This window comes from Flagellimonas taeanensis (assembly GCF_003584105.1).
In the GTDB taxonomy this organism is placed as follows: Bacteria; Bacteroidota; Bacteroidia; order Flavobacteriales; family Flavobacteriaceae; genus Flagellimonas; species Flagellimonas taeanensis.
The window spans coordinates 115,343-230,685 of sequence record NZ_QXFO01000024.1 but is presented as its reverse complement, the minus strand read 5'-3'; the positions used below and the strand labels follow the sequence as shown (position 1 = coordinate 230,685).

Here is a 115,343-nt window from a genome sequence, read left to right as displayed (position 1 = left end):
AATCTGGTCATGTGGAGCTTGGACAGGGGGTATGGCGGGCTGGAAAATCTATCCCTTATCCCTGGCAATGTGGGGACTGCACCCATACAGAACATTGGCGCTTATGGTGTGGAACTGAAAGACATCTTTGTAAGCTGCACCGCAATGGATGTGGAAACCGGTGAATTGGTCGCTTTCGATAAGGAAAATTGTGAATTTGGGTACAGGGATTCCATTTTTAAGAACGGGGCCAAGAACAAATACATTATCACCTCCGTAAACCTCAGATTGACCAAAAAAGACCACGTGCTGCACACAGGTTATGGCGCCATTGAGGAAGAGCTCAAGAACAATGGCATCGTGTACCCCACTATCAGGGACATTTCCAATGCAGTGATAGCCATTCGACAAAGCAAATTGCCCGACCCCAAGGAACTGGGCAACAGCGGTAGTTTTTTCAAAAACCCCGTGATCTCGAAAAAAAAGTTCGACAAGTTCATCAAGTCACATCCCAAAGCCCCTTTTTATGAACTGGATGATGATCAGTACAAAATACCGGCAGGATGGCTCATAGAGCAGAGCGGGTTCAAGGGAAAGCGTTTCGGGGATGCCGGGGTGCATGAAAAACAGGCCCTTGTGTTGGTGAATTATGGAAACGCCACCGGGAAAGAAATCCTGCAACTGGCCGAGAACATACAAAAGGAAGTACAGAAAAACTTTGGGATAAACATCCATCCCGAAGTGAACATCATAAAATAACCCCCGCATTGAAACCAATAACGGGGGTTATACCAAACCAAACTAACCAAAATTGTATATATCGTATAGGGTTTTTACCCCTTTTTCTTGCTCAATCCAACGCTAACAAGTAATGCTTTTTCTACCTTAGCGTTGTAGTATGTACGATATAAATCCTATTTTAGATTTTTTGTCCCAAAAAAAATACCCAAAGCATCGTAAATGAGCACATTGATTGAGAAACACATTGTTTCACTACTGGCAGAAAAGGATGATAGGGCCATTGCCCTACTGTATGAAAACTATGGGGATACGCTTTATGGGGTGGCCCACAAAGTGGTCAAGGACGATGATCTTGCCCAAGATGTGCTCCAAGAAAGTTTCATCAAAATCTGGAAAAAAGCCGACTCTTACGATGCCTCAAAAGCCAAGCTGTTCACTTGGTTGTTCCGCATTACCAGGAACACGGCCATCGACAAACTGCGAAGTGTGAACAATAAAGCGAGCAAGGAAGTCCAAATCGACGTTTCAGACGTATATAATCTTGGAGTGAGTGGCATTAGCCCCGAGCATCTGGACATCCAAGAAAACTTGGATAAGATAGAACCCAAGTACAGAATAGTTTTGGAAGCCCTATTTTTTGAGGGAATGACGCAACAAGAGGCAAGTGAGGAACTGGATATCCCCTTGGGCACCATCAAATCCAGACTGAAAATCGGACTTAGGGAACTTGGAAAGATCTACGGCACAACAATGGCCTTGCTCATCGTTTTAAATCTATTGTCATGAAAGAAAAAGTTAAAATATTTCTAGAATCCGACTCACTGGAAAAATACCTATTGGGACACACTTCAAAAGAAGAATCCCAACAAGTGGAAAGGTACATCGCCATGTATCCCGAAGTGAGGGAAACCTATGATGAGCTCCAGAAAAATCTGGAAACCTTTGCAAAAATGTATGCAAGGAAAACCCCTGAGGGCCTTAAGGAAATCATCTTGAGCAGTGCCCGTAAGGAAAGAATGGTCAGCAGAAGCTTCTTCAGGTATGCCATTGCCGCCAGCGTGGCAATAATGGTCTTTGCGGGAGCATCCCTGTTCTTCTGGAACCAGAACAAAAACCTTCAAGAGGAAAATGCCCTGGTCACCAACAAGATCAAATACTTGGAGGACGACATGAAGAACCAACTGGAAGACATGAGAAACCAGTTTATCGTCCTCAACAACCCCGATACCAAGAAATATCAGGTCAATGGTAAAAAAGAGGGCAAGGAACTCAAGGCCATCGCCTATATCAACCCGGTAAAGAAACTTTCTTACATCAATGTGAGCAATGTTCCCCAGCTACCTGAGAACAAATGCTTCCAGATGTGGGCCGAGGTGAACGGGGAACTGGTGAACTTGGGGGTGATCAAGCAGTTCAATGAAAAGGACAAGCTCCTTGCACTTCCTTATGCCGACAAGGCCATAGGCTATATCACCATTGAGCCAGAAGGCGGGAACACTTCGCCCACCGTGGAGAACATCGTTGCCAACATCACATATTGATAGCCCAAAGCAACCCTTTTATTCAGGTATTTTGTACCTTTGCATAAAAGTTGGATTATGAAGTTAGCACTATTGACCATTGGTCTGCTGGCACTTGCATTCGCTGGGATAGCCATCAAGATTTGGGGCAAAAAAGACGGGAAGTTCGCAGGCACCTGTGCCAGCGAAAGCCCTTTTCTCAATAAAGAAGGTGAGGCTTGTGGATTTTGCGGGAAAATGCCCGACGAACAGGAATGTAAAAGAGACTCAGTACCCGGATTGCAATAATCCCATCAATATAATATTCTAGGCAAAGCCATATTTTTGGAAAAAACCGACGATTCCATCAAAAACATTATAAAGAAGGCAAAGGAAGGAAACCAAATTGCCTTCAGCACACTCTTGGATACGTTTTGGAACGATGTGTACGGTTTTCAATTGCTCCGCACCAAAAATGAGAACGATGCGGAGGACATCACCATTCGCACTTTTTCCCGCGCATTCGACAAAATAGACACCTACGATGATGCCTACGAATTCAAGACTTGGCTCATCGCCATCTCCAAAAACCTGCATGTGGACCTCATCCGGAAGCGGAAAAGAAGCCTTTTGGACGAAATGGAATCCCAAGGGGATGCCGTAAAAAAAGTTCTTGACGAAACCCCCACGGTGGAGGACCGCTTGATCACGGAACAGAACCTTGCCGATTTGCTGTTGGACATCAAAAAATTGAAGCCCCACTACCAAGAGGTCATCAACCTTCGCTATTTCAACGAATTGAGCTATGCCGCCATTGCCAAGGAACTCAACGAACCGGTAAACAATGTCAAGGTAAAATTGCTCCGCGCCAAAAAACTCCTGGCCGAGATCATCAAAAAAAAGTGAGCCGTTCCAACGACTCCATTTTCCTTCCCAGTTTCGTATCTTTGTAAATCAAATTTCTTTGTATGAGCACAAGTGTTGCGGAAAACGTACAGCCTCCCAAAGGAAAGCCCAAATGGCTCAGGGTAAAGCTTCCCACGGGAAAAAAATATACCCAGCTCAGGGGGCTTGTGGACAAGTACGACCTCCACACCATATGCACCTCCGGGAGTTGCCCCAATATGGGCGAATGCTGGGGAGAGGGCACGGCCACCTTTATGATTTTGGGCAACATCTGTACCCGCTCCTGTGGATTTTGCGGGGTGAAGACGGGAAGACCGGAAAGCGTGGACTGGGCAGAACCCGAAAAAGTGGCGCGGTCCATCAAGATCATGAACATCAAACATGCCGTGCTTACCTCTGTGGACAGGGACGACCTAAAAGATATGGGATCCATCATCTGGGCAGAGACCGTAAAAGCGGTACGAAGGATGAACCCGGAAACCACTTTGGAAACATTGATTCCTGATTTTCAGGGAATTGAATCCCACTTGGACCGAATACTCGAAGTGGCTCCAGAGGTCATTTCGCACAACATGGAAACTGTGAAGCGACTCACCCGTGAAGTACGTATACAGGCTAAATATGAAAGAAGCCTCGAGGTATTGAACTACCTGAAAAAGAACGGGGCCAATCGCACCAAATCGGGTATTATGCTGGGCTTGGGGGAAGAGGAACATGAAGTGATCACCACCATGGAAGACCTCAGAAGAGCGGATGTGGACGTGGTCACCATTGGCCAATATTTGCAGCCCTCCAAAAAACACCTGCCCGTAAAACAGTTCATCCTGCCCGAGCAGTTTAAAAAATATGAGGAAATTGGACTGGAAATGGGCTTCAGACATGTGGAGAGCGGGGCTTTGGTCCGCTCATCCTACAAAGCGCACAAGCACATTCACTAGTCCTTAACCTTCCCCTATCCCATCATGAAAATCATCAGAATAGGTATTAACGGCTTTGGACGTATCGGCAGGACCCTTTTCAGGCTCCTCGAAAAACACCCGAACATTCAGGTGGTGGCCATCAACGACCTTGCCGATGCCAAAACCTTGGCCCATTTGCTGAAATACGACAGCATACATGGCACCTTCGATGCGGATATCCGTTCAGAGGGCAACTCCATCATCGCAAATGGCCGACAGGTACAGGTATTGAACCAAAACCACCCCAAAGAAATAGACTGGAAGAGCCTTGAAGTGGACCTCGTTGTGGAAGCGACCGGAAAATTCAAGAAAAGGGAGCAATTACAGCATCACTTGACCAATGGGGCCAAAAAAGTGATCCTTTCCGTACCCCCAGAAGACGACTCCATCAAAATGGTAGTGTTAGGAGTGAATGAATCACACATAGAGGCAGAAGACCACATCATCTCCAATGCCTCCTGTACTACCAACAATGCCGCCCCCATGATCAAGGTCATCAACGAACTATGTGGGATAGAACAGGCCTATATCACCACGATACATTCCTTTACCTCGGACCAAAACCTCCACGATGCCCCGCACCGGGACCTCAGAAGGGCCAGGGCAGCATCGCAATCCATCATCCCTACGACCACCGGAGCAGCAAAGGCACTGACGGGTATTTTCCCCGAACTGTCCAATGTCATCGGTGGATGCGGCATAAGAATACCCGTTCCCAATGGTTCACTTACCGATATCACCTTTAATGTGAAAAGGGAAACATCCATTGCCGAAATAAATGCTACCTTTAAGGACTATGCCGAAAATGAGTTAAAAAACATACTGCATTACACCGAAGACCCCATTGTTTCCATCGACATAAACAATAGTTATCATTCTTGTACGTTTGATTCATTGATGACCTCCGTGATAGGCAAAATGGTAAAGATTATCGGATGGTATGACAATGAAACTGGATATTGCTCCAGAATTATCGATTTAATAGCTTTGCTTATAAAGAAAGACTACGTTTGACCTCAGGTTTGCAACACAAATGGATGGGCGTAAAAACGCTTCTTATATTGTGCATTATGATATGCACGCAAGCATCTTTTGGTCAAAACGATACCAGCTCCACCAGTAAGATACAGTCCATTTTCGATAAGTTCATGGACTATAGGCACCAGAACAAAGTGGACAAGGCACTGGAAACCCTTGACGAGGCCGCCAATATTGCGGAAAGCAATGAAGATGCCAAATTACTGCTCGACATTTACCACCAATATTCACGCTTGTTCCTCGAAGAAGGTGATAGGGAAACCGCCCTTTTTTATTGGGACCGGGCCAATATCCTCCTCCGGGACATTTCCTATTCCTACGGGCAGGCCTTCCACCTCTATTTGGAAGCTGCACTACGTTTTGATGAAGGGAACAATTTCCAGTCCCTGAAATTGCTTGAAGAATCCAGAAAGCTCAGTAACAACAGGAACCTTGGCAACAACATACTTCTTTTGGAGGCGTACATCTACACCAACATCACCAACTATGAGAACGCCATCAAAAACCTGAACGCATTGATCGTCAACTCAGACGATAAGGAACGGGCCTACCTCGCCACCAAGGCCAATCTCCAATTGGCCAACATCAGTATCATCCTCAACGATCTGGACGAAGGCATTATCCACTCGAAGGCCACCTTGGAACTGGCCGAGAAACACGGGTTTTCCAAGGAAGTAAAAAACGCCTATGAGCAATTGTCCATCATCTATGAAAAAACAGGGCGCTACGATGAATCCCTGTTCTACAACAAGAAACTGGAACGCATAAAGGACTCCATTTTCAACATAGAAAAAGCCAAACTGGATATTGCCACCGCCGACAAGATCCGTTTTGAACACCAAATGATCGAACTGAACAAGCTACAGGCCAAAAATGAGGAACTGAGCGAATCCAAGAACCGTTCGGAAATCACCGCTATTTTGACATCGGCGTTTTTGACCATTATCTCCCTATTGGCCGTGTCCCTTTTCAGGAACAACCAGATCAAATTGAAGACGAACGATCTTCTGTACACCAAAAACAAAGAACTGGAGTTGGCCAGGGACGCCGCAGTTTCCGCCATGGAGGCCAAAACCAATTTCTTGTCCACCGTGACCCATGAACTCCGAACGCCACTCTATGCCGTGACCGGACTCACCCACCTGCTTTTGGAAGAAAACCCTTCGGAGCACCAAAAAGAACATTTGAAGTCGTTGAAATTCTCTGGGGAATACCTATTGAACTTCATCAATGACATCCTGCAGATCAACAAAATCGATGCCGACAAGTTGGAGCCTCTGAGCATAGAATTCAAATTGAACAAAGTGCTCACGGATGTTGTGGACTCACTCCAACAGAATGCCAACGAGAAAAAGACCAAGTTGATCCTGGATTATGACCCCAACATACCGACACAGCTTCTTGGAGACCCCATAAAACTTTCCCAGATATTCATGAACTTGGTGGGCAATGCCCTAAAATTTACCAAAAATGGCAAGGTAGAGGTCATCGCCAAACTGCTCAGAAAGGAAGAGGACCAAGTGAAACTGTATTTTGAGGTGAGGGACAACGGTATCGGGATTTCCGATGAACAGCAACAGCACATTTTTGACAGCTTTGAACAGGGATCCATCCAGATCAACCGCGAGTATGGGGGCACTGGTCTCGGCCTCACCATCGTTAAAAGTCTTTTGGGTCTATTTGGCAGTACCATCCATCTGGAAAGTGAACTGGGACATGGTAGCTCCTTCTTCTTTGAAATGGACCTAAAATGTGACAGCAAGGCCTTGGACGAACTGGCCTTTGAACTGAATCCGGAAGAATTTGATTTCAGCGGGCTACATGTTTTGGTTGTTGAGGACAACAAGATCAACCAGGTCATCACCAAAAAAATGCTCAACAAAAAAGAGATCAGCTGCGATATCGCCAACAATGGGAACGAGGCCATCGATTTGGCCAAGACCAACACCTACGATGCCATTTTGATGGACATCCACATGCCCGGCATAAGTGGTGAGGAAGCCACGCGTCAGATCAGAAAATTCAACCAGGACATCCCCATCATAGCCCTGACCGCCATTTCTTTGGATGACAGCTTGGAGAGTTTCTATCAAGCAGGCTGCAACGATGTGGTGACCAAACCTTTCAAGCCAGAGGTCTTCTACCAGAAAATCGGTGAGAACATCTTCAAGAGCAAAATGCAAGGGTCCATCCGCTCTATCTAAACCACATTTTTGACCATCTTTTCCAGTATGGCCCTATCCTTGGCATCAAAACTGTGGGCAATCTGCACATAAAAGAGATTTTTCAATCTACCTTCGAGCCTCACAAAATCTTTCTCCGTGGTCAATACCACTTCATGGTCTTTGAACTGTTGGATTTCTTTATCCGTGAAATGATGATGGTCCCCATACTCAAAATGTTCGAACTGGATTCCCATAGAGTTCAAATGCGTCACCAAAGGTTGTGGGGATGCTATTCCAGTGACCAAGGCGACCTGTTTCCCCTTCAGTTCCAACAATTCCATCCTTTGTTGCCCCCCATCGGTCACCTCGTTGTGGTATTCCAAAGTGGCAAAAAGCACTTTCTGATTGGCATTGGCCCTCAACCTCTTTGCAATTTGCTCCCGTTCGGCACTGGATAGACTGGCCGGACATTTGGTCACAATGATCACATCTGCCCTCTGGGCCTCTTTTTTGGCATCCCTCAAATTTCCTGTGGGCAAATACCAATCATCCACAAAGAGCGCACTGTGCATGGTAAGAAGGATGGAAAACGCAGGTTTCACCCGCCTGTGTTGAAAAGCATCGTCCAAGATGATCACTTCGGGTCTTACGTACTCTTCCAGTTGGGCTATGCCGTTTCGCCTGTCCGCATCCACAGCAACGGCCACTTCCGGAAACTTCTTTTTTAATTGATAGGGTTCATCCCCAAGGTCCAAAACCCCTGTGTGTGGTGTGGCCAATAAAAATCCTTCGGACTTTCTTTTGTATCCCCTGCTCAACACGGCCACCCTTTGGCCCTGTAGCATACGGATCAGATATTCCGTCATCGGGGTCTTGCCCGTGCCCCCAACACTCAGGTTGCCTACACAAATAGTGGGCGTTCCATAGGAAATGGAAGTAAATACCCCTACATCGTAGAGTGCATTTCTTAGGTGGACCACCAAGGCATAGATCAGGGAAAACGGGAATGCTATTTTACGGAGCAATTGCTGCATTGAACGAAAATATAATATTTTATCTTTAGGCGATTAAGAATTTTAAAATGACCGTACAGGACATCACAAAAATACTGGAAGAGCTCGCTCCCTTGGCACATGCCGAGGATTTTGACAACGTGGGACTATTGGTGGGAAACCCGAACATGCCCGTGAAGGGCGTGTTGGTGACGCTGGATACCCTTGAAAATGTAGTGGACGAAGCCATCGAGAAGCAATACAACATGATCGTGAGCTTCCACCCCATCATCTTCAGTGGCCTCAAAAAACTTACCGGGAGTACCTATGTGGAACGAGTGGTGATGAAGGCCGTTACCCACAACATCGCCATCTACAGCATGCACACTGCCCTGGACAATAGCATTATGGGGGTCAATGCGAAAATCTGCGAGGTTTTGGACATCAAACATCCTAAGATCCTCATTCCTAGAAAAGGTGCCATAAAAAAACTGACCACCTATGCCCCTTTGAAAGATGCCGAAAAGGTGAAAGATGCGCTTTTTGCCGTTGGGGCAGGTGAAATCGGCAAATACAGTAACTGCAGCTATAGTCTCGAGGGCACCGGGAGCTTCAAAGCGGGCAGCAATGCCAATCCTGCTGTGGGAAAAATTGGGGAGGTACATTTTGAAAAGGAAACGCAGATCAATGTGATCTATACTTTTGAAAAGGAAAAGAAAATATTGGAGGCCCTTTTTGAGGCCCATCCTTATGAAGAAGTGGCCCATGAAGTGGTCACCTTGGAAAACACCAACCAAGACATGGGCATGGGCATGGTAGGCACTTTGGAACATGAGATGAACGAAAGGGATTTTTTACTATTGGTCAAAGAGCGGATGGGGGCTTCTGTGGTGAGGCACACCCGGCTGTTGGGCAAAAAGGTCAGGAAAGTGGCCGTTCTGGGGGGCAGTGGTGCCTTTGCCATAGCTGCGGCAAAGCGTGCCGGGGCCGATGTTTTCATTACGGCCGACATTAAATACCACCAGTTTTTTGAAGCCGAGGACCAAATCGTCATCGCCGATATTGGGCACTTTGAAACTGAGCAGTTTACAAAAGATTTATTGGTTGATCATCTTACAAAAAAAATTCCTAATTTTGCAGTCGCTTTATCAGAGAGTATTACGAATCCCATCAAGTATCTATAAATTATATGGCGAACAAGAAAGAAAGCACCGTGGAGGAAAAATTGAGAGCTCTGTACGATTTGCAGCTTATCGATTCCAGGGTTGATGAAATACGCAACATAAGGGGCGAACTGCCTTTGGAAGTACAGGATTTGGAGGATGAGGTCCATGGCCTTAGGACTAGGTTGGACAAGTTGAAGACCGATCTTGAGACCATCAATTTTGAGATCACTGCCAAGAAAAACCTTATCGATGAGTCCAAAACACTTATCAAAAAATACAACGAGCAGCAAAAGAACGTCAGGAACAGCCGTGAGTTCAATTCGTTGACCAAGGAAGTGGAGTTCCAAGAACTGGAGATCCAACTGGCCGAAAAGAACATCAAGGAGTTCAAGGCGCAGATTGAGCAGAAAAAAGAGGTGATTGCCCAAACCAAGGACAAACTGACCGAGCGTGAGGGACACCTAAAGCATAAAAAAGGGGAATTGGACGCTATTTTGGCCGAAACCGAAAAAGAGGAAAAAGCCCTTTTGAAAAAATCAGAGGAATACGAGGACAAGATCGAGGACAGATTGGTACAAGCCTATAAAAGGATACGCCACAATGTGAAAAACGGTCTTGCTGTAGTTGCTGTGGAGCGTGGAGCCTCAGGAGGTTCTTTCTTCACCATCCCCCCACAAGTACAGGTAGAGATCGCTTCCCGCAAGAAGATCATCACCGATGAGCACAGTGGTAGGATTTTGGTCGACCCGCTTTTGGCCGAGGAAGAACAGGAAAAAATGCAAGAACTTTTCGCTAAGTTTTAATTGCATTCCACCAGATAAAAAAAAGCCACCCTTTGGGTGGCTTTTTTGTTGGTTTCTGTTTTGCTTTATTCCTCCCCCAGCAGTTCCAATATCTTGTCCTCCACTTCCTGGGAGTCCCATTTTTCTTCGATAAGGGACATTCCCATCACCTCCTTCATGATCTTTTCCTGCTGGTCCCCAATGGCCAATGCCTCCGCATAAGGTCTTTCGGAAAAAGTGACCCTACTATAGACCGGCACCCACTTCTCGGGATGTTTTGCCGCAAAATGCTTCTCTATCTTTTTTTGCAATAGAAATTTGGGGTCGGCCGTTTTACTGCTCATTTCCACAAAATTTCTGTAACTCAGCTCCGCAATCGCATCTGCATTGGGCTTGCGCTCTTTTTGATAGGTTGAAAAAATGGTATCCCAATCGTCCCCGTGGGATTCCATCAACTTATCGAGCCTATAAATGTCCTCAAAGCCAGCGTTCATGCCCTGTCCGTAAAAGGGTACAATCGCATGCGCGGAATCCCCGACCAGGGCCACTTTGTTCCAATAGGTCCACGGATAGCACTTCATGGTGACCATGGCACTTGTAGGGTTGTTGAAGAAATCCTTGGTCAGGTTCTCGATATCTTTTTGCACATTGGGGAAATATTCCTTGAAAAATACGCGGGCATCGTCTTCCGTTGCAATGCTCTCGAAAGACACTTTCCCTTCAAAAGGTAAAAAGAGGGTACAGGTGAAGCTGCCATCCACATTGGGCATGGCGATGAGCATAAACTGGCCTCTTGGCCATATGTGGAAGGAGTTTTTGTCCAATTTGTGGGTGCCGTCCTCATTGGCTGGAATGGTCAGTTCCTTATAGCCCACATCAATAAAATCTTGGGAATAATCGAACCTGCTCTGGCGCTGCATCTTATGCCTGACCCTTGAAAAGGCGCCATCGCATCCAAACACGAGGTCATACTGATATTCCTTCCATTCCCCTTTTTCGGATTCGCCCGTATATAGTCGTGCCGTGGGAAGGTCAATGTCCCATACTTTTTCATTGAAGCGGAACTCGGTACCTTCCTCTTCCGCCAAATCGATCATGCGCTTGTTCAGGATCCCTCGGGAAATGGACCAAATGGCCTCCCCTTCCTTACCATATTTCTGAAAATACACCGGCTTGTCGTTCACGTGCATGGCACGCTTGTCCAAAGGAATCGCTATTTCCTTGATTTTTGCCTCAAGACCTACTTGTTCCAAGGAGCGCCATCCCCTATTGCTCATGGCCAGGTTGATGGATCGACCCGAAAATTTGATGGTCCTGATATCGGGTCTCCTGTCAAAAACCGTGACGGAGTGTCCTTTTTTTCGAAGATAAATTGCCAAGAGCGAGCCCACCAATCCGGAACCGATGATGGCGATATTTTTGGGAGTCTGTGCCATAAATGCCCAACTGGGCCAATTCTAGTTAAGCTTCAAAAATACGGATTTTTCATTTGCGTTCCCTGCAACTTATGGCTTTATACAATTCTTGTCCAAGCCTATGAAAGGTTGATGGAATCCACCACGGCCATGTTTAAGAATTTTTAACATTCCTTGGAAATCCCTTTGCTCGGAGACCACCGTATATATAACAAATATCCCGCTTCGGCGTCCATATATATGAAAAAAGTCCTTCTCAAAAATTTGCGAAGGACTTTTTCCCTTTTAGTATTTATGGATTCTATTTCAAAATCTGATCCACAATGCCGTACTCAACAGATTCTTCGGCGCCCAGCCAGTAATCACGGTCAAAATCTTTCATGACCTTTTCAAACGACTGCCCACAGTTATCCGCCAAGATCCGGGCTCCCAGTTCCTTGGTCTTGATAATTTCCTTGGCCTGTATCTCGATGTTAGAGGCCTGTCCCCTTGCACCGCCACTGGGTTGGTGGATCATCACACGTGCGTGGGGCTGGATAAACCTTCTCCCCTTTTCGCCCACGGACAAAAGAATGGACCCCATGGAGGCAGCGAGTCCGCTACAAACGGTGGAAACCGGGCTTTTGATCTGCTTGATGGTGTCATAAATGGCAAAGCCCGAGGTCACATAACCTCCTGGGCTGTTGATGATCAATTGGATCTCCTTATGGTTTTGAAGATCCAAATAGAGCAAACGGTCTATGACGTGCTTGGCAGAATCATCATCCACTTGGCCCCATAAAAATATCTTGCGCTCATCGAGCAACTTCTCTTGGATCAATTCTTGAACCTTTCCTTTTTTTGAACTCATTTTTTAATTGTTGTGAACCTCAAAAATAATCAAATTCCAAGGAAATCTCGCCACAGGTTTGCCACAATGGTCGGTTTAGGAGCGTATCTCCACTTTTTGGGACACCACATCCTTTATCGGGATGACGAATTTACCCCTTTCTGTGACCAAAGTGAGGCTATTGTTGTCTATGGATTCTATGGTGCCCTCATCATCCCCGATCACAATGATGTCCCCTACCGCATAGGTTTTTCGGGTATAGAAAGACCTCAGGATATCCGCAATGATCTCCCTGGAACCAAGACCGACCCCCAGCGCAAAGGCCAAAAGGAAGGACCCCATGATCATGGTAATATTATTGGTGATGATGGTGGTGTCCACCCCCGCTTGGTTGAGTGCGGTGACGGACATAAAGATGACAATGACGTAGAACAATAGGTTGCTCACCAAGTGACTGCCTCCGAACTCCAGGGAATCGAACAGCCGCTTTACGGTATTCTTGACAAAGTTCCCAATGTAGAACCCGATCATGAGCAAGGCAAGTGCACTGAAGAAACGGGGCAGGTAATGCAACAGGTTACCAATCTCGACCGATATGATATGCCAATTGAGGATATCTGCGACCACGATCAAAAACACCAAGATCAAGAGCCATTTGACAAAGCCGAGGACAATCTTGGCCACATCGATCTTAAAATCACCTTTGCTTGTGAGCCCCATACCATTTATCCTATCATTAAGAAGGTTCACCTTGGCCAGTCTCAAGATCCTTCCCAACAGGAACAGGACTATTTTAATGACCAGCCATCCCAGTAGCATGATTACAATGGCCCCAATGATCTTGGGAAAAACCAATGCTATTTCCTTGCCCATGGCCGATAAGGAATCAAACGTAATGTTCGTCCAATTGTTGATTGTTTCCATAGTTGTTGTTTGTTTATATAGTGTTGTTGTTAGGTTCTCAGTTCTCTCCCAGTGTTCTAAAAAGTTTTCGCAAGGCACTTCCCAAATTGATGGAAAACAAAGAGGCCATGTCCATGATCAGCTTTGCGGCCGCTATGTCGTTCATTACCTTCTTTTTCATACCGGGTGGGGCCTCCCTTAGCGAGGCCTCCAACTCTTTGAACGGGTTTTTGTGTTGCTTTGCCATCTATTCCTGGGTATTGTAGATTTCCAATAATCTTTCCTTAGCTCTCTTCAACCGCATTTTCACGGCGCTCTCCCCTATATCCATCAACTCCACCATATCCTTTATGCTGGCACCGTCCTGATATTTCAAGAGCAATATGGACTTATCCTCGGCAGTGATCAACTCCAGGGCTTTTTTGAGTCTGTCCGCCTTCATTTCATATAAGCTTTCATCGGGAACATCTTCCGTAAGCTTATATTCCGTTTCTTCAACCTGTACGGATAGATCACGCATTTTCCGCTGCTTGTTCCGGTTGACATAGTTGACGCAAAAGTTATAGGTAAAAGAATAGAGCCATGTGGAAAACTTGGATTTTCCCTTGAACGTCCTCAGTTTAATGAAAAGTTGTAGAAAAACATCCTGGGTCAAATCCTCGGCTTCATCATCGGATTTTGCAAATCCATAGCATTTGTTGTACACCATCTTGGCATAACGATCGTACAACTTCTCGAACAATAAGGGATCATTGCTCGCAACAATCTGTTCCACTAATTCCTCATCCGACAGATGGGCATAAAGATCTTCTGCTTCCAAAAACGTTTTGTCGGGGTTACTTATGACGATTAGAAACAGTTTTTTAAAAAAAGTCACTCCGGGGTCGATTTAATTTGTGCCATCCTTCAAAAAGGGGCGCAAAAATAGGGGAATTTCAGGTATATTTGGTTAAAAACCAGATATGAAGACTGTTTACCTCGTTGGAATGTGCTCCCTGATCCTTTTGATAGGCTGCAAAACCGAAACCAAAAAAACGGAAGAGACTGTGGAACCTGAAAAAACCGTCCCCGAACTGGTGGCGGATGCGCATGGTTTCCAAAACTGGAAATCGGTGAAGGAGATCACCTTTACCTTCAATGTGGACAGGGATTCCATGCACTTTGAGCGCAGTTGGGCCTGGAGACCCAAACTGAACGAAGTGACCGCCATTTCCGGGCCGGACACCTTGGTCTACAATAAGGGGAGCATGGATTCCATTGCCTATAAGACCAATAGTGGGTTCATCAACGACCGGTACTGGCTTTTGGCCCCCTTCAACCTGATGTGGGATGCCAAAAACTATACTTATGAGCACACTCCCGAGGCCACTGCGCCCATAAGCGGGGAGCAGATGCAAAAACTGACCATTGTGTACAAGAACGAGGGCGGCTATACCCCGGGCGATGCCTATGACCTTTATTTTAAGGACGATCATATCATCCGGGAATGGGCGTATAGAAAATCCAACCAAGAGGAGCCCAATCTGGTCTCCACGTGGGAAGATTACGTGACTATTGAAGGACTGGAGCTGGCACAGCAGCACAACCGCCCCGAAGGTGGCACGAAATTGTACTTTTCCGGACTATCGGTCAGTATGGAATAGGCGTTTTGTTTTTGGGCCAACAGCGTCCAAACTATTTTTTAAGTTCCCCAAAAAACATAACGGATGACCCAATACATCCATATAAACAAGTTGTGCGTCGTACTGACTCAACCAGATGAAAATTGAATTTGACTACATATTAAAAGAAAACGGTTGGGCAATTGGAATGCTTAAATCAAGAGATTTTTCGACTGAATTTAATGCCTCATATCTTCACGATACTTTGAATTCGATAATCAATGCAATAATCGGACTTTTGACCGACCGAAAAAGGGTCGCGATTCCCTTCTATGACGAACCTGGAGAACACCAATTAGTGATTGAAAAAATTGATTCCAACAAAGTTTCGATTGAATTAAAATGGTATGAGGATTACGCAACTGAATATGTGATTGATACGGATAAATATGTATCACTGTTTAAAGGTGAAACAACTTTAAAAGGTTTCTTCTCTAACGCATTTGATTCAATAAAAAGAATATTAGACGAAAACGGAATTGAAGGATATAAAGAAAAGTGGAGGCACGAATTCCCAATTTCTGACTATAAAAAACTGACTGAATTAAAAACTACTGCCAATAATGGCTATTCGTAATTGCCTGTACGCAAGGATTGAAATCCAATTAATTGAGTAAAACAACAACTCTAAAAGATATCCGATGAAAAAAATAATTTTCTTTCTGTTTATTTCCGTATCCGTATTCTCCCAAAATTCAGCATATCAAGTCCACTCCTATCTGACAGAGGGCACAAAAGCGCCGAACACCCATTACATAGGGGAAGCTTGGTTGAATGCCATTATTCACGATGACAGCGAATTGGGCTATAACATCACAAAAGCAACCTTTAAGGCCAACTCCACTTTGGACTGGCACAAACATAGTTCTGCCCAGGTATTGATCATTGTAGAGGGAAATGCTTATTATCAGGAGAAGGGAAATGAGCCTGTAATCCTGAAAAAAGGGGATGTGATCAAATGTGGAAAAGATATCGAACACTGGCATTCCTCCACCAAATTTAGTGATGTAACGTATTTGGCTTTATATAGCGGAGAACAACCCACCACGTGGACTGAGGTTGTGACGCAAGAATACTATGACGGGGTGGCCGAAAAACTAAAAAATGATTGAACTTCAACAAAGTTCAACGGCAAGTCCTTTGAATTAAAATACTGGCGAACAATCACGGCTACAATTCATTGTAACCGTATTTCCCTTCAAAAATCCTGCAATGAACTATCTTTGATATCAAGCGGACACTATTCATTCTTCCAAATAGGTTCGAAAGAACTCAACACAAAGAATTTAACCACAACAAAAAGCGTAAAATCCGCACAAAAAAATGAGAAGATTTGGAATTTTAGCACCCCTTGTTATTGCTGTGATGGTATCGAGTTGTAATTCCGATAAGGCCAATACAAAAACCGAGGTCCAGGAACCAAAGGAGTTGGCCTCCGACACCCTTACCAAACATTTGAAGTCCTTTGACCCCAATCTGCCCACCATTGGCCTATTGATGTACAATGGAGTGCTCCAAAGCGAAGTAGTGGCCACATCCGATGTATTTGCCAAACCTATGGAGGATGGAACCCAAATCTTCAATGTCGTCACCATTGCCGAGACCAAAAACCCCATCACCACTGAAGAAGGGCTGAGACTTGTCCCTGATTATACATTTGAGAACGCCCCAAAACTGAAAGTACTGTTCGTGCCCAGTGCCTATGACATGTATGCCCAGGTCCACAACGATAAGATCGTAAATTTCATCAGTAAAAAGAACAAAGAAACCGAATATATGGTCAGCAATTGTGCCGGGGCACAGCTCATAGGGGCATCTGGGATTGCAGACGGGCATAAGATCGTTACCTGGATCGGTGGTGGTGAGCAGCTCCAAAAAGACTACCCCAACCTGAAAGTCGAGGATGACAGCTTGGTCACTTATGTGAAGGATGGCAAATTTCTGTCCTCCAACGGCAATTTGGCCAGCTACATATCCGCATTGGAACTCCTCGAAATCATGACGAGCCCAGAACACCGAAAGTTTGTGGAGAGCTACCTTTATCTTGACCGACTTCAAAATTGGGGCAAACCAGCGCCGTGAACATTGGCCAAGAAAACGAAACCATGACCAAAAAGCACCTCTCAAAAAAATAATTGAAAAAAAATGTCCACTTTGATCCATCCCGATTGTCATTGAAATATAAGACGAAGATTCATTAACCCTAAAAATCCAAAACAATGAAAGAGTTCATTCTTATTTTCAGGCACGAAAATGCAAACGGCAAGGTTTCCCCAGAGCAAATGCAGCAATGGATGAAGCAACAAATGGAATGGGTGGACAGCATTGCCGCCCAAAACAAATTTATTGGCGGTACTGGACTGCTCTTTGATGATGCCAAAGTGGTAGACCACAACAAGATGGTCACCAATGGCCCGTTCGGGGACATCAAGGAAACCCTGGGCGGATACATTACCGTTAGAGCGGAATCGGCGGACGAAGCTGCGGAGTTTGCGAAAGGAGCACCCGTTTTGCAAGGCGAGGGCAACACTGTGGAGGTACGGCAGATCATATCACATTAAAATGTAAAGCAAAGCCCCATAAATGGGGTTTTTTTATGGGCAAAACTGATATCATACCAAACCTGTTCAGGTCGGAATACGGGAAGATCGTGACCGTACTTTCCCGCTATTTTGGTATTGAACATATCGAAATTGCCGAAGACCTCACCAGCGAAACCTTTTTGATGGCCGTCGAAACCTGGCCCTACAAAGGCATTCCCGAAAATCCCACAGCTTGGCTATACACCGTGGCAAAGAACAAGGCCAAAAACCACCTCAACAGGAACAAGACATTCCGGGACAAAATCTTGAACGAGCTGAAAACAGGTGAAAAACCATGGGATAGATTGGAAATAGACCTATCCCACAAAAGCATCACCGACAGCCAATTGCAAATGCTCTTCACTATCTGTCACCCTTCCATTTCCCAAAAATCCCAGATCAGTTTGGCGTTGAGGGTATTGTGCGGGTTTGGGATTGACGAAATCGCCGATGCCTTTTTGACCACCAAAGAAACCATTACCAAACGACTGCAACGGGCAAAGGAAAAATTGCGTTTGGAGAACATCCGGATGGCCCTCCCGGATGATGGTCAACTACAAATGAGATTGGACACCGTTCTGCGGGCCATGTACCTGCTGTTCAGTGAAGGCTATTATTCCGAGAGCAACAATTCCCTGATACGAAAGGAACTGTGTCTGGAAGCCATGAATTTGGTGTACCTCCTACTTCAAAATGACCTTACGAACAACCATTCGAGCAATTCACTGATGTCCCTGATGTGTTTTCACGCCTCCCGATTGGACGCAAGACTATCGGAAAAGGGAGAAATCATTTTGTATCAGGACCAAGATGCGAGTCTTTGGGACAAAACGCTCATTGAAAAAGGGTTTCACTACCTACAGCAGGCCTCCAAATGGGAAGTGGTCTCCAAATATTACCTTGAGGCAAGCATAGCTTACTGGCATACCGTCAAACAAGACCACAAGGAAAAATGGGAGAGCATCTTAAAACTGTATGACCAACTCCTTACGATAGATACTACACCCGTTGGGGCCATGAACAGACTGATGGCACTGGCAAAAGTGAAAGGAAATGAACAGGCCCTGAAAGAAGCCGAGAAATTGAATTTGGAGGACAATCACTTTTTTTACGTACTTGTGAGTGAACTACATAGAGAGACGGATAGGGAAAAAGCACTATCTGCATTGAACAAGGCGTTGGAGCTTTGCAAGACCGAACCGGAGAAAATATTGATCAAGAGCAAAATCCAAAAGATGTAGGCGACACAGAAAAAGCCGAACACATAACTCCACTTCAAGAGGACCAGCCATGGAACAACGACTAAAAGCACTAAAAACAATCCACATCGGACAAATATTGGGAATAGCATTGGCTTACTTTTTTCTGGGAGACCTTGGATCCAGGGATTTTTTAAAAATACCCGAAACCGATGCCACCACCTTCCTTTATGTATTGATCCCCATGGCCGCCATTTTTGTGGGACAGCTCATGTATAGGCAACAATTGCAAAAGGTGGATACCAAGTTGCCCTTGGAAGAAAAATTGGCAACCTACCAAACCGCACTCATTATTCGATGGGCACTGATAGAAGGGGCCGCATTTTTGATTCTTTTTCTGAAACCAGAGCTTGTGGCACTAGGCCTCTTGCTCATCCTTTACCTGATTTTACTTAGACCTTCCGAAGATGGCATGAAAAGGGACTTTCAAGCGTTTGGCAAATAAAGACTGAAAAAACACTAACTTGAAGATGGTTATGTGTGACCATTCATCCAATCAAAAAACAGCTCCCAAATGAAATACGGCTTACTCTTTATGCTGGCCTGCGTATGGGTTTCCTGCAACTCCCCTAAAACAAAAGCCGAAACTGCTGAAATGGAAACCAAGGCCGATCAGGAGGATGGCCTTCAGATTGGAGATTATGTCGTTGAGACCTTCCAAGATTCCAAGGACAACCTCTGGTTGGGCAGGGATGACTATGGGGCGAGCAAATTTGATGGAACTATTTTTGCCCACTTCACCATCAATGAGGGTCTGAATTCCAACAACGTCCAATCCATTGTTGAAGACAAAGAAGGAATTATTTGGATTGGAACAAGAGTGGCCGAAAAGGACAACACAGATGTCAACAAACGGTTGGGAAAAGGCGGATTGAACAAATATGATGGTGAAAAGTTCATCCATTTTCCCGAAATTGAAGGACTGAACAACAGTGATGTCTTTACCCTGTACAAGGACAACGCTGACCAAATATGGATCAGCACAACGAGCAATGGGGTCTATGCATTTGAAAACAATAAATTTGTGCACTACGATGTTCCCAAATCGACCATGAGCTTTTTGAAGGACAAGGCCGAGAACCTATGTCTGGGCTGTGCAGGAGGGCTATACCGAATCCATCCAAACGGCGAACTAGGGAACATTCGGACAAACGGACCTTGGAAGTAAAAAACGGAATGAACAACGAACATACCGCAATTCGAACCACCTATTTCAGCATCATTGGAAATACCAGTTTGGCATTGATCAAAGGGCTGGCCGGATTCTTTGGAAATTCCTATGCGCTGATCGCAGATGCCATCGAGTCCACAACGGACATCTTCTCTTCCCTCCTTGTGCTGTTCGGACTCAAATATGCCAAACGGCCAGCGGACGAAAACCACCCCTACGGACATGGAAAAATAGAACCCCTGATCACCTTCTTGGTGGTTGCCTTTCTTGTCACCTCGGCGACGGTGATAGCCTACGAGAGCATCCAAAACATCCGGACCCCCCACAAAATCCCTAAACCTTGGACATTGCTCGTACTTGGCGGCATCATTCTGTGGAAGGAAATCTCATTCCGGATCGTCATAAAGAAGAGCAAGGAAACCAACAGTTCCTCCCTAAAGGCGGATGCCTGGCACCACCGAAGTGACGCCATAACCTCGGTAATGGCCTTTATCGGGATTTCGATTGCACTCCTGTTTGGCAAGGGGTATGAAACGGCAGACGACTGGGCGGCCCTTTTGGCGTCAGCCTTTATTCTCTACAACAGCTATCTGATTTTTAGACCTGCCCTAGGGGAAATCATGGACGAGCACCTATATGATGATCTTTTGGAAGAGATCAGGGAAGAATCCATCAAGGTCAAAGGTGTTGTCGGGACGGAAAAATGTTTTATCCGAAAAGCCGGAATGAAATACCATGTGGACCTGCATGCCATTGTGGATGCAGAGATTTCTGTAAAGGAAGGTCACTACATTGCCCATCAGCTCAAAGACCATTTGAGAAAAGAAATCCCCAATTTGGGACATGTTTTGATCCATATTGAACCGGACACCTGTACGGTAGAGGCCCCATCAGCCGATGGCAAAAATTAATTTAGCTTGCTACATATTTATGCCAATCATTTTCGCTTCTTACCGAGAAAAAAGGTGATTCCCATAACCAATAGGGCCATACACAACAACAGCATAAAACTATACTTCAACGAAGCACTTTCTGCAATGAACCCGAGAATGACAGGCCCCAACAAAAAACCAATATAACCCGACCCTGCAATAAAGGCAACTCCTTGGGAAGAGTCCACTCCCTTTACATTACCGCCTATTCGGAACAATTCGGGGACAATGACCGAAAATCCAAGGCCATTGAAAGCAAACCCAATAATGGACAATGTGGTGTGCTGCGTCAGTACCAACAAATAGCCCAAAGCGGCTATAAAGGCACCTAGCCCCACAATTTTTATGGGTCCAATTTTAGAACTGATCCCATCCCCAAGAAATCGGCCCAAGGTCATGGTTGTGGAAAATGCCAAGAATCCCATGCCAATCAGCATCTCGGGGGCCATGGTCATTTCTTTAAGGTAAAGCCCGCTCCAGTCAATAATGGCACCTTCGCTCCCAAAAGAAACAAAACCTATGATCCCCAACAGCAGCAAAGGCTTGAAAAGTTTAAGACTAAACGGTTCTTTCTCCACGGGAGCTGCAACGATGTGGATGTAATGTTTTCTAAAATAGAGGTTGAGGATAAACACCAGCACCACCGTAATGCCCATGTGCAGCACAGGGCTCCCAATAACAGGAATCAGAAAACTGCCCAATCCCACCAAAATACCACCCAGACTGAAAAAGCCGTGGGCCGCCGACATGAAATTTTGCTTGTCCTCTTTTTCGATCTCCGTGACCAAGGTGTTTATCGCAATATCAATAAAACCATTGCCCGCCCCAAATAGGTACAGTGCCGCCATCAACAAGTAATAATTGGGGGCCATGAGCGGCAACATGGCCGTAGCGGTAACCCCTACAACACCGATCCAAGAAGCCCTGCCCACACCAATTCGGTTGATGAGCTTGGATGCCATTGGAATAATGGTAAACACGCCAAGGGACAGACAAAACAAAGCAATTCCCAAGTCCGCTTTATCTATGCCCAACTTCTCTTTTACGGTGGGGATGTATATGGCCCAGGTACCAAACCAGATATTGATGCTGGTAAAAACCCATGCTGCTCCAAAATACCTTGGATTGGACAGAATCAATTTTAGGGACTTCATAAAGATAATCGGTTGGTTGGGTTCATATAAAGAGTGGTCAATGCTTATTTGTTCAGTATGCCTTGTTTCAAAATCTGCCCAAAACGGTACATATCTTCATAGGAGCAATAGAAGGGAGCCGGGGCCAAGCGTATCACATTGGGTTCCCGCCAATCGGTGATCACCCCCTGCTTCATCAAGTAATCAAACAAGGCCCTGCCCTCACCATGCAGAAACACGGAAAGTTGACAGCCCCTTTCTGCTGGGGTGATGATCTCAAAAGTGCTGTCCACCTGCTTGTCTATCTCATGGAGAATAAATTCCAGATAGGCCACGATGATTCGTTGTTTTTCGATCAAGGCATCCATCCCCACCTCATCGAACAGTTCCAAAGAGGCCAAATAGGGGGCCAATGACAGTATGGGCGGATTGCTCAACTGCCAAGCATCGGCAGAAGCAATGGGGTCGAACTCAGGCTTCATCAAAAAGCGGGTCTCCTTTTTGTTTCCCCACCATCCCTCAAAACGAGGGATATCTTCCTTGTCCAAATGTCGTTCATGGACAAAAATACCCGAGGCATTCCCAGGACCGCTGTTCATATATTTGTAGCTGCACCAAGCGGCAAAGTCCGCGCCCCAATCGTGCAACTGTAGCTTCACATTACCTACAGCATGTGCCAAATCCCAGCCCACAAAGGCTCCAGCGGCCTTTCCCGCTGCGGTGATGGCCTGCATGTCCAGCACTTGCCCGTTGTAGTAATTCACCCCACCCATCAGTACCAAAGCGAGTTCATCACCCACCTCATTGATCTTTGCAACGATGTCCTCCGTTCGCCAAGCATGTTCCCCATCCCTTTTCTTCACCTCAATGATGGCTTCCTTGGGGTCCCATCCATGGAAACGGGCCTGGCTTTGCAACATGTACTGGTCCGACGGAAAGGCCTTCTCCTCACAGATGATCTTGAACCGTTTTGCGGTCGGCCTATAGAAGGAAGCCATCAAAAGGTGCAGGTTCACGGTAAGCGTATTCATCACTGAAACCTCCTTGGGCCGTGCACCTACCACTTTTGCCAATCCTTTCGCCAATCGTTCATGATAGTCCCACCAAGGTTTTTCGGCATAAAAATGACCTTCCACCGCCAGTTCCCTCCAATCTTTCATCACCTCATCCACATACGCTTGGGTGCGCTTGGGCTGTAAACCGAGGGAATTTCCGGTGAAATAGATGACATCCCTGCCATTTACCTGCGGAAAGTGGAACCCTTGTCTGTATTTGGAAAGCTGGTCCGCTGCATCAAGTTGCTGTGCGAATTCCAGCGTATTTTGGAATGTCATGTGTTTTTGCTTTGCTTCAAAAATACGATTTGTGGGATTAAATCTGGCTTGGGAAGTCACTCCAACCGCATTTCGATGATATGTTTTTTAAATCCTACTTTTTCATAGGCCTTGATGGCAGGAAGATTATCGCTATAAACGGTCAACCGTATTTCCTTGAACCCTTTTTGGACCGACCACTGCTTCAATTCATCCACAATTTTCGCATTGATGCCCAACCCTCGGTATTCTGGGTCGGTGTACATGAACCCCAAATAGGCATACCAATCGTGGTCCAGATAGTGCCTCGCCTTCTTTGGGATGGCATAGCCGGACGCCACAAGCTTTCCATCAGCTTCGGCCACGACCACATGGGCTTCGGTATCCTGTACCATCTGGGCCAGGTCATAATAGCTTACGTGGCCTTCCTTGATGGTGACATCGAATGGGCGTTCCGCCCTAATGATCTCTTGTTCAAATTGCAGCAGTGTGGGCAGATCTTCCAAGGTGCCCCTCCTTATATGTATCGTTTTTGACATCATCTTCCAAATTCGTGAATCCATGTCGAATGTACTTCTTTTCCCTATTTTTGCGAAAACTTGACCATGCATTTCCTCTCCCCTTTGTTGGAAAGTTATATTGCCGACCATTCGGAACCGGAACCCGAACTGTTGCGGGAACTGACCCGCGAAACCCACCTCAAAGTAGTACAGCCCCGAATGATCACAGGGCATTTTCAGGGAAGGGTACTCAGTATGCTGTCCAAGATCATCGCCCCAAAATATATTTTGGAAATCGGGACCTACACGGGATATTCGGCGCTCTGCTTGGCCGAAGGATTGGAAAAAGGGGGGCAATTGCACACCATTGAGGTGAACGAAGAGCTACGACTGATCCAGCGGAAGTATTTTGACAGGAGCGGGTATGGTCCACAAATCATCCAACATACGGGCGATGCACTGAACTTGGTACCACAACTGGAACAGACTTTTGACTTGGTCTTTATTGATGCACAAAAGGTAAACTATGATGCCTATTTTGAGGCCGTGATCCAAAAAACAAGACCGGGCAGTGTCATTCTCTCCGACAATGTGCTATGGTCTGGCAAGGTGGTGGAACCCATTGAAAAATCCGACAAGGCCACTGCGGCCCTTCTGGCCTATAACCAAAAGCTCAAGGATGACCCGAGGGTAGAAACGGTATTATTGCCCATCAGGGATGGACTGACGCTGAGTAGGGTGTTATAAAGCGTTTGTATAGCGCATGGAACAGCCAACCGGACAGTAGGCCCACCACCGTTCCTACAATGATATCAATGGGAAAGTGGACACCGACGTAAATGCGGCTCATGGTAAAAAGAATGGGCCAAATGAAGAAAAGGAGGGCCCACTTCAGCTTTGCCCGCAAAAAAAGGTACATCAACATGGCAATGGAAAAGGAACTGGAGGCGTGCCCCGAGAAAAAGCTATAGTCTGTCGGGGTCTTCAATATCCGGATCAGGGTGTTGATCTCCTCCGTGTTATTAGGCCGTAACCGTGCCACTGAAATTTTGGTGAAATGGGTAATGGCAGTGACAAAAATTACCAATCCCAATACCGTCAAGAATTTATAAAGGGCATCCTTTTTGGGAAATTTCATATAGAGTAACACCAAAAAAAGAACGAAAAGGGGTGTCCATGTGGCAATATGGGTCACCGTGGACCAAAAAGCATCATATTTTTCAATGCCCAAACTGTTGAGATAGACAAAAGTATCCCGATCCCATTGGAGCAATTTTTCAAGCATGGATTATTTGGAGCTTCTTTTGATGGAGCCGGTCACTTCGTCCACATTCTTTTTCACCTCGTTCAGCTCATTGCGGATATCCTTGGTGAAATCGGTATCGATGCCCTGTTTTTCGGCACTTTTCTGAATCTCACGTTTGATATCGTCCGTGGCATCCCGCAACTGGCGCATTCCCTTGCCAAGTCCCTTGGCTATACTTGGAATTTTGTCGGCACCAAAGACCATCACCACTATGAATAGGATGAAAAATATCTCCGCACCGCTTATGAATAGAAAATACATACAACAAATATAATGAGAACTTGGTAGGAAAATAAAAAAAGCCCCGTGAAATCACGGGGCCCTAAATAGTTAAATTTTCGCTATTTTTCTCCTTTAATACTCTCCTTGAACTTATCAAAGTCTGACTTCTCGTCTTTCTTGGGCCAGGAGTTGTTGGTGGTATCGATATCGGCGGTTTCCAGTTTGGGGTCCACCACGATGCCCACCAATTCTTTCTGTGAAGCAACGACCCTTTTGACTTCGGCGTCGTTCTTTCTCCAGATTTCTGGAGGATAGGTCACATTTTCCTTGCTGCCATCGGCATAGGTATATTCCACGATCAATGGCATGGGAACACCTCCCGGCTTGTCAAAAGTGATCTCATAGAAATATTTGGGTTCCTTCACTTGAGACCTTTCGGCCTCGGTCATGTTGTCCATCATAAACTCCTTCAAGTTCTGTGAAGTCTCTGTTGGGGATTTTCCCTTCAGCTCAGGCATATAGTCCTCGCTATCCTCTTCTGCCAAGTACACCAATGGGGGAAGGTCGGCCTCGGTAAGATTCCTATCGGCCATATATTTCTCCATTTCTTTGGTAGGTTTGTTGGTCACATAGTATTTTTTGACCCCTTTGACCCCTATGTCCACATAATCAGTGGTGTAGAACCAAGCTCTCCAGAACCAATCCAAGTCCACTGCGGATGCGTCTTCCATGGTACGGAAGAAATCCTCAGGAGTGGGGTGCTTGAACATCCAACGTTGTGCGTAAGTCTTGAAGGCATGATCGAACAATTCCTTGCCCATTACCGTTTCCCTCAAGATGTTCAGTGCAGTAGCTGGTTTGGCATAAGCATTGGGTCCCAATTGGTACACGTTCTCGGGGTTGGACATGATGGGGGAGATAAAGTTTTGGTCACCACTCATGTAGGGCACAATGGCAGCTGGTTCACCCCTTTGGGATGGATATTTTCCGTTCGGGGCAATGATGTCCGGGTAGGTTTTTCCAAAATCCTGCTCTGCCAAGTACTGCATGAAGGTATCAAGACCCTCATCCATCCATCCCCACTGACGCTCGTCGGAGTTGACGATCATAGGGAAGAAGTTGTGTCCCACTTCGTGGATAATCACACTGATCATACCGTATTTCACCCTATCGGAATAGGTACCGTCCTCATTGGGGCGTCCATAGTTCCAGCAGATCATGGGGTATTCCATCCCTTGGTTCTTGGCATGTACGGAAATTGCCTTGTGGTAAGGGTAGTCAAACGTATGTTTTGAATAGGTCTGCAGGGTCTGAACCACGGCCTTGGTGGACATGTCTTCCCACAATGGGTTTCCTTCCTTGGGGTACATGGAAACGGCCATAACGTCCTTTCCGCCTATTTTGACGGCCTGCATGTCCCAAATGAACTTGCGCGAAGAGGCAAAGGCATAGTCCCTGACATTGGTCGCCTTGAACTTCCATGTTTTTTTATCCGTGGAAAAACCTTTTTCCGCAGCTTCCACTTCTTCTTGGGTCACAATGATCACCGGTTTGTCATACGACTTGGTGGCTTCCTTGTAACGTTTCATCATTTCTTTGGAGAACACATCCTCCCTGTTCTGCAATACCCCGGTGCCATCCAAAATATGGTCAGCAGGCACGGTGATGCTCACATCGTAGTTTCCAAAAGGCAGGGCAAACTCGCCACTTCCCCAAAACTGATGGTTTTGCCATCCTTCCACATCGCTATAGACTGCCATCCTAGGGAAGAACTGTGCGATCACATAAGCACGATTACCGTCCTTGGGGAAGTACTCATATCCAGAACGGGCCCTGTTTACGGTGTGATCGGGAATATTGTACCACCACTTGATGGAAAAGGAAATCTTCTCCCCGCTTTTAAGGGCTTGGGGAATGTTTACCCGCATCATGGTCTGGTTGATGGTGTAGGACAATGGCTTACCACTGGCATCCTTCACCCACTCGATGTTGAACCCTCCATCGAAAGGCTCACTGATATAGGTTTCGGTAAAATTGCCCGCAGTGTAGGCAATGTTCACACCATTACCGTCCCTCAATGGGGATTTGGAGTCTTTGGCACGTACGTTTTGATCCAACTGTACCCAAAGGAACTCCAGGTTGTCCGGTGAATTGTTGTGATAGGTGATGGTCTCCTCACCATAGAGTTTGGCATTTTTGTCGTCCAGTTCCACGTTCATGACATAATCTGCCTGTTGCTGGTAGTAGTCTGGTCCCGGAGCGCCCGAAGCCGAGCGATAGGTGTTGGGAGTGGAGAACTCCTCGTACAATTGTTTGAACCTACTTTGGTTGTAGTGTCCTGGCTCCCGTTCTTTTTTTGCCTCTCCTTCCTGCGCCATGGCCATGGCACCAAAAAGAAAGAGCAGGGATGCTACGTAATGTTTGATTCTGTTCATTTTCAATTTGATTTTATGAGGGTGAAAAATAACGCATTTTAACCAATTGTTAACAAAGCGTTATAAGTTTAACATTCCTTTATTATTGCTCTTCATCAGCACGAAACTCTTTTTGTTCCCCTTCCATTTCACATGGACCACGTTCTTCTGTTCGTCAAACAGGTCGGTGAGCACTTCGTTCTCCACAGTCATGGTCGTGATAGAGGATAGCTTTACTTTCGGAATTTCCAGATAGCAAATGACCACATCGTTATCGTACCGCTTTCCCAAGAAGTTGTATTGGGCCGCTTCCCCGTTGAATAGGACCAGAAATTTGGCCCGTAGGTACTTTTCAATGTATTCATCGGCCACCTTGGCCTCGTCCGGGGTGGCCAACTTGGCCTTGATGCCATAGCGTTCGGCCAAAAGGGCATCCAAGTCGTCTATAAAAATACGGGAAGTGATCTGAAACGCATCCTCCTCCTCGGCATAGACCATGTTGGTGACGCTCACATAGAATTTATGTGCGGTGGTGAAGGACAAAAAAAGGGCCATTGCCAAAGGCGAGACCAATACTTTTGCAATTTTCCGCTTCATCATGGTATATCTGACGTTATTATTAGGGCAATGTTACAGTTTTATAGGGTTATCTGCAATTTGTTTGCCAAAACAACTTTTTCAAGACATAAGAAACCAGACCAAGTACTATATGTCAGCTTATTACTTTGTTACTGAGTTATTGGTTATTGTGCTTGGTATTGGATGCTCGAGGTCAGTTCTTGGCTCTTGCTTCCTTTGTTTTTCGTCCATTTTCTCTGTTCTAGAACTTGGACTTGAATTTTTCGCCCCTTCGACTACGCTCAGGGTGACAGCTATGGTTGGCAATTCGACATCAGATATCCGACTTCTGACTCCCGGCTTCCAACACCACAAAACTTCAGTCCAAATTGTTGTTCTTACGGTAAGCACGGCTCTTCTCCACCATGAAGTCCCAAATTTTCAACTTGTCGTGGGTATCGACTGTTTGCTGGAACGTCTCGTCCACCTCACAGAAATACATAAAGTCGTCCAATTTTTCCATAGGAATCTTCAAGGTCATCACAAACAGGGAATCCACATAAAAATCCTGTACGCGTTGGGTCCTAGCGTAGGTATTGTCCACTTTCACCCGGTTCTTCAACATTTTGGTACGTCCGCTGATGGCATTGATGATGGGATTGAGCGACATTCCACCCCCTGCTCCGCCAACACCGCCGCCTGCCGTCATGGTCATGGACGATGCTTCCCGAAGCAACCGTTCACTTTGGGTCAGGGGCTTTACGTTTGCATTGGGCAGACCCAGGGCCGATGCACTCACATCCTTTTCCAAGGTCAGTTTGTCCAAGTCTTGGCTCAAGTCCCCCGAAAGGTTATAGGGTCGTACCACCACTTCTTTCAGCTCGTTGACGAACTCTTCCATGGGCACTTCCACAAAACTGGTTTTGTACAGCACTTCGGTCACGGGTACTATTTTTCTCTGGTAATGGACCGCTGAGAAGACCAACGTGTCGCCCAATTGCACATTGATGGTAAAGTTGCCATCCATGTCGGTGATCACCGCCTGCTCCAAGCTGATGTTCTGGACCACCACCCCTACCACATCCTTATCGGCACTGGTGACCCTTCCCCTCAATGCTTTCACAGGCCCATCCTGGGCGGTGGCAAAAAAGCCCACGAAGCACAGCAAAGGAAGAAAAAAATGCTTCATTCCTCATTCAAGGTTTCCAAATACTCCTTGCTCTGTGTGACCAGAAAATCAATCAGTTGGAACTCGTTATCCTTTCTGAGAAGGGTCTGGGAGGGTATCTTATCATCACAATAGAGCAAAAAGGCATCTATCTTGTCCTGCGGAAGTTTCAGGTCCACCACAAAAAACTCATCGTCATACACATGCCTGAGCACCTCGCTCACTTTTAGTGGCTCCCTTTCCTGACCATCCACTTCGCGGGATTTGAAAAGGGCCTTGAAGATGTTTACAAAATTGAGGCCGTTCTGCATGCCCCGAACGGTTTGCGATTCCGCGACGTTCACCACCTCGGTGCCCCTGTCTATTTCGTAGTCGAACTGCTTAAAATCCTCGTTCTTTACCCGAAGAAAGCCCTCTTGGTTCTCGGGGGTCACGATCACTTCGTCCAGTTCGGTCACCTTTTCGGTCACCTCCACCACCAATCGGTTGTTCTGTAAGATCTCCGGGGTGATCTTCACCACCATCAATTGGTAGTTCACCGCCGTGAACACCACTTGATCGTCCACTTTCACCGCAATAGTGAACTCCCCATCATCGTTGGTGATGGTGGCCTCGCCCGAGGTAGAGTTGATCACGTTCTCATTGGGCACATTGGTGTTTCGGTACAGTACCTTTCCACGGAGCAATTGGCGATCGTCCTGTGCCAGCGATGTAGCAGAGAACAGAAAGGAGAACACGACCAAAAGAATATTTTTCATTGTTTGTATTTTAGATTGATGCCCTTTTGGGGCCTAAACCGAGGCTTGTCATCAAAGATACGGCAAAATCAGCCGTCCAAAAGTGGCCCGACCACCCCTAAAATGACAATTGTGCCGACAGCTCTTTGCCATAACACCTCAAGCACAAGTTAAAGAAAACCCTTGAAGCCCATATAAAAAAATGTAGGGGTTCTAAACTTTTGTTAATTATACGTCCAGTGGGCAGGCAGTAGATTGCAGTAGGCGGTACGCAGCTTAGCAGTCTTGGCTATGGTTTCTTGGTTTCAAGTGTAAGGCTTGGAGTTTGCTGTCTCTTGTTTCATGTTTCTCATCCCTTGTCTCTCGTCTTTTGCCCCACCCACAACCCGCAACCCGAACTCCGTTCACCCCTGAACTTCGCATTTGGACGGGAAATGGTCAAAAAATAATGATATAAGATTAGTTTTGTGGATTACGTTAGCGAATCCTCAAATACTAACACTGTGAAAACGTACATTAGCTACTTGGTCATTGCCCTACTGATGACCCATACTCTGACCGCACAGGTCAAGATTGGCGACAATCCACAAAACCTCAACAATTCCTCTGTACTGGAATTGGAAAGTACCTCGCGTGTGCTCGTCATCACGCGGGTAAATGACCTCCAAATGAATGCCATTTCCCCCTTGCGCGGTGCGTTGGTCTATAATACCGACCACGACTGCCTACACTACTATACGGGAACGGAGTGGGTCAACATTTGTGAGGAACTGGACAATTCCTTTACGGTGAGCACCCGGGCGGACCATATGCGGCCGATCAACCCCAATGCATTGGACAATACCGTGGTGATCACGGAAACGCCCAACCCGGACGGCAGTATCAACTATAATTTTGAGGTGGGCATCATCAACGGGGCCAATATTGCCCCTTCGGCAGTGAACGGGGACAAAATCCAAAACGGTTCCGTGGGCAGCCAAGATTTGGCCCCTCGATCCGTAGGACTCTCCCATTTGCAAGATGGAGGTGCCAATGGCGACCTTTTCCAATGGAATGGCAGCGCATGGACCCTGATCAACGAAGCGGATATCAGCATCACCGAATCTCAGGATCTCGCCGACGTCATTGCTGTAGACCCCAGTGCAGGAAACCAGCAAATTAAAGATTTGCAAAACCCAACCGCAGCACAAGATGCCGCAACGAAGGCCTATGTGGACACCGAGATAACCAACAATGCCGCCAATGGGTCGGAGACCATCCTCAACAATGGAACCGACATCAATATCACCGGAAACGGAACCGCCGCCACTCCATATGTCATCAACAGTACATTTACCGAGGCACAGAACCTTGCCGATGTGATAGCCATTGACCCAAGTGCGGGCAACAGTGCCATCACCGATGTCCTGGACCCGACCGACCCTCAGGATGCCGCAACGAAGGCCTATGTGGACACCGAGATAACCAACAATGCCGCCAATGGGTCGGAGACCATCCTCAACAATGGAACCGACATCAATATCACCGGAAACGGAACCGCCGCCACTCCATATGTCATCAACAGTACATTTACCGAGGCACAGAACCTTGCCGATGTGATAGCCATTGACCCAAGTGCGGGCAACAGTGCCATCACCGATGTCCTGGACCCGACCGACCCTCAGGATGCCGCAACGAAGGCCTATGTGGATGGTATAACTGTCACCGAAGGTGAAGGAATCACAGTAACCCCCTCCGGCCAAGAATTTAATGTGACGGTTACCAATCCTGTTATTGCTATGGGAAAAATCATATCAGGAGCTCTTGGAACAAATTTTGGAATTAACAATTTTGCTAATAACACAGGTGGTTCTTATGAAATTATTTTAAGCACAACACCGTCAGATTTTATAGTGCAATTAACTACTTCTAGTAATCTTGGAGCAAGATCAATTCAAGTAACTAATCAAACTGCAAACTCATTTGAGGTACAAATTTATGAAGGCACCTCTCTTTCAGACTCTGATTGGCATTTCACTGTAATAGCATTTTAATCTTGAAACCCCTCCACCTCATAGCATTCCTATTGTTCGCCCATTTTGCAGTGGCGCAAAGCGCCCTGCACCATGCCGGCAACATGCGGGTACATTTTGGCGGTTCCAACAGTGGCCTGGGCCTGCACACCAACTTTACCAACAATGCCCCCTTTGAGCAGAACGAAGGCTTGGTGGGCTTCTATGGCAACAGTTCCATTCAGGTAAGGGGCAACACCATCCCCACGTTCAGGGATGTGGAGTTTATGGCCACTAGCGAAATCTTTTTGCATATTCCCGTACAGGTGCAAAACAATGCCAACTTTATTGAGGGCAACGTGAACACCCCTACCGATGATCAGACGGTCTACCTCAACTTTATGGAGCATGGTTTTTCCGCCAGCGAGAACGACGACTCCAAGGTCACCGGCTTTGCCGCCGTGAACAACCGCGACTTTTTTCGGTTTCCCGTTGGGGATCATCACCAACTCCGGACCTTGACGATGGAATCGGAGGGCAGTACGCCCCTGGCCGTATGTGCCTATTTTTTCGAGGACCCTTCCACACCCCTGTCCGTTCCGGGCGCTTTTGATGTGGAGGAAAAGGTAAGGGACATCGGCACCGTCACCAATCGGGAATTTTGGATCTTTCAGAGCGATGTACCCGCTAAAGCGACCATCAGCTGGAACACCCGAAGTGCTTTGGGCCTGATTCCCAATGCTACTTTGGAGGCGATAATCGTGGTGGGCTGGAGCAAGTCTTCCAACCAATGGGTCATCATCGGTAATTCCGCCATCAGCGGTGATGTGACCGAGGGTTTTGTGACCTCGGAAACCTTTGTGCCCAGTGATTATGCGGCCATTACCTTTGGCACCATTCCTTTGCCCACGGACACTTTTGCGGTGAACAACCCTACCTTGGGCAACTATTTCCTCAGTCCCAACGGCGATGGCGTGAACGATTTTCTGGTCATTGACAATATGGACGAGTCGCCCAACAACAGCCTGCGTATCTTTAACCGATTGGGCCAAAAGGTTTTTGAAAAAATCAACTACACCAACGAGTTCAGAGGTGATTCCAACACCGGGAGCTTCGTCATGAGCCAGGACGTTGGCCTTCCCGAAGGAATCTATTATTACCTGGTCACCCTGGACGACCTCAACCTGCAATACACCGGCTTCCTCTTCCTGGATCGCTGATTTCCAAAGAACCCATTCCACAGCTAGGGCAATCTATTATGGGTTGTGGTTGGAATTTGTCAGTTCGAGTGATTTTTGATGGTTGAGCGAAGTCGAAACCAATGAAAAATTGTATCGAGAACCACAACTTCAAGCCGAATATCCCGTCCTATATATGGATAAATTTTGATCTCTTTTTGGCTCCATTGACAGATTATTGCGATTTTTACGTTGTTTGATGGGAGGAGGTTCTATGGTCCATGAACAACGGCCACACTGAGCTGGCACCCTGAGCGTAGTCGAAGTAAGTCGAAGGAGTAGAAAACCCAAGTCCAACTTCAGGTTCAAGAAATGAGAAAACAGAACCACGAAAAATGACGAAAGACAAAAGAAACAAGAGTAGAGAACTGATCTCATGCATCCAGCACAACAAACATTGACCCAATAGCTAAATAACCGAACAACGGCATAACGTATCTACGATGAAAAGAAGGACTTTTTTAAAAACCACCTCCGTATCGGGCCTGGCCTGTGCCCTGCCCCCATTTTTTCCTTTTCCGACCAATGACGAATACACCACCGAAGAGCTCATGGGAAAGGCCAAGGTGGAACTTTTCGGAGAAGGCATCAACCTGAGGAAAGCGGCACACGATTCCTTTTTGGAGATGAAAAAGGCCGCCTATTCAGCCGGGTTCGACATCAAGATCGTTTCCAGTTTCAGGGATTTTTACCGACAGGAGGGCATTTGGGAGCGTAAATACCTTAGCTATACCGAGGACGAGCGACTGTCCCCCCTAAAGGCCATCGACAAGATCATTGAATATTCCACCATCCCCGGCACCAGCAGACATCACTGGGGTACCGACATCGACATCATAGATGGTTATCCCAAAGCATCGGGAGATGTGCTGGTCCCCAGAAAATTTGAAAACGGGGGACCTTACGAGGGGCTAAAGCTATGGTTGGACGAGAACTCGGAAAAGTTCGGGTTTTATCTGGTCTATACCAATGACCCCAGACGAAGGGGCTTCAAATATGAGCCTTGGCACTATAGCTATGCGCCCATTTCCATTCCCATGCTCACCGCATACCGCAGGTTGAATGTTATGAAACTGTTGCTCCAGGAAGAGTTTCTGGGCATTGAGCACTTCACGGCCGGGTTTGTACGGACCTATGTCCAAGACCATATTTTGGACATCAACCCAAAACTTTTGTAGCCATTGCGCATTTTGATTAAAATTTGTCAGTTCGAGTGATTTTTGATGGTTGAGTGAAGTCGAAACCAATGAAAATCGTATCGAGAACTAGAATTTCAAGCCAAAGAATCTTCAAAATGCACTGCACATTTTTATAGCCCTTTTTTCGTATCTTCAACTACCGCTAAACACGAACACCATGAGAAGAGGGAGTTGGAGGATCCGAATCTTGGTTGGCCTTGCCATTGTGGCCTTTGCCTTTATCCGTCGCTGTAGCAACCAAGAAGAAAACCCCTATACCGGGAGGGTCCAGAACATTGACATGACCACGGAACAGGAAATTGCCATTGGGCTGCAGAGCGCACCCGAAATGGCGCAACAGCACGGAGGGCTATATCCCGATGAGCGTTTGCAGAACCTCGTGGACAAGGTGGGCAACCGGCTTGTCCAGAACAGCATTGCCAAGGAGACTCCATATAGATATGATTTCCATTTGCTGGCAGACGACCGCACCATTAATGCCTTTGCCCTTCCGGGCGGGCAAATTTTCATCACTTATGCCCTGTTCTCCCAACTCAACGAGGCCCAATTGGCCGGCGTACTGGGGCACGAGATAGGTCATGTGATCGGCAGGCACTCTGCGGAACGTATTGCCGAGAGCGGATTTTGGCAGACATTGGCCACTGGCGCATCCGTGGGTGGCGATATGGGAAGTGTGGTGAGTGGTATTGGACAGAACACCTTGTTGAAAAATGGGCGTGGCGACGAACTGGAGAGCGATGACCTTGGCGTGCTGTTCATGATTGAATCTGGATATGACCCCCATGAAATGATCCAGGTGATGGAAATTTTAAAATCGGCAGCAGGGCCCAATCGGGTCCCCGAGTTTCAGAGCACCCACCCCGACCCGGAAAATAGAATCGAAAAGATCAAGGAAGCCATAGCCAAATATTCAGGTCGATAGAATCGACACGTTCATCGAGAAAAGGACACAAGTCATTAGATTTCACTATCTTTGAGGTAACCCCAAATCCTACAACATGCATTTGCTTACCCATTTGTGCTATCTAAACGAGAGAACACATTATGGGAACACTATTACACTTTAAGCACCTCTATTTTGAGGCATTTGACGATTGTAAACCAAGCTTTGTGGTACTTTTTTTGAAAGGGTACTCCATCTTTTGTGCGGTTATGCTGTTCATGGCGGTATATGCATTTTTGTACAGGGCTTTTACAGGCTTTGAATTCTGAGCCAAAACATACTCTTTTGCAAGAACACTAAACTAGGTAAAATGAGGCAAAAAAAGGCCCATCCTTAAGGATGGGCCTTTTTGTTTGGACGAATAAACTCTTTTTTCTTTTACATAGCGGTTTCCAAAAGAGCCAGTACATCAGTGGCATTGGACAACTCGGCATGTTTCTTTACCGAATAGCCCTTGTCACAGCGCTGTTTTAGGTTGGCTCCATTGTCAATGAGCACCTGCAGTACCTCTGCCTTGTTGTACCGTGCTGCATAATGCACAGGGGCCATGCCCAAGGATTTTTGGTTCACATCCTCTCCAAGTTCAATAAGTTTTTTCACGGTCTCAACGTCGCCCTGCATCACAGCCTTGCAAAAGCTGCTGAGTTCTGGAACTGTTGTGGTAAGGTTCGGATTTTCATTGGAAGGAAGTTCGTTGGCGGAAACGCCGGTCACTGCTAGCATGCACAATGCAGCTACTGCAAAAATTGCTTTTTTCATGATGATTGTTTTTTGATTAATGAATTATAACTTCTGTAAAAATAGACTCCCCTAGAAGCAAGATGTTACACGATTAACACTTAAATAACTAAATTTTAACAACCTTTCAATTTTAACATAAAATAATTAACAATTTCGCAATCAGAAAATTAGGGAAACCCTAGGGCATCCAAGCAGATCATTTTATTTTTGTGGATTGTCCTGATTTTATCAGAAACAAAACTTTCGTCAACCTGAACTTGTTTCAGGTTCTCATTGAATTACTGATTTTCTATGCTATGGGATTCCGAAATAAATTCGGAATGACACGTAAAAGAGATCATTACTTATAACGGATATTCAATATTTTTGAAAACATAATTTCCATCACATGAACAAGAAGGTCATTTTAATGATATTGGACGGTTGGGGGAAATCCCCAGACCCCAAAGTTTCCGCCATAGCACAGGCAAACACCCCATTTGTGGACTCACTCTATACCCAATACCCCAATGCGGACCTGCTCACCGATGGTATGAACGTTGGTCTGCCCGAAGGACAAATGGGCAATAGCGAAGTGGGACATATGAACTTGGGCGCAGGCAGGATCGTGTACCAAGACCTGGCCAAGATCAACAAGGCCGTGAAGGAGGATACCCTGAAAAACGAAAAAGTGATCCAGGAGGCCTTTGCTTTTGCCAAAGGCAACAACAAAGCGGTACATTTTCTTGGCCTGGTGAGCGATGGAGGCGTACACAGCCACATAGACCACCTAAAAGCACTGATCAAGGCCGCCGATGAAAGCGGTGTCAAGAATGCATTCGTTCATGCCTTCACCGATGGCAGGGACGTTGACCCCAAAAGCGGGAAAGGTTTTTTGGTCGATCTGGTCAACTTCTGTTCAGATAAAAGCACCAAACTAGCAACGGTCATCGGAAGGTACTACGCCATGGACCGGGACAAACGATGGGAACGGGTAAAACTGGCCTATGATGTAGTGGTGAACGCCGAAGGAGAAAAGATACAGGACATCGGCAAGGCCATGCAGGAAAGTTATGACGAAGGGGTCACCGACGAGTTCATCAAACCCTTGGTGCTAACAGATGCCAATGCAGAGCCTTTGGCCAAAGTCCAACCAGGGGACGTAATCATCTTCTTCAACTTCAGGACCGACCGTGGCAGGGAGCTTACCCAGGCATTGAGCCAACAGGATTTCCATGAGCAGAACATGCACAAAATGGACCTGTATTATGTCACCATGACCAACTATGACGAATCCTTCAAAGGGGTCAAAGTCATCTATGACAAGGACAACATCAAGGAAACCTTGGGAGAAGTACTCTCCAAAAATGGAAAAAAACAGATCCGGATTGCGGAAACGGAGAAATACCCACACGTGACCTTTTTCTTCAACGGCGGACGCGAGGAACCCTTTAAAGGGGAACAACGCATCCTCTGTCCATCACCAAAGGTGGCCACCTACGACCTCCAACCGGAAATGAGTGCCTACGAGATACGCGATGCCATCATCCCTGAACTCCAAAAAGGTGAGGTGGACTTTGTCTGCCTTAATTTTGCCAACCCCGACATGGTGGGCCACACCGGAGTCATGTCAGCGGCCATCAAGGCCTGTGAAACGGTAGATGAATGTGCCAAGGATGTCATTACCGCAGGATTGGAAAATGGATATACCTCCATTGTCATTGCCGATCATGGCAACTGTGACACCATGGTGAATCCGGATGGCAGCCCCAACACGGCCCACACCACCAACCCGGTACCTTTGATCTTGGTGGACAAGGAACTGAAGCAGATAAAAAGTGGTGTTCTAGGGGACATTGCCCCGACCATCCTAAAACTGATGGGAGTGGCACAGCCTGAAGCGATGACACAAAAACCACTCGTTTAGACAAAGATGGGCAAATTCCATAGAATCAATTTATCTTTGCAGCTATGATTCAAGTCAAGACAGCAGAGCAAATCGAATTGATGCGTGAAAGTGCCTTAGTGGTCTCCAGGACCTTGGGCATGTTGGCCAAGGAAATCAAACCGGGGGCCAATCCCTTGCATCTGGATAAAATGGCCGAAGAATTCATCAGGGAACAAGGGGCAGTTCCTGGATTTTTGGGCATGTACGATTTTCCCAATACCCTGAACTGGAGCCCCAATGCCCAAGTGGTACACGGCATTCCAAACAATGACCCCTTGAAGGAAGGCGATATTGTATCCGTGGATTGCGGTGCACTCAAAAATGGTTATTACGGGGACCATGCCTACACTTTTGAGGTGGGCGAAGTGGCCGAGGAGACCAGAAAGCTACTGCGGGTGACCAAGGAGTCTCTATATATCGGTATTCGGGAATTCAAGGAAGGGAACCGAGTGGGCGATGTGGGCTACGCCATCCAAAAGTACTGTGAGGACCATGGCTATGGTGTGGTACGCGAACTGGTGGGCCACGGCTTGGGAAGAGAACTCCATGAAGATCCCCAAATGCCCAACTATGGAAAAAGGGGGCGTGGGAAAAAATTCGTCAATGGTACGGTGGTCGCCATAGAACCCATGATCAACATGGGAACAAGGCGCATCAAACAGCTGAAGGACGGATGGACCATTCTCACCGCGGACGGCAAGCCCAGTGCACACTTTGAACACGATGTGGCTTTGGTCGACGGAAAACCGGAACTACTTTCCACCTATCAATACATCTATGATGCCCTGGGCATCACCAGTGATGAAGAGGATGAATTCCGGAGCAAAAAATTGGTACTTTAGTGTAAAGAATTGACACTAATTTCACCAATTACTCCAATAAATGTCCCAAATCATTTATAAACACGAGTCCTACTTTGTCATTGGTCTATGTATGAATGTCCATAATGAACTTGGCAAGGGATTCAGTGAAGCTGTTTATGGCGATGCTCTTGAAATTGAGCTCAAGTCCAACGGAGTCCCTTTTCAAAGAGAGGTCAAATTCAATATTGAGTATAAGGGCAAAACACTGAAGCATCAATATTATGCCGATTTTATAGTGGATGACAAAATTATTCTGGAATTAAAGGCCATAGAAAAAATATCCAGTGGCCATATCAAGCAAACCATGAATTACTTGGCTGCATCCCAAATGAAGCTGGGCTTGATTGTGAATTTTGGCGAGGATCAACTTACGTATAAGAGAGTTTTACTTTAAGTCATTCGTGTAAATTTGTGTAATTCGTGTCAAAAATTTTTAAATACCTTCTCAATCTTATTCCAAGACCCCTTCTAATTAGATTGAGTTATTGGGTACGCCCCTTGATCGCTCTTTCCCTAAAGGGAAAAAACTTTACCGACCCCATTGATGGCAGAACTTTCAGGAGCTTCCTTCCTTACGGCTATGAAAATCCGCGGGAAAATGTACTCTCTCCTTCCACGCTCTCCTTGGAAAGGCACCGCCTGCTTTGGCTTTATCTCAAAAACGAAACGGATTTCTTCACCAAAACGCACCAAGTTTTGCACTTTGCCCCTGAACAGGCCTTTTACAAAAGGTTCAGAAGGCTGAAAAACATCGAATATACCACGACCGACCTCAATTCGCCTTTGGCGGATGTGAAAGCGGACATCTGCAACCTGCCCTTTGCCGACCATAGTTTTGATGTGATCCTTTGTAACCATGTATTGGAGCATATCCCCAACGATACCAAAGCGATGCAGGAACTCTTTCGGGTGATGAAACCGGGAGGGTGGGGCATTTTCCAGATTCCGCAGGACCTAAAACGGGAAAGGACCTTTGAGGACGACACCATCACCGATAAAAAGGAGCGGGCCAAAATCTTTGGACAATACGACCATGTGCGTATTTACGGAAGGGACTATTTTGACAAACTCCGCAGCGTGGGATTCACAGTCGAGGAAGTGGATTACACTTCCGTTCTTCCAAAGGAAGCCGTGGAACGGTACCGATTGGCCAAAGGGGAGATCATTCCTTTGGTGCGGAAATGATCATTGTGCAACCAACGTTTTGAACCCGGGAGTCATATATTCGTTGGTATTTCCCTCTTCATCCAAATAAATGATGTAAGCTTCCAATTCTCCGTGGTCCCCAAGAATCTTTTGGGACTCTTCCAAATCCATGGCCATAAAGGTCGTGGCAAAGGCATCGGCCAACGCACAGGTGTTCGCAACGACGCTGGTAGCCAATACATTGGAACTTTTGGTGTATCCCGTTTTGGGGTTGATGGTGTGCACATATTTCTTTCCCGTTTCAGGGTCCACCCTGAATTTTCGGTAGTTGCCCGAAGAGGCCATGGCCCTATCCTTAAGGGAAACTATCTGCTTGAGTTGGCGGCCCTCCTCGACTTGCGGGTCGTCTATGCCCACGGTCCATTGTTTTTCAGAAACCAGGTTGGTTCCTTTTGCCAGTACTTCTCCCCCCACTTCCACCAGATAGTTCTTTATGCCCTTGGCATCCAACATGGCCCCCAATCGGTCTATGGCATAGCCTTTGGCCACGGCATTAAAGTCAAAACGGATGGCAGGATGTGCCTTAAATATGGTATTGTCCTTATTGATGGCCACTTTGTCCCATCCCACATAAGCCAAGAGGCTATCTACCCGCAGGCTGTCCAGTTCTAGCTGTTCTCCGGGACCAAACCCCCACGCATTGGCCAAAACGCCCACAGTGGGGTCAAAATAGCCGTTTGAGGCCTTGTGTACCTTGTTCGAAATCTCAAAAACTTCCCTGAACATTTCATCCACAACAATGGTGGAGTCTCCTGCATTGATCTTGGAGATGTCCGATGTGGGAATGTAGGTGGACATAGATTGGTTCACCACTTGGAAAACAGAATCGATCTCTTGTTGGTAGTCCAATTCACTATCTGAAATATAAATGATGGAATACGTAGTGCCCAGTGCATTGCCCCAATTTTGGTTTTTGGTCCATTGCCCTTTCGTGCAGCATAAAAACAATAGGGACACCCCTAAAATGAATGTCTTTTTCATGGTCTATATCTCAATCAATCCTTGGTAGTCCACAATATACTCTTCATCCAGATACAACGGTAGCCCCCTGTCCTCAGCATTGGAAAGTCCTACCCCGGCATAAAAGGTCTTTGCTTCGAATTTCAGGGCATGGTCCTTCACGATCTGCATCAATTCAGCATCATATTCCCTTGGGTCCAGCGGAAACTCCACATTGCGCACCACGATAAAGTGCAGCAATTTTTCCTTGAGGCATACGTATTGGGGATTCTTTTTCAATTTACTGTTGATGGCCATAAACTCAAAGCCATCGGCCTCCAGTTCCCGTCCCACTATGTTCATGGCCAGGTTGTGCAGTTCCTGTTCTGTCAATTCTCTTCCCATAAGTAACAAAAAACCGATGCTTTGGGCATCGGTCGGTTTTTATATATTCCCCTCGTTGACCGCCCCGAAACCAATTTCGGGGCAAGTGTTTGAGGTCAAGTTTTCAACTTTTGGTCTATCCTCCAAAGTCATCGAACCTGATATTCTCATCTGGAATACCAAAATCCTGGCCCATTTTCTCTACCGCCTTGTTCATCAAGGGTGGTCCACAGAAATAGAGCTCAATATCTTCGGGAGTCTCATGGTGATTCAAATAATTTTCGATAACACAATTGTGGATGAACCCAACAAAACCATCACCTGCCTCATCATTGATGTCTTTCTTTACTTTCCAGTTGTCCTCTTCCAAAGGCTCGGAAAGTGCCATGTAGAACTTAAAGTTCGGAAATTCATTTTCCAATTTCTTGAAGTGGTCAATATAGAACAACTCCCTCTTGGAACGTCCACCATACCAATAGGTCACTTTTCTATTAGTCCGTAGAGTCTTGAACAGATGGTACAAATGTGAACGCATCGGCGCCATTCCGGCCCCACCACCAACATAGAGCATTTCGGCTTCGGATTCGTTGATGAAGAACTCACCGAACGGACCTGAAATCACCACGGGGTCGCCTGGCTTCAACCCAAAGATATAAGAGGAAGCGATTCCGGGGTTGACATCCATCCACCCATTTTTGGACCGGTCCCATGGCGGTGTCGCGATACGTACGTTCAACATGATTTCCCTTCCTTCGGCAGGGTAAGAGGCCATGGAATAGGCCCGCTCCACAGTTTCCGGATTCTTCATGACCAAGGGCCATAGATTGAACTTGTCCCATTCATTCTTGAACTTGTCCGGGGTTTCATGTTCCTCTGGGTGGGCCGTAATATCGATATCCGAATATTTCACCTCACATGGGGGTATCTCGATCTGGATGTAGCCCCCTGCCTTATAGTTCATTTCTTCGGGAATCTCCACCACAAACTCCTTGATGAAAGAGGCCACATTATAGTTCCTGACCACTTTGGCATTCCATTTTTTGATTCCAAAGACCTCTTCAGGAATGGTAATCTCCATATCCTGTTTTACCTTCACCTGACAGGCCAATCTCGCCCCGTGTTGCAATTCCTTTTTCGAGAAATGGGGGGTTTCGGTAGGCAATGCCTCACCTCCGCCCGATAGCACATGGCATTCACATTGGATACAGGTTCCACCCCCTCCACAAGCGGAAGGCAGGAATATTTTTTGGTTCCCCAAGGTGGAAAGAAGCGAACTTCCTGACCCTACCTCTATCTTTTTCTCACCGTTGATGGTGATGGTAACAGGACCTGAAGGGGACAATTTTTCTTTTGTAAAAAGCAACAATGCCACCAACAACAACAACAAAACCAAAAAGGCTACTACGGTAATCAGAATGGTACCTCCGGTACTTGCGGCTAAAATCATCTTTACTTGTTTATAACTTCGTTATAGGAGACTGTTTTTTCTTCGTCCTCCAGTTCCTTTTTGATCTCTTTTTCTTCTTTGGCCTCCACGGTAGTGGTCGCAGTAGGCTCTTCAGGCGGTTCATTGTCACCTGTGAGCATTCCTCCAAAACTCTGGAAACCAATACCCATCAACCCCGTAATGATAAAGGTAATCCCTAGGCCACGCAATGGTGCGGGCACATTGGAATATCTGATTTTTTCACGAATGGCAGCAATGGCCAAAATGGCCAAGAACCATCCTATCCCTGAGCTCACCCCATAATTCAGTGCCAATCCCAAGTTCGGGATCTCACGGGCCTGCATGAACAGGGAACCTCCCAAAATGGCACAGTTCACAGCGATCAGGGGCAAGAAAATACCCAATGAGTTGTATAGGGAAGGTGAAAATTTTTCGACCACAATCTCCACCAATTGCACCATGGTGGCAATAGTGGCGATGAAAAGGATGAACGAAAGGAAGCTGAGGTTGTAATCGGCATACTCAGGCCCTAACCAAACCAAGGCCCCATCCTTCAGTAAATATTGGTCCAGCAACCAGTTGAGCGGCACGGTAACACCCAAAACGAATATTACGGCGGCCCCCAAGCCTACGGCAGTGGACACTTTCTTGGACACGGCCAAATAGGAACACATTCCCAAAAAAACCGCGAACACCATGTTGTCTATGAAGATCGACTTGAAAAAAAGTTCTAAATGCTCTATCATGTTTCCTCAGTTTATGCTTCTTCTATTAATGACCTGTTTCTGGAACGTTGTACCCAGATGATGATGCCCACTACGATCAATGCAGCCGGCGGGATGATCATGAAACCATTGTTCTCGTACCCGATGGAATATAGGCCCGTCTTTGTCACGGGATCTCCAAGTACCTTGAACCCAAACAGGGTCCCAGAACCCAAAAGTTCCCTGAAAAATCCGACAATGACCAGTATGATACCGTATCCTGCCGCGTTTCCTATACCATCCAAGAAAGATTTCCATGGCCCGTTACCCAAGGCAAAGGCCTCAAAACGCCCCATGATGATACAGTTGGTGATGATAAGCCCCACAAAGACCGATAGGGTCTTGCTGAGCTCGTAGGCAAAGGCTTTGAGCACTTGGTCCACAATGATCACCAAGGTGGCCACAACCACCAATTGCACAATGATCCTGATTTTTGACGGGATAATGTTACGCATCAATGAGATGACCACATTCCCCATGGCAAGGACAAACATTACGGATATTGCCATTACCACGGAAGCCTTGAGCTCGGCGGTAATTGCCAAAGCGGAGCAGATACCCAATACTTGAATGGTGATAGGGTTGTTGTCCGCCAAGGGATCCAATATCAGATTCGCATCTTTTTTTGATAGTAGCGCCATATTACTTGGTTCTAATAGTTTCTAAATAAGGTTTGTAAAGCTTCAGGCTTTCTTTGATCATGGCGGTCACTCCATTTCCTGTAATGGTGGCCCCTGCCAAAGCATCCACTTGGTTGTCCTCTTTGTCGTTGTTCAAAGGATCGTTGTTTCCTTTGGCAACTGCCACACCTACGTAGCTGTTCCCATCCAAAACGGTTTCCCCTTCAAAATCGTCCATAAAGAAGCGCTGCTTGATATTGGCTCCCAATCCGGGGGTCTCCCCTCTATGGTCAAAGTATACTCCTTGCACCTTCATGTTCGAGTCCACGGACATAAAGCCCCAGATAGCATCCCAAAGTCCTTTGCCGTACATAGGAATGATGTAATATTCCTTACCATCCTTTTCCCCGACAAGCAAGGGCAGTTCGGCACTTTGCCCGTTTTTCACCTTGGCGAGCTCCTTCTGGACATCGATCAAGTAGGCGTTATCTTTTTCCTTTGCTTCGGAACCTACCACGACCAATTGTTTTTTGATATACTTGGCAAATTCGGCTTCCACTTCGGTAGTAGGAATGAAATCAACGCTGCCCTCTCCTTCATTGTTATTGACACCCATGGCATACAGGATGTTCTGCTGCTTTTCAAAACGCACGTTCTCGTCGATCTTTGGTTTAAGACCCGATGCGAAGAAAGCTAGGACAGAACCCACAATGACTACCATGATTACCGCAAAAATTACGGTATAGCTATTTTTTTCTGTGTTGATGGCCATAATACTTAAGCTGTTTCCGTTTTTAATGAATCAACCTCATCCGAAGTTTTTGGATATATGGTGGCTGTCTTCAACCGTTTCAATCTCTTTTTGATGTTGCCCCGTACCACATAGTGGTCAATGGTCGGCGCGAACACGTTCATCAGCAATATCGCCAAGAAAACACCTTCGGGATATCCTGGATTGAACACCCTGATCATTACGGACAGGAGCCCAATGAAGAATCCATAGAACCATTTGCCCCTATTGGTCTGCGATCCGGTCACGGGATCCGTGGCCATGAACACGATACCAAAGGCCAATCCGCCTACCAGCAGGTGTTTCCAGAATTCAAAGCTCATCAATGTGTAGAACTTGCTGTATTCGGGCAACCAACCTGCTTCCACGACACCATTGAAGATCAATCCCATGGTCAAAGCCCCGATGACGGCACTTACCATGATACGCCATGATGCTATTTTTGAAAAAATCAGGAACAAGGCACCTAAAAGGATCAACAACTTGGAGGTTTCCCCAACAGACCCAGGAATGAATCCATAGAACATATCCGAAAGGGTATAGCTAATTTCCGAAGCGTTTCCTTGTGCCAAGAAGCCCAATACGGTCTCCCCGGAAATGGCATCCGCCGTACCGGCCCTATCCACGGCTCCGTGTACCCAAACCTTATCCCCACTCATCCATGTTGGATAGGCAAAGAACAAAAAGGCACGAATGGTCAATGCCGGGTTGAGGATGTTCATCCCCGTACCCCCGAACACTTCTTTTCCAATCACTACACCGAATGCTACGGCAATCGCCAACATCCAAAGTGGGGTGTCAACGGGTACGATCAATGGCACCAACATTCCGGTCACCAAATACCCTTCTTCCACTTCGTGACCTTTGATCACGGCAAACAAGAATTCAATGGCAAGACCCACACCGTAGGACACGATCACCAAAGGAAGTACGGTGACCAATCCCAACCAGAAGTTGTCCCATGTCAAGAAATGCTCAAAAAGGTCAAAATTTTCAGGAAATCCGTTGATGGCCGAGTAATGCTGATATCCCGCATTGAACATACCGAACAACAAACAGGGCACCAAGGCCATGATCACGGTGTTCATGGTACGCTTCAAATCGTCGGCCGCCCGAACGTGTCCGCCACTGTGCGTGGTCTCGTTCGGTGTATAAAGAAAGGTATGCAGGGCGTTGAAGGCTGGCGCCATCTTTTTTCCCTGATACTTTAACTTAAGCTGATGTAATTTTTCTTTCATGCCCATATTATCCAAGTTCTTTTTGCAACAAATCCAAGCCTTCCCTGATTATTTGTTGGTGCGGTTGTTTTGATATGCAGATAAATTCGGTCAACGAGAAATCCTCGGGAGCCACTTCATAAAGTCCCAATTGTTCCATCTCGTCCAAATCCTTCACCATACAGGCCTTTAGCAGCTGAAGAGGATAAATATCCATAGGAAATACCTCTTCGTACTGGCCTGTTACCACAAAAGCCCTATGCTCACCATTGGTATTGGTGTTCAGGTCATATTTCTTTTTGGGCTGTAACCAAGAGAACGTCAAGGCCCTAGTGGTCGAAACTTTATTGAAAATCGGCTTGTTCCATCCAAACAGGTCATAATCATCACCCTCTGGTATAGCGGTAACCGTGTTGTTATAGAATCCCAAATGGCCTTCAGTATGGGTCTTTTTGCCAGTCAACACATCCCCATTGATCAACCTGAACCTATCCTCCTTCACCCCACTGGCATACAAAAAGGTGGAAATTTCGGCACCAATCTTGGTCGTGTAGTATTTAGGGGATTTGATGATGGACCCTGCAAGGGCAATGGTCCTTTCCGCATTGAACTTCCCTGTCAAGAGCAGTTCACCCAGAATCAACAAATCCTGGGGGGATATGGTCCATACCACCTCTCCTTTGTTGACGGGGTCGATCTGGTTGATCTGTGTACCCACCAACCCAGATGGATGGGGCCCTGACACCTTGTGTATCTCAATCCCTTTGATATCCATGAAAGGAGACCTATTGGACCTTCCCACGGACACGTGTATCTTCCCAGGCGTCAACTTGCCCAAGGCAGTGACCGCCACCTGGAGTTCCTGCTCCTTGTCCTTCAGCACATAATCCACATCGGCCGCCAAAGGAGCCGTTGCATAGGCTGAGATAAAGATGGCCTTAGGGGTCACGTCCGGATCGGCAATGACATCGTAGGGGCGCTGCTTTATGAACGGCCAACCGCCACACTGCAATAAAAAGCTCTTGATGGCAGGAGCTTCGGCAGTGTCCAGATCGGGCACTTTGTTGACCACATAATCCTGCGTTTTGTCCGCAAGGATCTTAAGGGTTAAAATCTTTCTCCTTGCACCACGTACAATCTCCACCAATTCACCGCTCACAGGGGAAACAAAGTGCATTTCTTCTTTGTTCTTGTTGTAAAAGAGGGGTTCGCCCGCTTTCACTTCTTCCCCTTGTTTCAACAACATTTTTGGAGTGATTCCGTGGAAATCATCTAGGTTTAGGGCATAAACGTTACTAGTAACGGCTTTGGAAGTAGTCTGCTCTGCTGCCCCGACGAGGTTGATATCCAACCCCTTTCGAATCCGGATGTCTTTAGACATATTGTTGTAGACCTTTTGTTATCAAAATCGGTCGCAAATTTAGTACTTAAAGGATTGTTTTCATAATAATTGTCCATAAAAATGGGATTATATCGAGCTAAATTCCCCAGACCCACTTTTTGTTTAACTTTACCCAAAATTATGGCCCTAAATGCGCTTTTTGATCAAACTATTTTTCCTGCTTTTTTTTGTGCACGGCATTTTTGCCCAAGTGCAGGACGAGGTAAACCCTCCCGAGAACATCAAGACCATCATTTTCAAGGGTCCCACCGAGGATCAGTTCCCGGTTGTACAATTGGGGGAATCCATGACCTTGGAGTTTGATGATCTTACTGCAAGCGAACAGGACTATTATTACACGATCATACACTGCGATTACGATTGGACACCATCCCAATTGTTGAAATCACAATACCTGTCGGGTGCCGACAACCAACGTATCATCGACTACGAAAATAGTTACACAACGTTACAGCCCTACTCCAACTACCGACTGACCATTCCAAACGAGAATGTGGACCTCAAGGTCACGGGCAATTATGTGCTCCAAATCCACAACAGCTATGGGGACCTCCAATTTTCCAGAAGGTTCGTGGTGTACCGCGATGTCGTTACGGTCGCTGGCATGGTCAAACGCTCGAGGGACTTCAACTTTTTGAACGAAAAACAAGTGGTGCAGTTTACCATCAACACGGGAGGCTTTCCGGTGGTGAACCCCAAAAACGAAATAAAGGTGGCCATTCTCCAAAACCATTTTTGGCCCACGGCCCTCTTCAACATAAAGCCCCAGTTTACCATCGGCACGGAACTGGTCTATAAATATGATAAGGAAACCGCTTTCTTTGGGGGCAATGAATTCCTGAATTTTGACACGAAGGACCTTCGCTCCCCCACCTTTGCCATATCAAGGATAGAAATGGGACAGGTCTATAACCACTACCTGTTCACCAACGAATATCGCTATGATAGACCTTACACATACTTCCCTGACATCAATGGCGATTTTGTGGTACGCACCTTGCAGGGCGAGGATGTTTCCAGGGAGGCTGAATATTCCAAGGTACACTTTAGCCTGCCTTACTCCGCCCAAATTGGACTGGACAACGTCTATGTGACGGGGAAGTTCAACAACTACGCCCTAGAGGAGGAAAATAAAATGACCTACAACGACGAAAGTGGCAAGTTTGAACTGACATTGATGATGAAACAGGGTTTTTACAATTTCAGGTATGAGGTGGAACGCCAGGACGGCACTGTGGAACCCAACTTTGTGGGCGGCAATTTCCACTTTACCGAAAACAATTATTTGATTTTGGTCTATTACAGGGATTTTGGCGACATGTATGACAGTATAATAGGTATAGGCTCTGTCAATTCCGCAACTATCAGCAATTAATTATCTTTAGTCCCATAACCCAACCACAAACCACGCATGGAAAAAAAAGGCAGTTTGATCAGCAAAGGCCGGTACGAACTCAGGTTCCGGGGCGTTGAATGCCTGAACTGTGGCCATCCATTGGACATGAGCGACAGGTACTGCCCTAGTTGCTCACAGGCCAACAGCACCAAAAAATTGACCCTGAAGGACTTTTTTGACGAGTTCATGTCCAGCCTGTTCAATTATGATTCCAAGCTGTTCAAAACACTTTCCACACTGCTGTTGAGGCCTGGGAACATCACAAGGGACTACATCAATGGAAAAAGGGTCACCTACACCAACCCCTTTCGTTTTTTATTGAGCTTGGCCTTCATCTATTTTTTGATGTTCACCTTCGACAATCAATTTTCAGACCTCGACAAGGCCGCCAAATCTTTCGACGGGAACATTACAGGGGGTTCTCCCGTTTCCTATAATGTAAAATCAGGCGACGTCGCGGTGGACAGTGTAAAGTTGAAACAACAGGCCGAGAACGTATTGAAATCCCTCGATTCCATGGAACAGTCCAACTCCAATTTCACTTTTGGGCTGAAAAAGTTCGATTCGATACGGAACTCCGACCCCGAAGTAGCACGCTCTTTCAGTATGTTGGATTCGCTTTCCCATTTGAACAACCAAAAACCAAAGGTGAACAAGGATTCGTTGATGGAGGCAAACCCTTCCTATTATTTTGACAGCATCAGCAAGGGAAAGGGCATGGATGCCTTTTCGGACAAAGTGGAGTTTTTTGTGCACATGATCAAAAAGGACACCTTGTTCTCCTTTGACCAAGCCAAAGAGAAGTACACTATTGAAAGTACCATCTCCAACAAAATGGCCTTCAATTCCTCCAATAATTTTTTGACCATCTTACAGCGGCCGAGCATCTTCCTGAAGAATACCATATCCAAGCTGCCGTTCGTCGTTTTCTTCTTCATGCCGCTGTTCACCGTCTTCATTTGGCTGGTGTACATCAGAAAAAAATACACCTACACCGATCATCTTATTTTTAGTTTCCACAATCAGTCATTGTTGTTTATCTTGCTCATCCTTAGCCTGCTGATCGACATGGCTTTCAATATATCGAGTGCATGGTTTTTTGTATTGGTTTTCAGTATTTATCTGTACAAAGCAATGCGCCGGTTTTATGGACAGGGAAGGTTTAAAACTATTGTGAAATATCTCTTTCTGAACACTACATTCATGATATTGGCATTCTTCATGGCGTTGTTGTTGTTCACAGGAAGCGTTTTTATCTATAACTAACATATGTTCACTCAAGTCACCAAAGGGATAAAGGTATCTGTGCAGACCAGTTTTGAGGGTACTTTCTTCAAAAACTATAGGATGCACTATGCTTTCGGGTACACCATTACCATAGAGAACCTAAGCAAGGACACGGTGCAGCTCACCGCAAGGCACTGGGACATTTTTGATGCCCTAAAGGACCTCGAAACGGTGGATGGCGAGGGCGTGATCGGCAGGAAACCCGTCATAAAACCCGGAAAATCCCACACCTATAGCTCAGGTTGCTTGTTGGCATCGCCCATTGGGGCCATGAAGGGCCACTACCACATGGTGAATTTTACCAATGCCGAAGAGTTTGAAGTGGACATCCCCACATTCAAGTTCGCTGCCCCTTTCGCCATAAACTAGGCACCACTTCCTTTCCAAATCGATTTTGCTTTTAGTAACTTTGTTGCCACTGTGTAATAAATATTCTAACAAAAATTAAAAGCAAACATGGGAAAAGGATTTTTTCAAGTTCCAACCGCAATCAACGAGCCGGTAAAAAGTTACGCCCCGGGCAGTCCGGAGCGCGAAGAAGTATTAAAACAGTACGAGGCCTATTACAATGGAAAGGTTGATGTTCCTCTTTATATTGGCAGTGAAGAGATCAAGACCGGAAACACCAGACCCATATCACCTCCACACGAGCACAAGCATATTGTGGGCCACTATCATTTGGCCGAAAAAAAGCATGTGGAACAAGCCATCTCCAACTGCCTGGAAGCCAGAAAGGCTTGGGCAGACCTTACTTGGGAGCAGCGTGCCGCCATCTTCCTGAAGGCTGCCGAACTCATCGCAGGCCCCTACCGTGCCAAGATGAACGCCTCGACCATGCTGGCCCAATCAAAGAACATCTATCAGGCCGAAATTGATTCCGCTTGTGAAATCGTGGACTTCTTGAGGTTCAATGTGGAATACATGTCACAGATCTATTCCGAGCAGCCCGAATCCTCCGAAGGGGTTTGGAACCGTGTGGAATATAGGCCTCTGGAAGGTTTTGTCTATGCCATTACCCCGTTCAACTTTACCGCCATTGCCGGAAACCTTCCGGCCAGTGCCGCAATGATGGGCAACGTAGTGGTTTGGAAGCCCAGCGACAGCCAAGTGTTTTCCGCCAAGGTCATCGTTGACGTATTCAAGGAAGCAGGATTGCCCGATGGGGTCATCAATGTGATCTATGGCGATCCCGTGATGATTTCCGATACCTTGTTGGCCAGTCCTGATTTTGCGGGGATACACTTTACAGGATCCACCCATGTCTTCAAGGAGCTTTGGAAACAGATCGGGAACAACATCCATACCTATAAAACATACCCTAGGATTGTTGGTGAGACCGGAGGAAAGGACTTTATCATAGCCCACCCTACCGCCAAGCCCCAACAAGTGGCCACGGCCATTACCCGCGGTGCCTTTGAGTTCCAAGGACAGAAATGTAGTGCTGCCTCCAGGGTCTATCTGCCCAAATCCACTGCAAACGAGATCTTGGATTTGGTGAAGGCGGATGTGGCGTCTTTCAACAAACCGGGCACTCCGGCCGATATGAGCAATTTTATCACCGCGGTGATCCATGAGGGCTCTTTTGACAAATTGGCCAAATACATTGATCAGGCCAAGGCCGACAAGGATGCCGAAATCATTGTAGGTGGCGGGTACGACAAATCTGTGGGATACTTTGTGGAGCCCACCGTTATTTTGACCACCAATCCAAAGTATGAGACCATGTACACCGAGTTGTTCGGCCCAGTGGTCACCGTGTATATTTATGAGGACAAGGATTGGAGCAAAACATTGGAGCTGGTGGACGGCACATCCGAGTATGGGTTGACCGGGGCCGTGTTGGCCAAAGATCGCTACGCAATCGACGAGGCCACCAGGGCATTGCAGAACGCTGCCGGTAACTTCTACATCAATGACAAGCCCACTGGGGCCGTTGTGGGCCAACAGCCATTTGGCGGTGCAAGGGCATCTGGGACCAACGACAAGGCCGGTTCCATGCAGAACTTGCTTCGTTGGGTTTCCCCTAGGTTGATCAAGGAGACCTTTGTGACCCCTGAAAATTATCGTTACCCATTTTTGGGATAGATTAAAAGCTTATTCATTAAATTCATGGCCATTATTCCAAAAGAATAGTGGCCTTTTTTCATCCTCTAAACGCAACAAAATGCCCAGACCCTATATTTTGGCCGAGACCAATTGGAAACATTTGAAAGACGAATCCTTTGATTTGGTCGTCCTCCCTTGGGGTGCCACTGAAGCCCATAACTATCACCTGCCGTATGCCACGGACACCATTGAAGGCACGGCAATCGCCGAAGAATCCGCACGATTGGCTTGGGACCAAGGTTGCAAGGTTGTAGTGTTGCCCACTATTCCATTTGGAGTAAATACGGGGCAATCCGATATCTATCTGGATATGAATCTGAACCCCAGCACCCAATTTGCCATTTTGAAGGATATATTGACCGTTTTGGACAGACAAGGAATCCATAAATTCATGATCCTCAACAGTCATGGCGGCAACAATTGGGAAGCACTGGTACGGGAATTGGGACTGCTCTTCCCCAAAATGTTCATCTGTGTGACCAATTGGTTCAAAATAGTGGGAAAAAAGGACATCTTTGAAAATCCCGGTGACCATGCCGATGAAATGGAAACCAGTCTCATTCTTCATTTGACGCCAGAATTAGTACTCCCCAAAGAAGATTGGGGGGATGGAAAAGAATTCAAAAATAAGATCAAAGCCTTTTCCGAAGGATGGGCCTGGACGGAGCGACCATGGTCCAAGATCAGTGCGGATACAGGTGTTGGTGATCCATCCAAAGCAACAGCAGAAAAGGGAAAGTTGTTTTTTGAGGCCGTTTGCTCAAAAATGGCAAAACTGTTCGTCGATATTGCCGATGCGGACACGGAAAACCTATATGAATGATAGCCCAATGAGCGTTATTCCACTATAAAACATCAACTTATCCATAATTTAAATGTAAAATTAACGTTAAGTAATTGTTATCCAAATGTAACTTTATTAACTTAACACCTTTAAATCATTTAGATATGAAAGAACGAATCAATGCATGGGGAAATTTGATGATCAAGAAATACGACCGTTTTTGGCAATATGCCAAGGACTATTCAAGAAAGTGCAAACGGGTCTATGAACGGATGTACAGCATCTAGTGACTTCCCTTGAATTTTTGTGGTAGATAGACCACCTTCTTGGTCTCAAAAAAATCCTCTTCAAAATACTCCTTCAAATCAAAGGTTTGAATGGTGGTATAATCCTTTAGCTCCTCAGTAAGGTCTCCGCCTTTGAGGTAAAGTATGCCATTTTTTCGCTCGTGCGATGAATCCTTTTTGATCTTGCCCTTCGTCCAATGCACAAAAGTGGGCATTGCGGCCACGGCCCTACTTACGATAAAATCATATTGGCCGGGCAGATCTTCGACCCTGGTGTGGATAGCAGTAACGTTCTGGAGTTTCAGCCCATCCACCACTTCCTGCACCACTTTCACCTTTTTCCCGATAGCATCCACCAAAGTGAACTCCACATTGGGAAATAAAATGGCCAGCGGAATCCCAGGAAATCCTCCCCCGGTCCCTACATCCAATATCTGACTGCCCTCATTGAAGGTCTGGATACGTGCAATACCCAAAGAATGGAGTACATGGCGAAGGTACAGCTCGTCAATGTCTTTCCGGGAAACCACATTGATCTTGGTGTTCCAGTCCTTGTACAAAAATTCCAACTCCTTGAAATGCTCCTTTTGTAAATCGGTGAGCGTCGTAAAATATTTGAAAACCAGGTCCGCATTCATATCCCAACTGTTAATTTCAACAAAATTAATACTTTTAAAGACCTTAACACCGTTCTAACAGGTAGTTGTTGATCTTATACGGTCAATAATGGTTACCTTTGTAAAAATTTTTTTTATGGATAAGAATACCGTCCGGTTTTCAAGAAAGGATTCAGCACAGTTTTTTAGGACACTGAACAAAAGAGTGAACGAATACTTCAATGAAAATGATCTCAAAAAAACCGGAAACTGGAAACTTCACCTCAAGACCATAGTGATGTTTGCCGTTTTTTTGACACCCTACTTTTTAATGTTGACCTTGAACCTGCCTTTTTGGGGCTATCTTTTACTTTCCATCACCATGGGAGTGGGCATGGCCGGTGTGGGCATGAACGTAATGCACGATGGCAACCACGGCTCCTATTCCAACAAGAAATGGGTGAACAAGCTGATGGGAAGCAGCATCTATATCTTGGCGGGCAATGTGTACAACTGGCAAGTACAGCATAACGTCCTCCATCACACCTACACCAACATCCATGAACACGATGAGGATATGGAAGCGGGTAGGATCCTAAGGTTCTCCAAGCATGCAGAATGGAGGAAACACCATAAGTTCCAACATTACTATTCTATCCTGCTGTATGGATTATTGACCTTCAATTGGGCCATCACCACGGATTTCCAGCAGATGTACCGCTATATGAAGCGCAAACTAAGCTACGGCAAACTTCCAAACCCCGTGATCAACTGGAGCACACTGGTCATTACCAAAGTAATCTACATCACTATTTGGATTGTCCTTCCATTGATTTTTGCCGATATTGCTTGGTGGCAAGTGCTTCTTGGGTTTTTCATCATGCACTATGTGGCCGGTGTTATCCTGAGTGTGGTATTCCAATTGGCACACATTGTGGACCATGCGGACACCCCTCTCCCCGATGAGGAGGGCAATATGAAGAACACCTGGGCCATCCACCAACTGTTCACCACTGTAAATTTTGGCACAAAGAACAAGATAGTGAATTGGTTCACGGGAGGATTGAACCATCAAGTGGAGCATCACATATTCCCGAACATCAGCCATATCCACTACACAAAAATTTCCAAAATTGTGAAACAGACGGCCAAGGAGTTTAATTTACCCTACAACGAATATAAAACTACCAGAAAAGCTATAATTTCGCACTTCAAACATTTGAAGGAACTGGGCAAAAACCCGTCACTTCAATACCAGTAAAAACTAGCATATCACATGAGCAACCATCTATCTGACAGGATCCAGAACATGTCCACGTCAGCAACTTTGGCCATGGCGGCCAAGGCCAGGGAGTTACGAAATGAAGGCAAGGATATCATAGGGTTGAGCTTGGGAGAGCCCGACTTCAATATCCCCGATTTCATAAAAGAGGCGGCTAAACAGGCCATTGATGAAAATTATAGCAGCTACACCCCAGTGGATGGGTATCCCGAGCTAAAGAAGGCCATCACCCTCAAATTCAAAAGGGACAATGGACTGGACTACGGACCCAACCAGATCGTGGTTTCCACAGGGGCAAAACAATCCCTCTACAATGTGGCCATGGTAGTATTGAACCCAGGCGACGAGGTGATCCTACCTGCCCCCTATTGGGTAAGCTACAGCGATATCGTGAAATTGGCAGAAGGTGTCCCCGTTGAAGTACCGACAGGGATCGAGACCGATTTCAAAATGACCCCACAGCAATTGGAGGCTGCCATTACCCCAAAGACCCGTATGTTTTGGTTCAGCTCCCCTTGTAACCCCAGTGGTTCAGTGTACAGCAAAGCTGAGTTGGAAGGTTTGGCCGAGGTCTTGAAAAAATACCCGGACATCTATGTGGTCTCCGATGAAATTTACGAACACATCAATTTCACCAAAGGAGGACACGTAAGCATTGCCGGAATCGATGGAATGTATGACAGAACAGTGACCGTGAACGGTGTTTCCAAAGCCTTTGCGATGACCGGATGGCGAATTGGATATATTGGAGCCCCAGAATGGATTGCCAAGGGCTGCAACAAACTTCAGGGACAGGTGACCAGCGGGGCCAATTCCATTGCGCAACGTGCCGTGATCACCGCTTTGGAAGCGCCAGTGAGCAAAATCCAGTACATGATCGACGAGTTCCACAAGAGAAGAGATCTTGTCCTCGAATTGTTGGGTGAAATCGATGGGTTCAAACTCAATGTACCCGAAGGTGCTTTCTATGTGTTCCCCGATATTTCCGCATTCTTCGGAAAAACATTGAAAGGGACCACCATCAACAGTGCCGAGGATTTTGCATTGTATCTGTTGGAACACGCCAATGTGGCCACGGTAACGGGTGAAGCATTCGGAAACCCCAACTGCATCCGTATTTCCTATGCAGCTTCAGAAAAAGAATTAAGGGAAGCCATTGCCCGTATCAAGGCCGTGGTGTAATTATAGGGATTCATGCTGAACTCGGTTCAGCATCCCATCCTTTTGGAAACATTGAAATCAAATCCTGAAAACCGGTCCAGGAGAACAAAAATTTCAATCAAAGCTATTCTTAGCACAAAAACCTCTTGACAACCTCAAGAGGTTTTTTATTACGTCTTTTTCCAGAAATATGGGGTAAGAACAATGAGTACGGTGAACAATTCGAGACGTCCCAACAACATCAAAAAGCCGCACCACCATTTTCCTGCCGGGGGAAGGCTGTTGTAATTGCTCACAGGGTTCAGTTCGCCAAACGCAGGACCCACATTGCCCAACGAAGAGGCGGCACCCCCAACAGCGGAGATAAAGTCAAGGCCCAAGAATCCGAGCACCAAGGAGCCTATGATGAAAAGCAACATGTACAGCACAAAGAAGGCGATCACATTGTACACGATATGCTCGGTCACTGTCTTTTCATTGTAACGGACAGGAATGATCGCATTGGGGTGCAGGGTCCGTTTGAACTCCAAAATACCATTTTTGATGATGATCAGGTGGCGCATCACCTTGATGCCCCCTGCCGTAGATCCTGCCGAGCCTCCCAGGAACATCAACCCAAAAAAGAAAACGGTCAAAAAAGGTGTCCATGCCGTAAAATCAGCAGACACAAAACCTGTTGTCGTGATGACCGAGACCACTTGAAAAAGGGCATGCCTAAAGGCACTTTCCGCCTCGCCCCACACCATGGGATGGTATTCAGAAACGCCAATATCTGCTTTGAAATAGACACCCAATGCAGCCAAAACACTAAAAATCAATATAAACCATAGGTAATACTTGAATTCCTCGTCCCGGAGTACTCGTTGCACTTTTCCGGTCAAGGCGAAATAGCTGAGGACGAAATTGCTCCCTGCCAAGAACATAAAAAGAATGGTGATGTACTGTATGATGGGTTGGTGGTTCCAGTAGGCCAAACTTGCATTTTTGGTGGAAAACCCACCCGTGGACATGGTCGCCAAAGAATGGTTGATCGCATCAAAAAAGGTCATCCCTGCCAGCTTCAGCAACAAGGTCTCCAATACGGTATAACCGAAATAGATAAGCCAAAGTCGTTTGGCCGTGTCCGTTATCCTAGGGTGCAATTTGTCCCCACCAGGACCAGGGGCCTCTGCCGCGAACAACTGCATGCCCCCTATACCCAACAATGGCAATATGGCAATGGCCAGCACAATGATCCCCATTCCGCCGATCCAATGGGTAAGGCTCCGCCAAAGCAAAATTCCCTCGGGGAGTACTTCAATATCGTCCAAAATGGAGGCACCTGTTGTGGTGTAGCCGGAAATGGTCTCAAAAAAGGCATCGGTTATGGAAGGAATGGACCCCGAAAAAAGATAGGGCAACATCCCTGAAATGGACATCACGATCCATCCGAAGGTCACCACAATATAGCCTTCTTTTCGCTTGACCTCCTTTTTATGCCCTCGGGTATAAAACATGGCCATGATCCCAAAAAGCATCGTGACAATGGCAGCAAGGGAAATGTCCAGAGTGGCACCATCCTTATATATGGCACTGGTAAAAGCGGCCAAAAGCATGAAAGAGCCGTTACAAAGGAGCAAAAGCCCCATAATGTGGATAATGATTCGTGTATTGAGCCTCATTATAGGAACAGCTTTTCTATCTTGGGAATGGCCTTGGGTAGGCAACAGACCACCACTTTGTCCCCTTGGGCTATCCTAAAATCGCCCAGGGCAATGATGCCCTCTCCATTCCGAATTACCCCTCCTATGCTCGCCTCGCGTGGAAAGTTCAGTTCTTTGATGATCTCTCCGTTTACCAATGAGGTAGCTTTTACCTCAAACTCCAATATTTCCGCATTGAGGTTGTTGAGGCGGGTCAATGCCAACACTTCGCCTTTTCGAATGTATCGGAATATGCTATTGGCGGCCAACAGTTTTTTATTGATGAGCGTATCCACACCAATGGAATGCGACAACTGGAAATAATCCATGTTCTCCACCAAGGCGATGGTCTTTTTTATCTTTTTGTTCTTGGCCACAAGACAGGACATGATGTTGGTCTCCGAATTTCCTGTGACGGCTATGAAGGCATCCATAGACTCGAGGCTCTCCTCTTCCAAAAGCTCCACATTCCTCCCATCCCCGTTGATGACCAGCGCATGGGGAAGTTCATCGGCAATATCGAACGCTTTTTCTTTGTTCTTCTCTATCAGTTTGACATTGAATTTTTTACTGCATAGGTCCCGTGCGGTCTTGAAACCGACCTTGCTCCCACCAAGGATCATCACGTTCTTGATCTCTTGCTTCTGCATCCCTGTGAGTTTGTACAATTCCTCCACCCCTTTGTCCGAAGTGATGAAATAGACCTGATCCCCTTCCTTGAACACAGTATCCCCACGTGGAATGAGGGTGAATTGGGTACCCATACGCTGCAAAGCAATGGGCATAAAATGCAATTCCGGGAAAATACGGGCAGCCTCCTTGACCATTTTGCCCACAAAGGGTGCGGTCTTGGGCAGGATCACGCCGAACATGGTCAACAGACCTCCTTCAAATTCGTAGGTATCGTTAAAAGCCGATTGGTTCAGCATCAACTGTATTTCCATAGCGGCAAGCCGTTCCGGGGAGATGAGCTCATCGATCCCCAACTCTTCAAACTTTAGGATATCCCGATTGTCCATAAATTCCGTGTTGGATATCCGGGCCATGGTCCTTTTACAACCTAGTTGTTTTGCCAATAGGCAAAGGGTGAGGTTCGTGGTTTCGGAGGCCGTGACCCCGATCACCAAATCCGAACCATCCACATCGGCATCCTGCAACACCTGAATGGAAGTGGCATCCCCCTTCAGGACGCGTATGTCCAAATGGTTGTCCGCGTAGGACAGCTTCTCCTTGTCCGTGTCGATCAAAGTAATATCTTGGGCTTCATAGGACAATAGTTTTGCCAAATGAAAGCCTACCTCACCAGCTCCAGCAATAATGATCTTCATTGATTAGAATAAGAGTGTTTCCAAATAATTTCAACTTGTACGCCACAAAATGGTGATCGAAGTCTAAATGACATACTATTAACATAATACGGAAAAGGTTCCGCTATTCCTCGGCAAAATTACACAAATATTTTTGTCTTCCTCCCAGATGCCTAAGTTGTATATTTGCCAGCAAATGGAAGCCATGTCAGAAAAAGTGACCCCCTATAAAGAATCCGGTCTGGGAAAAAAGGAGCAAGTAAGGCAAATGTTCGATAACATTTCCGAAGATTATGATGGACTCAACAGGGTGATTTCATTTGGCACCGATATCAAATGGCGCAAGCGCATTGTCTCCTATTTAAGGGAAAAATCCCCAAAGACCATTCTGGACATTGCAACCGGGACAGGCGACCTTGCCATAGCCTTGGCCCCAACAGGTGCCGAGAAAATCATTGGTCTGGACCTCTCCCCCGGGATGCTGGAAGTGGGAAAGGAAAAGGTTTCGAGAAAAAAACTACAGGATACCATTGAAATGGTAGTGGGCGATAGCGAGAACCTTCCTTTTGAGGACAATTCCTTTGATGCCGTGACGGTGGCCTTCGGGGTCCGGAACTTTGAAAACCTCGAAAAAGGACTGGAAGAAATACGAAGGGTCCTGAAAAAAGGGGGAAATCTGGTGATCTTGGAGACCTCGGTCCCTACCAAGACCCCGTTCAAGCAAGGATACCGCATCTATACCAAATACATTATGCCTACCATTGGCAAGATCTTTTCCAAAGACCGTTCGGCCTACACTTATCTGAGCGAATCGGCCTCGGTTTTCCCACATGGGGAGGCCTTCAACAATATTTTGGCCAAAATTGGGTTTATAGGAATAGAGAACAAACCCCAGACATTGGGAGTAGCCTCCATCTATGTCGCCACAAAATAGTTTGATGAAAAATGTCCTTATCCTGTTTGGACTGCTGATCCTCGCAAGTCCAAAATCCAACGCGCAATTTGGGGAAGACCCCATTCTCAACCTTCAGAACGAGGACAAGAGATTTTTGAACTGGGGGTATTATCTGGGTTTTAACCAATATGACTTTCAGTTCGAGTACAAGGACGATGTGGGCCGAGATGTCTTGGTCGACAAGAGTTTTGGGTTCAATGTGGGTTTGATCGGTGAGCTGCGCATCAACGAATTTTTGGACGCCCGCTTTGAGCCAGGACTTCTTTATACCGCACGTACCCTAGGTTTCCCTGGTTTCACCAGCCAGGCCGATGCCATCCGCGAAGTACGCTCTACCTACATTCGGTTTCCTCTTTTACTCAAGGCCAGTACCAAAAGGATCGGCAATTGGAAACCCTTTATCGTAGGCGGTGTCTACACATCGATGAACCTTGGGAGCAAAGAAGATAGTTTGGACGACAACAGCAGTGGTGAGTTCCGTATGAAGAAGAACGTCTATGGGTACGAATTGGGTTTCGGCATCGATTTTTACACGGAATATTTCAAGTTTTCACCCTCCATCAGGGGCGTTTTTGCCCTTACGGACGAACTTGTCCCCGACAACGACCCCAACAGTCCATGGACGGGCAACATCAATGCCATGCGAACGCGGGGCATCTTTATCAATTTCACCTTTGAATAAACTAAATCATTGAATATTTAGACTTCTGTAAGTCCAAGAATCCAACCATCTAAAAATCCAACTACCTCCTTATTTCGTTGAGAAGAATCGCCGTAGCCGTGGCCACATTCAAGCTTTCGGCGGTCTCTGCCCCAAACTGCGGAATGGAAATCCGCTCCGTGACCCATGCACCCACCTCATCGGAAATGCCATTGGCCTCATTGCCCATCACCAAAATGCCTTTGGCAGGAAGCTCTCTTCCATACACCGGTTCGCCATCCATAAAAGCACCAAAAATGGGTTGTTCGGCATTTTTCAAAAATTCGGGGAGAGGTGCATAAACTATGTTTACCCTTGCTATGGACCCCATAGTGGCCTGCAGCACCTTTGGGTTATAACAATCCACAGTGTCCATGGAGCAGACCAATTCCCGAATCCCGAACCAATCGCACAACCGTATGATGGTCCCCAGATTGCCCGGATCGCGCACGGCATCCAAGGCCACCACCCAATCCGACACTTCTGTTTTCAGGGGCTTGGGCATATAAAAAACCCCCAATACCCCATTGGGCTGCTTCAAACTGCTCATCTGTTTGAGAATGGCTCCAGAAACAAGTTCCGTTTCTCCCAATCCACTCCCTTTCCATGTCCCATCAACAAAAATCTTCAATGGCTCCACACCCGCTTGTAACAACTCTTTCACTAACTTTTCCCCTTCCACTACGAATAGGGCGTGTTGAGTTCGGTACTTTTTTTGCTTTAGGTTTACAACTAGTTTAATTTGGTTTTTTGTAACCATCTAAATCGTGTATTTTTGGCGTCTATGAGGGGTTCTTTAGGTCTAATGGGCAACTGGGCAAAAATAGGACTATTGTTGCTTATGTTGAGTACGATGGGTTGCAATACGCTCAAAAAGGTGGGGGAAGATGAATTATTGCTTACCAAGAACTCCATTTATGTCAACGAGGAAAAAGTCTCCACGAGTGAAATCAAGGGCCTGATCTCCCAAAAACCCAACAGCAGTGTCCTCGGCTATCCCCTTCGCCTGAACCTGTACAACCTTGCCAAGGAAAATCCTGATTCTTCATTCCAAGACTGGTTGCACAGAAAGGAAAAAAGGGAAAAACGCCTGAACAATCTCCTTTCCCAAAAGCAGGTGAGCCGATTGCAGGAATCCTTCATCGTAAAAGGTGCCAGTGAATTTCTGGAACGGGTAGGCGAGCCACCCGTGGTAATCGACACTTCGCTTACCCGAAAGTCCGTCGAGCGGTTGGAGGCCTACTACAACAGTAAAGGGTATTTCAACAACAATGGTTCCTACGAGATCGTGGAGGGCAAAAGAAAGAAAAGGGCCGAAGTGGAATACAACATCAACCTGAACAAACCCTACATCATCGATACCGTTCAGAAAAACATCACTTCGCCAGAGCTGGACTCCATCTACACTCTCTCTGCCAGACGGAGTTTCGTAAAGCAAGGCGAACAGTTCGACCTGGACAATTTCACTTTGGAGCGGGAACGGCTGACCACCCTTTTCAGGAATTCGGGAGTCTATAACTTTCAAGAAAGTTCCATCAACTATGATATTTTAAGGGACACCATAAAAAATGCCGATGACCAACTCATGGATGTCCAACTGAACATCAAAAAATTCAGGAGCACCACGGACAGTTCCGATACCAATGCACCCTATAGGATAGCCCGCCTCAAAAAAATCAACATCTATGCGGATTACGCCATAAACGGTGACTCGGATTCCCTAAAAACACTGGAATACGACAATTACACCATCCATTACCATGACAAGCTCAGGTACAGGCCCAAGGCGCTCACCGATGCCATTTTCTTTCAAAAGGACAGTATCTATAGGGATTTGGACCGGATAAGGACGTACAGGCAGATCACCAACCTGAACACCTTTAAATATCCCAACATAGAGTTCATTGCAGATTCCACCCAAACGGAATTGATCTCCAATATCTATTTGGCGGCGAAGCCCAAATTTTCGTTGAACCTGAATTTTGACGTCACCCATTCCAATATCCAACAGGTGGGAACAGCTTTCAGTACGTCGGTGATCACCCGTAATGTATTCGGGGGGGCGGAGACCTTGAACATTTCGGCAAGGGGATCTATCGGGCTTTTAAGCGATGCGTCGCTCTCCAACGAGACCTTCACTTCGGAACTTGGTGGGGACATCAACATTACCTTTCCCAGAATCTGGTTCCCTTTCAATACGGAAAGTATAATTCCCGGCTACATGCTGCCCCAGAGCAGGTTATTGGCGGGTACCAACTTCCAGCGGAACATAGGATTGGACAAGCAGTCGCTCAATTCCATACTATCCTACAACTGGTCGCCCACGGATAGGCTCAAGAACAATATTGAACTATTGAACGTCGAATTTGTGCGCAATGTGAACCCGGACAACTTTTATAACGTGTACCGGAACACTTTTTCAAACCTCGACAACATTGCGGACGATTTTCAAAACGACCCCCAATTTGCATCGTTCTATGAAACAGTGGACAATACCACTGATTCACTCCGTCTGAACATACCCGAAGGTGCCAACGAATTTGTCCGGGCAGTGCTCAACAACGAGGTTCCTGTCACCGAGGACCAATTGGACGAGGTGAACAGCATTGCGGAACGAAGAAGACGATTGACGGACAACAACCTCATTTTTGCCAGTAACTTCACCCATACCAAGAACAGCAAATCGGGCATCAACGACAATGATTTTTACCAATACCGTATAAAATTGGAAAGTGCAGGGAATGTCCTCTCGCTCATGTCAAATATTGTCCCCTACAATAAAAATGACAATGGACAGCTTTTGGTGTTCGGGGTTCCTTTTTCCCAATACATCAAGTCAGAACTCGACTACATACGACATTGGGAAATAGGTGATTCACAGGTGATCGCATTCAGGAGCTTCTTCGGAATGGCCGTACCCTACGGAAATTCGGACAACATCCCCTTTGTGAGGAGTTATTTTGCTGGGGGTTCCAACGACAACAGAGCTTGGAACGCCTACGAACTGGGACCCGGAAAGACGAGCAACATCAACGATTTCAATGAGGCCAACCTGAAACTGGCCTTCAATGTAGAATACCGCTTCCCCATAGCAGGGGACGTAAAAGGGGCCCTTTTTGCAGATGCAGGGAACATCTGGAACGTTTTTGACAACGAAAGCAACCCCGATGCCATATTCCAGGGAATTTCCTCTTTGGGCGACATTGCCCTTGGTACAGGTCTGGGACTCCGATATGACTTCACTTACTTTGTATTCCGGTTGGATGTCGGGTTCAAGACCTACAATCCTGCAAGAGTGGGAGCCGATCGTTGGTTCAATGAATACAACATCAGGAATGCGGTCCTCAATATCGGGATCAATTATCCTTTCTAGAGGAAATAATTTATTACTTTTGTTCCCTATTTTAACTCGAAACCATCTAAAACTATGTCCCATAATATTAAACCGGGCGTTGCTACCGGTGATGAAGTTCAGGCAATTTTCAAACATGCAAAGGAAAACGGCTACGCATTACCAGCCGTAAACGTAATTGGATCTGATACGATCAATGCGGTGATGGAGACCGCCGCAACACTGAACTCTCCGGTCATCATTCAGTTTTCCAATGGAGGAGCACAGTTCAATGCCGGTAAGGGACTTTCCAATGATGGCCAAAAAGCGGCCATACTTGGGGGAATAGCAGGTGCCAAGCACGTACACCAATTGGCGGAAGCCTATGGGGCAACGGTGATTCTCCACACCGACCACTGTGCCAAAAAATTGTTGCCCTGGATCGATGGGCTTTTGGATGCCAGCGAAGAACATTTCAAGGCCACAGGGAAACCTTTGTACAGTTCTCACATGATCGATCTTTCCGAAGAACCTTTGGAAGAGAACATCGAACTCTGTAAGGAATACTTGAAGCGAATGAGCAAAATGGACATGACCTTGGAAATCGAATTGGGTATCACCGGCGGCGAAGAAGACGGGGTGGACAATTCCGATGTTGACGATTCCAAACTCTATACCCAGCCCGAAGAAGTGGCCTATGCCTATGAAGAACTTTCAAAAATCAGCCATAGGTTCACCATAGCAGCTGCTTTCGGTAACGTTCACGGGGTCTACAAGCCCGGAAACGTAAAGCTGACCCCAAAAATTCTGAGAAACTCCCAAGAATACATTTCAGAAAAATATGGTGTGGAACATAACCATATCGATTTTGTTTTTCATGGAGGATCAGGTTCCACTTTGGAAGAGATCAGGGAAGCTATCGGATACGGTGTCATTAAAATGAACATCGACACTGACCTTCAATATGCCTTTTTGGAAGGTGTGAGGGATTATGTACAGAACAAATCCGCCTATCTTCAGGCACAGATCGGGAATCCCGAAGGGGATGACCAACCCAATAAAAAATACTACGACCCAAGGGTTTGGTTGAGGGAAGGTGAAAAAACCTTCATTGCCCGCCTCAAGAAAGCTTTTGAAGACCTGAACAACGTGAACACGCTATAGGTCATCTAACTAAATATTGATTACATGTCGTCTTGGTTTAAAAGAAAGGAAAAAGGAATACAGACCTTAACAGAGGAAAAAAAGGACACCCCAAAGGGACTATGGTATAAATCCCCCACAGGTAAAATTGTTGAATCTGAAGACCTTGCCAAAAATTTCTATGTAAGTCCCGAGGATGACTACCACGTTAGGATCGGCAGCAAAGAATATTTCGAGATTCTTTTTGATGACAACAAGTTCAAGGAACTGGATGCCAACCTAAGATCCAAAGACCCCTTGAAATTTGTAGACACCAAAAAATATTCCGAACGCCTGAAGGCCGCGGAGCAAAAGACCGGTCTGAAAGATGCCGTGAGGAGTGCCGTGGGCAAGTCGATGGGAAAGGAACTCGTGGTTTCCTGTATGGATTTCGCCTTTATCGGGGGCTCCATGGGCAGCGTGGTTGGGGAAAAGATCTCCCGCGCCATTGATGTGGCCATGAAGAAAAAGATTCCGTTCCTGATGATTTCCAAATCCGGGGGTGCCCGTATGATGGAAGCTGCGCTTTCCCTTATGCAGTTGGCAAAGACATCCGCCAAATTGGCCCAGTTGGCCGAGGCGAAGATACCTTACATCTCCTTGTGCACAGATCCCACTACGGGTGGGACCACCGCATCTTATGCGATGCTAGGGGACATCAACATCTCCGAGCCCGGTGCCTTGATCGGATTTGCAGGACCAAGGGTCGTCAAGGATACCACAGGAAAAGACCTTCCGGATGGTTTCCAGACCGCAGAATTTCTCAAGGAACATGGATTTTTGGATTTCATCACCCATCGCAGGGACTTGAAAAAGAACATCAACCTGTATATTGATTTGATCACCAATCAACCCATCAGGTCGTAAAAGGGGCCATTTGCCTCCCATTAAAATTTCATAGTCCAAAAAAAGAACTATCTTTGCGCGCTGATCGAAGGTCGATCGATACATAAAAATCATTTAAATAATATTGGAATGTATTTAACCAAAGAAGTAAAAGCCGACATTTTCAAGAAACACGGCGGCTCTGAGAGCAACACCGGTTCTACGGAAGGGCAGATTGCACTGTTCACACACCGTATTAACCACTTGACAGGACACCTTAAAAGGAACCACAAGGATTATAACACCGAGCGTTCCTTGGTAAGACTGGTAGGTAAAAGACGTAGTCTTTTGGACTATCTGAAGAAAAAAGATATTGAAAAGTACCGTACCCTTATCAAAGAGTTGGGTATCAGAAAATAAAAATGGAAGGGGAGGCCTTGGCTTCCCCTTTTTATTTTATTGGATTTGTTCCAATTTTAAAAAGTCCCGGTCCAAAAATCGGGCAAACACAAAAAGCTGCTTATAGTTTTTCATTGGTCAGTGCCCTTGGCACACAACAACAACACAACCCGATCGCCCGGACGGCGGTAGACCAAATGTTTAACGACCCAGATCATTAGGATCGGGTAAGATTATTTGTATGATTCCAAAAACTTTTAAAGAGGTCATTGACCTTGGTGACGGTAGGGAGATTTCCATCGAAACCGGAAAATTGGCAAAACAGGCCCATGGTTCTGTAGTTGTCCAATCAGGCAAATGTATGTTACTATGTACAGTTGTCTCCAATTATCAAGCTTCGGATGTGGACTTTTTGCCACTTACCGTAGATTATCGTGAAAAATTTGCCGCTGCGGGACGCTATCCAGGTGGTTTCTTCAAGCGTGAAGCAAGGCCCAGCGATGGCGAAGTGCTCACCATGAGATTAGTGGACAGGGTATTGCGCCCATTGTTCCCCAAAGATTACCACTCAGAGACCCAGGTCATGATCCAATTGATGTCCCACGACGAAGATGTCATGCCGGATGCCATGGCAGGATTGGCCGCCTCTGCAGCCATCCAATTATCCGACATTCCTTTTGAGTGCCCCATTTCTGAGGTTCGTGTAGGTCGGGTGAACGGTGAGTTCGTTATCAACCCTACCATGGCACAATTGAAGGAGTCCGACATCGACATGGTGATCGGTGCTTCCGAAGATTCCGTGATGATGGTGGAAGGTGAGATGGGTGAAATTTCCGAAGAGGAAATGGTAGAGGCCATCAAATTTGCCCATGAAGCCATTAAGGTACAGTGTGCCGCACAGGTCAGATTGGCCGAAGCCGTTGGTAAAAAAGAAACCAGAGAGTACGAACAGGCCGTTGAAGACGAAGCACTTCAGAAGAAAATCCATGACATGGCCTATGACAAGGTCTATCAAGTAGCCAAAGCAGGTTCTTCCAAAAAAGAACGCAGTGAGGCCTTTGCCAATATCAAGGAAGAGATCAAGGCCGCTTTTTCCGAAGAAGAACTTGAAGAATTTGGTGGCTTGGTCTCCAAATACTACCATAAAGCCGAAAAAGAAGCCGTCAGGAACCTTACTTTGGAAGAAGGCCTTCGTTTGGATGGAAGGAAAACGACCGACATCCGCCCCATTTGGTGCGAAGTGGATTATTTGCCCTCCGTTCACGGTTCATCCATCTTTACCAGAGGGGAAACACAGGCATTGGCAACGGTGACCTTGGGAACTTCCAGGGAAGCCAACCAAATAGACATGCCTTCCTTCGAAGGTGAGGAGACATTCTACCTGCACTATAACTTCCCTCCTTTCTCAACAGGAGAGGCAAGACCTATACGCGGCACTTCCAGAAGAGAGGTCGGACACGGTAACTTGGCACAACGCGCACTTAAAGGAATGATCCCAGCAGATTGTCCTTATACCGTTCGTGTGGTTTCCGAAGTATTGGAATCCAACGGTTCCTCTTCCATGGCTACCGTTTGTTCGGGCACCATGGCCTTGATGGATGCCGGTATACAATTGAAAAAACCCGTTTCCGGTATCGCCATGGGATTGATCACGGATACTGAAAGTGGCAAGTATGCCGTTCTTTCGGATATCTTGGGCGATGAGGACCACTTGGGCGACATGGACTTTAAAGTTACAGGTACCGCAGATGGTATCACTGCCTGCCAAATGGACATTAAAGTAAAGGGACTTTCCTATGAAATCTTGGTAAAGGCATTGATGCAGGCCAAGGATGGAAGGTTGCATATCTTGGAAAAATTGATCGACACGATCGCAGCCCCAAGACCAGAGGTGAAACCTTACGCTCCAAAAATCATTACCCGAATCATTCCTGGTGAGTTCATCGGTGCACTGATCGGAAAAGGTGGAGAAGTCATCCAAGATCTTCAAAAGAGATCCAAGACCACGATTGTCATCAACGAAGATCCAGATACCGAAGAAGGTATCGTGGAAATTTTGGGTACCGACCAAGATGGCATCGATATGGTGTTGGCCAAAATAGACTCGTTGATGTTCAAGCCTGAAGTGGGCAGCGTTTACGAAGTGAAGGTTATCAAGATGTTGGAATTTGGCGCCGTGGTGGAATATACCGAGGCTCCTGGTAACGAAGTATTGCTCCACGTGTCCGAATTGGCTTGGGAGCGTACCGAAAATGTTTCCGACGTAGTCAACATGGGAGATGTCTTTGACGTGAAATACCTAGGTATCGACCCAAGGACCAAAAAGGAAAAAGTGTCCAGAAAGGCACTGTTGCCCAAACCGGAAGGCTATAAAGAAAGACCTCCAAGAGATGATCGTGGTGGTGACCGAAGAGGTGGCGACCGTGACCGAAGAGGTGGTGACCGTGACCGCAGAGGTGGCGATCGTGACAGAAAGCCCAGAAGGGACTAAGTCAACTTTCATATTATAAGAGAAACCCTGGGAAACATTCCCGGGGTTTTTTCGTTTTTAGAAAACTTTTAGAAAGAAAATCCGCCAAAATGTAACTTTTTAAATTTTTCAACGTATAACCTAATGAGCCTCTGCTCACAAACTTAATTTGAAGGGAAAATTTTTAGATGAGACAGTTAAAGATTACAAAACAGGTTACCAATAGGGAAACCGCTTCGTTGGACAAATATTTGCAGGAAATCGGCAAGGTGGATCTGATCACCGCCGATGAGGAAGTGGAGCTGGCACAACGGATAAAGGCGGGAGACCAGGTAGCCCTGGAAAAATTGACCAAAGCCAACCTCAGGTTCGTCGTTTCCGTGGCCAAACAGTACCAAAACCAAGGACTCACCCTTCCCGATTTGATCAATGAAGGGAACTTGGGATTGATCAAGGCCGCTCAACGTTTTGACGAGACCCGAGGATTTAAATTTATTTCCTATGCCGTTTGGTGGATCCGTCAGTCCATTCTTCAAGCCTTGGCGGAACAATCCAGGATTGTGCGCTTGCCCTTGAACAAAATCGGCTCCATCAACAAGATCAACAAGACCTTTGCTTTCTTGGAACAGGCCCACGAGCGTACCCCATCTGCCGAGGAAATTGCCAAAGAATTGGACATGACCGTGGAAGATGTGAAGCAATCCCTGAAAAATTCGGGCCGCCACGTATCCATGGATGCCCCTTTGATCGATGGTGAGGATTCCAATCTGTATGACGTATTGCGAAGTGGGGAGTCCCCTAACCCGGACAAGGAGCTTTTGCATGAATCCTTGCGCACGGAGATCGAGCGTGCACTGGAGACCTTGACCCCGAGAGAGGCCGATGTTATCAGGCTTTACTTCGGTTTGGCCGGACAACATTCCATGACCTTGGAAGAAATCGGCGAGACTTTTGACCTGACCAGGGAAAGGGTCCGACAGATCAAAGAGAAGGCCATCAGAAGGCTAAAACACACCTCCAGAAGTAAGATTTTAAAGACATATCTGGGATAAAGTGCTAAAAAAACACAATAAATTACAGTTAAACATACCTTAAATTGTTTTTTTGGCAGGAAAGTTGTAATTTGTGTACCTACAACAGTTAATCATGACTGTTCGTTTTTTGATTGATGAATAAACTCCGGCTGATTACCGGAGTTTTTTCATTTATAGGAAGCTTGTAATTGGCTAACTTTGTACCATGGACAAGACAATAATCGCCCCCTCGTTACTAGCCTCTGATTTTGCCAATCTGCAACGCGATATCGAAATGGTCAACCAAAGTGAGGCCGATTGGTTCCATTTGGACATCATGGACGGGATGTTCGTTCCCAATATTTCCTTCGGGATGCCTGTGGTGGAAGCCATTGCCAAGCATGCCAAAAAACCATTGGACACCCATTTGATGATCATGGACCCCGATCGGTATATCAAAGCCTTCGCGGAATTGGGCGTGGACCATCTGACCGTGCACTATGAAGTTTGTCCCCATCTGCACAGGACTTTGCAGGCCATAAAGGCAGAGGGTATGAAGGCCGGTGTGGCCATCAACCCACATACGTCCATCAACTTGTTGGAAGATACCATCCAAGATATCGACATTGTAATCGTGATGAGTGTAAACCCCGGTTTTGGTGGGCAATCGTTCATTGAGAACACCTATCAAAAGGTGAAAGACCTGAAAAAACTGATCCAACGAAAAAATGCAAATACCCTGATCGAGATAGATGGGGGCGTCAACGCGGCCAACGCCAAGAAACTGGTGGAACACGGTGCCGATGTTTTGGTAGCCGGCAGTTTTGTGTTCAAAAGCAAAAATCCGACAGAAACCATCAAAGATCTAAAAGAAAGGACGTTATAATGCAGGAGTTTGATGTTGTAATCATTGGGGGCGGCCCCATCGGCATTGCCTGTGGGCTGGAAGCCAAAAAAAGAGGCCTCAGCTATATCATCATTGAAAAAGGACCCATTGTCAACTCACTGTTCAACTATCCCATCAATATGCAGTTTTTTTCCTCTTCGGAAAAACTGGAAATAGATGGCATCCCCTTTATCAGCAAGGAGGCCAAGCCCAAGCGCAACGAAGCCTTGGAATACTACCGAAGGATCGTGACCTCCAACCAACTGGACATCCACCTGTTTGAAAAGGTCATCACCGTGGAAAAAGAAAATGATATTTTCCAGGTCAATACCGACAAAGATCAATACAAGGCAAAAAATGTGGTTGTGGCCACTGGCTTCTATGACTTGCCCAATCGCATAAACGTGCCGGGCGAGGATTTGCCGAAAGTATCCCATTATTACAAAGACCCCCATTTTTATGCCAGTCAGAAATTGGCCGTGATCGGGGCCAGCAACTCGGCCATCGATGCCGCTTTGGAATGTTGGCGAAAGGGCGCGGAGGTCTCTTTGATCATCCGTGGGCCAGAGGTAGGCCCAAGGGTAAAATATTGGGTGCGCCCCGACATCATCAACCGAATCGAGGAAGGCAGTATCAAAGCCTATTACAACAGTACGGTGAAAGAGATCGCCCCAAGGGAAATCATCATTGACACCCCAGAGGGCGAGACTTCACTGGAAAACGATTTCGTGCTCGCATTGACGGGCTATATGCCCAACTTCACCTTTTTGGAAAGGCTGGGCATTGCTCTTTCCGACGATGAAAAGCGGCTTCCTTCCTATGACCCCGAGACCATGGAGACCAATGTGCCCGGACTGTTCTTGGCCGGAGTGATCTGTGGTGGGATGGAAACCCATAAATGGTTTATCGAAAACTCCCGTATCCACGCCCCCATCATCATGGACGCCATCACGCACAAGGAAGCATCTGTGTAATAGTTCAATCCATCTGACAATACGTCCGCATTGATCAAGTTTCTCCAAAGGAAAAGCCTCCGGCATTACCCGAAATGAACCATAGCGTGCAAAACTGTATTCGTTTTGCATTTTTATCTTTGTTGATGTTCAACCCCAAAAGTTTTGGATATGACCAAGATCATCATAGCATCCGATTGCGGAAATTCACCGAAAAGGGAATTCCTAAAAAAACTGAACATTGCCTTTGCGAAAGGGGATGTGGCCTTCCTGGACGCCTGCGTGACCGATAGTATCCGCTGGGAAATTATTGGGGACAAGACCTTGGAAGGAAAGGAAACCTTCCTGAAGGAGTTGGACACGATGAAAGTGTCCATTGCCTCAGAACTTGTCCTTCACAAAATTCTGACCCATGGAAAGGAAGGAGCTGTGAACGGCACCCTTAAAATGCATGATGGGAAAAAATATGCCTTTTCGGACTTCTATGAATTCAGCAGTGGCAGAGACGCCAAAGTAAAATCCATCATCTCCTATGTCATCAAAATTTGATGCCTGTACAGTTTTAGGGTGTTCAAAAATCAAGGCGATGGCTTACTTTAGCACCAGTAACCCCATCAACTTTGATTATATCTATGAAAGCACTTGCTACCATTGGACTATTGATCTTGAGCAATACCTTCATGGTGGTTGCCTGGTACGGCCACCTCAAATTCCACGAATGGAAATGGTTCAACAAACTGGGCCTGATCTCCATTGTACTCATCAGTTGGGGAATTGCCCTTTTTGAATACATGTTCCAAGTGCCCGCTAACAAGATCGGGTTTCGGGAAAACGGGGGACCGTTCAGTCTCATTCAATTGAAGGTAATCCAGGAAGTCATCACTTTGGTGGTCTTTGCCATCTTTACCCTAGTGGTCTTCAAGACCGAGACCTTTAGGGCAAACCACATTATTTCCTTTATTTTTCTGGTCTTGGCGGTCTATTTTATGTTCAAAAAGTAAACGCGGTATCCAGTTCAAATGGTCTTGAGCTGAGCCTGCAACACTTTGTTGGCCTTGAGCATGGCCCTTCCATCCCTAAAACTCAAATAGGAATGTCCATTTTGGTGGTTGAGCATGCTCACCTCGCACATCAAGCCCCAATGCCGCGTAATCTCCCGCCATGCAAACCATAGGGAATGTTTGGGGTCATAAATGTGGGTAGCCTCCCCCCCTGCCCCATTGATCTCAATGGCACAGAAATTCTTCCCTTCGCACAACTCCTCAAACGTATTATAGAGCACATCCAACCTACCGTAATGAAAATCTTCCATGGGAATGCAAACCTCATTTATGGTCTTGGTGAGTGCATCGTTCAATTTATGGCTGATGTCCACAAACTTGGCGCCCCTCGTGTGGCTTCCGTAGGGGACCAGGATATATTCCTCCCCTTCTCCCAAAATAGTGTGGAGCCGCTCTCCCAACTTCTTTTGGAGTATATGCAATTGCAGGTGGCTTCTCGGATTTTTCTTGATGAGTTCCAAGATGGTGCTTTTTCCGTCCCCAATAACGGAAAGAAATTCTTTGGACACAATTCCTGTGATCTTCCCATGGGTCTCCCCTGGCCTTCGTACATAAAAAATACCGACTTCATTTCCGTAGGGAATCAGTTCCTGGACCAGATAGTGGGAAGGGGTTTTCCGAACATAGTCCCTGAACTGCTCCTCATCATGTATTTTTTCCACCCCAAAGGATTTCATCCCAATGTCAGGTTTGGCAATAAAGGGAAAGGATATGCCTGAAGTCCGTATTCGCCCTAGGGCTACATTGGGCGCCTCATCCTTGGTAATGAAGACTGTGTTGGGGATGTACTGACGGGGTATCAGTCCATAGATCGACATTTTGGATTCCATGGCCATTCCTCCATTTTTCATGCTGGGATTGGCGGCATTGAAAAAGAAAAAGGAACCTGCCTTTAGGGAATAGAAGAGCCAAACCGGGAACAGTGGATAATAAATGGCCCATAACGGCCAATATTCCCAATGGGTGAGTTTATGCCACTTCAATTTTAGGGAGGTCATTCTTTACACAGTGAGTTGGTTCGGTGAAAGGGAGACTTCGAATGCCTTATCGTTCAGTAGGTCGATGTGCTTCAAGAGGCCCTGCCCTTCATGCTCCAATATGGTCTGGGTCACACTGAAGGTCTTCAACCCGGTTTCACGGTCAATGATAAACCCGTTCTCAAAATCCTCATGGTTGTTGGTATGAAAATCAACTACATCCGAAGCCTCAATGGGATGGGTTCTTTTCATAAATCCATCGAACAACGAAGCTCGGCGCCCGATGACGGCATCATCATACAAGGTAACAGATGACCAGATATGGCTTTTGGACTTGTCCAAGGGCCTAAAATATTTTTGTCCGCCATCCCACCTGAATTCCAATAAATGGGCATGGAACAACACAAGAGTGAAGGGTTCAATGTTATAGAGATCGATTTCCGAGAGCATGGTCAGTGGGGCTTCGCTACCAATGATGTCCAAAAGGACCAAACCACGGCTTTTTGCATAGTTACCATTGGAGCTGTGTTTCACAAAGGCCCCGTTCAGCAGAACCGCTATGGCGCCGTTGTCGTTGAGGGCGAACCAAGTGCCCCCGGCCTTGGGATCCTTGGGAAAGAGTACTTTCACGGAACCTAAGGTTTCTTCTTTGGGTTCATGGGCCAGTGGTCGGGAGATGTGCTCATCCCTGTTGGATGTGATAATGTACTTATCCCCCGAAGGTACAAAACTTACTGTGCACATGCCTTTCTATATTGTATGGTGGACGGCGCCACTCCGAAAGATTCCGGAAGCTGCTTTTCCGTAAAATGTTGGATACCTACTTTGATGAGCGCATGGTGGTGGATGGTATGCTCTAGATTGTACATCACTTCCCTGTGGTAATTGGATTCCAAACAGACATCCTCACCTCCCAGTTCATAATTGACCTTGATGGGCTTGTTGGGGCGTTCCAACCGGTCCTGGATCCAACTGAGCTGCTCAATGGCAAAGGGAAGTTCTTCGGCCAATTTCAGGTTGCGCTCCCGTCGATCATAGGAAACATCGGCGGTCTCATAACCATTTATCAAACAAAGGTACAGCTCAATGATATGGCGGGTATGCTGGCCGATACTGGAGTTGGAGAGTACACTACATGACTGTGCATAACAATCCTTTGGCAATTCCAAAAGGATGTGTTTAAACTGCTCAAGGGTATCCAAAGAAGATTTGAACATACTTACTCAATTTTATGATGAATTCGTTTTTTGATGAAAATGAACATAAGGTAGAAAGAAAATCCAAGGTACAACAACCCCATCATCAGATTTGTGATGGTATGATAACGGTCGTAGTTGGCAAAAATGAACTTGCCGGCCAGAATAAAAATTCCCAAACCGACGAGGGTTCCCAAACCTATGCCCAGTATATAAAATACATAATGACTGTTCGATCTCTGCAAAATCCCTTTGCGGTCCAATACTTGGTTCCAGGTCATCCAAAAAGGGAACTGCAAGGGGTTCAGCGCGCTCAGCAACAGCCCCAACACAAAGGTCGATCCAATCTGAGGGAAAAAATCCGTCTTGGAATCGGTCACCGTAACGCTGTCCATTTCCAAAAAACTGGACAAGGACAAATAGAGCAAAAAAACAATGCCGAGGGGAAGGATATACTTCAGGGCCCTTTCCCCCAAATGTAACCTTTCATTCCCGTAGAGGGTGATCCTGACCACCGAGAGTTCTACCAAAACCACAGCCATGGCAAACCAAATTGCCGAGACCAGACCCTGTGAAGCCGCAATGTCAAAAGCAGTAAGATTGAGCGTCCCGAAGGGCAAAGCCCCAACGAAGCTGATCAGCAAACCATAAAAACAGACTTTTGCGTAATTGGGCATATAGAGATTAGTTGTTAATGGAGCTCCAAAACGTATGCACAGAACAGGAACAACCTGCACATTAGACTTGGATTTCTTCGGAATGTTACGGATTCTTGATCTTTTTCCAGTTCTCGTCCGCCTTGGTTTTCAGGACATTTGGAGATTCTTTGAGCCATAAGTCCAAGGTATTGGTATTACCAGCGTTGTAGAACAGGTAAAGTTTCCCCTGCCTGATCTCAAAAGTTTCCGGGTCCACCCTTACCTTTTTTCCAGACACGGCCACAGCATAGGCACAATATCCTCCATACTCAGGTAGATATCTTGTAGGTTCAGCCATGAATTTTTCCATATTGGATTGGCTTTCGAACTTATATTTCACCCCATCATATTCAGTTGTATACTCCTTGAGCCCTTCATGGGCCTTACCTGAAAAATAGGAAACCACATCATATCCATTAGCGGCATAGCCCTTATGAACGTTATAGTCAACACTCTGTGCATGGGCAAAAAAACTGATGGTCAAAAAGAGGGCAAGAAGCGCTTTTTTCATATGTACTTGTATTTACGTTTCATTTGACCAACATGGGAAATCCAGTGGTCTGGACTGGGTTAGTCAGAAGGTCTTTTTATTCCTTTCACCGATTTATGATAAAATCCAAACCGATCGACCACACTTCCAGGCTTTGGCCATCATCAAAAAGCACTCTTTTCTCCTTCAAAAATTATTTACACTTCTTCAAACCGCTCATCCGTCAACCCAAAATGGCTATCCATCAATTGTCCCAAAATTCCTCGAAGCCATTTGCTAATTTGAATATCGAAAGCTTGGTTACTGACTAATAAGTAACATTCAATTTATGAAAACAACACTCTTGAATATATCAAAAATGTCCCTTCTTCTTTTCTTGGGACTTGGCACCATCTTGATTTCCTGTTCAGGTGAAGATGGCAAAGATGGAATCGACGGCGAAATGGGACCTGCTGGTCAAGATGGAAATGCCAACGTGATCGTTTCCGATTGGATGCCCTTTGTCTGGAGCCATACCAATGAGGTGGATTACGCTTGGATGGACATTCCTGTTGAAAACATTTTGGATTTCGCTGAAAGTGGAGGGGTTGTGATGGTGTATTTAAGGATCGATTATGGTGGTACAACTGTTCGGGCACTCCCAATGTACTCCAACTATCAGAGCTACGAGTTTGCTTATGGCAAATTTGGTACAAGTTTTACAGGTATCAGAGTGTTTGTGACCCATTCCAATCTTGACATTGTGGAAAACGACCCAGCCACACGTATACGCTATGTACTGATACCCGCCAACATCGCTCAGACCAGCGGCATAACCAATCAAATACCAAAGGAGTTTGACGAGATTGCCAATTTACTCGGGTTGGAGCAATAGGTTTCCATGAAATTATTGTTCAACATTTTTTAAAACAAAGGTGCGGTTTTACCTTCCCAAAATCACTTCCGCTTCTTCAAACCGCCCATCCGTCAACCCAAAACGGCCATCCGTCAATTGTCTGAAAATTACTTGAAACCACTTTCTAATTTTGGTCTTTACATGAATTTAATCCGAATCCCAGCACTGATATTTTTAAACCATTCTTACCAATTTTATATATACACCCTACATCAATTCATTATATGAAAAAAACACTTTTACATCTATCAAAAATATCCATCCTCCTTCTGTTGGGGTTAGGCATGATCATCGTTTCCTGTTCTGGCGAAGATGGCACAGATGGAATCAATGGAGAAATGGGAGTCCAAGGAGCACAAGGTCCACAAGGGGAACCAGGAACGCAAGGAGCACAGGGGGAACCGGGGACACAAGGCGAACAAGGACCTCAGGGAGAGCAAGGAGAACAAGGACCCCAAGGGGAGCAAGGACCTCAGGGTGAGCAGGGAGCACAAGGCGAACCCGGTCAAGATGGACTGGACGGACAGAATGGCCAAGATGGGAACGCCAATGTCATCGTTTCCGATTGGATGTACATCGTTTGGGACAATGCAGATAACAATGTTCCTCCTACTTGGGGAGAAATGATCATCGAAGAAATTCCTGGCATCAATGACATTAATGTATTCATAGACACAGGAGGAGTCGTTCTTTTTTATTTGAGACGTGATATCGGCTTGGCCACCTTTACAACACCACTTCCACATCAAGATGGTTCGGAACGCATCTTTTCATATGCTGTGACCTCTACCGATCCCAATCTTTTTGTGCCCGGATTGGTCATAAGAGGTGAATCGATCAATGTTTCCTCTATGGAAAACAGCGATAACTATTTGATAAAGTATGTGATTGTCCCTGCCAACATTGCACAAGCCAGTGATCTGGTCAACAATATGCCCGAAAGTTTTAGTGAGGCTGCAACTTTACTTGGATTGCAACAATAAGTTTTTGTCCAGATAAAAATACTGCATATCTGTGTTTGAAATCAGCCCATTACACTTCCGTTTTGCTGGTGAACAGACAACACCGAAATAAACCCCACTCATACCAACATCATATACATTTTTACTAATCCATTTTATTTATTTTATGAAAACAACACTTTTAAATCTATCAAAATTGACCCTTCTCCTTTTCTTGGGGATGGGTATTGTCTTGGTTTCCTGCTCTGGCGAAGATGGCAAGGACGGCCTCAACGGCGAAATGGGAATTCAGGGAGAGCAAGGAGCTCAAGGAGTGCAAGGACCCCAAGGAGAACAGGGCCAAGATGGGAACGCCAATGTCATCGTTTCCGATTGGATGCAAATTGCTTGGGACAATGTAGACAACAATGTTCCTCCTACTTTTGGACAAATGTTCATTGAAGAAATACCCGGGATAGCAGACATTGAAGCCTTTTTGGAAACCGGTGGCGTAATCCTGGTTTATCTAAAGCGTGATTATGGTTTGGGCACTTTTACTTTATTACTCCCATATCAAGATGGTTCCGATCATATCTATACCTATACCGCAACCGCTACAGACCCCAATATTTTACCACCTGGGTTGGTGATAGTCGGTGAAGCAAACGATGTGAGCAACTTTGAAAATAACGATGCGTATTTGATAAAATACGTGATAGTTCCCGCCAACGTTGCCCAGGCCAGTGATTTGGTCAACAAAATGCCTGAAAACTTTGGTGAGGCTGCTACTTTGCTCGGATTGGACCAATAAGCCTTAATTCAATATTCATTCACGCCCGACAGACGTTCCCATACCATACCTTCTTTGTCTGTCGGGTTATTTTTTTAGGCCATTATAACAAAAGCAGGCAATGATGCCTGCTTTTGTTTTTGTGACCTAGATAAGGATTGTATATCCCTGAACGTTCCATCATGAAAATCAAAAAGCCCCACTTACAAATTCAAGTTAACTTGATTTGACGTGAAGCCTTTTGATTTATCTGTGACCCAGGGAGGATTCGAACCCCCAACCCTCAGAGCCGAAATCTGATATTCTATCCAGTTGAACTACTGGGCCATTCCACTCCCAAAAATACAGGAGTTTATTTTTATACGCTCAATTTTGCCTTTACAATGCTGGAAATAGTCTTTCCATCGGCCTGACCTGCCAATTCCTTGGATACGATGCCCATCACCTTGCCCATATCCTGCATCCCCGAAGCACCAACGGATTCTATGGTTTTGAGCACCACTTTTTCAACCTCTTCCTCGGACAATTGTTCGGGTAAGAATTTCTCGATCACCGCCACCTGTGCAAGCTCTGGTCCGGCCAAATCTTCCCTTCCTTGTTGTTGGAAGATAGCCGCACTGTCCTTTCGTTGTTTTACCAATTTCTGGATCAGTTTCACTTCTTCCTCCTCCGAAAGTTCTGCACCGGCACCTGTTTCCGTCTTTGCCAACAAAATGGCCGACTTGATGGCACGCAATGATTCCAAGGCAACAGTATCTTTTGCCTTCATGGCCACCTTCATTTCTGTCATTACCTTTTCCTGCAAACCCATTTCCATCTATTTTGGGCTGCGAAGATAAAAAATAAACCCGAAAGTATCTCAACTTTCGGGTTCATGCTTCCATTTAAAAAATGGATGTCAATTTAAACACTACTAATCAACATTATCGTGCAAAAATGAGTTGTTGGAACGCAACTGTAGATCATCGTTGCTATCCTCGCTCAATGTGGTCCTGGAAACCTTCTGCTCCTTTGGAACATCGTTCAGATCTACCCCTTGGCGCTTGTATGCTGGCTGTTTCTCGATTTCGTCTATACTGTTCCTGTTGTTCTGGAATTTATAGTTGAAATTTTTCAGTTTTCTCCTGCGCTCGTCCGCCCTATCCTTTAGAAGATCGCTGATGGAACTGTTGAAAGGGTCCAAGCTGTCCGTGGTCTCCTCTTTTTGATTGGCGGCCTCGACTTTCAAGGTCTTTTTCTCAAAGACAAGTTCATTTTCCACCAATTTGGGCTCATGGGTCTCGGCCATGGACTTGGCACCGGTCAGTTTGGTCTCCAATTCCATATACTCTTCCAAATTGTAGCGGGTCTCCCCCTGCTTTTTGTATTCCAAAACAGGTTTTACCTCCACATATTCATTCACCCTCACATCCCCAATGCCATCATCCAAATTGAAGGTGACCGTGTGTTCCCTTTCATCCTCTTCCTCCTCTACTTCATTGTGGAGGGGCATGTCAAAACTCAAGGTAAATTGGTCTTCCTGTGACTTGGGAGTAACCACTTCAGGCTCCACTACTTCTATATTGTTGATGATATTCTTGGCTTCTATGATGATAAAGTCGTCTTCCACATATTCAGGGACCACTTCTTCATAAAATACATTGAAATTCCTGATATAGCTTGTGGTGGGCACCAAATCGGGTTCTTGCATCTTGGCCTTGGGCACACTACGCTCCTCCACTTCCTCTTCTTTCATTTCCAAAGTGTGCTTCACCACGGTGGGTTCTGGTTCAGGTTCCACAATGGGAGCCTTTTCCACCCTCATTTCCCGTACCGCCGTGGCCTCAGGGGTCAAATCTTGTTGCGCGGTCTGCTCGTCCTCCAACGTATAGAATACCTTCTTGGATTCCGTGTTTACTATGTTGTCCTGCTGGTCCACATTGAAGCCAGTGGCGATCACGGTCACGGCAATGGCCTCTCCGAGATTCTCGTCCTCACCCACACCCATGATGATATTGGCACCGTGTCCGGCCTCTATCTGGATATGATCATTGATCTCCCCAATCTCATCGATGGTAATCTCCTGGGAACCGGAAACAATCAGCAACAGTACATTTTTGGCCCCATTGATCTTGTTGTCGTTCAGCAATGGCGAATCCAACGCTTTCATGATGGCCTCTGTGGCCCTAGCTGAACCTGACGCCACGGCAGAACCCATAATGGCCGTTCCACTGTTGGAAAGCACCGTCTTGGCATCCCTAAGGTCAATGTTCTGTGTATAGTGGTGTGTGATGACTTCTGCGATACCCCTTGCCGCAGTGGCCAACACTTCGTCTGCCTTTGAGAAGCCAGCCTTAAACCCAAGATTGCCGTATACTTCACGAAGTTTGTTGTTATTGATCACGATGAGCGAATCCACATTCGCCCGTAATTTTTCTATCCCCAACTGTGCTTGCTTGTTACGCATGGCCCCTTCAAACTGGAAAGGGATGGTAACGATGCCCACGGTCAGAATGTCCAATTCCTTGGCCAGTTTGGCAAGAATGGGCGCGGCCCCGGTACCGGTTCCTCCTCCCATACCTGCTGTGATGAAGGCCATTTTGGTATTATGTCCCAACATGCCCTTGATCTCTTCCATGCTTTCAAGGGCGGCCTGCTCCCCAACATCGGGGTTGGCCCCTGCCCCTAGACCTTCGGTGAGGGAGACCCCTAACTGGATCTTGTTGGGCACAGAGCTGTTCTGTAAGGCTTGGGCATCGGTGTTGCAGATCACGAAATCCACTCCATTGATCCCTGCCTGGAACATGTGGTTGATGGCATTGCTACCGCCGCCGCCTACTCCTATTACCTTTATTACGTTGCTCTTGTTCTTGGGCAAATCAAAAGCGATGTTGTCAAATTCAGTGTTCTTGCTCATGACAGTTGTGTTTCGTTAATGGGGTTATTATTCTGCGTTGTCCAAAAAGTCCTTCAGCTTCTCGGACCACTTGTCAAAAATGGATTTTCTTTCCTTGTGCGAGGTCAAGGTGGCCTCTGCCCCAACATGCTCCTGCTCCACCAGCACCTTTTCCTCTTTTTGCACTTCTTCCTGTTGATCTACCACCTTGCCCATTGTTTTGGACTCCAGGGCGTTCATCAACAATCCTACCGCCGTTGCGTACAACGGACTGGCAATTTCCTCGTCGGAATCGCCAGCTAAATGTTCGTTGGGATAACCGATCCGGGTATCCATCCCGGTAATATACTCCACCAATTGTTTCAAGTGTTTCAATTGGCTTCCCCCACCGGTCAATACGATTCCAGCGATCAATTTTTTCTTTTGGTCCTCATGACCATAGTTTTTGATCTCCACATAGACCTGCTCTATGATTTCCACCACTCTTGCATGGATGATCTTGGAGAGGTTCTTCAAGGTGATTTCCTTGGGCTCCCTTCCCCTTAGACCAGGAATGGAGACAATCTCGTTGTCCTTGTTCTCGCCCGGCCATGCGGAACCGAACTTGATCTTCAACAGTTCGGCCTGTTTTTCAATGATGGAACAGCCTTCTTTGATATCTTCGGTGATCACGTTGCCACCAAATGGGATAACGGAGGTATGGCGGATGATCCCATCCTTGAAAATGGCAAGGTCCGTGGTTCCACCACCTATGTCGATAAGGGCAACGCCCGCTTCTTTTTCTTCCTGGCTCAGAACCGCTTCGGCAGAAGCCAAGGGCTCCAAGGTGATGTTGCCTAGGTCCAGCCCGGCACTCTTGATGCACCTTCCAATGTTTTTGATGGATGACACCTGACCGACCACTACATGGAAATTGGCCTCCAAACGGCCACCGTACATTCCTTTGGGTTCCTTTATCTCGGACTGGCCGTCCACTTTGTACTCTTGTGGTAGTACATGGATGATCTCCTCACCGGGAAGCATGACCAATTTGTAGACTTGGTTGCAAAGCCTGTCCAGATCGTCATTGTTGATGACTTCCTCGGAATTAGGCCTGGTGATGTAGTCACTGTGTTGCAGGCTCCGTATGTGCTGTCCGGCAATGCCAACGACAACCGAGCCTATTTTTAGACCAGAGTTCAGTTCTGCCTGCTCCACTGCTTGTTGAATGGAGGAGATGGTCTGGGTGATGTTGTTCACCACCCCTCTGTGCACGCCCAGACTTTTGGACTTGCCCATGCCCAGAACCTCAATTTTTCCATACTCGTTCTCCCTACCAATGATCGCTACGATCTTGGTGGTTCCAATATCCAACCCAACTGAATAATTACCCTGTTCCATATCTTATATTTTGGTGCAAACCACTTGATTGTTGAACTCCAAACTCACTATTACATAATCTTCCAAGGAATTGTCCTTGGCCGCCTTAGCATAGAAAGCCATGAAATTCTTGAACTTTGTATTTAGATTGTCCACTCCCCCCAAATTCACCACAAAGTTCTCCATGCGGAATTTGAGTTGATAGTTTCCTTCATCTTCAATGTGTATCCCGATGACATTTTTCCTGAGAAAATCATCTTCGTTGATATAGTTGAGGATCACATATGCGTCCTCGAGGGTCCTGCCCGTAATTTTACCCGTGATGATGGGCACCCTTGCCGAATGTTGCTTGGACAATGGCATACGCTCTCCCAAATCATCCAAATAAAATTTGGAGACCCCTTCTACTCTTCCAATCGGTTTACGCTGAACAATCTTTGAGATAAGTTCCCCGTTTACAGTAAGATAGACTTGGGCATTTTTCACCATATCGTTGGACAGAATTACCTCCTCTATGGTATTCAAAACTAATTGTTCTTTGGCCCTATTTTTTACGGGGCCGTAATTTTGTATTAACAATTTATTAACCGCATCCTCAGTCAAGTACAAGTTGTTGTCGCCCACAAATTTAACCGAGATATCGTCTATCTTCCTCTTTTTGCTCCGCTGATCGGCAAAACCGTAAAGTGCAATTACGGCCACCGACAGAAAAGCCAATTTGATGTAATTCCAATTAACCCGCATAAGCCAATTCTTTTTTTATTTTGGGCACTTCAAGCCCTATGTCCCCTGCCCCAAGAGCCACTAAAACCCCTGTTTTACAGTTACTTACTTCTTTTATCAATTCCGCTTTGGGAACTAGTTTTTTATTCGGGTTATCTATTTTCCCCAACAGCCAAGTCGATGTGATGCCCTCCATAGGTTCTTCCCTTGCCGGGTAGATGTCCAAGAGGATGATCTCATCGAACTGGGAAAGACTTTGGGCAAAATCGTCCGCAAAATCCTTGGTCCTTGAAAACAGATGGGGCTGAAAGATCGCCGTCACCTTTTCCCCGGGGTGCATCTCTCGTATGGCCTGGTGCACCGCATCAATTTCAGCGGGATGGTGCGCGTAGTCATCGATAAAGACAAAATCCTTTTCCTTGATCTGGTACGAAAATCTACGCTGTACGCCCTTGAACGTAGCCAAAGCTTCGGCAAGGCGGTGGGGTGGGCAACCCGTTTGCACCGCCATCGCAAAAGCAGCTAATCCATTGAGCAAATTGTGCCTTCCAGGCTTGCCAAAACGAACCTGTTTCAGCACCTCGGAAGGCGTAACGAGATCAAATACGTAGGTTCCATGTTCAATGTCAATATGTTCAATACAAAAGTCGGAGCCATCTTCTATGCCAAAGGTGGTGCCCTCCATGGGCAATCCTTTTCGCACGAACAGTTTCCCACCAGGTTTTATCTTTCCTACAAAATCCCGAAAGGACTGAAGCAATTCTTCATGGGTGCCATAAATGTCCAAGTGGTCGGCATCCATACTTGTGATACAGGCCACCGTGGGAGACAACCTCAAAAAGGAACGGTCGAACTCATCGGCCTCCACCACGGAATATTCAGTACCCTCCAACACAAAATTGCTGTTGAAATCTTCCGATATCCCTCCCAAAAATGCAGTGAAGGGAAGCCCACACTCCTTGAGCAGGTGCGCCAAGATGCATGAGGTGGTCGTTTTTCCATGTGTGCCGGCTACGGCCAAGCAATAGGAGTCTTTGGTGATGATACCCAACACCTCCGAACGCTTCTTGATCTCGAAACCGTTCGCTTTATAAAAATTGAGCTCACCATGGGATGAGGGGACCGCAGGGGTATAGACCACCAAGGTACCCGGCTGCTTGAACGTGTCCGGCACCGAAGCGATATCATCTTCAAAATGAACCTGGATTCCCTTTTCCTGAAGGCCATCGGTAATAGGCGTTGAGGTCTTGTCGTACCCGGCAACCGGTTTTCCGATAAAATCGAAATAACGGGCCAAAGCGGACATCCCTATGCCTCCTATACCAATAAAATAGACGCTATGTATATCCTTCAGGTTCACTTCAGCAATTTTTCAATTTCATCCACTATATGTTCCGTGGCCTTGGGCATGGCCAATTTCTTGATGTTCATTCCCAGACGTTCCTGCATGTCATTGGAAGCCATCAATTCCGTAAACTTTTTTTCAAATTCGGCATCCAGTTCACTTTCCCTCAACATGATGGCAGCTTCCTTGGACACCAGGGCATTTGCATTTTGGGTCTGATGGTCTTCGGCCACATTGGGCGATGGGATAAAGATTACCGGTTTTCCCACCAGGCACAGCTCCGAAACCGAACCCGCCCCGGCCCTCGAAATGATCACATCCGCAGCAGCATAGGCCAAGTCCATACGATTGACGAAGGCCAATACCTTTACCGAATCCGAATCGTATGCTTTGTAGTCCTCCACATAGAGCTTGCCACACTGCCAAAGCACTTGCAGGCCCTGTCTTTCAAAAAAATTCAACTCTTTCCCCACCAATTGGTTGATGCGTCTGGCACCCAGACTGCCTCCCAAGATCAGGAGGGTCTTCTTGCCCGCATTCAAGCCAAAGAAACCAAGGGCCTCTTCCTTGCCCGATTCCTGGGTCACCAAATCCATGCGGACGGGATTGCCCGTCTTCACGACTTTTTCCTTGGGAAAAAACCGCTCCATCCCATCATAGGCCACACATATTTTCTGAGCTTTGCTGGCCAATAGTTTGTTCGTAATGCCCGCAAAGGAATTCTGCTCCTGAAGCACACAGGGAATGCCCGCACCGGCCGCCATCCTTAACAATGGTCCGCTGGCAAAGCCTCCCGTGCCTATGGCCACATGGGGCTTGAACTGCTTCACTATCTTTCTGGCTTCCAACAAACTACTTATCACTTTAAAGGGAAACATGAGATTTTTCAATGTCAGTTTCCGTTGTATTCCACTTATCCACAAGCCCTTGATCTCATAACCGGCCTGTGGCACTTTTTCCATCTCCATTTTATCCTTGGCCCCCACGAACAGGAACTTGGCATCTGGATGCCTTTTCTTCAGCTCGTTGGCTATGGCCACTGCGGGATAGATATGTCCTCCCGTTCCTCCCCCTGAAAGTATGAACCTATAACTGCCCACTCAATACTTCTAAAGGGTTGGTCTCATCTATGTCATAGGATTGCTCCTCCAAATTCTCTGTCTTATTGCTCGCACTCAGTACGATGCCTATCGCCAAGCAGGTCATCCATATGGAAGTACCTCCCATGCTGATCAGCGGCAATGGCTGGCCCGTTACCGGAAACAACTGCACCACCACGGCCATGTTGATGAATGCCTGGAACACAATGGGCAGCCCGACCCCGATCACCAACAGTTTTGAAAATACTGTTTTGGCCGAGTGTGCCACCACCACGATCCGGAATAACAACAACAGGTAAAAAAACAGCAAGGCTCCCCCACCCAACAATCCATATTCTTCAATAATGATCGCAAAGATGAAATCCGAGGTACTTTGCGACAACATATTTTTCATGACGCTCTTTCCGGCCCCTTTGCCCACTACGCCCCCTTCGGCGATGGCTATCTGGGCCAGTGTGAGCTGGTGCAGGTCATCCTTGTCCGCCTCTTCTGGATGGATAAAGGTCTCTATCCTGGATTTCCATGTGCCCGCTCTATTTGGCAACACTTCGGGTGCCTTGAAAAGGACGAACATGAACATACCGCCCAAAACGATTCCCGTGCCCACCATGGCAAACAGATATTTTAGCGGATATCCACCCAAAAAGCACAGCACCAACACCATAAAACAGATGATGGCCGCCGTTGAAAAGTTTTCGGGCAAAATGAGCATCACCACCAAGGCCGTCGGAAGCCAAAGTGGTAAAATACTTTCCTTAAAAGTGATCTTTACATCCTTGATCTTGGTCAGATACCGAGCAATCCATATCATCAACACAACCGATGCCAAGGTGGATGTCTGAAAATTGACCCCCACTAAAGGAATCTTGATCCAACGGTTTGCCGTGACCCCACCAATGCGGGTTTCCACCGTCAAAGTATAGGCCAGCAAAATCAACACAATGGGCAGCGCAATGATGGAAAGCCCCTTAAAATAATGGGTAGGAATCTTATGGATGGCATAAATGATCCCAAAGCCCAAGAACAGGAGCACGGCATGTTTCACCAAGTGTCCGAATGTGGTCCCGTCATCGTTCACAAACACCAAATTGGTACTTGCACTATAGACAGGCAAAAATGAGAAAAGGGCCAAAAGGGCCACTACGCCCCAGATGGCTTTATCACCTTTCAGATTTTTGACTATGGCCAACACGTTCTACAAATTTTTAATTGCTGCTTTAAATTGGTCTCCCCTATCCTCGTAGTTCTTGAAAAGGTCAAAACTGGCACAGGCCGGCGACAAAAGGACGGCATCGCCCCGTTCCGCCACCTTGTAGGCCACTTTGACCGCTTCCTCCATGGAATAGGTCTCCACCATAAGGTCTATCACATTACCAAAAGACTCTTTCAACTTGGTATTGTCCACGCCCAAACAGATAATGGCCTTCACCTTTTCCCTTACCAAGGGCATCAACTCCGCATAGTCGTTTCCTTTGTCCACTCCGCCCGCTATCCAAACAATGGGCTTTTTAATACCATCCAGCGCATAGAATGTGGCGTTGACATTGGTCGCCTTGGAATCGTTGATGTACTCCACATGATTGATCTTCAACACCTTTTCCAGCCTATGCGGCACTCCCTGAAAGGACTGGATGCTCTGGCGAATGGTCTCTTTCCTGACCTTCACCAAGAGGGCGGCCATGCTTGCGGCCATAGTGTTCTTTACGTTGTGCTGCCCTTCCAAGGCCAAAATATCTGTACTCATTTCCAAGGTTTTATGTTCTAATTTTATTTTTATCGTTTCATCCTCCAACCAGGCTCCTTCCTCCAATTTTCTTTTGACCGAAAAAGGGACCAATTTGGATTGAACAGGGTTCTTCTTTAACCAACTTTCCATGACTTCATCATCGGCATCATAGATCAGGTAGTCATTTTCGTCCTGGTTCATGGCGATGCGGAACTTGGAGGCGATATAGTTTTCAAATTGATACTCATATCGGTCCAAATGGTCCGGGGTGATGTTGGTGATCACGGCAATGTGCGGTTTGAAATCCACTATGCCATCCAACTGAAAGCTGCTGATCTCCAACACATACTGATCAAAATCTTGCTCCGCTACCATTTTGGCAAAGCTGTCACCGATGTTTCCGGCCATTCCCACGTTTAAACCTCCATTTTTTAAAAGGTGGTAGGTGAGCATGGTCGTGGTGGTCTTGCCGTTGCTTCCTGTGATTCCAATAAGGGTCGCATCGGTATATTTTGATGCAAACTCTATTTCCGAAATGACAGGAATACCCTTGGCAACGAGTGCTTTGACCAATGGCACCTTATCGGGAATACCCGGGCTTTTCATCACCACATCGGCATTCAAAATCTTGGCCTCCGTGTGGTCGCCAGACTCCCATTCAATCTCAAAATGTTCAAGAACTTCTCTGTATTTCTCTTTGATTTCCCCTTTGTCCGAGACAAAGACTTCAAATCCTTTCTTCTTCCCCAAAATGGCGGTTCCCACACCACTTTCTCCTCCTCCAAGTATCACCAAGCGATCCATCTATCGAATTTTTAGTGTGACGATGCTGATGACCGCCAATAAAATCCCTATGATCCAGAACCGTGTCACTATTTTGCTCTCGTGATATAATTTCTTTTGATAATGGTGGTGCAGAGGAGCCATCAGAAATATCCGTTTCCCTTCACCATATTTCTTTTTGGTATGCTTGAAATACCCCACCTGCAACATCACCGACAGTGACTCGGCAAAGAAGATCCCGCACAATACGGGAATCAGCAATTCCTTCCTCACCATAATGGCTATCACCGCAATGACCCCACCAATGGTAAGGCTTCCCGTATCGCCCATAAATACTTGGGCGGGATAGGTATTGTACCATAGAAATCCGACCAACGCACCTACAAAGGCCGCAATGAACACTACCAATTCCCCTACTCTGGGCAGATAGAAAATGTCCAGATAGTTTGAAAACTGGATGTTGCCCGAAACCCATGCAAAGATTCCCAAAGTGAGCACAATGATGGCGGACGAACCTGCTGCAAGACCATCAATACCATCGGTCAGGTTGGCCCCATTGGAAACTGCAGTGACGATCAAAATGACCACTGGGATGAAAATGAGCCACGCATAGTCTTCGATCCCTTCGCCCATCCATGAAATAAAGTCGGCATAATCCAACTCATTGTTCTTAAAGAATGGCACATTCGTACGGACCGCCTTGGTCTCTTCCCCAAAAACCTTTTCCACTTTGAAATTTTCGGTAATGGTGGTGGTATCTTTCTCTTTGATGGTCACCATAGGGTGAAAATAGAGCGTGATGCCCACGATCAGCCCGAGACCTACTTGCCCCATGACCTTGAATCTTCCCTTCAGGCCCTTTTTGTCCTTTTTGAATATCTTGATGTAATCGTCCACAAATCCGATGATCCCCATCCATATGGTGGTGACTATCAATAGAATCACATAGATGTTCTTGATATCAGCAAACAAGAGCACAGGTAGCAAGGTCGAGATGATGATGATGATGCCCCCCATGGTGGGTGTTCCCGCTTTTTGCTGTTGGCCTTCCAAACCTAGGTCACGAACAGTCTCACCAATTTGCTTTTTCTGTAAAAACAGGATAATTCGTTTTCCATATACCATTGCTATCAGAAGAGACAACATCACGGCCATGGCCGCCCTAAAGGTCAGGAACCGAAAAAGTCCCGCGCCCGGCAGTTGGTATTGTTTCTCCAAAAATTCGAACAAGTAGTATAACATATTCAGATATAAGACTTAAGATCTAAGACGCAAGACAGAAGGTGCTTCAAATGAATGTTCCTTTTTCTTGTTTCTTTCATTCAATTACTTATTTAGGCTCGCCAGAGCTTCTTTCACTTCTTTAAAATCATCAAAATCCACCCGCACACCGTTGGTTTCCTGATAGGTTTCATGGCCTTTTCCCGCCACCAGAATGATATCATTGGCCAAGGCCAACTTGCAAGCCGCCTTTATGGCCTGCTTTCTGTTCTCAATGGACAATACTTTTTTGGTGTTCTGGGCCTCCACTCCCTTTTCCATTTCCTCAATGATGGTTGCCGGGGGCTCTGTCCTGGGGTTATCGGATGTGAATATGGCCTGGTCGCTCATTTCGGAAGCGATATGACCCATAACCGGACGCTTAGACTTATCGCGGTCACCACCACACCCCACTACGGTGATGACCTTTTCATTTCCAGTCCTCAATGCATTGATGGTGATCAATACATTTTTTAGTGCGTCCGGCGTATGGGCATAATCGACTATTGCCGTTATTTTTTCTTTTGATATATAGTATTGGAACCTGCCATCCACCGTCTCCAGTTCGCTCATTAACCTCAGGGTCTCCATTTTTTCCAGCCCCAAAAGATCCGCCACGGCATAGATGGCCAACATATTATAGGCGTTGAAATCCCCTATAAGCCTGGACCATAGTTCATTGTCATCCAATTTCAACAGCTGTCCATTGAACTGCCTTTCCAATATCTGGGCCCTGTAATCGGCATATGATTTCAGTGCATAGGTGTATTTTTTGGCCTTGGTGTTCTGCAACATCACCAAACCATTTTTGTCATCGATGTTGACCAACGCAAAAGCCGTCTTGGGCAAACTATCGAAGAGTTTTTTCTTGGTATCGCGGTATTCTGCAAAGGTTTTGTGATAATCCAAATGATCATGGGATAGATTGGTAAAGACCGCCCCTGCAAAATACAGACCTTCCGATCTTTTTTGATGGATGCCGTGCGAGCTCACCTCCATGAAACAACATTCCACTCCTTCTGCACTCATCTTTGCCAGATAATCATTAATGGCCATGACATCTGGGGTAGTGTGGCTCGCAGGATATTCCTTATCTCCTACCATCACTTTTATGGTGGAAAGAAGGCCCGCTTTGTAACCCGCTTTCTTGTAAAGGTTATAGAGCAACGTGGCTACCGTAGTCTTTCCATTGGTGCCTGTAATCCCGACCAGTTTTAGATTTTTTGACGGGTTTCCATAAAAATTGGAAGCCATAATGGCCAAGGCACTGTTGCAATCCGGCACCTTCAAATAGGTAATGCCATTGATCAACAATTCCGGTAGTTCTTCACATACCACAGCTTTGGCACCAGAGTCCACCGCTTTTTGGATGTACTTGTGCCCATCGGTGATGGTACCCCGAACAGCTACGAACACATCGTCCATCTCCACTTTTCTCGAATCGAAATGGATATGGTTCACCATGACATGGGTATCCCCGCTCACCGCACTAAGGCTCACACCATATAATATGTCCTTCAACAACTTCATGAAAGCTCCAGTACTATTTTTTTTACTTTTTTAATGTCCGTTCCTTGATCTATGGACTGCTTCTTCACTTTTCCATTTCCGTGCACCTCTACTTCGAGCCCTAAATTTTCGAGTAGGGAGACTGCATCCATTCCACTCATTCCCTTTACGTTGGGCACGATCCCAAATTTTTTCTGGGCCATGGCATAGTATTGTTCGTATGCTTTGTCCAGATCAGGATCATCATATTCCTTGGTCTCCACTTCGTCCACCAAAGGAGAGATGGCATGTATCTTTTGTGCCATGGACTTAAAGACAGGCCCTGACACATCAGCTCCATAATACCCCTCGCTCTTATCCGGTTCATGGATGATCACGATGCAGGAATACTTGGGGTTGTCCGCTGGAAAATACCCAACAAAAGATGAGATATAGGCCAGCTTGTCCGGATCTTTTTCCACGTAATTCTTCTGGGCCGTCCCTGTTTTGCCTGCCATGGAAAAGTTCTTGGAGTACAGCCCGTGCCCAGTGCCGTATTTTTTCTCCACCACATCCTTCATAAGCTGCCTTACCTTGTCCACGGTTTCCTTGGAGCAGATGGACGGGTTCAGCACTTCCTTATCAAATCGTTTCACCACTTTGCTGCCTTCCCTTACCTCTTTGATCAGTCTGGGCTTTACCAACTCCCCATCGTTGGCAATGGCGTTGTAAAAGGCCAAGGTCTGCATAGGAGTCAACGACACTTCGTAGCCGTGGGACATCCATCCGAGGGATATCCCCGACCAACCCTTGTCTCCTGGATATCGGATTACGGGATCTCCTTCACCAATGATGGGCAGGTCCAATTTTTTGTGCAGCCCCATGTTCATCAAACGGTTCACGAACTTGGCTGGCTGATCCTTATAATTTTCATTGATGATCTTGGCAAAAGCGGTGTTCGAGGAAACCGCAAAGGCCCTCGCTGTGGAAATCTTCCCATATCCGCCCCACTTGGAATCCTTTACCACGCCATCGTATATCCTGTACCTTCCTTTTTCCGTGTCGATGACCGTGCTGGTATCCACCACTTTATCTTCCAAAGCGGCCACCAGGGACATCAATTTAAAAGTGGAGCCCGGCTCGTGCGATTCTCCTATGGCATAGTTCAGTTTTTCGTAGTATTTCCCATCAGAGGTGCGACCCAGATTGGAAATGGCTTTCACCTCCCCGGTCTTGGTCTCCATAACCACCACGCAACCGTGGTCTGCCTTATATTTTTCCAACTGTGCCAAAAGTTCATGATGGGCAATGTCCTGTATGTTCACATCAATGGTGGACACCACGTCCAATCCATCCTGCGGCTCCACAATATTGTCCAAACCCACGGGTTTCCATTGGCCCTTGGCTATTTTTTGTTTCAAACGCTTTCCTTCCCTGCCCCTCAGATAAGTCTCCCCGAAGGCACCATCCAAACCTACACGGGTGTAGTACCCGTTTTCATCCACTTTTTCATAACCAATGCTCCTGGCCGCCATATTGCCCAAAGGGTATTCCCTCACCACACGATGGGTTTCGATGAATCCACCTTTATATGGACCTAGGTTAAAAAGAGGGAACTGTTTGATGCGGACATAACTCAGATAGTCCACGTTACGGGCCACCAGTTCGTACCTGCTCCCATTGGCCCTGGCCTTTCTGAACAGTTGCCTGTAATAGGAAGAAGGTCTATTGAAAAGGATTCCCAACGAATCGGACAGAGCAGCGACATGATTTTGAAAATTCGTTTCGGACACTGTCTGGGCATCGAACCTAATTTCATATTTGGGCACGGATGCGGCCAATAAGCTACCATCCTCGGAATACAGATTGCCCCTATTGGGTTCTATGGTAAACATTTTTTCGGTCTTGCTCAGGGCAAGTTCCTTGTACTTTTCACCTTCCACCATCTGGATATCCACCAGCTTCACCACCACGGCAATGGCCATGACCAGAAGTCCACCTGCGACCAGGTAGAGCCTATTCATGATATTTTTTTCGGTGATTGCCACTATTCCGCTGATTTTACCACTATTTTCTTCGGTGGGTTTTCCGAAGGAACAAGTCCCTTGTCCGCCACTTCTTTTCGCAAAGTGGACTCCAACTTGAGTTGCTGTACATTGGACCTTCCTTGAAAAAACTCGCTTTTCAATTTTCTCACCTCCTCGTTCAAGTCGGCTATTTCCATTACTTTTTTATCGGCATTATGACTACTGGAGATCATCAATGCGGCCAAGAAAGAGGCATACAACAAAAACATCCAGTTCTTGGGAGCATCCCCGCTCACCAAAAACTTTCCTTTTAATATGTCCAGCAATCCTTTTCTCATTTTTTCTATATGCGTTCCGCAATGCGGAGTTTTGCACTTCTTGCCCTATTGTTCCGGGCCACTTCTTCTGCGGATGGCACAATGAGCCCTCCCACTTTTTTCAAGGGAACATCGATGTTCCCATAAAAATCTTTTTCAGGTTCGCCCTCAAACCGTCCGTCGCGTATGAAACGCTTCACCAAACGATCTTCCAGGGAGTGGTAACTGATCATGCTCAATCGACCACCTTTTTCCAGAACTTCCGGCACTTGGAGCAAAAACTCCTTCAGCACCTCTATCTCTTGGTTGACCTCTATCCGAATGGCCTGATAGATCTGGGCCAAAATTTTGTTCTCCTTCATCTTGGGCAAAAACTTGCCCAAGGTCTGTTTCAATTCTTCCGTGGTTTTGATCGGATTGACTCCCCTTGCCTCCACAATGGCCTTGGCCATGGCGTTTGCATTTCGCAGTTCCCCATATTGGAACAGTACCGAGGCCAGATCTTCTTGGGGGTAGGAGTTGATCACCTCATAGGCCGACAGGGCATTGCCCTTGTTCATACGCATGTCCAGATCCGCATTGAACCGAGTGGAGAAACCACGGGTCGCTTCATCGAACTGATGGGAGGAAACCCCGAAATCCGCCAAGATTCCATCGACTTTCCGAATACCATAGAACTTTAGATATTGCTTGAGGTAGCGAAAATTCTGGTTGATCAATTGGAACCTGTCATCATGCAGCGCATTTTGCAGGGCATCCTCATCTTGATCAAATGCGAACAGCTTTCCGCCCTCGCCCAATCGTTTCAATATTTCACTGGAGTGCCCTCCACCACCAAAGGTGACATCCACATACACCCCATCTTTCTTTATGTCCAATCCGTCCACCGACTCTTGCAACAGTACCGGATTGTGATATGCATTACTCATCGTCATCAAAGATCTCTTCGGCCAAATCCGCATAATCCTTCTCCCCTTCGGCCAAGACTTTTTCATACTTGTCCTTGTCCCAGATCTCAATTTTGTCAAAGACCGCATTGAGCACCACTTCCTTGTCGATCCCCGCAAAATCCACCAGGTTCTTGGGTATCTGCAACCTACCGGAATCCCCGTCGATGGCGACTTCCTTCATCCCGGCCACAAAGTTTCTCACAAAGGCGTCGTATTTCCTGTTGATCTTGCTCTTTTTCATCACCTTTTGCATCAGCGCATCGAACTCCTGTTTGGGATACAGTTCCAGACACTGCTGAAAGACCGACCTCTTGATAATGAACCCTTCTTTCAGGACAGGCAATAGCTGATTCTTCAAAGAAATGGGCAACAATACCCTTCCTTTTGAATCCGCTTTGCAATCATGCTGTCCTATGATATGGGTCACTAGAAATCAATTGGTTACTTAATACAACTCAAATATATAGATTTTATTTCCACATTTCTCCACTTAGTACCACTTTTGTTAATAAATTCACCACTTTTAACCCAAAAACAAATTTTTGAACCTAGAAAATGTTCCCTTTGAACAGGCCCGTCCACTTCCCTGATCTTGGGGAAACCGAAAAAACTTGTTCCCGATGTACCAAAAACCTGAATTCTTTGTAACATGAAATGCCTATATTTGCGCCTCTTACTACCAACTGACTATTAATGGAAGAGCATTTAATTGAGGATGGCAAATACAGATATATAGAAAAGGGCGAGGGAACCCCCATGATCATCCTTCATGGACTTATGGGCGGACTGAGCAATTTTCAGGGCGTATCTGACTATTTTCCCTCCAAGGGCTACAAGGTCTTGATTCCCGAGCTCCCCATTTACGACATGCCCATACTGAAGACTACGGTAAAGAACTTCGCCAAGTTTTTGGAGGGCTTCATTGAGGCCAAAGGATTGAAGGAAGTTATCCTTTTGGGCAATTCCCTTGGTGGGCACATTGGTCTCCTCCACACCAAAATGTTCCCAGATATGGTAAAAGCACTCGTCATTACCGGTAGCTCCGGACTCTATGAAAGCGCCATGGGGGACGGATATCCCAAGCGCGGTGATTATGAGTTCATCAAGAAAAAGGCCCAAGATGTCTTTTACGATCCCGAAGTTGCAACCAAGGAAATCGTGGACGAGGTGTTTGCCACAGTGAACGATAGGATGAAGTTGGTAAAGACCCTTGCCATTGCCAAAAGTGCCATTCGCCACAACATGTCCAAGGACCTGCCACACATGAATACCCCCACGTGCATCATTTGGGGCGAGAACGATACGGTGACCCCTCCCAACGTGGCCAAGGAGTTCCACGAACTTTTGCCCGATTCCGACCTGTACTGGATCGAGAAATGCGGCCATGCCCCCATGATGGAGCACCCCGAGGACTTTAACCGTATCCTTGAAGCTTGGTTGAAAAAGCGTGATTTTTAATTGTTAAGACCTAACAAACAGGAGCCAAGGGACAAGACCGAAATCAGCAAATAGGTTCCTTGTCCGTAATTCTTGTATCTTGTTTGCCATATTTTATTCCGATACGCATGAAGATTTCTTCCGCCGAATTTATAATGAGCAACTCCAATGTGGCCAAATGCCCCAATGAACCATTACCGGAGTATGCCTTCATTGGGCGATCCAATGTGGGAAAATCGTCCCTCATCAATATGCTCGTGGACAGAAAGGGATTGGCCAAGACCTCTGGCAGACCGGGCAAAACCCAACTCATCAACCATTTTAAGATCAACAACAACTGGTTTTTGGTGGATTTGCCAGGTTATGGCTATGCAAGGGTTTCCAAAAAGGACAAAAACACCTTTCAGAAATACATCACGGAATATTTTCAAAAACGGAAGCAATTAGTCTGCGGCTTTGTCTTAGTGGATATCCGTCACGACCCACAACCCATTGACCTTGAGTTCATGGAATGGTTGGGCACCAATCAGATTCCGTTTGCCATCATCTTTACCAAAGCGGACAAGCTCAAGCCCGGCACCATTGAAAAACAAGCTGAGGCCTATCTACAGAAATTAAGGGAAGGTGCATGGGAGGAAGCTCCCCCACATTTTACCACCTCGTCCAGTAACCGGATGGGCAAGGATGAACTTTTGGAGTTCATAGATGGCATCAACCAACAATTTTTCTCCAAACAATGATGCCTGCATAAATCCAAAGGATTTATTTTTTTAATGCGTATTTTCCATACAATTTTGGGACCATGGATGTAGTGAAGACTTACCATAATGTGAACAAGGCTGATGGTTCGCTCAGTTTTGGCATTTCCAAGATGGAGGATATCCACAAAAAGAGGAACGGCCTGCCCGATGAACCCCACCGACATGATTATTATACCATTCTTGTGGTCAAAAAGGGAAAGGGTGTCCATTTGGTCGATTTCAAGACGCATCCCGTTACCGGAAACCAGGTTTTTTTCATCAGTCCCGGGCAGGTCCATCAACTCAAGGAAGAAACGAGCTCCTTTGGCTATTCCATTGTTTTCTCCGCACAGTTCTTGGCCATGAACCACATTTTGGTGGACTTCATCGACGACATCAACCTGTTCAATGATTTTGGTAACACCCCGCCCCTGATGGTCAGTGAACCGGAAATGGACCGAATCCTTTCCTACGCTTCGGAAATGGAATTTTATTACCAGTCCCACGACACCTATAAGTTTGAGGCCATCGGTGCACTGCTCAAATTGCTTTTAATCGCTTGTCACAACCTGTGTTCTTTGAACCAACTGGATTCCCAAACCATGGAGGTCGGCGCTGTCCTGGTCCGCAACTTCAAACAACTAGTGAACGAAAAGTTCAAGAATTGGCACCATGCCTCAGCCTATGCCGATGCGCTGCACATCACCCCCGACCACTTGAACCGAGTAGTGAAATCCCTCACCGGGAAGACCTCCAAGGAACACATCCAAAGCAGGATTACCATAGCCGCCAAACGATTGCTGTATTTTTCGGCCCTGTCCCAGAAAGAAATCGCCTTTGAACTTGGTTTTTCGGAGCCGGCCAACTTCAGCGCATTCTTCAAATCGTGTACGGGCGTTTCACCGAGCAAGTTCAAAGAATTGGCCTGATATCGGATTTTCATAAGTCCCTCCCGTGTTTTCATATCCCCAAAACCTCTTGCTTGCCCGACCTTTGTAGGGAACAAAAAATAAGACATATGAAGACCGTATTGCACAAAGCAGATACCAGAGGGCATGCCGACCATGGCTGGCTCAACAGTTACCATACATTCAGTTTCGCAGCCTATCAAAATCCAGAACGGATGCATTTTGGGGTACTCCGTGTACTAAATGATGACCAAGTGGCACCGGGGAAGGGATTTGGTTCCCACCCCCATGACAATATGGAGATCATTTCCATTCCTTTGGAAGGGGATTTGGAGCACAAGGACAGCATGGGCAATGTGACCACCATAAAAGAAGGGGACGTGCAGGTGATGAGTGCCGGCACGGGCATCTTTCACAGTGAATACAATAAGAATGATGACAAGCAGGTGAAGTTCCTACAAATCTGGGTGTTCCCCAACAAACGAAATGTGGAGCCCCGTTATGACCAGATTTCCATAAGGGACATTGAGAAAAAGAATGCTTTTTACCAAGTACTCTCCCCAAACCCCGATGATGAAGGTGTGTGGGTACACCAAGATGCCTGGTTCCATTTGGGCAAGTTTGAAGCTGGCGCCATGGACATCTATACTATCAAGAAAGAAGGAAATGGGGTCTATGTCTTTGTACTGGAAGGAACAGTGGACATCAATGGACAGCAACTTGAAAAACGGGATGGTTTTGGACTTTGGGAAACGGACTCCTTCGACCTGAAGTCCCATACGGACAGTAGGGTGCTGCTCATGGAAGTACCGATGGGCCTTGGCAGCATTGGACGTTGATTTTTCAAGTGAAACCATAAAACAAAAGCCCCGGTCGGGGCTTTTTTGTTGGCCAAAACCTTCATCCATCAATTGAAAACGGGCATTGGTCAATTCAACAGTCTGGCTTTGTCCCCATTTCCTTTTCTTTGGATATCAGAAACATGAGTGATGAGCCGGTCTGCCCGAAATATACTTTACCACTTTGCCGTCTTCGTTTCCATAATGGCAAACACCCAATGCTCGTCCATCCATCCCAAAATGAGCAAGATGAATCCAACTGCCAAAGAAATCATCCATCTTGGAAAGAAACACATTGTACAAATGGCCAAGACCCTCATCATGGAGAATAGTGGCGAAAAAGTACCTGATAGTTATGACGCCCGAGTGTTCGCCAATGACAGTTCGGTGATAGTCCTATTTGACCTGCCCATCCATTTTGCGGCCAAGAACACGGCCTTTTATTATGGTGCCACCGTTGATGCGATCTCGAAAACCTTTGGCTATACCCCCATCATAAACACGGAGGCCCAAATAGATGCTTTCAAGCACTTCCCTTTTTACGAACCGTCCAAACAGGACATGAAAACCATTGAATTTGTATTGGGCGGGACCACTTCGTTCAGAAAACATAGGGAATTGCTGAATGCAAGGAATGAAGGTATCACCATTATTGAAACCGATACCTTTTATACGGTTCAGGTCCTATCGCAATCGCTAAGCAGCCAATACAACGTGGATAAACGGACGGGAATTGCTTCGGAACATCGGCACCGACACATCAAAACCGAATCACTTTCTGAACGGGGTTATGTGGAGATCATAAAATGACCTACTTATTCTGGAATTATTTTTTCAACTCCAGTTTTTCGGCAAAATAATCGCAGAAATCCCTCATGGTGGCCGTCATTTTATCGTCCTGTGTGGCCTTCATGAAGGTATCGGTCATGGTCACCAGGGTCTGATGGAAGAAAATCTTCATCTCGTCCACCGGCATATCCTTGGTCCAAAGGTCTATTTTAAGGGATTCCTTGTTCTTGCTGTCCCAAACGGACAACATCATGGCCTTTGCATCTTCCTCTTGCACACCACCGTCCTGAGCAGACCATTTCAATTCTTCAGGGACCCTGTTCTCATCAAGTCCCACTGTCAATTTTATTTCAGAAGTATGTACTACCGCCATCTACTTTCTTGGTTTATAGTTTGATTCTTTTAAGATTTCATCCGCCGGCATATCCAAAAGCTGTCGGAGGCCCACCTCATTTTTTCCCATAAAGGCCCTAACAATTTGCCAACCTACAAATCTGCCCAACCTTCCCGGTGATTCATTGTCCAGTTCCAGTCCAAATTTGGAAAACGGTGCGGGATCCAAAAACTTTCGGTCCAGTTGGGAGTCCGTACTGTAGAGCAGGTCCCGCTCCACAAAATACTTCCACATTTCTTCCTCGTTCGCTATGGCCCAGTCCATTTCTTCTTGGGTATAGCCTATTTTTTGGGCATCCGTGATATTGGGAATCAACCTGTCCTTTATATAAAGTTCCTTGCCGTAATGCACCATCCTCGAGAGAAAGGTCCGGTTTCTAGGATAGGTCAGCACTCTTTTGGAAAAAGCACTGGCCACATCGGAAACCAGAAATTGCTTATCCAATCCTGTCGATATATATCGCTGTATGCCGCCATAAAAACGATGGTCCGGGCCCAAATAATTGTCCAACCCTATCAACAGAAGGGTATCCGTCAATATGATGCGGTCCTCATACCGCACATCCGAAGTGAGCGTGACCACCTTGGGCACTTCAAACTCCGGGAAATAATATTTGATGTGCTGAAAAAGGGACTCCAACTCCCCGGCTTCCTCCTCAAAATCCCCGAAGGTCTTTTCCACCTCTTCGGAAAGTTCAATCTGAAGGGTATCGGACAATTTTGCCTTCCAAATGCTGTCGGGAAATTGCTCCGGAAAGAGATAGGGATATTTTTTCTTCAACTGGGGAATACCCTCCGGGGTCGCCTGTGCAAACTCACGGTCAAAACGGGAAATATGAAGTTCAATAGGAACCTTGGCAATCTCCTGCTCCATCTTGTCTGTTTGTTTACAGGAGAAAAGGGAAAGAAAAATCCATAAAACCGAACACAAAGGTGCCTGTTTTACAAAGTATTTGAACAACCTCTTCATTTTTATGGGCGTAGGGTTTAAATTTACAGGGAACAAAGGTAATTTATTGAAAACAAAAAGTAAGATATGCAAACAGAAAAGGTAATAGCCCATATTGTGGATTGGTTGAAAGCTTACGCGACCAATGCCAAATGCAAAGGTTTTGTAATCGGGGTGTCGGGAGGAATCGATTCCGCTGTCACTTCAACACTTTGCGCCAAGACCGGGCTGGACCTCTTGTGTTTGGAGATGCCGATACACCAAGGTCAGAGCCAGGTCACACGTGCCGATCGACATATCGATTGGCTGATGGAAAATTTTCAGAACGTGTCCAGGCAGCCTGTGGACCTCACACCCGTGTTCGATAGTCTTGTCGCCGCTTTTCCAAAAGTGCAGAACGAAGAGGAGCGCTTGATGTCCCTTGCCAATACCAGGGCCCGATTGCGGATGACCACGCTCTACTATTTTGCCGCCCTGAAGGGATATTTGGTAGCAGGAACTGGCAATAAAGTGGAGGATTTCGGAGTCGGTTTCTATACCAAATACGGAGATGGCGGCGTGGACCTTAGCCCTATAGCAGACTTGGTAAAGACCGAAGTGTATGAACTCGGAAGGGTATTGGGCGTCAACCAGGATATTATGGAAGCTGCACCCACCGATGGCCTTTGGGGAGACAGTAGAACCGATGAAGACCAGATAGGGGCATCGTACCCAGAATTGGAATGGGCGATGAAAATGGATGAGGCCGGAAAGACAATTAAAGATTTCTCTGACAGGGAAAAGGAAGTATTCTCTATATATAAAAAGTACAATACTGCAAACAAACATAAGATGGTTCCTATCCCCATTTGTGAGGTTCCAGAGCAGTTGAAATGACCTTTTGACCCAAAAATCCCAGTTTAAAACGAAAAAAACCATAGAAAAACTACGGTTTTAAGAAAAAAAATACAAATTTGCATCGTCAAATTGTTATCTTGCCAGCTATACCGTGCAGGTAATCAGACACTAGCTAAACAATAAATTAAACTCAAACCGAATGATAAAGGTATTGATTGCTGACAACCATCCTGTAGTAAGGCTTGGTATTAAACAGGTGCTTGAATCTAGCTCAGATATTGAAATCATTGCAGACGTCTCCACTACATCAGAACTTTTTGAAACATTGGGAAAAATGACTCCGGACGTGGTCATTTTGGAAATGGATATCCCAGAAATCAACGGAATTGCCACTCTGAGAAAAATGAAGTTGGAATTCCCGAACATCAAAACTTTAATGTATAGCGGTCAATCGGAAGATGTGTATGCACTGAGCACCATCCGAGCGGGAGCTTATGGCTATCTATCCAAAACCGCCGACCTGGATTACATTATTTCTGCAGTAAGAAAAGTGAGTGACGGCAATATGTTCATTACCAATGAACTGGCCCAACGCCTTGCCTTTGACGAAGGCACCCAAAAACCACGAAGGTTCTTCAGAAAACTGTCCTCAAGGGAAGTTGAGGTACTAAAACTTCTGGCCAGTGGAAAAAGAAACAAGGAAGTCGCGGAAGGACTCAACTTGAACGAAAAAACAGTGAGTACCTACAAGGCCCGTTTGATGAAAAAATTGAATGTGGACAATTTGGTGGACCTGTTACAACAGGCGAAAGCCTTGGAATTGTATTGAAAATACCCAACCAAACCAACTAAAGTAAGTCCCGGACAGTTTCTACTTTCCGGGATTTTTTATGCCATCACGAAAGCACCCGGTTCAGTTTTGCATTCAATAACTTGTTCAATTGCAAGTAATTGACTATCTCTTCTAAAATTTCCGTATGGTCCCCATTGCTCTCTTGCGTCTTTTCCTGTAGTTTCTGGATACGGTTCTTGATCAGATTGCACCTTAGGGTAAGAATGGTCTCTCCGACCAACTGGGCCACACCCAACTTTTTCTGCTTGGGGTAGATTTCACGGCGTTCCCAATCGTGCAGGACATATTGCTCTTCTTCCATTAAGATAGAAGATACCTCTGGCACCACATCCTGATCTAGTTCGGCCAAAAAAGTGTTCAACGAAAATTCCTCATTCTCATTGAGGTTTTCTATCAATTTGTAATAAATGGTCTTAAACTGTCCGTTGGTGAGCTCAATCTCATCCTCCTGAAGGTCTAAAAATACCTTTTCATACACCTTAGCCTCAACGATTTCCGGTTCCAGGACCAATTCTCCTGACTCATTTTCCTTGAGTACCAGGTCTTCAAACTCCTGTTTTTGGTTTCCATACAGCAACAGCACTTCAATGATCTTCCGCTCCAGTTCATATTGCACATCCACCTTCTCCACCACAGCGTCGTTTTTAACGACATTAAAGACTTTCTGCTCCTCCTTGATCTTCTTGGAGGCATCTACCATGCCTTTTTTATCGATCTGCGCCAAAGTGTTGTACAGCACTTCCTCCGAAATCTGCATGATCTTGGCACATTCCTGAATATAGATCTCCTTTTGTATCCGATCAGGTATCTTGCTGATGCTGTTCACGATATCCCTTACCGTATCCGCTCGCTTGATGGGATCATTGGCTGCCTCCTTGGCCAGCAAAGACGTCTTGAACTGGATAAAATCTTTGGCATTCTCCTCCAAATAGAGCACCAGGTCCTCGTACGTATTGTTCTTGGCAAAACTATCGGGGTCTTCGCCTTCGGGGAAGGTACACACCTTCACGTTCATTCCCTGCTCCAAAATCAGGTCGATACCACGGAGCGAGGCACGCAATCCGGCCGCATCCCCATCAAAAAGCACCGTAATGTTCTTGGTGAGCCTGTTGATCAACCGTATCTGTTCCGAGGTCAGGGCCGTACCACTGGAAGAGACCACGTTCTCGACACCCTTCTGGTACATCTGAATGACATCGGTATAGCCTTCCACCAAATAGCAGTTGTCTTCCTTGGCAATGGCCTGTTTGGCAAAATAGATCCCATAGAGCACTTTGCTCTTGTGGTAGATATCGCTTTCGGGCGAATTGAGGTATTTGGCCGCCTTTTTATCGTTGCCCAAAATCCTTCCGCCGAAGCCCAACACCCGTCCGCTCATGGAATGGATGGGAAACATGACCCTTCCCTTGAAACGGTCAAACCGTTTGATCTCCCCGCCTGTTTGTTCCTTGACAATCGTGAGCCCGGTCTTTTCCAAAAACTCCAATTGGTACCCTTGGTCCAGAGCGGTTTGTGTGTAGGCCTCCCACTCGTCCAAGCTATATCCGAGCCCAAATTTTTTGATAGTCCCATCAGTAAAACCACGCTCTTTGAAATAGGTAAGACCAATAGCCTTTCCGGAGCCCGACTCCCAGAGAGTCTGCGCAAAATATTTTTGTGCATGTTCGGAGACAAGGTACATGCTTTCCCGCTCGTTCGCCTGTTCCTTTTCCTCGCTGGTCTGCTCGGTCTCCTCTATTTCAATATTGTACTTTTTGGCCAGGTATTTGATCGCTTCGGGGTAAGTAAAATGCTCGTGCTCCATCAAAAAGGCCACCACATTACCCCCTTTTCCACTGCTGAAATCCTTCCAGATCTGCTTGACGGGGGACACCATGAAACTTGGGGTGCGTTCGTCCGTAAAAGGGCTGAGTCCCTTAAAATTGGAGCCCGATTTCTTCAGCTGCACAAAATCCCCGATCACCTCCTCCAATCGGGCGGTCTCATATACTTGGTCTATGGTGGCTTTTGAAATCAAGGACGATGTTTTATAGCTGTTAAAGGTAAATAAAAACAAAGATTTGGTGAATCTGGTACCAACATTCCCCTCCAAGATTTCTTATCTTAGAAGTCCATTACTCTTTATCCGTTTGGGATATTAAAAAATACAGGGGAAATATGACACATAAAAGATTACAGAAGTTAGCCGTTTTGACCATTTGTTCATTAGGAATAGCCTTCAATGCACATTCCCAAATGGCCGAGAAAGCCGCACCGATCTTTGAAAATGGGGAAGCCCAAGTGGTCGATGCTTTTTCCGACCCCAGCAAATGGATACGCCACGATCTTTGGGTGGAAACCGAGTTTGATTCCGATGGGGATGGAAAATTGGATCGGATGCATGTGGATGTGACCCGTCCAGAGCAGACCGAGACCGAAGGCCTGAAACTTCCCGTCGTCTATGAATCCAGCCCCTACTATGCCGGCACTGCCGGGTTGGGCGATGGCATTTTCTGGGATGTAAGGCACGAACTTGGTGAAGCCGGAAAACCCCGAAAACACCCAGAAGTGACCCGGATAGGCGAACGGCCCATCATATCCAACTCCCAAATAAATACATGGGTCCCACGGGGATATGTCGTGGTCCATTCCTCTTCACCTGGCACTGGACTTTCCGATGGGGCACCGACCGTTGGTGGCGACAATGAGTCCTTGGCACCCAAAGCCGTTATCGACTGGCTTTGTGGCAGGGCAAAAGGATATACTGAGCGAAACGGCAACACCGAAGTAAAGGCCTATTGGTCCACGGGCAAGGTGGGCATGACCGGCACTTCGTACAATGGCACCCTGCCCTTGGCCGCTGCCACAACGGGCGTGGAAGGACTGGAGGCCATCATCCCCATCGCCCCCAACACCTCCTACTACCATTACTACCGTTCCAATGGACTCGTACGCTCGCCCGGCGGGTATTTGGGAGAGGACATTGACGTACTCTACGATTTTATCCACAGTGGTGATGAATCCAAAAGAGCCAGGAACAACAAAGTAGTCCGCGACACGGAGATGAAGAACGGGCAGGACCGTATCACTGGGGATTACAACGATTTTTGGGCCGGACGGGACTACCTCAACGATATGGGCCCCATGAAGGCTGCCCTATTGATGTCGCATGGGTTCAACGACTGGAACGTGATGCCCGAACACAGCTACCGCATTTATGACAAGGCTAGGGAGAAAGGATTGCCGGTTCAGATCTATTACCATCAAAATGGACACGGTGGCCCACCTCCCATTTCCATGATGAACCGCTGGTTCACCAAATACCTACACGGCATTGACAATGGGGTGGAAAACGACCCGAAAGCCTGGATTGTTCGGGAAGATGACAAAGTGGAAAACCCGACATCCTATGAGGACTACCCCAATCCGAAAGCTACCGAGACCACCTTGTTTTTGACCAAAGGGGCACCGGAAAAAGGACAGCTCTCCACCTCCAAACCACAAAAACAGGGAACGGAGACGTTGGTGGACAATTATTCCTTTTCGGGGTCCAGCTTGGCACAGGCCGAGATAACCAACCATAGGTTGATCTATGTAACCCCCCCCCTTTCCGAGGATGTGCACATTTCGGGCATCCCAAAAATCAAGATAAGACTGGCCAGTAGCAAGCCGGCTGCCAATCTCTCCGTTTGGTTGGTTTCCCTGCCTTGGACCGAGCGGCGCAACACCAAGATCACGGACAACATTATTACCCGGGGATGGGCGGATCCCCAGAATCACAAATCCCTTACCGAAAGTGGGCCATTGGTGCCGAACAAATTCTATGAAATGGAATTTGGGTTGATGCCGGATGACCAGATCATCCCCAAAGGACAACAGATCGGATTGATGATTTTCTCCAGTGACAAGGAATTCACCCTATGGCCCGAGCCGGGCACGGAACTGACCGTGGACTTGGACGGAACGCAGCTCGTTCTTCCTGTAGTGGGAGGAAAAATCCCCGTCACAAATCCTTAAATGGAAGAAAAATCGAATTTTTTATCCAATGAAGTAGAAACAAAATAATAGAAGACCCATGGACAGACATAATTTTGACACGCTTTCCGAAGCCATAAACACCTTGACCCAAGAAGGGTATGAGGAAGATTTTGAAGCTGGGGACAACTGCATCAAAGCACTATATTCCAAAAAGGAATATCAGCCCGACGCACTAAAAATTGTCAACAGCTACCGATTTGAGGGAATGACCAACCCTGAAGACCAAGCCACCGTGTTCACCATTGAGGCCTCTGACGGCACCAAGGGCACTCTAGTGATGTCCTACAGTGCGGAACACAACCAAAATGAAGAGCTTATCAAAAAAATTCCGATGGCAAGAAGCTAGGCTCATCCAAAAAACTGGCCCAAGGCAGAAGGCTGGTAGAGCAGCCATCCCGTTAGGCTGAACCTACTTTTGTGCGCTTGGAGCACCGCATGTGGCACTTCCGCACTTTTGAACATCACGCACCGAGCGGCCAAAGGGTCTACCAAAAAACTGGAACCGTCCTTTTCAAAGATTTCCAGTTCCCCACCGTCCCCGCTTTGCCAACCCTCATTAAGATAAATCACCACAGAGATCATCCGGTTGTTCCTGCGCTCAAACTGGTCCAAATGTTTATCGTAATGCCCACCCGAAGGGTAATGCGCCAAATGGAACTCATATCCAGAAAGACTGAGGTAGCAATATCGGTTGAACATCTGCATGGTTTCATCCACCAATCCCCAATAAGTCTTCAGGTGACTGTCCCTTTCCCGATCCAGCCAATAGGTGAAATCGCCCCTGATCTTGCTGTTAACCTGCTTTTCGGTATCGGCACCTATCCCCGCCTCATTGAACTTGGGCAGCATGTCCAGAAAAAAAGACCTGATCTCGGCATAGAGTTCATCCCGAAGAAAATGGTCAATGATCACGTAATCCTTACTGGAGAGGTCATCCATCCAAGACAACCAATCCTCCAAACTGTGGTAGGTTTCCAATGGTTCAAAATGTGTGCGAATGTAGAGAATATTCAACAATGAACCGCTGTTTTTCTTATTTTGGACATGCTCAACCTATACCAATATATCATGGCACCAATTTTGTCCCAATCATTTCATTATGAAAAACATACTCCCTATTCTTATCCTGACCCTCCTTTCTCCTGCCCTTTCGGCGCAACGTGTCTTTGAAGTGGATGCCGACTATAAGGCCGATTATTTGATTTTTGAGGTAGATAGCGAATACAAAGCCGACCTCCTTGTCCATAAAGTGGACCGGGAATACAAGGCGAAATACAATAAGGGCCTATGGTTTTTTACGGACAGTGATTACAAGGCAGATTTTGAGGTGTTCTTTGTAGATCGAGAATACAAGGCAGATCTTACGGTGTTCTTTGTGGACCGGGATCATAAAGCGGGATGGAGGAACGATGCCAAAAGACTGGCACTCGAATTCCCGATCCTGGAATGATCCCAAGGCTGTATCTTTGCATACAAATCGAAACATATGATTCTTTTCTTCGGAACCAGGCCTGGAAAAAAAGAGACCAAAACCTTGAAAAATGTCAACTGTCCGCACTGCCACCAAAAGGATACATTGACAGCAGTTTCCCAGCCCAATCATGCCCATTTGTTCTGGATACCCATTTTTACCCTCAATACTATCCGCCATGCGGAATGTTCTCACTGCAAACGGGTCTATTACAAGGAAGAGTTTACGCCTGAGATGGAACGGGCCCTATCGTCCTAACAAAAAAAGGTCTAAAAAGTGTCATTTTGAGCTGTCACCCTGAGCGCAGTCGAAGGGACAGTCGAAGAATCTCGTTCAACCAATTATCGAAGAGTTGAACTTTAATAAGATTCTTCATTTCATTCAGAATGACACTTTTTAGACCTTTACATTCAACATTGTTTCGGTCATATATCGAACCGAAGGCCCAAGGAAATATTGTTCTGTTTGATATCTGCATCCTGAAAAATGGGGTTCAGGTCGTACTTGACGTATAGCAACACCCCATCAAATCCCATATAGCCGCTTACTCCATAGATCAGGTCGCTGGTATTGTAGTCCCTCTTGAGCTTGTCCTTGACATCCTCCCCATCCCTACTATACTTGAGTTTTTGACGGGTTCCCAAATTGAAACCTCCATATCCTCCCAGACCTACCCTGAACTGATCTCGAATGGAATATCGGATGGTGCGTTCCGTTTTTCGAAACCGGGAAGGGCCAAATTCAAAATGTACCGGGAAGACCAAGTTGTCCATTCGCAGTTTGGATTTGTCCAAGTCGTATTCGAACTCCTCCAAAACAGTCTGATCGCCATTTTTGACAAAAATCTGGTTGTCCTTTGGTTTCAGACCGTTGAACTGGAATGAAAACCCATAGTTGAGCCGCAGCCAGTTCGAATTTTCAAAAACACGGGTGCGCCACTGCCAACCCATTTCAAAAAATCGGCTCCCACCGATTTTGTACGGGGAATCGTCCAATGATTGCCCCTCAATCAGGGCATTATTGAGACCTATGGCCATGACAAAGTCAGAGTAGGTCCGTCTGTCGTATTTGATGTCCTTTTTCCATCTGTTCGAATTGAACCAGATTGCAGGTTTTCCATCGATCATGATGCCGATGTGGGTCCGGTCGTTATCCAAGGTATCCAGTTCGGACAAGGTAAGCACCTGCCCTTCGTTGCGCTCCAAAAGGGAGATCCTGTTGTCCACAATGGCAACCCTTTCTTCAATGTTCATGGCCCTACGTTTGGCCACTTCCTCTTTTAGCACCTTTGCTTCGGCTTCGGAAATATCTCCCCGTTCCAAACGCCTATTGATGTCCTTCACCTCTACTTTGAGAGCTTCTTTTTCCTGTTCCACGATACGCTCCCTTTCGATTTTCAGGGCCTTGATTTCCTTTTCATAGTCTTCCTGCCCCAAGATTTGGTGGGAAACCAAGAGAAATACCAGTGTTGCCAAATAAAATGTAATTGTTTTCATGATTGTTTCTGGATTATAGCCTTCCTTGTCCCTGCCCAAACAGCTTGGGCAGGAATAGAAAGGTATTTTGATTGATGAATAAAAATTTTAATTGTTTCGGTCGGCCACGGCAGTACGCAGTTTGAAATATCCCTCCTTGAGCGCATCGAATATTTGGTCCCTGAACGACTCGTCCAGTTCCTCCTCTACTTCGGCGAGCAAGGTCATGGCATCCACAGACCCGTTTTTAGGGAACAATTTGTCGGCCATGATCTGTTTCTGGGCCTCCCTGAGCAATGAATCCACCTCAGCATCCGAGACCCCCCTGTTCAAACCTTCCATATGCTGTACCTGGGCCACCACTTCTTCCACTTTCTGCGTGATCAATGCATCCGACTCTTTGATCAGCTTGTCCCGTTCCAACTGTTTTGTTTCCTCTTGGGCCAATACCGGTTGCGAAATCGGGAGCTCGTCGGTAAAACCCTTTGGGTTTTCTTCGGGCATCGGTTCCAGACCGTTGTTGACCACCTTGGTCTCCTCTTGTACCGGAAGGGTTTTGGTAAGCTCCTGTCGAGGGGATTGGGTTTCGTTTTTCTTTTCCATATCGATTTGATCCACTTTTTCTTCCACGACTTGGATTTCCGGGATGGTTTTCCCTTTGTTCACAAACAATAGGGACAGCAGCAAAATGCCCACAAAACTTGCGGCCATGGCATACACTTGCCATTTTTTGCCTTTCTTCTTGGGTGCGGCATCCAATTGCGACGCAATTTTGTCCCAGGCCCCGGGTGAAGGAGTTATGGTACGCTCCTCCAGCTTTTCCTTGATATGCTTTTCCAATTTATCCATATCCTATGCTTTACTTGCCCAACCTTGTTTTGGGCGACATTCCTTTTAAAGTCAAATTTTCCTGAAGCATCTTTCTCGCCTTGAACAGCTGCGATTTGGAGGTCCCTTCCGAGATTTCCAGCATTTCGGCTATCTCTTGGTGGCCATACCCCTCTATGGCATGGAGCAGGAAAACAGTTTTGTACCCTTCTGGGAGTGAATCGATAAGCTGCTGCACGTATTCCACATCCAACAATCCATCACCACTGACCGTTTCTTTGGGCTGGGCATCAAACACTTCATCGTCATAGACCACAAACTGCTTTTTCCGCAGATGGGAAATGCTCTCCCTCACCATAATGGCTCTGATCCACCCCTCAAAACTTCCCTTGTGCGCAAATGTGTCCAGGTTTTTGAACACCTTGATGAAACCATTGATCATGACGTCCTCCGCAAAATGCTGGTCCTTGATGTACTGTCTGCACACGCCCAACATTTTTGGCGCATACTTCCCATACAGTACCTTTTGGGCCTGCTGGTCACCTTTCACAGCCTTTTTTATCAATTGGCCTTCATTGTTATATAGCGAAATGATCTTCAAAAGTTTGGTTTCAAAAAGCGGTTCTATTTAGATAGACGGATAATGTACAATAGGAGTTGCCTGAAAAAATAAATTTTTTCATTAAAAACTGAAAATCAATTATTTATATTTTATTTTTTTCGATCAACCACATAGTTGACCATCAGTGTGAGGGCACTTTTGTATTCGGAATCGGGGTAATTGTCCAAGATGGCAAGGGCCTCGTCCTTAAATTCCAACATTTTGGACACGGCATATTCCAACCCGCCCATTTCCTTCACATAGGCGATGACCTCCTTTACCCTTTTCTTGTTCTTGTTGTGGTTTTTGATGGAATTGATCAGCCATTTTTTTCTTTCCTTGTCGCTTTGGTTCAAAACATAGATCAAGGGAAGGGTCATCTTCTGCTCTTTGATGTCGATGCCCGTGGGCTTTCCGATCTGTTCGGCACCATAGTCAAAAAGGTCATCCTTTATCTGGAAGGCCATGCCACAGAGTTCCCCAAACTTTCTAAAGGTCTCCACCTCTTCGGAATCGGGCCGGACGGAACAGGCGCCCATGCTGCAACAGGCCGCAATGAGGGTCGCTGTTTTTTGGCGGATAATATCATAATATACCTCTTCGGTAATGTCGAGGAGACGAGCCTTCTCAATCTGCAACAACTCACCTTCGCTCATATCCCGAACGGCATTGGAAATGATATGGAGCAAATCGTAGTCCTTGCTTTCCAAGGAGACCAATAGGCCTTTCGAAAAAAGAAAATCACCCACCAAAACGGCAATTTTATTCTTCCAAAGGGCATTGATGGAAAAAAATCCCCTTCGTTTGTTGCTGTCGTCCACCACATCGTCATGGACCAGGCTGGCCGTGTGGATCAATTCGATGATTGAAGCCCCGGTATAGGTCCTTTCGTTCACCTTGCCATTCAATAATTTAGCGGTAAGGAAAACGAACATGGGCCGCATCTGTTTGCCCTTTCTGTTGACAATATAGTAGGTGATCCTATTGAACAATGCCACTTTGGACGACATGGATTTAAGGAATTTTTCCTCAAAAAGTTCCATTTCATCCTCTATGGGCTCCCTGATCTGAGATACTATTTTCAACAACAGTTTGGTGCGTTTGATTTTGAAGCCTTAAAAGTAGGGAAAATGAAAGAGTTGGTATAAAGATGCGCAAAGATTTAAGCTCGAGGGGCGAAAGTATCGATGATTTGAGGGGTTTCAGGGTTGAGGGTTGAGGGTTGAGGGTTGAGGGTTAAGGGTTAAGGGTTAAGGGTTAAGGGTTAAGGGTTAAGGGTTAAGGGTTAAGGGTTAAGGGTTAAGGGTTAAGGAAGAAACAAAATTTCTGTTTACTTGGTTATTGGAATTTGGGATTTTAAAATTGGTATTTGCCGACTTTCTGCGTTTCGACTGCCCCATCGACTTACTTCGACTACGCTCAGTAACCAATGCCCAGGGTGACAGCTCACGTGACAATTCCTGACTCCTGACTCCTGACTCCTGACTCCTAAAACTAACTTTTATTGGCCAGCTGCCCACATGCGGCATCGATATCCTTTCCTCTGGACCTACGAACGGTAACCGTAATGCCATTGCTCTCCAGAATGCTTCGGTACATTTCGACCGCATCCATGGAGGCTTGTTGGAACTCGCCATCGTCTATGGGGTTATACTCGATCAAATTGACCTTGGACGGAGCGAACTTGCAGAATTTGACCAGGGCATCCACCGCTTCCCTGGTATCGTTTATGCCTTTCCAGACCACATATTCGTAGGTAATCCTGTTTTTGGTCTTGCTGTACCAATATTCCAATGCCTCCCGAAGATCTTTCAAGGGGAAGGTGGCATTGAAGGGCATGATGGAGGTCCGCACCTCATCAATAGCGGAATGTAGGGAGACCGCCAAACGAAACTTGACTTCTTCATCGGCCATTTTCTTGATCATTTTGGGCACCCCGGAAGTGGATACCGTGATCCGTCTTGGGGACATGCCCAATCCTTCGGGCGAGGTAATCATTTCAATGGCCTTAAGCACGTTGTTATAATTCATCAGGGGTTCGCCCATGCCCATGAACACAATATTGCTCAGAGGACGGTCAAAATAGAGCCTGCTTTCGTTGTCTATGGCCACTACCTGATCGTAGATCTCATCCGGGTTCAGGTTTCGCATCCGTTTCATGCGGGCAGTGGCACAGAACCGGCAATCCAGACTACAACCCACCTGACTGGAAACGCAGGCGGTGGTCCGGGTCTCGGTCGGGATCAAAACGGATTCCACCACAAGTCCATCGTGCAAGCGCACCGCATTTTTGATGGTTCCATCGGAACTGCGCTGCATTTGGTCCACCCGTATGTGGTTGATCACGAAGTTCTCTTCCAACATTTGTCGGGTTTCCTTGGAAACATTGGTCATGGCATCAAAGGTATGGGCCGATTTCTGCCAAAGCCATTCATAGACTTGGTTGCCCCGAAAGGCCTTGTCCCCATGCTCCACAAAGAACTGCCGAAGCTGTTCCTTGGTCAATGCCCGTATGTCCTTCTTTTTGGTTTCCACAGGATAAAGATAATCAAGAAAAAATCCCGTTGGTCGCGGAACCGAACGGGATTCTAGGTTTGTTCATTTTATGCATTTATAGAATCAACATCGCATCCCCATAGGAGTAAAAGCGATATCCTTCCAAAATGGCCTGTTTGTAGGCTTTTTTGATAAGGTCATGACCCGCAAATGCGGATACCATCATCAACAAAGTTGATTTGGGCAAATGGAAATTGGTGACCATACAATTGGCGATGCTGAAATCGTATGGAGGGAAGATGAACTTGTTGGTCCACCCTTCGTAGGTATTTAGGGTATGCTCTGAAGATACGGCACTTTCAAGACCCCTCATCACAGTGGTACCCACGGCACAGACCCTTTTTTTCTTGACTTTGGCCCTGTTCACAATTTCTGTTGCCTTTTCATCGATGACCAGCTCCTCACTGTCCATTTTATGCTTGGAAAGGTCCTCTACCTCCACAGGGTTAAAGGTTCCCAAGCCCACATGTAAGGTCACTTCTGCAAAATCGATGCCCTTGATTTCCAAGCGCTTCAACAAATGTTTTGAAAAATGCAATCCCGCAGTCGGGGCCGCCACAGCTCCTTCATGTTTTGCATAAATGGTCTGGTAACGCTCCTCATCTTCGGGCTCTACATTCCTTTTGATGTATTTGGGAAGTGGTGTTTCTCCCAATTCCCGTAGCTTTCTCCTAAAATCAGTATAGGAACCGTCATAAAGGAAACGAAGGGTCCTCCCTCTGGATGTGGTGTTGTCGATTACTTCAGCCACCAAACTTTCATCATCCCCAAAATAGAGCTTGTTCCCTATCCTTATCTTCCTGGCCGGGTCCACCAAAACGTCCCAAAGGCGTTGTTCCTGGTTCAGTTCCCGAAGCAAGAACACTTCTATGCGAGCCCCAGTTTTTTCCTTGTTCCCAAACAGTCTCGCAGGGAATACCTTGGTGTTGTTCAGGACCATCACATCACCTTCATCAAAATATTCGATAAGGTCCTTGAACATTCTATGTTCGATTTTTCCAGAATCCCTATGAATCACCATCAGTTTGGATTCATCCCTGTTTTCA

121 protein-coding genes and 1 tRNA gene (2 of these 122 running past the window's edge) are annotated in these 115,343 nt (G+C 46.4%); 64 read left to right on the top strand and 58 right to left on the bottom strand.

Annotation, left to right across the window (positions count from 1 at the left end; genetic code table 11):
* The 8 genes from murB to D2V93_RS13075 all read left to right on the top strand — a co-directional run.
* Positions 1-738, top strand: partial view of a UDP-N-acetylmuramate dehydrogenase gene (gene murB, locus D2V93_RS13110; RefSeq protein ID WP_119617966.1) — the 3' portion only. The gene continues 279 nt to the left of window position 1, outside the view; only the last 738 of its 1,017 coding nucleotides appear in the window; its start codon lies beyond the left edge, outside the window; its stop codon occupies positions 736-738.
* A gap of 201 nt (positions 739-939) precedes the next feature.
* Positions 940-1,506, top strand: a complete 567-nt coding sequence (locus D2V93_RS13105) for an RNA polymerase sigma factor (RefSeq protein ID WP_072879524.1) — start codon at positions 940-942, stop codon at positions 1,504-1,506.
* A complete protein-coding gene (locus D2V93_RS13100; protein ID WP_072879522.1) occupies positions 1,503-2,261 on the top strand; it encodes an anti-sigma factor in 759 nt (252 codons plus the stop codon). The genes D2V93_RS13105 and D2V93_RS13100 overlap by 4 nt, the downstream gene beginning before the upstream one ends.
* A gap of 57 nt (positions 2,262-2,318) precedes the next feature.
* Positions 2,319-2,528, top strand: a complete 210-nt coding sequence (locus D2V93_RS13095) for a membrane or secreted protein (protein WP_119617965.1) — start codon at positions 2,319-2,321, stop codon at positions 2,526-2,528.
* A gap of 36 nt (positions 2,529-2,564) precedes the next feature.
* Positions 2,565-3,125, top strand: coding sequence for an RNA polymerase sigma factor (locus tag D2V93_RS13090; protein ID WP_072879518.1), 561 nt, complete (start codon positions 2,565-2,567; stop codon positions 3,123-3,125).
* A 62-nt stretch (positions 3,126-3,187) separates the two neighbouring features.
* The gene (lipA, locus tag D2V93_RS13085; RefSeq protein WP_072879516.1) at positions 3,188-4,063 is read left to right on the top strand and encodes a lipoyl synthase; all 876 of its coding nucleotides are present in this window, start codon (positions 3,188-3,190) and stop codon (positions 4,061-4,063) included.
* Positions 4,064-4,087: 24 nt separating this feature from the next.
* Positions 4,088-5,098, top strand: a complete 1,011-nt coding sequence (gene gap / locus D2V93_RS13080) for a type I glyceraldehyde-3-phosphate dehydrogenase (RefSeq protein WP_119617964.1) — start codon at positions 4,088-4,090, stop codon at positions 5,096-5,098.
* A gap of 56 nt (positions 5,099-5,154) precedes the next feature.
* Entirely contained in the window at positions 5,155-7,326 is a 2,172-nt protein-coding gene (locus D2V93_RS13075) for a hybrid sensor histidine kinase/response regulator (protein WP_245978023.1), read from the top strand.
* Here the strand turns inward: D2V93_RS13075 and lpxK are convergent.
* A complete protein-coding gene (lpxK, locus tag D2V93_RS13070) occupies positions 7,323-8,321 on the bottom strand; it encodes a tetraacyldisaccharide 4'-kinase (RefSeq protein WP_119617962.1) in 999 nt (332 codons plus the stop codon). The genes D2V93_RS13075 and lpxK overlap by 4 nt on opposite strands.
* A 47-nt stretch (positions 8,322-8,368) precedes the next feature.
* On the opposite strand from lpxK, the gene D2V93_RS13065 reads away from it, so the two are divergent.
* Together D2V93_RS13065 and D2V93_RS13060 are read left to right on the top strand one after the other, a co-directional pair.
* A complete protein-coding gene (locus D2V93_RS13065) occupies positions 8,369-9,463 on the top strand; it encodes a Nif3-like dinuclear metal center hexameric protein (RefSeq protein WP_119617961.1) in 1,095 nt (364 codons plus the stop codon).
* 5 nt (positions 9,464-9,468) lie between these two features.
* Positions 9,469-10,248, top strand: coding sequence for a zinc ribbon domain-containing protein (locus tag D2V93_RS13060; RefSeq protein WP_072879508.1), 780 nt, complete (start codon positions 9,469-9,471; stop codon positions 10,246-10,248).
* Positions 10,249-10,313: 65 nt separating this feature from the next.
* Here D2V93_RS13060 and D2V93_RS13055 read toward each other — a convergent pair whose 3' ends face one another.
* The 5 genes from D2V93_RS13055 to D2V93_RS13035 all read right to left on the bottom strand — a co-directional run bounded on the left by D2V93_RS13055 (position 10,314) and on the right by D2V93_RS13035 (position 14,194).
* Positions 10,314-11,663 (bottom strand): FAD-dependent oxidoreductase, encoded by a 1,350-nt coding sequence (locus D2V93_RS13055; RefSeq protein WP_119617960.1) that lies wholly within the window; start codon positions 11,661-11,663, stop codon positions 10,314-10,316.
* A gap of 280 nt (positions 11,664-11,943) precedes the next feature.
* On the bottom strand, positions 11,944-12,492 hold the full coding sequence (locus tag D2V93_RS13050) for a ClpP family protease (protein WP_119617959.1): 549 nt from the start codon (positions 12,490-12,492) through the stop codon (positions 11,944-11,946).
* A 75-nt stretch (positions 12,493-12,567) separates the two neighbouring features.
* Positions 12,568-13,395, bottom strand: coding sequence for a mechanosensitive ion channel family protein (locus tag D2V93_RS13045; RefSeq protein ID WP_119617958.1), 828 nt, complete (start codon positions 13,393-13,395; stop codon positions 12,568-12,570).
* 37 nt (positions 13,396-13,432) lie between these two features.
* Complete coding sequence (locus tag D2V93_RS13040) at positions 13,433-13,621, bottom strand: hypothetical protein (RefSeq protein ID WP_072879488.1); 189 nt, start codon at positions 13,619-13,621, stop codon at positions 13,433-13,435.
* Positions 13,622-14,194 (bottom strand): RNA polymerase sigma factor, encoded by a 573-nt coding sequence (locus D2V93_RS13035; RefSeq protein ID WP_245978021.1) that lies wholly within the window; start codon positions 14,192-14,194, stop codon positions 13,622-13,624.
* A gap of 142 nt (positions 14,195-14,336) precedes the next feature.
* Here D2V93_RS13035 and D2V93_RS13030 point away from each other — a divergent pair, with 142 nt between their 5' ends.
* The 9 genes from D2V93_RS13030 to D2V93_RS12990 all read left to right on the top strand — a co-directional run bounded on the left by D2V93_RS13030 (position 14,337) and on the right by D2V93_RS12990 (position 20,958).
* Positions 14,337-15,017, top strand: a complete 681-nt coding sequence (locus D2V93_RS13030) for a hypothetical protein (protein WP_119617956.1) — start codon at positions 14,337-14,339, stop codon at positions 15,015-15,017.
* A 115-nt stretch (positions 15,018-15,132) separates the two neighbouring features.
* A complete protein-coding gene (locus D2V93_RS13025; RefSeq protein WP_119617955.1) occupies positions 15,133-15,612 on the top strand; it encodes a hypothetical protein in 480 nt (159 codons plus the stop codon).
* Positions 15,613-15,676: 64 nt separating this feature from the next.
* Positions 15,677-16,147, top strand: a complete 471-nt coding sequence (locus tag D2V93_RS13020) for a cupin domain-containing protein (RefSeq protein ID WP_119617954.1) — start codon at positions 15,677-15,679, stop codon at positions 16,145-16,147.
* Between the two features lie 211 nt (positions 16,148-16,358).
* Positions 16,359-17,117 (top strand): DJ-1/PfpI family protein, encoded by a 759-nt coding sequence (locus D2V93_RS13015; protein ID WP_119617953.1) that lies wholly within the window; start codon positions 16,359-16,361, stop codon positions 17,115-17,117.
* A gap of 137 nt (positions 17,118-17,254) precedes the next feature.
* A complete protein-coding gene (locus D2V93_RS13010) occupies positions 17,255-17,596 on the top strand; it encodes a YciI family protein (RefSeq protein ID WP_119617952.1) in 342 nt (113 codons plus the stop codon).
* A 35-nt stretch (positions 17,597-17,631) separates the two neighbouring features.
* Positions 17,632-18,858 carry an RNA polymerase sigma factor gene (locus tag D2V93_RS13005; protein WP_119617951.1) on the top strand — a complete coding sequence of 409 codons (1,227 nt, stop codon included), beginning with the start codon at positions 17,632-17,634 and terminating at the stop codon, positions 18,856-18,858.
* 49 nt (positions 18,859-18,907) lie between these two features.
* Positions 18,908-19,321: an MFS transporter gene (locus D2V93_RS13000; RefSeq protein WP_147377328.1), complete on the top strand. Its 414-nt coding sequence runs from the start codon at positions 18,908-18,910 to the stop codon at positions 19,319-19,321.
* A gap of 69 nt (positions 19,322-19,390) precedes the next feature.
* A complete protein-coding gene (locus D2V93_RS12995) occupies positions 19,391-20,044 on the top strand; it encodes a two-component regulator propeller domain-containing protein (RefSeq protein WP_119617949.1) in 654 nt (217 codons plus the stop codon).
* A gap of 8 nt (positions 20,045-20,052) precedes the next feature.
* A complete protein-coding gene (locus D2V93_RS12990) occupies positions 20,053-20,958 on the top strand; it encodes a cation diffusion facilitator family transporter (RefSeq protein WP_119617948.1) in 906 nt (301 codons plus the stop codon).
* A gap of 26 nt (positions 20,959-20,984) precedes the next feature.
* Here D2V93_RS12990 and D2V93_RS12985 read toward each other — a convergent pair whose 3' ends face one another.
* From D2V93_RS12985 to D2V93_RS12975, 3 genes are read right to left on the bottom strand one after another with little or no spacing between them, the layout of a single operon-like run.
* A complete protein-coding gene (locus D2V93_RS12985) occupies positions 20,985-22,133 on the bottom strand; it encodes an MFS transporter (protein ID WP_119617947.1) in 1,149 nt (382 codons plus the stop codon).
* A 44-nt stretch (positions 22,134-22,177) separates the two neighbouring features.
* Positions 22,178-23,446 carry a kynureninase gene (kynU, locus tag D2V93_RS12980; protein WP_119617946.1) on the bottom strand — a complete coding sequence of 423 codons (1,269 nt, stop codon included), beginning with the start codon at positions 23,444-23,446 and terminating at the stop codon, positions 22,178-22,180.
* 56 nt (positions 23,447-23,502) lie between these two features.
* The gene (locus tag D2V93_RS12975) at positions 23,503-23,988 is read right to left on the bottom strand and encodes a GNAT family N-acetyltransferase (RefSeq protein ID WP_245978019.1); all 486 of its coding nucleotides are present in this window, start codon (positions 23,986-23,988) and stop codon (positions 23,503-23,505) included.
* A gap of 42 nt (positions 23,989-24,030) precedes the next feature.
* Between D2V93_RS12975 and D2V93_RS12970 the strand changes: the two genes are divergently transcribed.
* Positions 24,031-24,672 carry an O-methyltransferase gene (locus D2V93_RS12970; protein WP_119617945.1) on the top strand — a complete coding sequence of 214 codons (642 nt, stop codon included), beginning with the start codon at positions 24,031-24,033 and terminating at the stop codon, positions 24,670-24,672.
* Here D2V93_RS12970 and D2V93_RS12965 read toward each other — a convergent pair.
* The 6 genes from D2V93_RS12965 to D2V93_RS12940 all read right to left on the bottom strand — a co-directional run bounded on the left by D2V93_RS12965 (position 24,638) and on the right by D2V93_RS12940 (position 30,351).
* Entirely contained in the window at positions 24,638-25,210 is a 573-nt protein-coding gene (locus tag D2V93_RS12965) for a phosphatase PAP2 family protein (RefSeq protein WP_072879437.1), read from the bottom strand. The genes D2V93_RS12970 and D2V93_RS12965 overlap by 35 nt on opposite strands.
* A 3-nt stretch (positions 25,211-25,213) precedes the next feature.
* On the bottom strand, positions 25,214-25,492 hold the full coding sequence (locus D2V93_RS12960) for a Sec-independent protein translocase subunit TatA/TatB (RefSeq protein ID WP_072879436.1): 279 nt from the start codon (positions 25,490-25,492) through the stop codon (positions 25,214-25,216).
* Between the two features lie 80 nt (positions 25,493-25,572).
* Positions 25,573-27,888 (bottom strand): M1 family metallopeptidase, encoded by a 2,316-nt coding sequence (locus D2V93_RS12955; RefSeq protein ID WP_072879435.1) that lies wholly within the window; start codon positions 27,886-27,888, stop codon positions 25,573-25,575.
* Between the two features lie 60 nt (positions 27,889-27,948).
* Complete coding sequence (locus D2V93_RS12950) at positions 27,949-28,467, bottom strand: DUF6702 family protein (RefSeq protein WP_119617944.1); 519 nt, start codon at positions 28,465-28,467, stop codon at positions 27,949-27,951.
* A 337-nt stretch (positions 28,468-28,804) separates the two neighbouring features.
* Positions 28,805-29,614, bottom strand: a complete 810-nt coding sequence (locus tag D2V93_RS12945) for a carboxypeptidase-like regulatory domain-containing protein (RefSeq protein ID WP_119617943.1) — start codon at positions 29,612-29,614, stop codon at positions 28,805-28,807.
* Positions 29,611-30,351 carry a carboxypeptidase-like regulatory domain-containing protein gene (locus D2V93_RS12940; protein WP_119617942.1) on the bottom strand — a complete coding sequence of 247 codons (741 nt, stop codon included), beginning with the start codon at positions 30,349-30,351 and terminating at the stop codon, positions 29,611-29,613. The genes D2V93_RS12945 and D2V93_RS12940 overlap by 4 nt, the downstream gene beginning before the upstream one ends.
* Positions 30,352-30,833: 482 nt before the next feature.
* Between D2V93_RS12940 and D2V93_RS12935 the strand changes: the two genes are divergently transcribed.
* The 5 genes from D2V93_RS12935 (at position 30,834) to D2V93_RS18955 (ending at position 35,970) form a co-directional block, all read left to right on the top strand.
* A complete protein-coding gene (locus D2V93_RS12935; protein WP_147377409.1) occupies positions 30,834-32,363 on the top strand; it encodes a hypothetical protein in 1,530 nt (509 codons plus the stop codon).
* A gap of 2 nt (positions 32,364-32,365) precedes the next feature.
* The gene (locus D2V93_RS12930) at positions 32,366-33,541 is read left to right on the top strand and encodes a gliding motility-associated C-terminal domain-containing protein (RefSeq protein ID WP_119617940.1); all 1,176 of its coding nucleotides are present in this window, start codon (positions 32,366-32,368) and stop codon (positions 33,539-33,541) included.
* A 461-nt stretch (positions 33,542-34,002) separates the two neighbouring features.
* A complete protein-coding gene (locus tag D2V93_RS12925; protein WP_119617939.1) occupies positions 34,003-34,737 on the top strand; it encodes a M15 family metallopeptidase in 735 nt (244 codons plus the stop codon).
* A 178-nt stretch (positions 34,738-34,915) separates the two neighbouring features.
* Entirely contained in the window at positions 34,916-35,680 is a 765-nt protein-coding gene (locus tag D2V93_RS12920) for a M48 family metalloprotease (protein WP_072878666.1), read from the top strand.
* A gap of 122 nt (positions 35,681-35,802) precedes the next feature.
* Positions 35,803-35,970, top strand: a complete 168-nt coding sequence (locus D2V93_RS18955) for a DUF6747 family protein (protein ID WP_313777786.1) — start codon at positions 35,803-35,805, stop codon at positions 35,968-35,970.
* Between the two features lie 109 nt (positions 35,971-36,079).
* Here the strand turns inward: D2V93_RS18955 and D2V93_RS12915 are convergent, their stop codons facing one another.
* Positions 36,080-36,460 carry an ankyrin repeat domain-containing protein gene (locus tag D2V93_RS12915; protein WP_119617938.1) on the bottom strand — a complete coding sequence of 127 codons (381 nt, stop codon included), beginning with the start codon at positions 36,458-36,460 and terminating at the stop codon, positions 36,080-36,082.
* A 370-nt stretch (positions 36,461-36,830) separates the two neighbouring features.
* On the opposite strand from D2V93_RS12915, the gene gpmI reads away from it, so the two are divergent.
* The 4 genes from gpmI to D2V93_RS12895 are packed head-to-tail and all read left to right on the top strand — an operon-like array spanning position 36,831 to position 40,417.
* Complete coding sequence (gene gpmI, locus D2V93_RS12910; protein WP_119617937.1) at positions 36,831-38,348, top strand: 2,3-bisphosphoglycerate-independent phosphoglycerate mutase; 1,518 nt, start codon at positions 36,831-36,833, stop codon at positions 38,346-38,348.
* Between the two features lie 44 nt (positions 38,349-38,392).
* Positions 38,393-39,211: a type I methionyl aminopeptidase gene (gene map, locus D2V93_RS12905; protein WP_072878660.1), complete on the top strand. Its 819-nt coding sequence runs from the start codon at positions 38,393-38,395 to the stop codon at positions 39,209-39,211.
* A gap of 40 nt (positions 39,212-39,251) precedes the next feature.
* A complete protein-coding gene (locus D2V93_RS12900) occupies positions 39,252-39,626 on the top strand; it encodes a GxxExxY protein (RefSeq protein ID WP_072878658.1) in 375 nt (124 codons plus the stop codon).
* 26 nt (positions 39,627-39,652) lie between these two features.
* On the top strand, positions 39,653-40,417 hold the full coding sequence (locus tag D2V93_RS12895) for a class I SAM-dependent methyltransferase (protein WP_119617936.1): 765 nt from the start codon (positions 39,653-39,655) through the stop codon (positions 40,415-40,417).
* On the opposite strand, the gene D2V93_RS12890 is transcribed toward D2V93_RS12895, so the two are convergent.
* The 8 genes from D2V93_RS12890 to D2V93_RS12855 form a co-directional block, all read right to left on the bottom strand.
* Positions 40,418-41,419 carry an FAD:protein FMN transferase gene (locus D2V93_RS12890; RefSeq protein ID WP_119617935.1) on the bottom strand — a complete coding sequence of 334 codons (1,002 nt, stop codon included), beginning with the start codon at positions 41,417-41,419 and terminating at the stop codon, positions 40,418-40,420.
* Positions 41,420-41,422: 3 nt separating this feature from the next.
* Positions 41,423-41,782, bottom strand: coding sequence for a Na(+)-translocating NADH-quinone reductase subunit F (locus tag D2V93_RS12885; protein WP_119617934.1), 360 nt, complete (start codon positions 41,780-41,782; stop codon positions 41,423-41,425).
* A gap of 115 nt (positions 41,783-41,897) precedes the next feature.
* Positions 41,898-43,208, bottom strand: coding sequence for an NADH:ubiquinone reductase (Na(+)-transporting) subunit F (gene nqrF / locus D2V93_RS12880; RefSeq protein ID WP_072878645.1), 1,311 nt, complete (start codon positions 43,206-43,208; stop codon positions 41,898-41,900).
* A 2-nt stretch (positions 43,209-43,210) separates the two neighbouring features.
* Positions 43,211-43,954: an NADH:ubiquinone reductase (Na(+)-transporting) subunit E gene (nqrE, locus tag D2V93_RS12875; RefSeq protein ID WP_072878643.1), complete on the bottom strand. Its 744-nt coding sequence runs from the start codon at positions 43,952-43,954 to the stop codon at positions 43,211-43,213.
* Positions 43,955-43,965: 11 nt separating this feature from the next.
* Positions 43,966-44,613: an NADH:ubiquinone reductase (Na(+)-transporting) subunit D gene (locus tag D2V93_RS12870; protein ID WP_119617933.1), complete on the bottom strand. Its 648-nt coding sequence runs from the start codon at positions 44,611-44,613 to the stop codon at positions 43,966-43,968.
* Between the two features lies 1 nt (position 44,614).
* Complete coding sequence (locus tag D2V93_RS12865) at positions 44,615-45,364, bottom strand: Na(+)-translocating NADH-quinone reductase subunit C (RefSeq protein WP_072878639.1); 750 nt, start codon at positions 45,362-45,364, stop codon at positions 44,615-44,617.
* Between the two features lie 5 nt (positions 45,365-45,369).
* Complete coding sequence (locus D2V93_RS12860) at positions 45,370-46,626, bottom strand: NADH:ubiquinone reductase (Na(+)-transporting) subunit B (RefSeq protein WP_072878638.1); 1,257 nt, start codon at positions 46,624-46,626, stop codon at positions 45,370-45,372.
* A gap of 1 nt (position 46,627) precedes the next feature.
* On the bottom strand, positions 46,628-47,980 hold the full coding sequence (locus tag D2V93_RS12855; RefSeq protein ID WP_119617932.1) for a Na(+)-translocating NADH-quinone reductase subunit A: 1,353 nt from the start codon (positions 47,978-47,980) through the stop codon (positions 46,628-46,630).
* A gap of 151 nt (positions 47,981-48,131) precedes the next feature.
* Between D2V93_RS12855 and D2V93_RS12850 the strand changes: the two genes are divergently transcribed.
* The 6 genes from D2V93_RS12850 (at position 48,132) to D2V93_RS18905 (ending at position 53,861) form a co-directional block, all read left to right on the top strand.
* Entirely contained in the window at positions 48,132-49,376 is a 1,245-nt protein-coding gene (locus D2V93_RS12850) for a type IX secretion system plug protein (protein ID WP_119617931.1), read from the top strand.
* A 36-nt stretch (positions 49,377-49,412) separates the two neighbouring features.
* Positions 49,413-50,663, top strand: a complete 1,251-nt coding sequence (locus D2V93_RS12845; protein ID WP_119617930.1) for a DUF3667 domain-containing protein — start codon at positions 49,413-49,415, stop codon at positions 50,661-50,663.
* Between the two features lie 3 nt (positions 50,664-50,666).
* Complete coding sequence (apaG, locus tag D2V93_RS12840) at positions 50,667-51,053, top strand: Co2+/Mg2+ efflux protein ApaG (RefSeq protein ID WP_072878630.1); 387 nt, start codon at positions 50,667-50,669, stop codon at positions 51,051-51,053.
* Between the two features lie 87 nt (positions 51,054-51,140).
* Positions 51,141-52,769, top strand: coding sequence for an L-glutamate gamma-semialdehyde dehydrogenase (pruA, locus tag D2V93_RS12835; protein WP_072878628.1), 1,629 nt, complete (start codon positions 51,141-51,143; stop codon positions 52,767-52,769).
* 79 nt (positions 52,770-52,848) lie between these two features.
* Complete coding sequence (locus D2V93_RS12830) at positions 52,849-53,613, top strand: creatininase family protein (protein ID WP_119617929.1); 765 nt, start codon at positions 52,849-52,851, stop codon at positions 53,611-53,613.
* Between the two features lie 125 nt (positions 53,614-53,738).
* Complete coding sequence (locus D2V93_RS18905; RefSeq protein ID WP_256621041.1) at positions 53,739-53,861, top strand: hypothetical protein; 123 nt, start codon at positions 53,739-53,741, stop codon at positions 53,859-53,861.
* Here D2V93_RS18905 and rsmG read toward each other — a convergent pair.
* Positions 53,858-54,499 (bottom strand): 16S rRNA (guanine(527)-N(7))-methyltransferase RsmG, encoded by a 642-nt coding sequence (gene rsmG, locus D2V93_RS12825; RefSeq protein WP_119617928.1) that lies wholly within the window; start codon positions 54,497-54,499, stop codon positions 53,858-53,860. The genes D2V93_RS18905 and rsmG overlap by 4 nt on opposite strands.
* 115 nt (positions 54,500-54,614) lie before the next feature.
* Here rsmG and D2V93_RS12820 point away from each other — a divergent pair, with 115 nt between their 5' ends.
* Positions 54,615-55,718 carry a fatty acid desaturase family protein gene (locus tag D2V93_RS12820; RefSeq protein ID WP_119618012.1) on the top strand — a complete coding sequence of 368 codons (1,104 nt, stop codon included), beginning with the start codon at positions 54,615-54,617 and terminating at the stop codon, positions 55,716-55,718.
* 15 nt (positions 55,719-55,733) lie between these two features.
* Complete coding sequence (locus D2V93_RS12815) at positions 55,734-56,921, top strand: pyridoxal phosphate-dependent aminotransferase (RefSeq protein WP_072878620.1); 1,188 nt, start codon at positions 55,734-55,736, stop codon at positions 56,919-56,921.
* A 149-nt stretch (positions 56,922-57,070) separates the two neighbouring features.
* Here the strand turns inward: D2V93_RS12815 and D2V93_RS12810 are convergent, their stop codons facing one another.
* Positions 57,071-58,561, bottom strand: coding sequence for a TrkH family potassium uptake protein (locus D2V93_RS12810; protein WP_119617927.1), 1,491 nt, complete (start codon positions 58,559-58,561; stop codon positions 57,071-57,073).
* The gene (gene trkA / locus D2V93_RS12805; RefSeq protein ID WP_072878616.1) at positions 58,561-59,910 is read right to left on the bottom strand and encodes a Trk system potassium transporter TrkA; all 1,350 of its coding nucleotides are present in this window, start codon (positions 59,908-59,910) and stop codon (positions 58,561-58,563) included. Before trkA ends, D2V93_RS12810 begins: the two co-directional genes overlap by 1 nt.
* A 184-nt stretch (positions 59,911-60,094) precedes the next feature.
* Between trkA and ubiE the strand changes: the two genes are divergently transcribed.
* Positions 60,095-60,823: a bifunctional demethylmenaquinone methyltransferase/2-methoxy-6-polyprenyl-1,4-benzoquinol methylase UbiE gene (gene ubiE / locus D2V93_RS12800; protein ID WP_119618011.1), complete on the top strand. Its 729-nt coding sequence runs from the start codon at positions 60,095-60,097 to the stop codon at positions 60,821-60,823.
* A gap of 4 nt (positions 60,824-60,827) precedes the next feature.
* Entirely contained in the window at positions 60,828-61,526 is a 699-nt protein-coding gene (gene porT, locus D2V93_RS12795) for a type IX secretion/gliding motility protein PorT/SprT (RefSeq protein WP_108424393.1), read from the top strand.
* Between the two features lie 61 nt (positions 61,527-61,587).
* Here porT and D2V93_RS12790 read toward each other — a convergent pair whose 3' ends face one another.
* Positions 61,588-62,304: a TrmH family RNA methyltransferase gene (locus D2V93_RS12790; RefSeq protein ID WP_119617926.1), complete on the bottom strand. Its 717-nt coding sequence runs from the start codon at positions 62,302-62,304 to the stop codon at positions 61,588-61,590.
* A gap of 24 nt (positions 62,305-62,328) precedes the next feature.
* Between D2V93_RS12790 and tamL the strand changes: the two genes are divergently transcribed.
* From tamL to D2V93_RS12735, 11 genes are all read left to right on the top strand, one after another.
* Complete coding sequence (gene tamL, locus D2V93_RS12785) at positions 62,329-64,917, top strand: translocation and assembly module lipoprotein TamL (RefSeq protein ID WP_119617925.1); 2,589 nt, start codon at positions 62,329-62,331, stop codon at positions 64,915-64,917.
* A 54-nt stretch (positions 64,918-64,971) separates the two neighbouring features.
* Positions 64,972-66,039: a class II fructose-bisphosphate aldolase gene (gene fbaA, locus D2V93_RS12780; protein ID WP_072878589.1), complete on the top strand. Its 1,068-nt coding sequence runs from the start codon at positions 64,972-64,974 to the stop codon at positions 66,037-66,039.
* A 24-nt stretch (positions 66,040-66,063) separates the two neighbouring features.
* Positions 66,064-66,924 (top strand): acetyl-CoA carboxylase, carboxyltransferase subunit beta, encoded by an 861-nt coding sequence (accD, locus tag D2V93_RS12775; RefSeq protein ID WP_119617924.1) that lies wholly within the window; start codon positions 66,064-66,066, stop codon positions 66,922-66,924.
* A gap of 108 nt (positions 66,925-67,032) precedes the next feature.
* Positions 67,033-67,302, top strand: a complete 270-nt coding sequence (gene rpsO, locus D2V93_RS12770) for a 30S ribosomal protein S15 (RefSeq protein ID WP_072878584.1) — start codon at positions 67,033-67,035, stop codon at positions 67,300-67,302.
* A gap of 2 nt (positions 67,303-67,304) precedes the next feature.
* Positions 67,305-67,502: a hypothetical protein gene (locus D2V93_RS12765; RefSeq protein ID WP_072878582.1), complete on the top strand. Its 198-nt coding sequence runs from the start codon at positions 67,305-67,307 to the stop codon at positions 67,500-67,502.
* A gap of 20 nt (positions 67,503-67,522) precedes the next feature.
* Positions 67,523-69,772 (top strand): polyribonucleotide nucleotidyltransferase, encoded by a 2,250-nt coding sequence (locus tag D2V93_RS12760; protein WP_119617923.1) that lies wholly within the window; start codon positions 67,523-67,525, stop codon positions 69,770-69,772.
* Between the two features lie 167 nt (positions 69,773-69,939).
* The gene (locus D2V93_RS12755; protein ID WP_072878578.1) at positions 69,940-70,803 is read left to right on the top strand and encodes a sigma-70 family RNA polymerase sigma factor; all 864 of its coding nucleotides are present in this window, start codon (positions 69,940-69,942) and stop codon (positions 70,801-70,803) included.
* Positions 70,804-70,990: 187 nt separating this feature from the next.
* The gene (gene rpe / locus D2V93_RS12750) at positions 70,991-71,650 is read left to right on the top strand and encodes a ribulose-phosphate 3-epimerase (RefSeq protein WP_119617922.1); all 660 of its coding nucleotides are present in this window, start codon (positions 70,991-70,993) and stop codon (positions 71,648-71,650) included.
* Positions 71,650-72,624, top strand: coding sequence for a YpdA family putative bacillithiol disulfide reductase (locus tag D2V93_RS12745; protein ID WP_119617921.1), 975 nt, complete (start codon positions 71,650-71,652; stop codon positions 72,622-72,624). The genes rpe and D2V93_RS12745 overlap by 1 nt, the downstream gene beginning before the upstream one ends.
* Positions 72,625-72,774: 150 nt before the next feature.
* Complete coding sequence (locus D2V93_RS12740) at positions 72,775-73,152, top strand: nuclear transport factor 2 family protein (RefSeq protein WP_119617920.1); 378 nt, start codon at positions 72,775-72,777, stop codon at positions 73,150-73,152.
* A gap of 83 nt (positions 73,153-73,235) precedes the next feature.
* Positions 73,236-73,604: a DMT family protein gene (locus D2V93_RS12735; protein ID WP_072878572.1), complete on the top strand. Its 369-nt coding sequence runs from the start codon at positions 73,236-73,238 to the stop codon at positions 73,602-73,604.
* A gap of 14 nt (positions 73,605-73,618) precedes the next feature.
* On the opposite strand, the gene D2V93_RS12730 is transcribed toward D2V93_RS12735, so the two are convergent.
* From D2V93_RS12730 to D2V93_RS12710, 5 genes are all read right to left on the bottom strand, one after another.
* A complete protein-coding gene (locus tag D2V93_RS12730; RefSeq protein ID WP_119617919.1) occupies positions 73,619-74,662 on the bottom strand; it encodes an ATP-grasp domain-containing protein in 1,044 nt (347 codons plus the stop codon).
* Between the two features lie 3 nt (positions 74,663-74,665).
* Positions 74,666-75,385 carry an NRDE family protein gene (locus D2V93_RS12725; protein WP_119617918.1) on the bottom strand — a complete coding sequence of 240 codons (720 nt, stop codon included), beginning with the start codon at positions 75,383-75,385 and terminating at the stop codon, positions 74,666-74,668.
* On the bottom strand, positions 75,373-75,858 hold the full coding sequence (locus tag D2V93_RS12720; protein WP_119617917.1) for a DinB family protein: 486 nt from the start codon (positions 75,856-75,858) through the stop codon (positions 75,373-75,375). The genes D2V93_RS12725 and D2V93_RS12720 overlap by 13 nt, the downstream gene beginning before the upstream one ends.
* Positions 75,859-75,860: 2 nt before the next feature.
* Positions 75,861-76,514 (bottom strand): LysE family transporter, encoded by a 654-nt coding sequence (locus D2V93_RS12715; RefSeq protein ID WP_119617916.1) that lies wholly within the window; start codon positions 76,512-76,514, stop codon positions 75,861-75,863.
* An 85-nt stretch (positions 76,515-76,599) separates the two neighbouring features.
* On the bottom strand, positions 76,600-77,046 hold the full coding sequence (locus tag D2V93_RS12710) for a YHS domain-containing (seleno)protein (RefSeq protein WP_119617915.1): 447 nt from the start codon (positions 77,044-77,046) through the stop codon (positions 76,600-76,602).
* A gap of 307 nt (positions 77,047-77,353) precedes the next feature.
* Between D2V93_RS12710 and D2V93_RS12705 the strand changes: the two genes are divergently transcribed.
* The 3 genes from D2V93_RS12705 to D2V93_RS12695 all read left to right on the top strand — a co-directional run bounded on the left by D2V93_RS12705 (position 77,354) and on the right by D2V93_RS12695 (position 79,672).
* Entirely contained in the window at positions 77,354-77,899 is a 546-nt protein-coding gene (locus tag D2V93_RS12705) for a hypothetical protein (RefSeq protein WP_147377326.1), read from the top strand.
* Positions 77,900-78,144: 245 nt separating this feature from the next.
* On the top strand, positions 78,145-78,903 hold the full coding sequence (locus D2V93_RS18760; protein ID WP_220473607.1) for a collagen-like protein: 759 nt from the start codon (positions 78,145-78,147) through the stop codon (positions 78,901-78,903).
* Between the two features lie 145 nt (positions 78,904-79,048).
* Positions 79,049-79,672: a collagen-like protein gene (locus D2V93_RS12695; protein ID WP_119617913.1), complete on the top strand. Its 624-nt coding sequence runs from the start codon at positions 79,049-79,051 to the stop codon at positions 79,670-79,672.
* A 232-nt stretch (positions 79,673-79,904) separates the two neighbouring features.
* Here the strand turns inward: D2V93_RS12695 and D2V93_RS12690 are convergent.
* The 15 genes from D2V93_RS12690 to mraZ all read right to left on the bottom strand — a co-directional run bounded on the left by D2V93_RS12690 (position 79,905) and on the right by mraZ (position 96,031).
* Positions 79,905-79,978 (bottom strand) — tRNA-Arg (locus D2V93_RS12690).
* A 31-nt stretch (positions 79,979-80,009) separates the two neighbouring features.
* Entirely contained in the window at positions 80,010-80,462 is a 453-nt protein-coding gene (locus D2V93_RS12685) for a GatB/YqeY domain-containing protein (RefSeq protein ID WP_119618010.1), read from the bottom strand.
* 102 nt (positions 80,463-80,564) lie between these two features.
* Positions 80,565-82,547 carry a cell division protein FtsZ gene (ftsZ, locus tag D2V93_RS12680; RefSeq protein WP_119617912.1) on the bottom strand — a complete coding sequence of 661 codons (1,983 nt, stop codon included), beginning with the start codon at positions 82,545-82,547 and terminating at the stop codon, positions 80,565-80,567.
* A gap of 27 nt (positions 82,548-82,574) precedes the next feature.
* Positions 82,575-83,906 (bottom strand): cell division protein FtsA, encoded by a 1,332-nt coding sequence (ftsA, locus tag D2V93_RS12675; protein WP_072878553.1) that lies wholly within the window; start codon positions 83,904-83,906, stop codon positions 82,575-82,577.
* 3 nt (positions 83,907-83,909) lie between these two features.
* Entirely contained in the window at positions 83,910-84,629 is a 720-nt protein-coding gene (locus tag D2V93_RS12670; protein WP_119617911.1) for a cell division protein FtsQ/DivIB, read from the bottom strand.
* Positions 84,619-85,968 carry a UDP-N-acetylmuramate--L-alanine ligase gene (murC, locus tag D2V93_RS12665; protein WP_119617910.1) on the bottom strand — a complete coding sequence of 450 codons (1,350 nt, stop codon included), beginning with the start codon at positions 85,966-85,968 and terminating at the stop codon, positions 84,619-84,621. The genes D2V93_RS12670 and murC overlap by 11 nt, the downstream gene beginning before the upstream one ends.
* A complete protein-coding gene (murG, locus tag D2V93_RS12660; RefSeq protein ID WP_119617909.1) occupies positions 85,965-87,053 on the bottom strand; it encodes an undecaprenyldiphospho-muramoylpentapeptide beta-N-acetylglucosaminyltransferase in 1,089 nt (362 codons plus the stop codon). The genes murC and murG overlap by 4 nt, the downstream gene beginning before the upstream one ends.
* Positions 87,040-88,245, bottom strand: coding sequence for an FtsW/RodA/SpoVE family cell cycle protein (locus D2V93_RS12655; protein ID WP_119617908.1), 1,206 nt, complete (start codon positions 88,243-88,245; stop codon positions 87,040-87,042). Before D2V93_RS12655 ends, murG begins: the two co-directional genes overlap by 14 nt.
* 3 nt (positions 88,246-88,248) lie before the next feature.
* Positions 88,249-89,583, bottom strand: coding sequence for a UDP-N-acetylmuramoyl-L-alanine--D-glutamate ligase (gene murD, locus D2V93_RS12650; protein ID WP_119617907.1), 1,335 nt, complete (start codon positions 89,581-89,583; stop codon positions 88,249-88,251).
* Positions 89,584-90,804, bottom strand: a complete 1,221-nt coding sequence (gene mraY, locus D2V93_RS12645; RefSeq protein ID WP_119617906.1) for a phospho-N-acetylmuramoyl-pentapeptide-transferase — start codon at positions 90,802-90,804, stop codon at positions 89,584-89,586.
* An 84-nt stretch (positions 90,805-90,888) separates the two neighbouring features.
* A complete protein-coding gene (locus tag D2V93_RS12640) occupies positions 90,889-92,352 on the bottom strand; it encodes a UDP-N-acetylmuramoyl-L-alanyl-D-glutamate--2,6-diaminopimelate ligase (protein ID WP_119617905.1) in 1,464 nt (487 codons plus the stop codon).
* Positions 92,349-94,358 (bottom strand): penicillin-binding protein, encoded by a 2,010-nt coding sequence (locus D2V93_RS12635; RefSeq protein WP_119617904.1) that lies wholly within the window; start codon positions 94,356-94,358, stop codon positions 92,349-92,351. Before D2V93_RS12635 ends, D2V93_RS12640 begins: the two co-directional genes overlap by 4 nt.
* A complete protein-coding gene (locus D2V93_RS12630) occupies positions 94,358-94,675 on the bottom strand; it encodes an FtsL-like putative cell division protein (RefSeq protein WP_072878527.1) in 318 nt (105 codons plus the stop codon). The genes D2V93_RS12635 and D2V93_RS12630 overlap by 1 nt, the downstream gene beginning before the upstream one ends.
* 5 nt (positions 94,676-94,680) lie before the next feature.
* Positions 94,681-95,583 carry a 16S rRNA (cytosine(1402)-N(4))-methyltransferase RsmH gene (rsmH, locus tag D2V93_RS12625; RefSeq protein ID WP_119617903.1) on the bottom strand — a complete coding sequence of 301 codons (903 nt, stop codon included), beginning with the start codon at positions 95,581-95,583 and terminating at the stop codon, positions 94,681-94,683.
* Positions 95,576-96,031, bottom strand: a complete 456-nt coding sequence (mraZ, locus tag D2V93_RS12620) for a division/cell wall cluster transcriptional repressor MraZ (protein WP_072878523.1) — start codon at positions 96,029-96,031, stop codon at positions 95,576-95,578. The genes rsmH and mraZ overlap by 8 nt, the downstream gene beginning before the upstream one ends.
* A 266-nt stretch (positions 96,032-96,297) precedes the next feature.
* Between mraZ and D2V93_RS12615 the strand changes: the two genes are divergently transcribed.
* From D2V93_RS12615 to D2V93_RS12595, 5 genes are all read left to right on the top strand, one after another.
* Positions 96,298-97,062: an alpha/beta fold hydrolase gene (locus D2V93_RS12615; RefSeq protein ID WP_119617902.1), complete on the top strand. Its 765-nt coding sequence runs from the start codon at positions 96,298-96,300 to the stop codon at positions 97,060-97,062.
* Positions 97,063-97,169: 107 nt separating this feature from the next.
* Positions 97,170-97,781 carry a ribosome biogenesis GTP-binding protein YihA/YsxC gene (gene yihA, locus D2V93_RS12610; protein WP_072878516.1) on the top strand — a complete coding sequence of 204 codons (612 nt, stop codon included), beginning with the start codon at positions 97,170-97,172 and terminating at the stop codon, positions 97,779-97,781.
* 62 nt (positions 97,782-97,843) lie between these two features.
* Complete coding sequence (locus D2V93_RS12605) at positions 97,844-98,710, top strand: AraC family transcriptional regulator (protein ID WP_119617901.1); 867 nt, start codon at positions 97,844-97,846, stop codon at positions 98,708-98,710.
* Between the two features lie 89 nt (positions 98,711-98,799).
* Positions 98,800-99,528, top strand: a complete 729-nt coding sequence (locus D2V93_RS12600; protein ID WP_119617900.1) for a pirin family protein — start codon at positions 98,800-98,802, stop codon at positions 99,526-99,528.
* Positions 99,529-99,777: 249 nt separating this feature from the next.
* Positions 99,778-100,338 (top strand): hypothetical protein, encoded by a 561-nt coding sequence (locus tag D2V93_RS12595; RefSeq protein ID WP_147377324.1) that lies wholly within the window; start codon positions 99,778-99,780, stop codon positions 100,336-100,338.
* Between the two features lie 16 nt (positions 100,339-100,354).
* On the opposite strand, the gene gldC is transcribed toward D2V93_RS12595, so the two are convergent.
* Entirely contained in the window at positions 100,355-100,690 is a 336-nt protein-coding gene (gene gldC / locus D2V93_RS12590; protein ID WP_072878508.1) for a gliding motility protein GldC, read from the bottom strand.
* Positions 100,691-101,680: a gliding motility lipoprotein GldB gene (gene gldB / locus D2V93_RS12585; RefSeq protein WP_182849909.1), complete on the bottom strand. Its 990-nt coding sequence runs from the start codon at positions 101,678-101,680 to the stop codon at positions 100,691-100,693.
* Positions 101,681-101,746: 66 nt separating this feature from the next.
* On the opposite strand from gldB, the gene nadE reads away from it, so the two are divergent.
* Positions 101,747-102,535 carry an NAD(+) synthase gene (gene nadE / locus D2V93_RS12580; RefSeq protein ID WP_072878506.1) on the top strand — a complete coding sequence of 263 codons (789 nt, stop codon included), beginning with the start codon at positions 101,747-101,749 and terminating at the stop codon, positions 102,533-102,535.
* A gap of 160 nt (positions 102,536-102,695) precedes the next feature.
* Positions 102,696-103,325: a response regulator gene (locus D2V93_RS12575; RefSeq protein WP_072878504.1), complete on the top strand. Its 630-nt coding sequence runs from the start codon at positions 102,696-102,698 to the stop codon at positions 103,323-103,325.
* 67 nt (positions 103,326-103,392) lie between these two features.
* Here D2V93_RS12575 and dnaG read toward each other — a convergent pair whose 3' ends face one another.
* The gene (gene dnaG / locus D2V93_RS12570; RefSeq protein WP_119618009.1) at positions 103,393-105,366 is read right to left on the bottom strand and encodes a DNA primase; all 1,974 of its coding nucleotides are present in this window, start codon (positions 105,364-105,366) and stop codon (positions 103,393-103,395) included.
* A gap of 218 nt (positions 105,367-105,584) precedes the next feature.
* Between dnaG and D2V93_RS12565 the strand changes: the two genes are divergently transcribed.
* Together D2V93_RS12565 and D2V93_RS12560 are read left to right on the top strand one after the other, a co-directional pair.
* Positions 105,585-107,345, top strand: coding sequence for a Xaa-Pro dipeptidyl-peptidase (locus D2V93_RS12565; protein ID WP_245978030.1), 1,761 nt, complete (start codon positions 105,585-105,587; stop codon positions 107,343-107,345).
* Positions 107,346-107,403: 58 nt separating this feature from the next.
* The gene (locus D2V93_RS12560) at positions 107,404-107,712 is read left to right on the top strand and encodes a phosphoribosylpyrophosphate synthetase (protein ID WP_119617896.1); all 309 of its coding nucleotides are present in this window, start codon (positions 107,404-107,406) and stop codon (positions 107,710-107,712) included.
* A gap of 2 nt (positions 107,713-107,714) precedes the next feature.
* On the opposite strand, the gene D2V93_RS12555 is transcribed toward D2V93_RS12560, so the two are convergent.
* A complete protein-coding gene (locus D2V93_RS12555) occupies positions 107,715-108,383 on the bottom strand; it encodes a 2OG-Fe(II) oxygenase (RefSeq protein ID WP_245978015.1) in 669 nt (222 codons plus the stop codon).
* Between the two features lie 82 nt (positions 108,384-108,465).
* On the opposite strand from D2V93_RS12555, the gene D2V93_RS12550 reads away from it, so the two are divergent.
* Positions 108,466-108,816: a 7(1) septoil knot domain-containing protein gene (locus D2V93_RS12550; RefSeq protein ID WP_119617895.1), complete on the top strand. Its 351-nt coding sequence runs from the start codon at positions 108,466-108,468 to the stop codon at positions 108,814-108,816.
* A gap of 36 nt (positions 108,817-108,852) precedes the next feature.
* Complete coding sequence (locus tag D2V93_RS12545; protein WP_072878497.1) at positions 108,853-109,095, top strand: zinc-ribbon domain-containing protein; 243 nt, start codon at positions 108,853-108,855, stop codon at positions 109,093-109,095.
* Positions 109,096-109,262: 167 nt separating this feature from the next.
* Here the strand turns inward: D2V93_RS12545 and D2V93_RS12540 are convergent, their stop codons facing one another.
* The 6 genes from D2V93_RS12540 to queA all read right to left on the bottom strand — a co-directional run.
* A complete protein-coding gene (locus D2V93_RS12540; RefSeq protein ID WP_119618007.1) occupies positions 109,263-110,333 on the bottom strand; it encodes a coiled-coil domain-containing protein in 1,071 nt (356 codons plus the stop codon).
* An 87-nt stretch (positions 110,334-110,420) separates the two neighbouring features.
* Positions 110,421-111,161, bottom strand: coding sequence for a hypothetical protein (locus D2V93_RS12535; RefSeq protein ID WP_119617894.1), 741 nt, complete (start codon positions 111,159-111,161; stop codon positions 110,421-110,423).
* A 10-nt stretch (positions 111,162-111,171) separates the two neighbouring features.
* A complete protein-coding gene (locus tag D2V93_RS12530; protein ID WP_119617893.1) occupies positions 111,172-111,741 on the bottom strand; it encodes an RNA polymerase sigma factor in 570 nt (189 codons plus the stop codon).
* A 110-nt stretch (positions 111,742-111,851) separates the two neighbouring features.
* On the bottom strand, positions 111,852-112,826 hold the full coding sequence (locus D2V93_RS12525; RefSeq protein WP_119618006.1) for a polyprenyl synthetase family protein: 975 nt from the start codon (positions 112,824-112,826) through the stop codon (positions 111,852-111,854).
* 409 nt (positions 112,827-113,235) lie between these two features.
* Positions 113,236-114,276, bottom strand: coding sequence for a dual-specificity RNA methyltransferase RlmN (rlmN, locus tag D2V93_RS12520; RefSeq protein WP_072878489.1), 1,041 nt, complete (start codon positions 114,274-114,276; stop codon positions 113,236-113,238).
* 76 nt (positions 114,277-114,352) lie between these two features.
* Positions 114,353-115,343 carry the 3' portion of a tRNA preQ1(34) S-adenosylmethionine ribosyltransferase-isomerase QueA gene (gene queA, locus D2V93_RS12515; protein WP_072878487.1) on the bottom strand. Its footprint extends 59 nt past the window's final position, so only the last 991 of its 1,050 coding nucleotides appear in the window; the start codon falls outside the window, past its right edge — the gene reads right to left on this strand; its stop codon occupies positions 114,353-114,355.

What these genes read in the sequence shown, in the direction of transcription:
- D2V93_RS13105 (WP_072879524.1), top strand. Translation starts at nt 940, where the DNA reads ATGAGCACATTGATTGAGAAACACATTGTTTCACTACTGGCAGAAAAG.
- D2V93_RS13100 (WP_072879522.1), top strand. Translation starts at nt 1,503, where the DNA reads ATGAAAGAAAAAGTTAAAATATTTCTAGAATCCGACTCACTGGAAAAA.
- D2V93_RS13095 (WP_119617965.1), top strand. Translation starts at nt 2,319, where the DNA reads ATGAAGTTAGCACTATTGACCATTGGTCTGCTGGCACTTGCATTCGCT.
- lipA (WP_072879516.1), top strand. Translation starts at nt 3,188, where the DNA reads ATGAGCACAAGTGTTGCGGAAAACGTACAGCCTCCCAAAGGAAAGCCC.
- gap (WP_119617964.1), top strand. Translation starts at nt 4,088, where the DNA reads ATGAAAATCATCAGAATAGGTATTAACGGCTTTGGACGTATCGGCAGG.
- D2V93_RS13075 (WP_245978023.1), top strand. Translation starts at nt 5,155, where the DNA reads ATGATATGCACGCAAGCATCTTTTGGTCAAAACGATACCAGCTCCACC.
- lpxK (WP_119617962.1), bottom strand. Translation starts at nt 8,321, where the DNA reads ATGCAGCAATTGCTCCGTAAAATAGCATTCCCGTTTTCCCTGATCTAT.
- D2V93_RS13065 (WP_119617961.1), top strand. Translation starts at nt 8,369, where the DNA reads ATGACCGTACAGGACATCACAAAAATACTGGAAGAGCTCGCTCCCTTG.
- D2V93_RS13060 (WP_072879508.1), top strand. Translation starts at nt 9,469, where the DNA reads ATGGCGAACAAGAAAGAAAGCACCGTGGAGGAAAAATTGAGAGCTCTG.
- D2V93_RS13055 (WP_119617960.1), bottom strand. Translation starts at nt 11,663, where the DNA reads ATGGCACAGACTCCCAAAAATATCGCCATCATCGGTTCCGGATTGGTG.
- D2V93_RS13050 (WP_119617959.1), bottom strand. Translation starts at nt 12,492, where the DNA reads ATGAGTTCAAAAAAAGGAAAGGTTCAAGAATTGATCCAAGAGAAGTTG.
- D2V93_RS13045 (WP_119617958.1), bottom strand. Translation starts at nt 13,395, where the DNA reads ATGGAAACAATCAACAATTGGACGAACATTACGTTTGATTCCTTATCG.
- D2V93_RS13040 (WP_072879488.1), bottom strand. Translation starts at nt 13,621, where the DNA reads ATGGCAAAGCAACACAAAAACCCGTTCAAAGAGTTGGAGGCCTCGCTA.
- D2V93_RS13030 (WP_119617956.1), top strand. Translation starts at nt 14,337, where the DNA reads ATGAAGACTGTTTACCTCGTTGGAATGTGCTCCCTGATCCTTTTGATA.
- D2V93_RS13025 (WP_119617955.1), top strand. Translation starts at nt 15,133, where the DNA reads ATGAAAATTGAATTTGACTACATATTAAAAGAAAACGGTTGGGCAATT.
- D2V93_RS13020 (WP_119617954.1), top strand. Translation starts at nt 15,677, where the DNA reads ATGAAAAAAATAATTTTCTTTCTGTTTATTTCCGTATCCGTATTCTCC.
- D2V93_RS13015 (WP_119617953.1), top strand. Translation starts at nt 16,359, where the DNA reads ATGAGAAGATTTGGAATTTTAGCACCCCTTGTTATTGCTGTGATGGTA.
- D2V93_RS13010 (WP_119617952.1), top strand. Translation starts at nt 17,255, where the DNA reads ATGAAAGAGTTCATTCTTATTTTCAGGCACGAAAATGCAAACGGCAAG.
- D2V93_RS13005 (WP_119617951.1), top strand. Translation starts at nt 17,632, where the DNA reads ATGGGCAAAACTGATATCATACCAAACCTGTTCAGGTCGGAATACGGG.
- D2V93_RS13000 (WP_147377328.1), top strand. Translation starts at nt 18,908, where the DNA reads ATGGAACAACGACTAAAAGCACTAAAAACAATCCACATCGGACAAATA.
- D2V93_RS12995 (WP_119617949.1), top strand. Translation starts at nt 19,391, where the DNA reads ATGAAATACGGCTTACTCTTTATGCTGGCCTGCGTATGGGTTTCCTGC.
- D2V93_RS12990 (WP_119617948.1), top strand. Translation starts at nt 20,053, where the DNA reads ATGAACAACGAACATACCGCAATTCGAACCACCTATTTCAGCATCATT.
- D2V93_RS12985 (WP_119617947.1), bottom strand. Translation starts at nt 22,133, where the DNA reads ATGAAGTCCCTAAAATTGATTCTGTCCAATCCAAGGTATTTTGGAGCA.
- kynU (WP_119617946.1), bottom strand. Translation starts at nt 23,446, where the DNA reads ATGACATTCCAAAATACGCTGGAATTCGCACAGCAACTTGATGCAGCG.
- D2V93_RS12975 (WP_245978019.1), bottom strand. Translation starts at nt 23,988, where the DNA reads ATGGATTCACGAATTTGGAAGATGATGTCAAAAACGATACATATAAGG.
- D2V93_RS12970 (WP_119617945.1), top strand. Translation starts at nt 24,031, where the DNA reads ATGCATTTCCTCTCCCCTTTGTTGGAAAGTTATATTGCCGACCATTCG.
- D2V93_RS12965 (WP_072879437.1), bottom strand. Translation starts at nt 25,210, where the DNA reads ATGCTTGAAAAATTGCTCCAATGGGATCGGGATACTTTTGTCTATCTC.
- D2V93_RS12960 (WP_072879436.1), bottom strand. Translation starts at nt 25,492, where the DNA reads ATGTATTTTCTATTCATAAGCGGTGCGGAGATATTTTTCATCCTATTC.
- D2V93_RS12955 (WP_072879435.1), bottom strand. Translation starts at nt 27,888, where the DNA reads ATGAACAGAATCAAACATTACGTAGCATCCCTGCTCTTTCTTTTTGGT.
- D2V93_RS12950 (WP_119617944.1), bottom strand. Translation starts at nt 28,467, where the DNA reads ATGATGAAGCGGAAAATTGCAAAAGTATTGGTCTCGCCTTTGGCAATG.
- D2V93_RS12945 (WP_119617943.1), bottom strand. Translation starts at nt 29,614, where the DNA reads ATGAAGCATTTTTTTCTTCCTTTGCTGTGCTTCGTGGGCTTTTTTGCC.
- D2V93_RS12940 (WP_119617942.1), bottom strand. Translation starts at nt 30,351, where the DNA reads ATGAAAAATATTCTTTTGGTCGTGTTCTCCTTTCTGTTCTCTGCTACA.
- D2V93_RS12925 (WP_119617939.1), top strand. Translation starts at nt 34,003, where the DNA reads ATGAAAAGAAGGACTTTTTTAAAAACCACCTCCGTATCGGGCCTGGCC.
- D2V93_RS12920 (WP_072878666.1), top strand. Translation starts at nt 34,916, where the DNA reads ATGAGAAGAGGGAGTTGGAGGATCCGAATCTTGGTTGGCCTTGCCATT.
- D2V93_RS18955 (WP_313777786.1), top strand. Translation starts at nt 35,803, where the DNA reads ATGGGAACACTATTACACTTTAAGCACCTCTATTTTGAGGCATTTGAC.
- D2V93_RS12915 (WP_119617938.1), bottom strand. Translation starts at nt 36,460, where the DNA reads ATGAAAAAAGCAATTTTTGCAGTAGCTGCATTGTGCATGCTAGCAGTG.
- gpmI (WP_119617937.1), top strand. Translation starts at nt 36,831, where the DNA reads ATGAACAAGAAGGTCATTTTAATGATATTGGACGGTTGGGGGAAATCC.
- map (WP_072878660.1), top strand. Translation starts at nt 38,393, where the DNA reads ATGATTCAAGTCAAGACAGCAGAGCAAATCGAATTGATGCGTGAAAGT.
- D2V93_RS12900 (WP_072878658.1), top strand. Translation starts at nt 39,252, where the DNA reads ATGTCCCAAATCATTTATAAACACGAGTCCTACTTTGTCATTGGTCTA.
- D2V93_RS12890 (WP_119617935.1), bottom strand. Translation starts at nt 41,419, where the DNA reads ATGAAAAAGACATTCATTTTAGGGGTGTCCCTATTGTTTTTATGCTGC.
- D2V93_RS12885 (WP_119617934.1), bottom strand. Translation starts at nt 41,782, where the DNA reads ATGGGAAGAGAATTGACAGAACAGGAACTGCACAACCTGGCCATGAAC.
- nqrF (WP_072878645.1), bottom strand. Translation starts at nt 43,208, where the DNA reads ATGATTTTAGCCGCAAGTACCGGAGGTACCATTCTGATTACCGTAGTA.
- nqrE (WP_072878643.1), bottom strand. Translation starts at nt 43,954, where the DNA reads ATGATAGAGCATTTAGAACTTTTTTTCAAGTCGATCTTCATAGACAAC.
- D2V93_RS12870 (WP_119617933.1), bottom strand. Translation starts at nt 44,613, where the DNA reads ATGGCGCTACTATCAAAAAAAGATGCGAATCTGATATTGGATCCCTTG.
- D2V93_RS12865 (WP_072878639.1), bottom strand. Translation starts at nt 45,364, where the DNA reads ATGGCCATCAACACAGAAAAAAATAGCTATACCGTAATTTTTGCGGTA.
- D2V93_RS12860 (WP_072878638.1), bottom strand. Translation starts at nt 46,626, where the DNA reads ATGGGCATGAAAGAAAAATTACATCAGCTTAAGTTAAAGTATCAGGGA.
- D2V93_RS12855 (WP_119617932.1), bottom strand. Translation starts at nt 47,980, where the DNA reads ATGTCTAAAGACATCCGGATTCGAAAGGGGTTGGATATCAACCTCGTC.
- D2V93_RS12850 (WP_119617931.1), top strand. Translation starts at nt 48,132, where the DNA reads ATGCGCTTTTTGATCAAACTATTTTTCCTGCTTTTTTTTGTGCACGGC.
- D2V93_RS12845 (WP_119617930.1), top strand. Translation starts at nt 49,413, where the DNA reads ATGGAAAAAAAAGGCAGTTTGATCAGCAAAGGCCGGTACGAACTCAGG.
- apaG (WP_072878630.1), top strand. Translation starts at nt 50,667, where the DNA reads ATGTTCACTCAAGTCACCAAAGGGATAAAGGTATCTGTGCAGACCAGT.
- pruA (WP_072878628.1), top strand. Translation starts at nt 51,141, where the DNA reads ATGGGAAAAGGATTTTTTCAAGTTCCAACCGCAATCAACGAGCCGGTA.
- D2V93_RS12830 (WP_119617929.1), top strand. Translation starts at nt 52,849, where the DNA reads ATGCCCAGACCCTATATTTTGGCCGAGACCAATTGGAAACATTTGAAA.
- D2V93_RS18905 (WP_256621041.1), top strand. Translation starts at nt 53,739, where the DNA reads ATGAAAGAACGAATCAATGCATGGGGAAATTTGATGATCAAGAAATAC.
- rsmG (WP_119617928.1), bottom strand. Translation starts at nt 54,499, where the DNA reads ATGAATGCGGACCTGGTTTTCAAATATTTTACGACGCTCACCGATTTA.
- D2V93_RS12820 (WP_119618012.1), top strand. Translation starts at nt 54,615, where the DNA reads ATGGATAAGAATACCGTCCGGTTTTCAAGAAAGGATTCAGCACAGTTT.
- D2V93_RS12815 (WP_072878620.1), top strand. Translation starts at nt 55,734, where the DNA reads ATGAGCAACCATCTATCTGACAGGATCCAGAACATGTCCACGTCAGCA.
- D2V93_RS12810 (WP_119617927.1), bottom strand. Translation starts at nt 58,561, where the DNA reads ATGAGGCTCAATACACGAATCATTATCCACATTATGGGGCTTTTGCTC.
- trkA (WP_072878616.1), bottom strand. Translation starts at nt 59,910, where the DNA reads ATGAAGATCATTATTGCTGGAGCTGGTGAGGTAGGCTTTCATTTGGCA.
- ubiE (WP_119618011.1), top strand. Translation starts at nt 60,095, where the DNA reads ATGTCAGAAAAAGTGACCCCCTATAAAGAATCCGGTCTGGGAAAAAAG.
- porT (WP_108424393.1), top strand. Translation starts at nt 60,828, where the DNA reads ATGAAAAATGTCCTTATCCTGTTTGGACTGCTGATCCTCGCAAGTCCA.
- D2V93_RS12790 (WP_119617926.1), bottom strand. Translation starts at nt 62,304, where the DNA reads ATGGTTACAAAAAACCAAATTAAACTAGTTGTAAACCTAAAGCAAAAA.
- tamL (WP_119617925.1), top strand. Translation starts at nt 62,329, where the DNA reads ATGAGGGGTTCTTTAGGTCTAATGGGCAACTGGGCAAAAATAGGACTA.
- fbaA (WP_072878589.1), top strand. Translation starts at nt 64,972, where the DNA reads ATGTCCCATAATATTAAACCGGGCGTTGCTACCGGTGATGAAGTTCAG.
- accD (WP_119617924.1), top strand. Translation starts at nt 66,064, where the DNA reads ATGTCGTCTTGGTTTAAAAGAAAGGAAAAAGGAATACAGACCTTAACA.
- rpsO (WP_072878584.1), top strand. Translation starts at nt 67,033, where the DNA reads ATGTATTTAACCAAAGAAGTAAAAGCCGACATTTTCAAGAAACACGGC.
- D2V93_RS12765 (WP_072878582.1), top strand. Translation starts at nt 67,305, where the DNA reads ATGGAAGGGGAGGCCTTGGCTTCCCCTTTTTATTTTATTGGATTTGTT.
- D2V93_RS12760 (WP_119617923.1), top strand. Translation starts at nt 67,523, where the DNA reads ATGATTCCAAAAACTTTTAAAGAGGTCATTGACCTTGGTGACGGTAGG.
- D2V93_RS12755 (WP_072878578.1), top strand. Translation starts at nt 69,940, where the DNA reads ATGAGACAGTTAAAGATTACAAAACAGGTTACCAATAGGGAAACCGCT.
- rpe (WP_119617922.1), top strand. Translation starts at nt 70,991, where the DNA reads ATGGACAAGACAATAATCGCCCCCTCGTTACTAGCCTCTGATTTTGCC.
- D2V93_RS12745 (WP_119617921.1), top strand. Translation starts at nt 71,650, where the DNA reads ATGCAGGAGTTTGATGTTGTAATCATTGGGGGCGGCCCCATCGGCATT.
- D2V93_RS12740 (WP_119617920.1), top strand. Translation starts at nt 72,775, where the DNA reads ATGACCAAGATCATCATAGCATCCGATTGCGGAAATTCACCGAAAAGG.
- D2V93_RS12735 (WP_072878572.1), top strand. Translation starts at nt 73,236, where the DNA reads ATGAAAGCACTTGCTACCATTGGACTATTGATCTTGAGCAATACCTTC.
- D2V93_RS12730 (WP_119617919.1), bottom strand. Translation starts at nt 74,662, where the DNA reads ATGACCTCCCTAAAATTGAAGTGGCATAAACTCACCCATTGGGAATAT.
- D2V93_RS12725 (WP_119617918.1), bottom strand. Translation starts at nt 75,385, where the DNA reads ATGTGCACAGTAAGTTTTGTACCTTCGGGGGATAAGTACATTATCACA.
- D2V93_RS12720 (WP_119617917.1), bottom strand. Translation starts at nt 75,858, where the DNA reads ATGTTCAAATCTTCTTTGGATACCCTTGAGCAGTTTAAACACATCCTT.
- D2V93_RS12715 (WP_119617916.1), bottom strand. Translation starts at nt 76,514, where the DNA reads ATGCCCAATTACGCAAAAGTCTGTTTTTATGGTTTGCTGATCAGCTTC.
- D2V93_RS12710 (WP_119617915.1), bottom strand. Translation starts at nt 77,046, where the DNA reads ATGAAAAAAGCGCTTCTTGCCCTCTTTTTGACCATCAGTTTTTTTGCC.
- D2V93_RS12705 (WP_147377326.1), top strand. Translation starts at nt 77,354, where the DNA reads ATGAAAACAACACTCTTGAATATATCAAAAATGTCCCTTCTTCTTTTC.
- D2V93_RS18760 (WP_220473607.1), top strand. Translation starts at nt 78,145, where the DNA reads ATGAAAAAAACACTTTTACATCTATCAAAAATATCCATCCTCCTTCTG.
- D2V93_RS12695 (WP_119617913.1), top strand. Translation starts at nt 79,049, where the DNA reads ATGAAAACAACACTTTTAAATCTATCAAAATTGACCCTTCTCCTTTTC.
- D2V93_RS12685 (WP_119618010.1), bottom strand. Translation starts at nt 80,462, where the DNA reads ATGGGTTTGCAGGAAAAGGTAATGACAGAAATGAAGGTGGCCATGAAG.
- ftsZ (WP_119617912.1), bottom strand. Translation starts at nt 82,547, where the DNA reads ATGAGCAAGAACACTGAATTTGACAACATCGCTTTTGATTTGCCCAAG.
- ftsA (WP_072878553.1), bottom strand. Translation starts at nt 83,906, where the DNA reads ATGGAACAGGGTAATTATTCAGTTGGGTTGGATATTGGAACCACCAAG.
- D2V93_RS12670 (WP_119617911.1), bottom strand. Translation starts at nt 84,629, where the DNA reads ATGCGGGTTAATTGGAATTACATCAAATTGGCTTTTCTGTCGGTGGCC.
- murD (WP_119617907.1), bottom strand. Translation starts at nt 89,583, where the DNA reads ATGGATCGCTTGGTGATACTTGGAGGAGGAGAAAGTGGTGTGGGAACC.
- mraY (WP_119617906.1), bottom strand. Translation starts at nt 90,804, where the DNA reads ATGTTATACTACTTGTTCGAATTTTTGGAGAAACAATACCAACTGCCG.
- D2V93_RS12640 (WP_119617905.1), bottom strand. Translation starts at nt 92,352, where the DNA reads ATGAAGTTGTTGAAGGACATATTATATGGTGTGAGCCTTAGTGCGGTG.
- D2V93_RS12630 (WP_072878527.1), bottom strand. Translation starts at nt 94,675, where the DNA reads ATGAGAAAAGGATTGCTGGACATATTAAAAGGAAAGTTTTTGGTGAGC.
- rsmH (WP_119617903.1), bottom strand. Translation starts at nt 95,583, where the DNA reads ATGAGTAATGCATATCACAATCCGGTACTGTTGCAAGAGTCGGTGGAC.
- D2V93_RS12615 (WP_119617902.1), top strand. Translation starts at nt 96,298, where the DNA reads ATGGAAGAGCATTTAATTGAGGATGGCAAATACAGATATATAGAAAAG.
- yihA (WP_072878516.1), top strand. Translation starts at nt 97,170, where the DNA reads ATGAAGATTTCTTCCGCCGAATTTATAATGAGCAACTCCAATGTGGCC.
- D2V93_RS12605 (WP_119617901.1), top strand. Translation starts at nt 97,844, where the DNA reads ATGGATGTAGTGAAGACTTACCATAATGTGAACAAGGCTGATGGTTCG.
- D2V93_RS12600 (WP_119617900.1), top strand. Translation starts at nt 98,800, where the DNA reads ATGAAGACCGTATTGCACAAAGCAGATACCAGAGGGCATGCCGACCAT.
- D2V93_RS12595 (WP_147377324.1), top strand. Translation starts at nt 99,778, where the DNA reads ATGAATCCAACTGCCAAAGAAATCATCCATCTTGGAAAGAAACACATT.
- gldC (WP_072878508.1), bottom strand. Translation starts at nt 100,690, where the DNA reads ATGGCGGTAGTACATACTTCTGAAATAAAATTGACAGTGGGACTTGAT.
- gldB (WP_182849909.1), bottom strand. Translation starts at nt 101,680, where the DNA reads ATGAAGAGGTTGTTCAAATACTTTGTAAAACAGGCACCTTTGTGTTCG.
- nadE (WP_072878506.1), top strand. Translation starts at nt 101,747, where the DNA reads ATGCAAACAGAAAAGGTAATAGCCCATATTGTGGATTGGTTGAAAGCT.
- D2V93_RS12575 (WP_072878504.1), top strand. Translation starts at nt 102,696, where the DNA reads ATGATAAAGGTATTGATTGCTGACAACCATCCTGTAGTAAGGCTTGGT.
- D2V93_RS12565 (WP_245978030.1), top strand. Translation starts at nt 105,585, where the DNA reads ATGGCCGAGAAAGCCGCACCGATCTTTGAAAATGGGGAAGCCCAAGTG.
- D2V93_RS12560 (WP_119617896.1), top strand. Translation starts at nt 107,404, where the DNA reads ATGGACAGACATAATTTTGACACGCTTTCCGAAGCCATAAACACCTTG.
- D2V93_RS12550 (WP_119617895.1), top strand. Translation starts at nt 108,466, where the DNA reads ATGAAAAACATACTCCCTATTCTTATCCTGACCCTCCTTTCTCCTGCC.
- D2V93_RS12545 (WP_072878497.1), top strand. Translation starts at nt 108,853, where the DNA reads ATGATTCTTTTCTTCGGAACCAGGCCTGGAAAAAAAGAGACCAAAACC.
- D2V93_RS12540 (WP_119618007.1), bottom strand. Translation starts at nt 110,333, where the DNA reads ATGAAAACAATTACATTTTATTTGGCAACACTGGTATTTCTCTTGGTT.
- D2V93_RS12535 (WP_119617894.1), bottom strand. Translation starts at nt 111,161, where the DNA reads ATGGATAAATTGGAAAAGCATATCAAGGAAAAGCTGGAGGAGCGTACC.